The sequence below is a fragment of the Xanthobacter dioxanivorans genome (assembly GCF_016807805.1).
In the GTDB taxonomy this organism is placed as follows: domain Bacteria; phylum Pseudomonadota; class Alphaproteobacteria; order Rhizobiales; family Xanthobacteraceae; genus Xanthobacter; species Xanthobacter dioxanivorans.
Genome location: NZ_CP063362.1, coordinates 4,257,777 through 4,370,172, shown reverse-complemented (window position 1 = coordinate 4,370,172; position 112,396 = coordinate 4,257,777). Strand labels below are relative to the sequence as shown.

Sequence of the window (112,396 nt, the reverse complement as noted above, 5' to 3'; positions counted from 1 at the left end):
GCCGAGATAGGTGTCGCCGGGCTGGAGCACGGCGAAGAACACGCCCTGGTTCGCCTGGCTGCCGGAATTGGGCTGGACGTTGGCGAAGCCGCAGTTGAACAGCTTCTTGGCCCGCTCGATGGCGAGGTTTTCCGCCACGTCCACGAACTGGCAGCCGCCATAATAGCGCTTGCCGGGATAGCCCTCGGCATACTTGTTGGTCAGCACCGAACCCTGCGCCTCGAGCACCGCGCGCGAGACGATGTTCTCGGATGCGATCAGCTCGATCTCGTCGCGCTGGCGACCCAGCTCCGCTTTCACCGCGCCGGCGATCTCGGGATCGGTCTCGGCGAGCGTGGCAGTGAAGAAGCGGTTCATTTCCTCCGAAATGGAGGCGGGGTTCGCGTCCTGCGAGGCCATGGCAGGTCTCCGGTGATGTCGGGGCAACCGGTCAGGACGCGGGTTTTGGCGGCCTTCCGGAGCGGATCCTGCGCTTATCACAGGGCGAAGGTGAAGTCCAAAGGCGGTCGTGCCTCCGCTTGACGCCGCCGCCGCGGCGACCGCCCCATGCCCGCACGCGGGACCGGGTCCTTCCTCACGCCCGGCCGGCCGCCGATCCTGGGGAAAGAACGAGACCCGCATGCGGCGCGAACAGCGCAGCCCTGCGGCACGCGCATGCACGGCGGGCGTCGCACGCTTGCCGGCGCCTCGACCTACTGCGTGAACCGGATCGGCACGCTGAAGGTGAAGGCCTTGCCCTCCGGCGGCGCCGGGAACGGCGAGGCACGCCGTGCCATGGCCACCGCCTCGCGATCCACCACCTCGTCGCCCGACGCCCTGGAAAGCTGCACCGAGGCGACCGCCCCCGTGCCGGTGAGCGCGATGGTGATGCTTGGAACCCCCACATGTCCCGCCTGCGGCCGCTTGTAGCGGCTGAGATGGGAAAACGCCCGCGAGCGCCAGTCGGCCAGGGCCGCCGACCGGATCGCGGCGGAGCCCGGCGAGGGAGCGGCGGTCGTCTGCGCCGTCTCAGCTTCCGAGCGGGGGGCGGCGGCGGTAACGGGCGCCTCGCGCCGGCGCGTCGGCTTCGCCTCCTTCTTCGGGCGCTCCACCTTCGGCTTGGGGCGCTCCCTGGCCTCCTCCTTCTTCGGCTCGGCCTTGGGCAGCACCACCTCCGCCGGTGCCGGGGAGGGATCGACCTCGGGGATCTTCTCGACCACCTGCTCCACCACCGGCTCCGGCGGCGGCGCGGCCTCCTCGGGAATGTCCGGGGCGTCCGGCGTGGATTCGGGCGACTGCACCGCCGCCGGGCCGGGGACGGTCTCCGCCTCGGATGCGACGGAGACGGGGATGGGCGCGAGCTCGATCATCACCGCCGCCGTCGGCTCCGCCACGCCGGCCTCGACCTTGCGCCAGAACAGCGCCGCATAGACGACGATCGCATGCACCACGATGATGACGAGCACCGCCGCGCCAAGGCGCAGCACCGTGTCGCGCAGGTGGGTGCGGTCGAAGTCGTGCCAGTGGTGATGGTGGACCGCGCTCACCGGGGCGCCCCTGCCGCCGGCGCGGCCGCCGGGACGGAGGCCTCGCCCTCCAGCCCCACCAGCGCCACCTTCAGGTAGCCGGTGCCGCGCAGGAGATTCATCACCTCCATCACGTCACCATAGGGCACCGACTTGTCGGCCCGCACGAACACCCGCTGCTGGCGGTCGCCGCCGGTGACGCCGTCGAGCGCGGGCCCGAGGCCAGTGCGCGCCACCCCGTCGTCGCCGAGGGAGAGACTCAGGTCCTTCTTGACCGTCAGGAAGAGCGGCTTGTCCGGGCGCGGCTGCGGCTGGGCGTTGGAGGCCGGCAGGTCCACCTTGACGTCCACGGTGGCGAGCGGGGCGGCCACCATGAAGATGATGAGCAGGACCAGCATCACGTCGATGAACGGCGTGACGTTGATCTCGTGGTTTTCGGCGAGGTCGTCCCCGCCATGATCGAGCTTGGCGGCCACGCTCCCTACTCCGCCGCCGCCCGCAGGGTGTGCACCTCGTGGCCGGCCGCGGCGCGGTCGAGATCGCGCGACAGATGCCGCATGACCTCCGCCGAGGTGTCGGCGAGATTCGCCTTGTAGGCGGCGATGCCGCGCGCGAACAGGTTGTAGATCACCACGGCCGGGATGGCGGCCACGAGGCCGATGGCGGTGGCGAGCAGCGCCTCGGCGATGCCCGGCGCCACCACGGCGAGGTTGGTGGTGTGGGCCTTCGAGATGCCGATGAAGGCATTCATGATGCCCCATACCGTGCCGAACAGGCCGACGAAGGGCGCTGTGGCGCCGATGGTGGCCAGCACGCCGGTGCCGCCGCTCATCCGCCGGCCGGCCTTCGCCTCGATGCGGGACAGGGCGACCGCCACGCGTTCCTTGATTCCTTCCGCCGGAAGGCCGTCCGAGGCCCGCCATTCGGCGATGGCGGCGTGCAACGTCGCCGGCGCCGCGCCCTTCGCATCCGGCAGCGCCCCGGCGGCGGAGGCGAGCGTCGGCGCCGCGCGCAGCACCTTGAGCGTGCGGGACACCCGGGCGCGGGCGAGGAGCAGCTCAAGCGACTTGGCGAGCCACACCGTCCAGGTGATCAGCGAGGCGAAGGCGAGGCCCACCATCACCACCTTCACGACGATGTCGGCGGCCAGGAACATGCCCCAGGGGGACAGGTCGTGGGGCAGCAGGGCATTGGCCGGGGGGGCGGCCTCCGACGCAGCCGGCGCCGTGGCGGCGGGCAGGTCGGATGGCGCGGGCGGAGCTTCGGCGGATGGCGGCGCGGACGGCGCAACCGGGGACACCGAAGGCGCGGGGGTCACAATCGGGGCGGATGGCGCGGGCGGCGGTTCAGCGGGCTGCTGCGCGAAACCGGCGTCGATGCTGAGCAGGGCGAAGAGGCACAGCGCCGAGGCGCAGAACGAGAGCCGGAAGAAAGCACGCAGCTGCGTGCACGAAAATATGCGTGCGGACATAGCGCCTAACCAATCAAAATTCACAGGAATCGCGGGCGATCCCGCAGTGCGGGATTGGCTGGCCGGTCATTTATAACGCCATTTTCCGCAGGCGCGAACCCCCCTCATGCGCTCCGGCGTCCGAGCGGCGGCATGTCGCATGGGCGGCGGCTTCTCAATGCGCGCGCGGTGCACATAGGCTGTCGCTGGGGTAGGCCGTCTCGAGCCGCGGGCATGAGTCTGCGACGGGCGGACGGATATGGGCGGGCGGACGTGCGGCTTTTCGCAAACAGCGTGATGTCGGCGCGGGGACGGCTCGGCCGCTCCCCCGGCGCGGCGCGCCTGCTTGCCGCCTGGACCCTCTGCTATCTCATTCTTCTGCAATCGATCGTCGGCGCGCTCGCGGCCGGCGCGATGGCCTCTCCCGGCGGCGGCGGGAGCATCCTGTGCTCGGCCTCGGGTGCTTCTCCCGCCGATGGCGACACCCACGGCGCCGTCATGCGCGGGCTCCACTGCGTGCTGTGCCCCGCCGCCGGCAGCGTGCCGGTGCTGGCCGGCCCGCTGCGTCTTCCCCTTCCCGTCGCTCGCATTGAAAGCGCTTGCGCACCCGCACCGGCTGGCCTCGCTCCGGGTGCGGCGCCCATCTGCGAAAACGCCCGCTCCCGCGCGCCCCCGCCGGCCGCCTGAGGCCGGGCCCCGCCGCCCTTTCCGCTCCCGATCCTGCCCCCCCCCGACTTCGCCGGGCGCTTGACCGCGCCGGCGAACAGCGGAGTTGCCATGCCCACACCTCCCCGCGCGCCCTCGGCGGCGCGGCGCGGACGGCTGCTTGCCGCCACCGCGTGCCTTACCAGCCTCACCGCCCTTCCCGCCGTCGCGCAAAGCGTCACCACCCTGCCCGAAGTGGTGGTGGAGGGATCGCAGCAGAAGCCGCAGCCAGCCCCCCTCACCGTCGCCACCGAGGCCGAGGCCCGCGCCGCCATCGAGCGGACCCCGGGCGGCGCCGAGGTGGTGCCCGACACCGCCTGGCGCGACGGCGTGTCCCTGACCATCAAGGATATGCTGGACTACGTGCCGGGCGTGTTCGCCCAGACCAAATGGGGCGAGGACACCCGCCTCTCCATCCGCGGCTCCGGCCTGTCCCGCAATTTCCATCTGCGCGGCGTGCAGCTGTTCCAGGACGGCATCATTCCCCTGAACAGCGCGGACGGCGGCGGCGACTTCCAGGAGATCGATCCGACCGCGTTCAGATATGTCGAAGTGTTCAAGGGGGCCAACGGCTACCAGTTCGGGGCGAACGCACTGGGCGGCGCCATAAACTTCGTCACCCCCACCGGACGCGACGCGCAGGGCAGCGAAGTCCGCCTTGATGCCGGCAGCTTCGATTTCTTTCGCCTCCAGGCGAGCACCGGCGGGGCGCAGGGTCCGTTCGACGGCTTCTTCACCGCCTCGGCCCTGACCTCCGGCGGCTTCCGCGAGCATGCGGCCGGCGATTCGGTGCGGGCTTCCGGCAATGTGGGCTGGCGGCCGTCGGAGACATTCGAGACCCGCTTCTTCTTCAACGCAAACGACATCGAGCAGCAGATCCCCGGCGCCGTCTCCAAGGCCGCCGCCCTCACCGATCCGCAGGCGGCGAACCCCACCAACCTGAAGCTGGACTACCAGCGCAACATCCAGTCGGTCCGGATCGCCAACAAGACAACGTGGGTGATGAACGACAGCACCAGGGTCGAGTTCGGCGGATACCTCTCCGACAAGAGCCTCGACCACCCCATCTTCCAGGTGCTCGACAATGAATATATCGACTTCGGCGGCTTCGCCCGCCTCGTGGACGAGCGGGAGATCGCCGGCTTCGCCAACCGCCTCACCACCGGCATCAATCTCGCCATCGGCAGCATCGACGCCAAGCGCTACGTGAACGTCTATGGCAATCCCGGCGCCCTCACCTTCGCCGCCCAGGAAGACGCCACCACCACCACCTTCTACGCCGAGGACAATTTCTACCTCACCAGGACATTCGCCCTCGTCGGCGCGTTCCAGTACCTGACGGCGACGCGCGACCGCGATGGCATCTACAACGCGGTGACCGGTTCCAAGGACTATGACCTGTTCCTGCCCAAGGGTGGTTTCGTCTGGGACATCGGCCCCGGCGCGCAGGTGTTCGCCAACATCTCCAATTCCGGCGAGGTGCCGACCTTCTCCGAGCTCACCAATTTCGCCAGCCCCATCCTCAGCAACCTGAAAGCCCAGATCGCCACAACCTATGAAATCGGCAGCCGCGGCCGCGGCGAGGACTTCACCTGGGACGTCTCGCTCTATCGCTCCAACGTGCAGAACGAGCTGCAATGCGCCGCCACCAGCGTGCCCGGCATGTGCAATGTGGTGAACCTCGGCTACACGGTGCACCAGGGCGTGGAAGCCGGCTTCGGCGCGACGCTCCTCAAGGGCCTGTGGGACAAGGGGCCGAACCCGGACAAGGTGTGGCTCAATTTCGCCTACACCTATTCCGACTTCTTCTTCGACAACGACCCGGTGTGGGGCAACAACCAGCTGCCCGGCATTCCGCCCCACTATTTCCGTGCCGAACTGCTCTACAAGCACCCGAGCGGCTTCTATGCGGGGCCGAACGTGGAATGGGTGCCGACCCCCTATTTCGTGGACGATGCCAACACGCTGAACACGGCGGCCTACGCCTTGCTCAACTTTCGCATCGGCTACGACAATGGCGGCCCGCTTTCGGCCTATGTGGACGCCCGCAACCTGTTCAACACGGCCTATATCGCCACGGTGAGCGTGACCGGCACAGCAACGCAGACCTCGGCCCTGTTCGAGCCGGGCACCGGGCGGGCGATCTATGCGGGGATGCGATACACGTTCTGAGGTGAGGCTCCTGTTCCCCGGACAAGCGACACCGCAGGTGGAGCGCCGATCCGGGGAACAGGGGAAACGTCGGCGAAGCCGGCGATCACCGCCGCGTTCTTCGATAAAGTCGCCTTCGGCGCGTCCTTGCGCTGGGCCCCGGCTCTCCGTCCGCTGTTCGCTCCGGTCGACCGGGGCGCGAGAACGGCCGCTTCCGGCCGCCCTCCCCTCAAGCGGTCTTCTCGAACAATTCCCGCCCGATGAGCATGCGGCGGATCTCGCTGGTGCCGGCGCCGATCTCGTAGAGCTTGGCGTCGCGCAGCAGGCGGCCGGTGGGGTAGTCGTTGATGTAGCCGTTGCCGCCCAGGGTCTGGATCGCCTCCAGGGCCATCCATGTGGCCTTCTCCGCCGCGTAGAGGATGGCGCCGGCGGCGTCCTCGCGGGTGGTGGCGCCCCGGTCGCACGCCTTGGCCACGGCGTACACGTAGGCCTTGGTGGCGTTCATGGTCACGTACATGTCGGCGATCTTGCCCTGCATCAGCTGGAAGGTGCCGATGGGCTGGCCGAACTGCTTGCGCTCGTGGACATAGGGCAGGACGATATCCATGCACGCCTGCATGATGCCGGTGGGCCCGCCGGCGAGCACCGCGCGCTCGTAGTCGAGGCCGCTCATGAGCACGTTGACGCCCTTGCCCACGGTGCCGAGCACATTCTCCTCCGGAACCTCGCAATCCTCGAACACCAGCTCGCCGGTGTCGGAGCCGCGCATGCCCAGCTTGTCCAGCTTCTGGGCGGTGGAGAAGCCCTTGAAGCCCTTCTCGATGAGGAAGGCGGTCATGCCGCGCGGGCCGGCCGCCGGGTCGGTCTTGGCGTAGACCACCAGGGTCTCGGCGATGGGGCCGTTGGTGATCCACATCTTCGAGCCGTTGAGGATGTAGCGGTCACCCTTCTTCTCGGCGCGGGTGCGCATGGACACCACGTCCGACCCCGCCCCCGGCTCCGACATGGCGAGCGCGCCCACATGCTCGCCGGAGATGAGCTTGGGCAGGTACTTCGCCTTCTGCGCCGCAGTGCCGTTGCGGCTGATCTGGTTGACGCACAGGTTGGAGTGCGCGCCATAGGACAGGCCCACCGAGGCGGAGGCGCGGGAAATCTCCTCCATGGCGATGACGTGCTCCAGGTAGCCAAGGCCCGAGCCGCCGTATTCCTCATCCGCCGTCACGCCGAGCAGGCCGAGCGCCCCGAGCTTGGGCCACAGGTCGCGGGGAAACTGGTTGGTCTTGTCGATCTCGGCGGCGCGCGGGGCGATCTCGGCCTGGGAGAAGTCGCGCACGGTGTCGCGCAGCATGTCGGCGGTCTCGCCGAGGTCGAAATCGAAACCGGCGTGGCTGTTCGGCAGCATCTTTTTTCCCTCCCTCGCTCCCCGCATCTTGTCGGTCGCGGGCTTGGGACGCCAGCGGGAAGCGGCGCTAGAATAAAACGGTTGTCCGTTTATTCAATGGGGTCGTCGGGGTATTGAAGCGGCGCCTTAGGCGAACTCTTGGCGCTGGGTCCCGGCTCTCCTTCCACCCGCTTCGCTGCGTTGCATGCGTCCGGGACACGAAGCCGTTCCTGTGTCCCGGACGCATGCAACGCAGCGGAATGCGAGCCGGGACCCAGCGCAGGGACTGCGCCGCAGGCGGCAACATCCCCCTACCCCGCCCACACCGGCAGATCGCCGCGCGCCCAGCCTTCCTTCACCTCGGCCACGTAATCCCCATACCGCCCCGCGGCGATGGCCGCCCGCGCCCCGGCCATGAGCTGCTGGTAGTAGTGAACGTTCGCCCAGGTGAGCAGCATGGACCCCAGCATCTCCTCGCAGCGCACGAGGTGGTGGAGGTAGGCGCGGGAATAGTCGCGCAGGGCCGGGCAGTCGCTGGTCTCGTCCAGCGGGCGCGGGTCCTCGGCGTGGCGGGCGTTCTTGAGGTTGAGGCGGCCGAAGCGGGTGAAGGCCTGCGCGTGGCGCCCGGAGCGGGTGGGCATGACGCAGTCGAACATGTCGATGCCGCGCGCCACCGATTCCAGCAGGTCGTCGGGGGTGCCCACCCCCATGAGGTAGCGCGGCTTGCCGGCCGGCAGATGCGGCTCCACCGTCTCGATCATGGCCAGCATGACCTCCTGCGGCTCGCCCACCGCGAGGCCGCCGATGGAATAGCCGGGGAAATCCATGTCGGCGAGGGCGCGGGCCGATTCCACCCGCAGCGTCGGCACCGCCCCGCCCTGAACGATGCCGAACAGGGCCCGCCCCTTGGGCTGCGTCTCGAAGGCGCGCCTGGAGCGCTCCGCCCAGCGCAGGGAGAGCCGCATGGCCCGCTCGGCCTCCTCGTCGGCGCAGGGCAGGCGCACGCATTCGTCGAGCTGCATCTGGATGTCGGCGCCGAGCAGGCCCTGGATCTCCACCGAGCGCTCGGGGCTCATCTCGAAATAGGCGCCGTCCACGTGGGAGCGGAAGGTGACCCCCTGCTCGCTCATCTTGCGCAGGCCCGACAGGCTCATCACCTGGAAGCCGCCGGAATCGGTGAGGATCGGACCGTCCCAGCGCATGAAGGCGTGCAGGCCGCCGAGCCTCGCGATCCGCTCCGCGCCGGGGCGCAGCATGAGGTGGTAGGTGTTGGCGAGCACGATGTCGGCGCCCGCCGCCTTCACCTGGTCGAAATACAGCCCCTTCACGGTGGCCGCCGTGCCCACCGGCATGAAGGCCGGCGTGCGGACGGCGCCGCGCGGGGTCGACACCAGGCCGGTGCGGGCGGCGCCACAGGTGGCGGAAAGGGTGAAGCTGAAGCTGTCGGCGGAAAGAGGGCGCGTCATGCGCCGCCTTCTGGCAGAAGCAGGCACGCATCGCCATAGGAATAGAAGCGGTAGCCCGCCGCGATGGCGTGCGCATAGGCGCGCTTCTGCACTTCGTGGCCGACGAAGGCCGCCACCAGCATCACCAGCGTCGAGCGCGGCAGGTGGAAGTTGGTCATCATGGCGTCGACGGCGCGGAAACGGGTGCCGGGGGTGATGAAGATGGCCGTCTCGCCGAGGAACGGCCGGATCGTGCCGTCCTCCGCCGCCGCGCTTTCCAGCAGGCGCGTGGGGGTGGAACCCACCGTGACGATGCGCCCGCCCTTGGCCCGCGCGGCGTTCAGCGCCGCGGCGGTGGCGGCGGAAACCTCGCCCCATTCGGGATGCATGATGTGGCCGGAGGTGTCCTCCGCCTTCACCGGCAGGAAGGTGCCCGCCCCCACGTGCAGCGTCACGGTGTGGACCGAGACGCCGCGCGCTTCGATCGCCGCCATCAGCGACGGGGTGAAATGCAGGCTCGCCGTGGGCGCGGCCACCGAGCCGTCGACGCGGGCGAACAGGGCCTGGTAGTCGGTGCGGTCGCGGTCATCCTCCGCCCGGCGCGCCGCGATGTAGGGCGGGATGGGCATGTGCCCCACCTGCTGCAGCGCCTCGTCCAGGGCCGGGCCGGAAAAGGCGAAGGCGAAGTCCACCTCGGCCTCGCGCTTGGCCTCCACCCGGGCATCGAGGGTGCCGAGGAGGCAGGTTTCCCCCGCCCCGCCGAAGCGCACCACGTCGCCCACCCTGAGGCGCTTCGCCGGTTTGGCGAAGGCGGTCCAGCGCGCGGCGTCGAGCCGCTTCACCAGGTTCGCCTCGATGCGCACGGTGCTCGCGCCCGCGCGCGAGCGGGTGCCTTCGAGGGCGGCGGGGATGACGCGGGTGTCGTTCACCACCAGCGCGTCGCCGGGACGCAGGAAGGACGGCAGGTCGCCCACCCGCGCATCCTGCAGCTCGGGCGCGGCGCCCGGACGAATCACCAGGAGGCGCGCGGCCTCGCGCGGCTCGGCGGGGCGCAGGGCGATCCGCTCGGGCGGGAGCTCGAAATCGAAGGCGTCGACACGCATGGGAGGAGAAAGGACCGTTCAGAAGATGGCGATGGCGCCCTGATAGATGGCCCAGCTCATCAGCGCGGTGACGATCAGCCCCAGCACCGTCGCGCCGAAGCCTGCGAGGATCACCAGCCCGTCCCGCTCCACGAGGCCGAGGCCGAAGATGCACACGGCGAAGCCGGGCGGCAGGTTGCCGAGGAAGGGGATGGGCAGAAGCAGGATGAAGCCCAGCAGCACCACCGTCGCGCCCACCACGCGCCGGGCGGTGGGGCCGGCGAACTGCTCATAGCGGGGCTGGGAGATGTTCTCGAAGCGCTCGATCCACGGCCGCGACCTGGTGACGATCGCCTCCAGCATGGCACGCGAGAAGGTGCGGCGGGCGATGAAGTCCGGCAGCCACAATTCCTGCCGGCCCATGGTCATCTGCAGGCCGATGAGGCCGAGGATGATGCCGCAGATGACCGGGATGCCGGGCGGCATGGGAATGCAGTTCGGGATGCCGAAGATGAGGAAGAGAATGCCGAACGCGCGGTTCCGCAAGGCGTTCACAAGATCGCCTATGGCCACCTTGTCCTCCTCCTGGGCGGCGAGGACGGCGGCAAGCAGTTCGGACGTTCTGGGTGTTCGGTGATCCAAGGCGACCTCGTTGGGTGGTCGCATCACTCATAGCACCGGGAAAGCGGCAGTGTCAGGGCATGGTCCTTCCCCTCGGTCATGCCGCCGGCCGTGCGCCCCGGCCCCGCGCGGCGGCAACCGGCTGGGCCCGGCCGTCGCGGGACGCCCCTTCGGCGCGCAGGATGGAGGAGACGTCGAGCGCGCGCAGGGCCCCCGCCGGCGGCACGAGGCCCGCCGCCTGCAAGGCGAGGAAGCGTCCGCAGCACACCCGCAGGAAGGAGGTGAAATTGTCGATGTCGGCCGCCGCCTCGGTCAGCTCGTCGTGCAGCCGCGCCACCAGCCGGCCTACGGTGAGGCCGTCGCGCGCGGCGATCTGTTCCAGAACGGTCCAGAAGAAGGCCTCCAGCCGCACCGAGGTGGAGAAGCCGTTGAGGCGCAGGGCTCGCGTTTCCGCGGTCCACAGCGCCGGATCCGCCTCGACGAACAAACGGCACATGCGGCGACCCTCTATTCGCCCCGCTTTGCTCTCGCCGGGCGGACGGCGGCGGACGGGCATGCGCGCTGAACCCCCGCACAGCGCGCATGCCCTTGCCGCCCGATCTCCCAATAACGCAATTTAGCGATCAATGGGAGATGCGCGTGCCCAATAGGGCAAGGAACTGCGCGACAAAGGCCGGATGGGCCGGCCAGGCGGGCGCGCTCACGAGGTTGCCTTCGGTGACGGCGGCATCGACGGGAATGTCGGCATAGGTGCCGCCGGCCAGCTCCACCTCTGGCCGGCACGCCGGATAGGCCGAGCAGGTGCGCCCCTCGAGGACGCGGGCGGCGGCGAGGAGCTGGGCGCCGTGGCAGATGGCGGCCACCGGCTTGCCGGCGTCGAAGAAGTGGCGCACCGCGGCGATCACCGCCGGATCGAGCCGCAGGTATTCCGGCGCCCGCCCGCCCGGCACCAGCAGCGCGTCGTAGTCCGCGGGATCAACCGCCGCGAAGGTGGCATTGAGCGTGAAAAGGTGGCCCGGCTTCTCGGTATAGGTCTGGTGGCCCTCGAAATCGTGGATGGCGGTGGCGACCTTGTCGCCGGCCTTCTTGCCCGGACAGACCGAATCCACCGCGTGCCCCACCGCCAGCAGCGCCTGGAACGGCACCATGATCTCGTAGTCCTCGCCGAAATCCCCGACGATCATCAAAATGCGCTTGCCCGGCATCCGCATTCTCCCCGCTGGCCGCGGCCGCACCGGCCGCCGGCTTCGGAGGAAAGGCTAGGCGCAGGCGGCGACAGCCGGGTGTTATCCGGTTGCGACAGGCGTGCGTCGGGCCTTCGGGCGCGTCAGTTGAGCAGGAACATCCCGTCCACCGACCTCAGCTCCGCCGGCTTGATGAGGCCGCAATGGGCCACCCGCACCGAATGCAGCCGCCCCTCGATCTCCCGTTTCCAGAAGTCCAGGAACCGGTTGAGCTCGGGGAACTTCGGGCAGAGGTCGTATTCCTGCCAGAGATAGGTCTGAAGAAGGCTGGGATGGTCGGGCATGCGGTAGAGGATCTCGGCCGTGGCGAGGCCGTAGCCCTCCATCTGCAAGGCGAAGTCGCGCGACACCTGGGACGAGCGGGCCCCCAGGGACGATTGAGTCACCGGGGCCCCTTGGGATGAACGGGTTACCATGGGTCACACCTCCATATCCCCGAACCCGGAGGTCCCGCAGCCAGCCGCGGGATACGCCGGGACCAGACAATGCATTGTCGGCTCCAGAGTTTCGTCCCGCCAAGGCTAAAGTTTAGTTTCTTCTTGCAAAAACAAAGGGCTAGCAGCGCATAGCGGAGACTGCTGACAACCGGCCCCGCTCGGGCGCCGAGCCCTGTCCGGACCGCCTCGCACGCGACCCGCCTTTGATTTTCCTCGCGTTCCGGCGCTGCTAGCACTCCCGCACGGCGAGTGCTAAATTTTTCGTCCGGCCCCTTGCGGGACGAAAACAAGGCCCTTAGATCGCGTTCGGGCCGGGCGCAGGGGTGCCCGCGCCTTGAAAAGAAGCATCAAACCGGAGGTTTCCCGATGGGTTTCCGTCCTCTGCACGACCGCGTGGTTGTGAAGCGCATCGACGCCGAAGCGAAGTCCGCCGGCGGCATCATCATTCCCGATACGGCGAAGGAAAAGCCGCAGCAGGGCGAAGTGATCGCCGTGGGCTCCGGCGCCCGCAACGAGAAGGGCGAGATCGTCGCCCTCGACGTGAAGGCCGGTGACATCGTGCTGTTCGGCAAGTGGTCCGGCACCGAGGTCAAGATCGACGGCCAGGATCTGCTCATCATGAAGGAGAGCGACATCCTCGGCGTGCTCGACGCTCCTGCCGGCGCCAAGAAGGCCGCCTGAGCGCGCCTTCCCTCGCTTGAATTCCTGAACTCCATCGTCCCAATCTGAAGGAGCATGCCCCATGGCTGCCAAGGACGTAAAATTTTCCGTCGATGCGCGCGACAAGGTCCTGCGCGGCGTCGATATCCTCGCCAATGCCGTGAAGGTCACCCTCGGCCCCAAGGGCCGCAACGTGGTGATCGAGAAGAGCTTCGGCGCCCCCCGCATCACCAAGGACGGTGTGTCGGTGGCCAAGGAGATCGAGCTCGAGGACAAGTTCGAGAACCTCGGCGCCCAGCTGGTGCGTGAGGTCGCCTCCAAGACCAACGACCTTGCCGGCGACGGCACCACCACCGCCACCGTGCTGGCCCAGGCCATCGTCCGCGAGGGCGCCAAGGCGGTTGCCGCCGGCATGAACCCCATGGACCTCAAGCGCGGCATCGACCTCGCGGTGGATGCCATCGTCAAGGACCTGGCCGCCAACTCCAAGAAGGTGACCTCCAACGACGAGATCGCCCAGGTCGGCACCATCTCCGCCAACGGCGACGCCGAGGTCGGCAAGTTCCTCGCCGAGGCGATGAAGAAGGTCGGCAACGAGGGCGTCATCACCGTCGAGGAAGCCAAGTCCTTCGAGACCGAGCTCGACGTGGTGGAGGGCATGCAGTTCGATCGCGGCTACCTCTCGCCCTACTTCGTGACCAACGCCGAGAAGATGCGCGTTGAGTTCGAGGAGCCCTACATCCTCATCAACGAGAAGAAGCTGTCCGGCCTGCAGGAGCTCCTCCCCGTGCTCGAGGCGGTGGTGCAGTCGGCCCGTCCGCTGCTGATCATCGCCGAGGACGTGGAAGGCGAGGCCCTCGCCACCCTGGTGGTGAACAAGCTGCGCGGCGGCCTGAAGGTCGCGGCGGTGAAGGCCCCCGGCTTCGGCGACCGCCGCAAGGCCATGCTACAGGACATCGCGATCCTGACCGGCGGCACGGTGATCTCCGAGGAAGTCGGCATCAAGCTCGACAGCGTGAACCTCTCCATGCTCGGCCGCGCCAAGAAGGTGGTGATCGAGAAGGAGAACACCACCATCGTCGACGGCGCCGGCGAGAAGGCCGACATCGAGGCCCGCATCTCCCAGATCCGCGCCCAGATCGAGACCACCACCTCCGACTACGACCGTGAGAAGGCGCAGGAGCGCCTCGCCAAGCTCGCCGGCGGCGTCGCCGTGGTACGCGTGGGCGGCTCCACGGAAGTGGAAGTCAAGGAGAAGAAGGACCGCGTGGACGACGCCCTGCACGCCACCCGCGCCGCGGTGGAAGAAGGCATCGTGCCCGGCGGCGGCGTGGCCCTGCTGCGCTCCATCAAGGTGCTCGAAGGCCTCAAGGTCGACAACGCCGACCAGAAGACCGGCATCGAGATCGTCCGCCGCGCCATCCAGGCCCCGGCGCGCCAGATCGTCCAGAACGCGGGCGACGACGGCTCCGTGGTGGTGGGCAAGATCCTCGAGTCCTCCGACTACAGCTTCGGCTACAACGCCCAGACCGGCGAATACGTGGACATGGTGAAGTCGGGCATCATCGACCCCACCAAGGTCGTGCGCACCGCCCTCCAGGACGCCGCCTCCATCTCCGGCCTCCTGATCACCACCGAGGCGCTCATCGCCGAACTGCCGAAGAAGAACGCCCCCGCGGCCCCGGCCATGCCGGGCGGCGGCATGGACTTCTGATCCAGGCAGAGTGCCTGACGCCGCCCGGCGAGTCTTCTCGTGACGCAAACCGGCATGCCGGTTTGCTCGGGCGGCGGCATGGACTTCTGATCCAGGCAGAGTGCCTGACGCCGCCCGGCGAGTCTTCTCGTGACGCAAACCGGCATGCCGGTTTGCTCGGGCGGCGGCATGGACTTCTGATCCAGGCAGAGTGCCTGACGCCGCCCGGCGAGTCTTCTCGTGACGCAAACCGGCATGCCGGTTTGCTCGGGCGGCGGCATGGACTTCTGATCCAGGCAGAGTGCCTGACGCCGCCCGGCGAGTCTTCTCGTGACGCAAACCGGCATGCCGGTTTGCTCGGGCGGCGGCATGGAAAGAAATGGAGACGGCCGGGCAGCTTGCTCGGCCGTTTTCGTTTCGCAATCGGCATTAAACCGCGGTCATGCCCCGGCTCGTCCGGGGCGTCCACGGTTCCGCCGGCGCGGACAGGCCGGGGGATGACGGTTGCATGGGGCGACGGGCACCTCCCGTGCCGCACACGCGGCGCTCCTCCCCTCTCCCCTCGCGGGAGAGGGGACGGGGGTGAGGGGGCCGGTTTCTCCGTTTGCGCCCTGTTTCCCGGCGCCGTGCCACCCCTCACCCCAACCCTCTCCCACAAGGGGAGAGGGGGCATAGCCTGCGGCTGGAGGCGGCGGCGCATCCGATCCGAAAGCACCGCGGTCACGCCCCGGCCTGTCCGGGGCGTCCCCGTCGCCGTTCGTCCGGCTGAAGGTCAAACCAACCCGTCCCTGAGAATTGACGGGGCCGGTGGCGGCCACGCTTCGGCCGGGTTATGTTGACCCAGGGCCAGTTGATCGACGAAGCCCGGAGGATCGCGCGCACGGCCGAGACGTTTTTTCGCCATCGGCACCGGTGCGGCATCTGTCGAACATGAAAGGATCAGCCATGAAGACGACCATTGCTGCGGCAGCCCTTTTCCTGGCTCTCGCCCCCACCGCGGCATTCGCGCAGGGCGTGGTCAAGGGCGCCGAACAGGGCGCCAATGCGGGCGCGAACGTGGGTGACAAGGCGGCCGGCCCGGTGGGCGGCGTGGTTGGCGGCACGGTCGGCGGCGTCGGTGGCGGCGTGGCCGGTGGCGTGGCCGGCGGGGTCAAGGGCACCGGCACCGGTGCGCAGGAAGGCGCCCGCGCCGGCGAGAAGGCGGCGGGCCCGGTGGGCGCCGTGGTCGGCGGGACCGTGGGTGCCGTGGGCGGCGCCGTCGGCGGCGTGCTGGGCGTCAAGTAAGCCGGGCGGTCATCCCATGTCCCGGCCCGGCGCCAGCGCGTCGGGCCGGATGCGTTTCACAGTCCCTTCTTGACCGCCAGCGCGGCGAGCTTCTTCAGCACCACCAGCGTGCCCTTCAGCCGCGCTTCGGCGGTGGGCCAGTCGCGCAGGAACACCACCTTGAAGTCGGGGCGCACCTTGGCCAGGCTCCCCTCCTGCCCGATCAGCTTCACCAGGCCCGAGGGGTCGGCGAACTCGTTGTCGCGGAAGCCGAACACCACGCCCTTCGGCCCGGAATCCACCTTCTCCACATTGGCCTTGCGGGCCAGCGCCTTGATCTGGGTGAGCTGGAGCAGCTGGCCCACCTCCTCCGGCGTCGGGCCGAAGCGGTCCACCAGCTCCGCCCCGAAGGCGTCGATCTCCGCGTCGTCCTGAATGTCCGCGAGGCGCCGGTAGAGGGCGAGGCGCACGTGCAGGTCGGCCACGTAGTCCTCGGGGATCAGCACCGGCATGCCGATGGTGATATTGGGCGACCACTTGTCGTCCACATAGTCGGTGATGCCGGCCTTGAGGTGGGCGATCGCCTCCTGCAGCATCTCCTGGTACAGCTCGTAGCCCACTTCCTTGATATGGCCGGACTGCTCGTCGCCCAAAAGGTTGCCGGCGCCACGGATGTCGAGGTCGTGGCTCGCCAGCTGGAAGCCGGCGCCCAGCGTCTCCAGCGACTGCAACACCTTCAGCCGCCGTTCCGCCTGCGCGGTGATGGGCTTCGTCGCCGGCACGGTGAAGATGGCATAGGCCCGCGCCTTGGCCCGGCCGACGCGCCCGCGCAGCTGGTAGAGCTGGGCGAGGCCGAACATGTCGGCCCGGTGCACGATGAGGGTGTTGGCGTTGGGCACGTCGAGGCCGCTCTCCACGATGGTGGTGGAGAGCAGCACGTCGTACTGGCCGTCATAGAAGGCGGTCATGATGTCTTCGAGCGCCCCGGCCGCCAGCTGGCCGTGAGCCACCGCCACCTTCACCTCCGGAACCGAGGCGGCAAGGAACTCGCGCACCTCGGCTAGGTCCTCGATGCGCGGCACCACGTAGAAGCTCTGCCCGCCGCGATAGCGCTCGCGCAGCAGCGCCTCGCGCACGATCAATGCATCGAACGGCGTGATGAAGGTGCGCACCGCGAGCCGGTCCACCGGCGGGGTGGCGATGATGGAGAGCTCGCGCACCCCGGTCATGGCCAGTTGCAGGGTGCGCGGGATGGGCGTCGCGGTGAGGGTGAGCACATGCACCTCGGCCCGCAGCTGCTTCAGCCGCTCCTTGTGGGAGACGCCGAAATGCTGCTCCTCGTCCACGATGACGAGGCCGAGGTCCTTGAAGTGGATGGCCTTGCCCAGCAGTGCGTGGGTTCCCACCACGATGTCGACGGCGCCATCGGCAAGACCCTTCTTCACCGCGGCCAGGTCCTTGCCCGTCACCATCCGCGACGCCTGGGCGACGTTCACCGGCAGGCCGTGGAAGCGATCGGAGAAGGTCTTGAAATGCTGGCGGGCAAGCAGCGTGGTGGGCACCACCACCGCCACCTGCTTGCCGGAGAGCGCCACGGCGAAGGCGGCCCGCAGGGCGACTTCCGTCTTGCCGAAGCCCACGTCGCCGCAGATCAGCCGATCCATGGGGTGGCCGGAGGCGAGGTCGTCCAGCACCGAGTCGATGGCGGCTTCCTGGTCGTCCGTCTCCTCGTAGGGGAAGCGGGCGCGGAACTCGTCGTAGAGGCCCATGGCGGGCACCAGCTTCGGCGCCTCGCCGAGCTGGCGCTGGGCGGCGATCTTGATCAGCTCGGAGGCCATCTCGCGGATGCGCTTCTTCATCCGCGCCTTGCGCGCCTGCCAGGCCCCGCCGCCCAGCTTGTCGAGCTGGGCCTCGGTGTCCTCCGAGCCGTAGCGGCTCAGGAGCTCCAGGTTCTCCACCGGCAGGAACAGCTTGTCGCCGCCGGCATAATGGATCTCCAGGCAATCGTGGGGGGCGCCCATGGCCTCCACGGTCTTCAGGCCGACGAAGCGGCCGATGCCGTGGTCCACGTGCACCACGAGGTCGCCGGCGGTGAGCGCGGTCAATTCCGTGAGCACGTCCTGCGGCCGGCGCGCCTTGCGCTTGGGGCGCACCAGGCGGTCGCCGAGGATGTCCTGCTCGCCGATGACGGCGAAGTCCGGCGTCTCGAACCCCGCCTCCAGCCCGAACACGGCCAGCGCCGCCTGCGTCTTCGGCAAGGCGGAGAGGCTGTCGAAGCGGGAGATGGCGGCGGCGCCCTTCAGCCCGTGGTCGGCAAGCACCGTGCCGAGCCGCTCGCGCGAGCCCTCGGACCAGCCGGCGAGGATGACCTTCTTGGTCTTCTGCAGGTCCCGCACATGGGCGACGGCGGCGTCGAAGACGTTGCCCTCGGTCTCCGCCCGCTCGGCGGCAAACGAGCGGCCCTGCGTGCCGCCGAGGTCGATGGCGCGGCCGTCCGCATTCTCCGGCACGGCGAACGGGCTGAGGCGGGCAAGGCGCATCCGGGCGATGCGCTTGTTCCATTCGGGACCGGCCAGATACAGCTTGTCCGGCGGCAGCGGATTGTAGACCGGGCCGCCCCGCTGGTCCTGCGCCGACTTGCGCGCCTCGTAATAGTCGGCGATCTGGGCGATGCGCTCGCCGGCCGCCTCCTCCAGCAACGAATCAAGGAGCAGCGTGCCGCCCTCGATATAGTCGAACAGCGTGTCCATGCGCTCGTGGAAGAGCGGGAGCCAGTGCTCCATGCCGGCGTGGCGCCGGCCCTCGCTCACCGCCTCATAGAGGGTGTCGCCCTTCTGCGCGGCGCCGAAGGCGGCCACATAAGCCATGCGGAAGCGCCGCATGGTGTCGGTGGTCAGCTGGAACTCGGCCATTGGCACCAGCTCCAGGGACCGCACCTGCCCGGTGGTGCGCTGGGTCTCGGGATCGAAGGCACGGATGGTTTCCAGCGTCTCGCCGAAGAAATCGAGGCGGATGGGCGCATCGAGGCCGGGCGGGAAGAGGTCGATCAGGCCGCCGCGCACCGCGTATTCGCCGGTGTCGCGGACCGTGGGCGTGCGCAGGAAGCCGTTCTGCTCGGCCCATTCGACGATGCCGTCGAGGGCGATGGCGTTGCCCGGCGCGGCCACCAGCGACTGGGCCGCGACGAGCCCCTTGGCCGGCACGCGCTGCACCGTGGCGTTGACGGTGGTGAGCAGCACGCTCGCCGCCCCGCCCTTGACGCGCGCGAGCTTCGCCAGCGCCGCCATGCGCCGCGCCACGATGGCGGCGTTCGGCGAGGCGCGGTCGTAGGGCAGGCAGTCCCACGAGGGGAAGGAAATCACCTCCAGCTCCGGGGCGAAGAAGGCAAGGCCCCGCTCCACGGCCGCCATGCGCTGCCCGTCGCGGCACACCATCGTCAGGCTCGGCCAGGGTGCGTTTTTCTGCGCGGCGATGGAGCGGGCAAGGTCCGCCACCACCATGCCCTCCATGCCGTCAGCGACGCGGGAGAGGATGAGCGGTCGGCCTTCGGCCAGCGCATCGGCGAGGGGCTGGGGACGCTTCAAGGGGAAACTCCGGGACGGCGGTGTCGTGGGGCGCGGGCCCGGCTCAATCCGGCAGGCCGCGCCCGGAAAGGTGGAACGCCCGGATCTGGGCGAAGAGCGGCGTGTCGTATTCCGGCGGGATCGGCTCGGTGCCGCTGATCCACGAGAAGACCGTCTGGTCCTCGGGCTCGAGCAGTTCCTCGAAGGCGTCGAGGTCCGGGTCGGACAGGGTCTCGATCTCGGCATTGGCGAAATTGCCGAGGATGAGGTCCATCTCCCGCATGCCGCGGTGCCAGGCGCGGAACAGGATGCGGCGGCGCCGCTCGTCCAGCCCGTCGCTGGACCTGGTTAAGCCCGACATGATGCCTCCAAAGCACGGCGTCGGCCGGGCCAAAAAGCCCGTCCGTGGCCGGCATATAGGGGCATCGGGGCGGGTTTGGCCAGTGGGGCGCGCTGGCGCGGGCACGAGGCGGCCGTCCCTCGGCTTCGGCGCACGGGGTCCCGCGGGTCCCTTGCCCCGCGGGACCCTTGCCAAGGCCGGGCGCGGGTGCGACAGGCTGACGGCCCGCGGGCGGCAGGCACTGCCCCCTGCCCGCCCGAAGGCAGGGCCCCAGGCCCGGCCGCATCGTGCGCCGGGTCCCGTGCGGCCGGATGGTCAGGTGCCCATGAGTTCCATACTTGCCGGCCTTCTCTCCCTCACCGCGATCTGCGGCGGGGCGCTCATCGGCATCTGGCTCGCGCCGAAGCTGCCGGAACATCACCTCACGGGAGAGACGGGGACGGCGGTTTCCGTGTCCATGGCCGTGGTCGGCACGCTGGCGGCCCTGGTGCTCGGCCTCATGGTGAACAGCGCCAGCTCGTCGTTCAGCGCCCGCACGGCGGCCATCGAGACCCTGGCGACGGACATCATCAAGCTGAACCGGACGCTGCTCGCCTACGGCGCGGCGACCGTGGACGCCCGCGACCACCTGATGGCCTATGCCAAGCTGAAGGCGGCGGAGATCGACCAGCCGGCCACCGACGACGTGGGCGTCGACACCCTCCACCGGCTGGAGGCCCTCAACGAGGAGGTGCTGCGCCTCGCCCCGACCACGGACCGGGAACGCTACATCCAGAACCGCGCGCTCTCGCTCATGGAGAACATGGTCGATGCCCGCTGGACGCTGGTGGAGAAGACCAAGATGGTGATGCCGGCCCCGTTCTTCGTGATGCTGGTGGCCTGGCTCTCGCTGCTGTTCGCGAGCTTCGGGCTGTTCGCGCCGAAGAACGCGACGGTGATCGTGTTCCTGCTCCTCGGCGCCTCGGCCATCGCCGGATGCGTCTTCATCATCCTGGAGTTGGGCTCACCCTCGCAGGGGCTGATCCGTCCCTCCGCCGAGCCCGTCTACAGGGTGATCCGGGAACTGAATATCTCCATGACCGGTGCGCGGCCCGCCGCCTAGGGCCGGATCCGCCCTGCGTTCCCCGGCCCGACGTCGGGAGCCGGTCAGCCGGCGCCGCCGGCGGTCGCGCTGATGGCGGCGAGGGCTTCCTCGCGCGTCGCGACGATGGTGGTGAGCTCGCCGACGCCGGTCATGAGCAGCACCTTCTCCACCTGCGGGTCGGCGCCGAACAGGACGAGCCGGCCGCCGCGGCGGTACAGCCCCTTGGCGTTGACCAGGATCAGCCGGATGCCGATGGAGGCGAGGAAGGGCACGCCGGCCATGTCCACCAGGGCCGCCTGCGCGTGGCTCACCAATGCGCTGAAAGTGGTTTCGATCTCGGCGGCGCCGGCGATGTCGAGGCGGCCGTCCAGAGTGATGAGGATCTGACCGGGGCCGAGGGTCGCGGATTCGAGCTTCATGGCGATGGGTCTTTCCGGGAAAAGCGCGCGGGCCGACGCAATGCATCCCCGTGCGCCGACATGCGCCCGTCATCCCACCCCGGCTTTACAGTTTTGTGACAGCCGGCCTCCGGCCTCACGCGGCCGGCGCCAGCCGCGTGGCAAGTGCCGTACCGGCAGGCAATGCCGCCACCTCCTCCACGGCCAGGGTTCCGTCCACGATATGGTCGATGAGCATGCGGACGTAGCGGAACCGCTGCTCCCCGCGGTCCATGACCTGCGTCCAGAGCCGGTCGAACTGGTCGAGCAGGGGCACCAGCGGCGCCACCGGCAGGAGCTGGCCGGAATAGCGCGGATATTTGTTGGTCAGCTTCTTCCAGTCGTCCTTCAGGCCATCGCGCAGAACCGGATCATTGGTGAGGCGGGCGTCGCGGCCGCCCTTCTCGAAGGCGGCCTTGGCCTCCAGGAGGTCCTTGAGGCACGCCACTGAGCGCGCGCGCAGCACCGGCCGCAGCCGCTCGCGGAACAGCTTCTGCAGGCTCTCCACATAGCTCGCGTCGGCCAGCCCCACATCGTGCACCGCGACGGCGGGCGCCCCGGCGAACCGGGCGGCGACCGGAGCAAAGGCACCGTCCGGCCAGTCTTCACCCGGCCGGGAGGTGAGCAGAAGCACGAGGCCGTCAGGCACCTGCGCCGGATCCGGCAGCAGGTCCAGCAGGCAAGCCGCCCCGCCCTCCCCCGGCGCCGCGGCCACTTCGAGGCCGTCGATGCAGAGGAGAAGCCGCTTGCCGCCGCCGGCCCGGCCGAGGTCCGCGAGCCGCCCGAGCCAGGCGGCGAAATCCGCCCGGGCGCCAGCCGCGTCGCCGGAACGGATCTGCGGGGGCTGGGCGTCGCCGGCCGGGCCGAACTCCGCGTCGAAGGCGGATTTCAGGGCGGCCACCAGCTGAGGCGCGCCATCACCGGGCTCCAGCGCCACCGCGACGGCGTGCATCCCGCTGGAGATGGCGCTGTCGATGCTCTCCGGCCGGCCATCCTTTCCCGGGCGGCGGGCGACGATGCCGCGGATGAACTCGCTCTTGCCGGTGTCGGCCGGCATCCTGAGCCAGTAGATGCCCTTGTCATGGCTCACGAGAAAGGAGCGCAGCGGCGTGCGCAGATGCGACGGCGAGACGTAACCGGCGTCGCTGGCGAGCGTGGGAGCGAATGGGGCAGTCATGTGGGCGCCCTCCGGGCGGGTGATGGATCGCCGTCCCTCCCGCTTTTCCAGCCCGGCGGAGTTCGGCCAACGATCCAGGTGCAGGCCCACCTCAAGCACATTGCGTGCCCGCCGCCGGAAAATGCCCGCCCGCCCCCTCCGCTGGCGCCCGGCGGAGCCGGAGCGCAGGCGGAAAAGCCGTATCAGCGCTTGCGTTCCGCAGCGCTGAAATTGCTCGCATGCCCCTCCCGCGCCGCCTGGGCGCGCCAGACCTTCGCGGCCGCCTTCAGCTTTCCCTCCGGAGCGATGCGGGAAACCAGCTGCTCGAGGCGAAGGCTGCCGCAGGACGGGCAAGCCGGTGTCTCGGACACGCCGACCAGCATTTCCGAATCCTTGTCGCAATCGGGACAATGATAGTTGTAGAGCGGCACCGCCAAGCCTCCATTCACCCACGCCCCGCGCCCGCATCGCGTTGATCTGCAACGACATTCCAGAGCGGACACGGCGTCACCCGCCGCCCCGTCGTCGCTCGGGACGGCAGCCTTCACCCCGACGAAGCAGGAAGTGGGCCAGATGGGCGGCGGGGCGCTCAGCCCTCCTCCGCGTCCGCCTCGGCGCCCGTGGTCTCGACGCCCATCACCTGCTCCAGCACGCCGGCAGGATCGGCATCGGTCATCAGCGCGGTGCCGATCAGCAGCGCCTTGGCCCCCGCGGTGCCGAGCCGGGCGCGATCCTCCGCCGAGCCGAGCCCGCCGTCGGCCACCACGAAGGCCGCACCGGCGGGAATGAGGGGAAGCAGCTCCTCGCACGTCCCCGGCTTCAATTCGAAGGTATGGATGTTCCGGTTGGTGACGCAGAGAAAATCCGCGCCGGCGGCACGGGCGGCCTCGACCTCGGCGGGGGTATGCACCTCCACCAGCACGTCGAGGGCGATGGAGGCGGCCCGCTCCCGGAACTCGCCCAGCTGCGCCCCGAGCAGCCCCGCCGAGAGCACCACCGCGTCCGCCCCGGCGAGGCGCGCCTCCAGGATCTGGTAGACGTCGAAGATGATGTCGCGGGCGAGCAGGGGCAGGTCCACCACCCCGCGCACGGTGGCGAGGTCGGAATAGGAGCCGCGGAACACCTGCCGCTCCACCGCCACCGAGAGGCCGGCGGCGCCGACCGCCTCGAAATCCTCCGCCAGCGCCTTGTAGGGCACCATGGTGCGCAAGGCGGGATCGAACGGCGAACCGCCCTTCAGCTCGGCGATGATCGACGGGACGCCGGTGCGGTTGAACGCGGCGGCGAGGGCGCCCTGGAAGCCGCGGGTCATCGGCATCTCGCCGATCTTGCCCTGGATCTGGCCCAGCGAGCGGCGGGCCTTGGCCTTGTTGAGCTGGTCGAGTCGCTGGACGATGAACGGCTTCAGTCGGCTTCCTGCTGGCAATGGCATGAACAAACACCCGGTGTTGCAAAGGGGCGCGGAACCGCCCCGTCTGAAAAATGCGCGTCCAAGGGTTCCAGATTTCTGCGGCCTTGGCCACCGGCGCGCGCATCAATTCGCCGGTCCCCTCTTTTCTCGCCGCCCGCATGGGGTGATCATGGGCGCGTTTTCATGCCCCGATCTGATTTCTGCGAAGAGAGATTTTCACGAAGATGTTCACCCGCGTCTGCAAATCCGAAACCATTGCCGAGGGTGGCATGCGGCTCGTCATCGCCGACACCCACCTCATCGTCCTCGCCTGGCCCGACAATGGCGAAATCCGGGCGTTCCAGGGGGTGTGCCCCCATTCCGCCACGGCCCTCAACGAGGCGAGCTTCGACGGCACCGTGCTCACCTGCCCGCTCCATTTCTGGACCTGGGACCTCAATTCCGGCGCGCCCGTCGAGCCGCAGGAAAGCCCGCTCGCCGAGTATCCGGTGAAGATCGAGGACGGGGTCGTCTATATTGATACCGAAGGCGTCTCCCCGCTCTTCGTCGACCCCTGACCAGAGACGCCCACCCCATCCGCACGCCAGGCCGCGACGCGGCGAGCGCGCGCCCAGAAGCCGCGCGCCTGGATGTTTGAACGCCACAGGCGGGCGCTCCCGCGCCCCGGCCGGAGAGTCATGCCATGCCACAAGAGACCGCCGTGATCGTCGGGGCCGGAAAGGGCCTCAGCGCCGCCCTCGCCCGCCGTCTCGCCAAGGAGGGCTTCCGCATCGCCCTCGTGGCGCGGGACGTGGAGAAGCTCGCCCCCCTCGTCGCCGAGACCGGCGCCCGCGCCATCGCCGCCGACGCGCAGAACCCGCAGGCGGTGGAGGCGCTGTTCGCCGAGGTGGACAAGGCCTTCGGCCCGCCGGACCTGGTGGTGTTCAACGCCGCCATGCGTTATCGCGGCCCGATCGAGGTGCTGGACCCCAGCGACGTGATGGACGCCTATGCGGTGGGCGCCTTCGGCGGCTTCCTCACCGCCCAGGCGGCGGCCCGGCGCATGCTGGGGCGCGGCTCCGGCTCCATCTTCTTCACCGGGGCCACGGCGAGCGTGAAATCCATGCCCCATTCGGTGCCCTTCGCCATGGCGAAATTCGCGCTGCGAGCGCTGGCCCAGGGGCTTGCCCGCGAGCTCGGCCCGCGCGGCATCCACGTGGCGCATTTCATCATCGACGGCGGCATCGCCTCCTCGTGGGCGACACAGGGCGAGGCGGGGCCCGCCGACAAGTGGCTCGATCCCGCCGCCATCGCCGAATCCTACCTCGCCATCCACCGCCAGCACCGCTCCGCCTGGACCTCCGAGATGGAGCTGAGGCCCTGGGTGGAGACGTTCTGAGGGCCTGCGGCTGCGCCGCTCCGTTCAGGCGGGGATGGCCGCCGCCCGTCCATTGTGGCGCCCGAGGCGGCGTGCCATTCTCCCGGCTCGGTTCACGGGAGGACTCTCTTGTCGCATTCCGCCGTTACTGGACGCCAGATCAAGGCCGCGCGGGTTCTGCTCGGCTGGACGCGCGCCGACCTCGCCGACCGGGCGGGCGTGACCGCCGAGACCGTCAAGGTGGTGGAGAAGGACGAGGTGACCCTGGAAGCCCTCGCCTCCACCCGCTCGCGCCTCTGCCGCACGCTGGAAGCCGGGGGCGTGACCTTTCTCAACGGCGGCTCCACCGGGGTGCAGGTCCAGCCGAAGGACGAGGGCCTCAGGCCCGAGGACCTCAACGCTTCCAACGACGGCTGAGTCCCACCATGATCCTGCACAAGCTTGCCGCACGGCACTGGATTGTCGTCGCCATCATCCTGGTGGTGGCCGTTCTCGCCTATCTCGGCAGTTGGTCCTGAGCGCCGGCCGGCGCTGGCCGGCTCACTCCACCAGCAGCAGCGCGAACCCGTCATAGCCCTTGGCGCCCACCGTCTGCACGGCGGTGGCGACGAGGCGCGGGTCGGCGCCGGCAAGGTCCAGCATGCGCCGCACGCCGACGACGGCGGCATCGGCGCTCTGCGCGTCCATCACCCGGCCCTCGCGCACCACGTTGTCGCACACGATCACCGTGCCGGATCGCGAAAGCCGCAGCGCCCAGGTGAGATAGTCCGGATTGCTGGGCTTGTCGGCATCGATGAAGATGAAGTCGAACGGCCCTTCGGCCTCCAGCAGCGGCAGGGTGTCGATGGCGCGGCCGATGCGCAGGTCCACCTTCCCGCTGATCCCGGCCCGGGCGAAGTTGGCGCGCGCCACCTCGCCATGGTGTGCATCCGCCTCCAGGGTCACCACCTTTCCGTCCGCCGGCAAAGCGCGGGCGAGGAACACGGTGCTGTAGCCGCCGAGGGTGCCGATTTCCAGGATCCGGCGCGCGCCGACCATGCGGGCGAACAGGTGCAGCATCTGCCCCTGCGCCGCCGACACGCTGATGGCGGGCAGCCCGGCCTTCGCGCTCTCGGCCAGCACCGTCTCCAGCACGGGATCGGCGGGCAGCAGGCGCTCGACGAAATATTCGTCCATCGCGTTCCACAAGGTCGCGCTCGATACGTTCCCGCTCATTGGGTGTTCCCTCAGTCCTGGTCGCTCTCGCGCGCCGCGCGGATCGAGAGCACGGCATAGATGACCACCAGCGCCAGCTCCACCAGGGTGAACAGCATCAGACGCGTCATGCCCGCCGGCGCCCACGCGCCGAACGCCACCTGGGTGAGCGTCGCCAGAAGCCACAGCACCACCGCCCAGCCGGCCCGCAGCCACAGGCCGACGCCGGCGATGGGATCGATGATGGCGGCCCAGATCACCGCCGCCTGCGCCGCCATGGGCATGGCCTCGAAGCGGCTGTCCGGCCCGTCGCCGATGCCGAGGATGACCGCCCAGTGGATGATGCCCTCGATGAGCAGGAAGGCGGCGACGCCGCGCAGGAACAGGAACAGCCGCCGCCGCCAGGGCGTCATGTTCTCCCATTGGGCGCGGGCGCTGGCATCGATGGGATCGTAATGGCTCATGCGCCGGGTGCCAGAAGCTCAAGTTCGTCGGGGATGGGATCGAAATGGGCGGCGATCACGGCGGGGTCGACGTCCTCGATGCGGGAGGGCTGCCATTTGGGGGCATTGTCCCGGTCCACCAGCACCGCGCGCACACCTTCGTAGAAGTCGTGCCCCGCCGCAACGCGGTTGACCGCGCGATATTCGAGCTTGAGGCACTCGCTGAGGTCGAGGGCCGGGCCGCGCCGCATCTGCTCCATGGCGATGGCGAGGCTGGTGGGCGACTTGGTGCGGATCTCGGCCAGCATCGCCGCGGCGAACTCGGCGATGGGGCCGTCCACCGCGGCGGCCGCCGCGGCGAGGGTGAACAGGATGTCCGCGAGCTCGCTGCGGCCGAACGCATCGGCGATGAATTCGGCACGGTCGGCGAAGGCGCTGGGGCCAGGGTCGATGCGATGGTCGGAAATGATGCGCTCCACCTCGCCGCCGGCGCACAGGTCCTCTTCCAGGGCCGGAAAGGCGGCGGAGGGCACCACGTCCGTGGCGAGGCCGCAGGCATAGGCCTCGGCGGCGCGGATGCGGGTTCCGGTGAGGGCGAGCAGCACCCCGAACGCGCCCGGCAGGCGCGGCAGCACATGGGTACCGCCCACGTCCGGGAACAGGCCGATATTCACTTCCGGCATGGCGAACAGGTATTTGTCGCCGGCCACCCGGTGCGCCCCGTGGGCCGACAGGCCGAAGCCGCCGCCCATGCAGATGCCGTCGATGAGCGCCACGTAGGGCTTGGGAAAGGAGCCGATATAGTCGTTGAGGACATATTCCTCGCGGAAGAAGGCGAGCGCTTCCCCGACACGGCCGCTGCGGCCGAGCTCGCTGATGGAGCGCACGTCGCCGCCGGCGCAGAAGGCCTTCTCCCCCGCCGCCTTGATGATCACGCGGGTGACCGCCGGATCCTTCGCCCAGGACCTGAGGCGCGGCAGGATCTCGCGCACCATGGCCAGGTTGAGGGCGTTGAGCGCCTTCGGGCGGTTGAGGGTGATGACGCCGGCTTCGCCCTTTTCCTCCAGCAGGACCTCAGGTTCCGTGGACAATGCGTGCCTCCCTTCGCCGCGGCACCGCCGCTGAGCGGACGGGCCAAGGCAGGGTTAGACGTGCCCCGAGCCAGCGTCAACGCTGCCGCGCCCTCCTGTCTCTCGCGATCCGGGCACGCAGGGGCTATAAGGAACCCGCCGGCCGCCGCGCCCCGCCGCAGCTGGAGCCCGGACAGAAAAAAGAGCGACCCATGCCCGCCACGACGCCCCGCATCCGCCCCGTCTCCGACAGCGAACCCGCCCACGCCCGGGGCCTCGACCTCGTGCACCGGCCGCGGCGCAACCGGAAGACCGACTGGGCCCGACGCCTGGTGCGCGAGGCCACCCTCACCGTCGACGACCTGATCTGGCCGATCTTCGTGATGAACGGGCAGGCGACGCGCAGCCCCATTCCCTCCATGCCGGGCGTCGAGCGCTTCACCGTGGACGAGGCGGTGCGCGCGGCCGAGATGGCGGCGAAGCTGAAGATTCCCGCCCTCGCCATCTTCCCCTACGTGGACCCCGCCCGCCGCGATCCCACCGGCAGCGAGGCGCTGAACGACAACAACCTCGTCTGCCAGACCCTGCGCGCCATCAAGGCGGAGATCCCCGGGATCGGCCTCATCACCGACGTGGCCCTCGACCCGTTCACCAGCCACGGCCATGACGGGCTGCTGCAGGACGGCCGCATCCTCAACGACGAGACCGTGGACATCCTGGTCCGCCAGGCCCTGGTGCAGGCCGAGGCCGGCGCCGACGTGATCGCCCCTTCCGACATGATGGACGGCCGCGTCGGCGCCATCCGCGCCGGGCTCGACGCCGCCGGCTTCACCGACGTGCAGATCATGTCCTACGCGGCGAAGTACGCCTCCGCCTTCTACGGCCCGTTCCGCGACGCCATCGGCACCGCCAAGACCCTGTCCGGCGACAAGCGCACCTACCAGATGGACCCCGGCAACGGGCTGGAGGCCATCCGCGAGGCCGCCCTCGACGTGGAGGAGGGCGCCGACATGCTCATGGTCAAGCCGGGCCTGCCCTATCTCGACATCGTCTACCGGCTGAAGGAGGCGTTCGGCCTGCCCACCTTCGCCTATCAGGTGTCCGGCGAGTACGCGATGATCGAGGGGGCCATCCGCAACGGCTGGGTGGACGGCGACCGGATCGTCCCGGAGAGCCTGCTCGCCTTCAAGCGGGCGGGCGCCGACGGCATCCTCACCTATTTCGCCCCCCGCATCGCCCAGCGGCTCGCCGAGCAGGGCTGAGGCCGCACCAGGAACCCCACGCAATGACCCTCCCCGCCGCCGTCGAAGGCGACCTGCCCGTCACCCTGGCGGCGGTGGAGGCGGCGCGCGCCATCGTGTCCGCCGCCGTGCTGCGCACGCCCACCCTCGCCGCCCCGCGCCTGTCCGCCCTCACCGGCGCGAACGTCTACGTGAAGTACGAGAACCTCCAGGCCACCGCCTCCTTCAAGGAGCGCGGCGCCCTGGTGAAGCTCGCCCGCCTCACCCCGGACGAGGCCCGGCGCGGCGTCGTCGCCATGTCGGCGGGCAACCACGCCCAGGCGGTGGCCCACCACGGCACGCGGCTCGGCATCTCCACCGTCATCGTCATGCCGGAGACCACCCCCGAGGTGAAGGTGGCGGCCACGCGGGCCTTCGGCGCGCAGGTGGTGCTCTACGGCGAGACCGTCGCCGACGCCTTCGAGGAGGCCGAGCGCATCTCGCGCGCCCAGGGCCGCATCTTCGTGCACCCCTATGACGACGTGGACGTGATCGCCGGCCAGGGCTCGGTCGCCCTGGAGATGATCGAGGACGGCCCCGCCTTCGACGCCGTGCTGGTGCCCATCGGCGGCGGCGGGCTCATCTCCGGCATGGCGGTGGCCTTCGCCGGGCTGTCGCCGCAGACCGAGGTGGTGGGGGTGGAGACGCAGCTCTATCCCGCCATGTGGTCGGCCATGACCGGGCAGGCGCGCGCCTGCGGCGGGCCGACGCTGGCCGAGGGCATCGCCGTGCGCGACGTGGGCGTCATCACCTCGCAAATCGTGCGGCGGCTGGTGGCCAACGTGGTGCTGGTGGACGAGCCGGAGCTGGAGCGGGCGGTGAACGCCTTGCTCATGCACCAGAAGACCCTGGCGGAGGGCGCCGGCGCGGCGGGCCTTGCGGCCCTGCTCACCGAGCCCGAACGGTTTCGCGGCAAGACGGTGGGCCTCGTGGTCTCCGGGGGCAACATCGATCCGCGCATGCTGGCCGGCATCCTGCTGCGCGAGCTGGAGCGGGACGAGCGCATCGTCTCCTTCCGCCTCACCATCCTCGACCGGCCGGGCATGCTGGGACGCATCGCCACGCTGCTCGGCAAGCTCGGCGCCAACATCCTGGAGGTGCACCACCGCCGCACCTTCCTCGACGTGCCGGCCAAGGGCACGCGGCTCGACCTGACCGTGGAAACGCGCGACCATGCCCATGCGGAGATGATCCGCACGGCGCTGGAGGGCGAGGGCCTGCCGGTCCAGCGCCTCGGCGCCGGCGGCGCGGACTGGTGAGGCGCGGCGGCGCATCGGCTCTCCGGCGCACGCGCATCTTGAAGCCGCCGTCTTTCTCCACCACCTGAAGGTGTCGGAAGGAGCCTTGTCCATGAGCCACACCAGCGACACGCCCCGCGAGCCGCCCCGCATCGGCGTGTCCGACGCGCCGCGCCCCCACGCCTACGACCCGGTGACCCAGCCGGAATATTTCGAGGGCGTGCTTTCCCGCCGGCTGGTGGCCTTCTGCGTGGATGCGATGATGGTCATCGGCCCCATCGTCCTCCTCGCCGTGTTCATCTTCGTGTTCGGCCTCGTCACGCTGGGCCTCGGCTGGATGCTGTTCTGGCTGCTCAGCCCGGCGTTCGTGGTCTGGGCCGTCGCCTACAACGCCATCACCCTCGGCTCTCCCGCCTCGGCCACCCTCGGCATGCGACTCATGGAGCTGGAGATGCGCACCTGGTATGGCGCGCCCTGCTACTCGCTGCTCGGCGCGGTGCACGCGGTGGGCTTCTGGGTGTCCATCTCGGCCCTCACGCCGCTGGTGCTGCTGGTGCCCCTGTTCAACGACCGGCGCCGGCTGCTGCACGATTTCCTGCTCGGCACGGTGGTGGTGAACAACGATCAGCGGGCCGCCGCCCTGCGCCGCCGCGCCTGAATTTTCACATGCGTCCCACCTTCGCCTTTGACGAGCCCGCGACCTGCGGCGATGCTGTCCGTGTCTGAGGCCCGAGCGACGTGACCGAGCATCCGCGCGATACACCGCAATTCTATCTGACGGCCCCCTCCCCCTGCCCCTATCTGCCGGGGCGGGAGGAGCGGAAGGTGTTCACCCACCTCGTCGGCGACCGCGCGGCCGTGCTGAACGACGTGCTCACCCAGGGCGGCTTCCGGCGCAGCCAGTCCATCGCCTACCGGCCCGCCTGCGAAGGCTGCAAGGCCTGCGTCTCTGTGCGCATCTGCGTGGAGGATTTCAAGGAAAGCCGCGGCAACCGCCGTGTCTCGGCGGACAATGCCGACCTCATCGGCCTGCTGAAGCCGGCCACCCCCACCTCGGAGCAGTATTCCCTGTTCCGCTCCTATGTGAGCGCCCGCCACGGCAGCGGCGGCATGGCCGACATGAGCGTGCTCGACTACGCCATGATGGTGGAGGACACCCACGTCCACACCCGGCTGGTGGAATACCGCAAGCGCGGCCCGGACACCCGGATCATCCCCCGCGCCGCCGGCGACCTGATGGCGGTGGCCCTCACCGACGTCCTCTCGGACGGGCTGTCGATGGTCTATTCCTTCTACAATCCGGCGGCCACGGCGCGCTCGCTCGGCACCTTCCTCATCCTCGACCACGTGGCGCGGGCCCGCCAGATGGGGCTGCCCTACGTCTATCTGGGCTACTGGGTGCAGGGCTCGCGCAAGATGGACTACAAGCGGCGGTTCCTGCCGCAGGAGCGCCTGTCGCCCCAGGGCTGGGAGCGGGTGGACAAATAGCCCGGCCCGCGGGACAAGGCGGCGTCCGGATGGACCGCCTGTCGCGCGCCGGGGGCACCGCATGAGCTATGTGAGCAACGCGTTCAACATCTTCATCACGGTGTTCGCGGCCCTCTTTCCCATCGTCAATCCGCTCGGCGGCGCCCCGATCTTCCTCAATTTCGTGCGCAAATGCTCGCCCGACGTGCGCGAGCAGCTGGCGCGCAGCGTCGCCCTCTACGGCTTCCTGCTGCTGCTCGGGTCGCTGATCGTGGGGGCGCAGGTGCTGCTCTTTTTCGGCATCACCCTGCCGGTGCTGCGGGTGGCCGGCGGGGTGGTGGTGACCGCCGTGGGCTGGAACCTGCTGCACCGGGGCGACGAGCCGGCCAACCGCGCCGAAGGCGAGGAGCTCGACGACGTGCGCGCCCAGGGCGAGGCGTTCTATCCGCTCACCCTGCCGCTCACGGTGGGACCCGGCTCCATCGCCACCACCATCGCCCTCGCCGCCAGCCACAAGCCGACATGGCGGACCGACGCCATCATGTCGGCGGCGAGCCTCGCGGGTGCCGTCGCCGGCCTGCTCGCGGTGGCGCTCACCGTCTATTTCGCCTTCCGCAACGCCCCCGCCATCGAGCGGGTGCTCGGCAAGAACGGCACCAACGTGCTGGTGCGCCTGTTCGCCTTCATCCTGTTTGCCATCGGCGTCCAGATCATCTGGCTCGGCGTACGCGACCTCCTTGCCGAAGTGCCGCGCTGAAGTGCCCCCGGCCGGGGCCCGCGGGGGGAAACCCAGCCATACCTTTGCATGTATGCCGGCCCGGCGCGGGTCCTGATAGAACCGCTGCGGACCACCCTCGGGCCACAACAAGGAGCCTCCCATGTCGCAAGCCGCCAGTCCGGAAATCCGCCGCGTCGCCGTCATCGGCGCCGGCACCATCGGCGCGAGCTGGGCGGCCCTGTTCCTCTCCCGCGGCCTCGACGTGGTGGTGAGCGATCCCGCCCCGGGCGCGGCGGAGGCCACCCAGCGCCTCATCTCCGCCGCCTGGCCGATCCTCGCCGAGCTCGGCGTCGAAGGCGAGATCGACCCGACGCGCTGGCGCTTCGAGCCGGACCCGGTGGCAGCGGTGACGGGCGCCGACTTCGTGCAGGAAAACGCGCCGGAGCGCTACGAGATCAAGCAGAAGCTGTTTCCCGCCATGGATGCGGTGCTGCCACCCGAGGTGGTGATCGCCTCCTCGTCCTCGGGCCTGCTGGCGAGCCGGATCTCGGAAGGCTGCCGGCACCCCGAGCGCTGCATCATCGGCCATCCGTTCAACCCGCCCCACCTCATCCCCCTGGTGGAGGTGGTGGGCGGCGAGAAGGGAAGCCGCGCCGCCATCGACACCGCCATGGCCTTCTACCGGGCCATGGGCAAGCACCCCATCGAGATCCACAAGGAAGTGAAGGGCCACGTGGCCAACCGCCTCCAGGCGGCCCTGTGGCGCGAGGCCATCCACCTGGTGGCCGAGGGCGTGGTCTCGGTGGCGGACGTGGATGCGGCCGTCTCCGAGGGGCCGGGCCTGCGCTGGGCGCTGATGGGCTCGCACATGACCTTCCACCTCGGCGGCGGCGAGGGTGGGCTCGGCCATTTCCTGCATCACCTGCTGCCGGCCATCGAGACCTGGTGGGCCGACCTCGGCACGCCGGAGATGACCGAGGCGCTCCAGCGCGCCCTGGTGGACGGCGTGAAGGCGGAGGCCGCCGGCCGCTCCATCGCCGAGCTGGCGCAGCGGCGCGACACGCTGCTGACCCAGATCGTGGCCCTGAAGCACGCGGCGGATGTGGCGGCGGAAAAGCGCGAGCTCAGCGACCGCCTCGACGAGGCGCTGGAGGAGAGCTTCCCGGCCAGCGACCCGGTGGCGGTGAGCCGGGAGGCGTGACGATACCCGCCCGATGTCCGCCATCTCGCGCGGTGCGCGGGCGTTTCCGCCCGGAGGGGGAGACGGGGCGAAGGCAGTGGGGATGTTCAAGCCGCCATCGTGCCCCGGCGTGTCCGGGGCATCCACGCCTGCGATACGTCCGCCCCCTCCCGACCGGCGCTGACGCCCGGGGGCGTCTGCACCGGAACCCTGCCCTGCCGGCCGCACCGGTTTCGGGCCCGGGTGGATCCCCCGGACGAGCCGGGGGATGACGGTCGGGAAAAAGAGGACGGGCGCGAAAGCCGACCACGGGCACAGCAGCGGCAGCACCTGTCCACGCCGTGCCTCCTCACCCGATGGCGGGCGGGGCGTCGAGCCTCAGGCCAGCGCCTTGAGCGCGGCCTTGCCGGCGTAGCGGGCCGCCCCGCCCAGCTCCTGCTCGATGCGCAGCAGCTGGTTGTACTTGGAGGTGCGGTCGGAACGGGCGAGCGAGCCGGTCTTGATCTGCCCGCAATTGGTGGCCACCGCGAGGTCGGCGATGGTGGAATCCTCCGTCTCGCCCGAGCGGTGGGACATGACGGCGCGATAGCCCGCCTTGTGGGCCATTTCCACCGCGTCCAGCGTCTCGGTGAGGGAGCCGATCTGGTTCACCTTCACCAGGATGGCGTTGCCCACGCCCTCGCGGATGCCGCGGGAGAGGCGCTCCACATTGGTGACGAACAGGTCGTCGCCCACCAGCTGGCACTTGCCACCGATGGTGTCGGTGAGCAGCTTCCAGCCGACCCAGTCGTCCTCGGCCATGCCGTCCTCGATGGTGACGATGGGATAGCGGGCCACCAGCTCGGCCAGATACGCCACCTGCGACTCGATATCGCGCGAGGTGCCCTCGCCCTCATACTGATAGACGCCGTTCTTGAAGAACTCGGTCGAGGCGCAGTCGAGGCCGATGAACACGTCGTGGCCCGGCTTGAAGCCGGCCTTGTCGATGGCGCCCATGACGAAGTCCAGGGCCGCCTCGGCGGAGGCGAGGTTGGGGGCGAAACCGCCCTCGTCGCCCACATTGGTGTTGTGGCCGGCGCTCTTCAGCCCGCTCTTCAGGGTGTGGAAGATCTCCGCGCCCCAGCGCAGCCCTTCGGCGAAGGAGGAGGCGCCGGCGGGCAGGATCATGAATTCCTGGAAGTCGATGGGATTGTCCGCGTGGGCGCCGCCGTTGACGATGTTCATCATCGGCACCGGCAGCACGCGGGCATTGACGCCGCCCACATAGCGGTAGAGGGGCAGGCCCTTGGCCTGCGCCGCCGCCTTGGCGACCGCCAGCGACACGCCGAGGATGGCATTGGCGCCGAGGCGGGCCTTGTTCGGCGTGCCGTCGAGGGCGAGGAGGCTGGCGTCGATGTGCGCCTGCTCCTCGGCCTCGAAGCCGCCGATGGCCTCGAAGATCTCGCCGTTGACCGCGTCCACCGCCTTGGACACGCCCTTGCCCAGGTAGCGGCCCTTGTCGCCGTCGCGCAGCTCCACGGCCTCGTGGGCGCCCGTGGACGCGCCCGAAGGCACGGCGGCCCGGCCGAGGGAGCCGTCTTCCAGCACCACGTCCACCTCGACGGTGGGATTGCCGCGGCTGTCCAGGATCTCGCGTCCGATGATGTCCACGATGGCGGTCATGAAGGCTCCTTGCGTGCTTCGTCGCCCGTGGCGGGGGGCTGAGAAGGACACGCATTGCCCCTGCCCCGGCCCGCTCCCGGGAACCGGAAGGCGCTCGCCCCCCCGGCGCGCCGCTTCTAGCGCGATCCCAGCCCCATGCGAAGGCCCCTGTGCGCGCCGTTGCCGCAAAACGGCCGGACGGCGGTTGAACATTGCCCCCTCCGCCGCTATGCCCGCCGCTCCCGGCCCGAAGGATTGCGCATGACCGATCGCCCGCTCCAGCTCGGCGAAAAGACCGCCTGGCCCACGTCCCCCGAGGAGGCGGTGCTCGACCGGGTGCCCAACCCGCATCCGGACGCGGACTATGTGGCGCGCTTCACCTGCCCGGAATTCACCTCCCTGTGCCCGGTGACCGGCCAGCCGGACTTCGCCCATCTGGTGATCGACTACGTGCCGGATCGCTTCTTGGTGGAATCCAAGTCGCTGAAGCTGTATCTCGCCGGCTTCCGCAACCATGGCGCGTTCCACGAGGATTGCACCATCGCCATCGCCAAGCGCCTGGTATCGCTCCTGGAACCGCGCTTCCTGCGGATGGCCGGCTACTGGTACCCGCGCGGCGGCATCCCAATCGACGTGTTCTGGCAGACCGGCAGGCTGCCCGAGGGCACATGGCTGCCCGACACCGGGGTTGCGCCCTATCGCGGTCGCGGGTGAAGGTGGGACCATCGGCGCCAGGGGCGGCGCAAGGGCAAGCAAGCGAGGGCACGCTCATGGCGAAGCTCATTGTCACCAACGGCGATTCGGCGGTGGAACGGCTGCGCGCGGCCGGCATCTTCGGTCACCTCCTTCCCTGGCAGGACATGCTGCACGACGGGCCGGTGCCGCCCGGTACCATCCTTGAGGAGGTGTCGGACGTGCGCGCCGACTTCCTCTCGGACGCCCTCGGCCTGCCGTTCGACGAGGTGAGGGCGGATTTCGCCCACCGCGACGCGCAGATCGAGGTGCACTCCGCCTACGCGCAGGTGGAGCTGTGGTTCGAGCACGACCTTTACGACCAGCTCCAGCTGATCCAGCTGCTCGACTATTTCGCCCACGAGGAGGAGCGCATGGGCCTCTTCCTGGTGCAGGCCTCGCACTATCTGGGCGTCATGGCGCCCGACGAGATGCGTGCCCTGGAAGCCCACCGCGCGCCGGTCACCCATGTGCAGCTGGAAATCGCCCGCGAAGCGTGGGAGGCATTCACCGCGCCCACGCCTCGTCCGCTCGCCGACTTCCTCGCTCGCGCACACGAGATGCGTGGCCGCGGGCCCCTGCCCCACCTGCTGCCGGCCCTCGCCCGGCTCATCGCCGAGCTGCCGGCGCCCAGGAGCGGGCTGTCGCTCACCGAGGAACGCATCCTTCGGCGGCTCGCGGACGGGCCGGCCAAGGTGGCGCACGTCTATGCGGCGGTGCATTCCATGGACGAGGCGCAGTTCCTCGCCGACTTGCCGTTCTTCCTGCGGCTCGACGGGCTCGCCTTCGCCCACGAGCCGCTCATCGCCGGCCTGCCCTTCCGCTCCAGCGATGCGGGGTCCATGCGCTTTGCCCCCGGCGACGACAGCGCGGCGGCCGGCTCCTATCGGGCCTATGCCGCCGCCGAGATCAGGCTCACCCCCGCCGGCGCGGCGGCGCTCAAGGGCGGCTTCGACCATGCCAGCGCCAACGCGGTGGAGCGCAGCGTCGGCGGCACCCGCGTCTGCCCCGGCGCCATGTGGCGCTACGACCGGACCCGCCGCGCGCTGGTCGCCCCGAACTGACGCCGCCGGCCTCAGCCCGCACGCATGGCGGCGTCGGGGTCGAGGCGCGCGGCGTCCGCGGCCACGAGGTCCAGGTGGGCGGCGAACAACGCCACCACCTTCTGCCGCGACAGGCCGCGGGTGATGAAGACGAGGCGGGTGCGCCGGTCGGCGCCGCCTGCCGTCGCCGGCCAGGCGGAAAGCTCCTCCGGCGGGGCGGCGAGGTGCTGCACATGGTGCACCACCACCGGCCCGGCGCAGCCTTCCACGTTCACCAGCCCCTTGACCCGCAGCAGGTCCTCCCCGCGGGTAGCCGCCAGCGCATCCATGATCCGGGTGAACAGGGCCCAGTGGAACGGCGCGTCGAAGGTGAGGACGAACGACACATAGGGCGCGCCGGCCGGGAGCGCCGGCTGCGGCGTGCAGGCAAAGCCCGTGCGCTCATGCCCCGGCGCGCCGAAAAGGAAAGCGGGCGCCTCGCGCACGTCGGCCGCATCGGCGATCGCCGCCTGCGGATTGAGCGCGCCGACGAGGGCACGCGTCGCCGCCGCACTTGCGGGCGGGAGAAGGTCGGCCTTGGTGAGGACGATGCGGTCCGCCAGCGCCACCTGCTCGCTCCAGATGGGCGCATGGGCCTGGGTGCGGGACGCGAGGACGCTGTCGACGACGGTAACGAGGCCCTCCAGGGCATAGGCGCTGGTCACCGTGCGGTCGGTGGCGAAGTTCTGCAGCACCGGGGCCGGCTCGCTCACGCCGGAGGTCTCCACCACCACCCGGTCGAAAGGCGGCACCGCGCCGCGCTCGCGGTCGGCGTAGAGCGCCCGCAGCGCCCGGTTCAGGTCGCTGCGGGCGGCGCAGCAGATGCAGCCGTTGCCGATGAGGGTCACGTCCTGCGAGGCGGTGCGCAGCAGCACGTCGTCGATGCCGGTCTCGGCGAACTCGTTGACGATCACCGCCGTGCGCGCCGCCGCGGGATGGGCCAGCGCGGCGCGGATGAGGGTGGTCTTGCCGGCGCCGAGGAAGCCTGTGACCACCGTCACCGGAATGCGCCCCGCCCCCGGCCGGCCGAGCCGCCGGCCGAACGGGCCGCCGCCGAAGAGCGTGGCGGGTGCAAGCGGGCTCAGAAGTCCATCTCCAGCACGTAGAGGCCGCCCACGTGGCGGTCGACCGTGTAGACGATGCCGCGCTCGTCCACGAACACGTCATTGAGCTGGATCGCGCCGGTGGGCGCAAGGCGCGGCGCCGGCGGCACGAAGTGGCCGATCTCCGTGGGCTGGTAGGGGTTGGAGATGTCGTAGGCGCGCAGCCCGCCATTGAAGAAGGTGCCGATGATCACCTGGTCCGAGAACCAGGAGGTCGGCAGCGGCACGTTCTCGTGCAGGTTGTGGGCGCCGATGCGCCCGCCCCGGTGGGCGTAGACGTCCAGCGCCGGCGGCGGGCAGGTGGCGATGGGGATGGGGTTGGTCTCCTCCCGCACGTCGAGGATCCAGATGAGCTTGGGCCAGTCCTTGCCGTCGTCCACCACGGATTCATCGCTCACCACCATGAGCCCGCGGTCGAACAGCGGCAGCGCGGTGTGGGTGAAGCCCACGTAGGGGGGGAATTGTCCCACCGCGCCACCTGCTTGGGCGCCGACTTGTCGGAGATGTCGAGGATGATCATGCCGGCATCGAGATAGCCGAGATAGCAGCGGTCCGGCCGCTGCGGGTAGACGTTGGTGTTGTGGGCGCGGAAGCCGAAGTCGTTCTCCGGCTTGTGGCGCACCGGGGGCGGGGCGGCGTCGCCCTCCCGCGTGCCGGGCAGCCACCAGCGCCCTGCCTCCACCGGCTTCGACGGATTGCGCACGTCGATGATGCGATAGCACTGGTCGTCCAGCGGGTTGCGCGGGATGAAGTCGGGCGCGCCGGCGGCCATGTGGACGAACTCGCCGTCGCAGAACCACAGCTGGTGCACCCCGCGCGAGTGGGGGCCGGAGGCATCGAGGAAGGCGATGGAGCGCGGGTTCTCCGGCACTGACACGTCGAACAGCTCCAGCCCCGCCGGCTGCTGGCCGGCCTTCTGGGTCTGGTAGGCCACCGCCATGATGTCGCCGGTGACCTCCAGCGAGTTCGAGCGCATGTGCGACTGGGGCAGCTCGGTCTGCACCACGATCCGCGGGTTCCTGGGATCGGTCACGTCCATGCCGGTGAAGTTCTTCGGCGCGCTTTCGTGGGCGAGCCAGAGGATACGCCGGCCGTCCCTGGCGATCTGGATCGACATGCCCTCGCCGAGGCCGCCGAAGCCGCCGAGCTCATGCTGGGCGAGCAGGCGGAAATTGCGCGTGGAGCCCTGCTCGCCGGCGGGCGGTTGCTTGGTCATCAGCATGATGCGTCCTTAAGGTTCGGCGGCGGCGGGACGCGCGGAGCTCCGTCTGGCGAGCCGTCCGCGGGCCGCGTGATCCGTCCCTATTTTCTCTCAGGACTTCGATGTTCGATCAAGTGCATTCTGATCCAACAAATCGATCTATCGACGATTTTGCGATTTGTGTTCATAATGACCGGCATACGCAGCGCATTTGCGGCCAGCCGCACACTTGTTGGAATTTCAGATGCCGAATTCAAAGACCAAGCCCGCCTCGCGCGCCACTTCCGCCGCAGCCGGCGCTGCGAAGGCAGCCGCGCTGAAGCCCAACGCGGCCAAGGCCGGACGGGCCTCCGCCGCCCCGGTGCGGCGCCGCGCCACCCGAACCGGAGCGGGGGCGGACCCGCATGACGGCAAGCCCGCGGCGGTGGTGCTCGACATGGAGACCGCCGCCGGGGAGGGCGATCCCAAGACCCTGGGCGAGGGCATCTACGCCCGCCTGCGCTCGGACCTCATCGCCGGTCGCATCACGCCGGGCACCCGCCTGCCCTTCCGCCAGCTGAGCGCCCGCTACGAGGTGGGCATCGGCCCGCTGCGCGAGGCGCTGGTGCGCCTCGCCTCCGAGCGGCTGGTGGACTTCGAGGGCCAGCGCGGCTTCATGGCGGCGCCCCTGTCCCTCAAGGACCTCAACGATCTGTGCCAGCTGCGCATCCAGCTGAGCTGCCAGGCGCTGCGCGATTCCATCGCCCGCGGCGGCGAGGATTGGGAGGACGAGATCCTCGTCGCCCTGCACCGCCTCGTGCGCAGCCCCCTGCCCTCCTCCTCCGACGACAATGCGGCAATCGACGAATGGGAGCGGCGTCACGACCGCTTCCACACCAGCCTCATCGCCGCCTGCGAGTCCCGTTGGCTGCTGCATTTCTGCGCCACCCTGTCGGACCAGTGCCAGCGCTACCGCCGCTTCATCGTGCTCAGCATGGCCCAGTCCTATTCCCTGTTCGACGAGGTGCGCAGCCAGCACCAGGCCATGGCCGAGGCGGTGCTGGCGCGGCGGGCCGACGAGGCCGAGGTGCTGCTGATGGCGCACTATCGCGACAGCCTCGCGCGGGTGATGGAACAGATGGAGAGCTTCGTGCGCAGGAAGCGCGCCTGAAGCCGGAGCCGGCTGCGGCGCGGCCGCGCAAGGCCCATCGCGTGAGTGCGCCGAAATTTGGTTGACACCCGTTTGTTCGAACATCAGGATATTGATCGAACGCTCAATAAATGTTGCAGCATCGTTCCGCCGAACGGGCCTGATACCCCAAGGGGAGCCGGACAACGCCACCGGCGCCCTGGTCGCCGGACCGGCACAAGCTCACCACCGAACGACTGCCGCCTCGAGCGGCGGCGAAAATAAAACGAGATGGGAGGATGGAATGAACATGCATCGCAGGCGATGGATTCGCCGCGCACTCGCCGTCGCCGCCATGGTCTCGACAAGCTTCGCGCTGGGGGGCCTCGCCACCCCCGCGGCGGCCGATCCGATCAAGATCCGCATCGGCTGGTCGACCATGCCCGGGCACATGATCCCGGTGCTCTATTCGAACCCCAGCGTGCTCAAGCACTACGGCAAGAGCTATGTGGTGGAACCGATCCTGTTCCGCGGCTCGACCCCGCAGATCACCGCCATGGCGGCCGGCGAGATCGACATGGCGGCCTTCGCCGGCACCGCCCTCGCCTTCGCGGTGAACAATGCCGGGCTCGATGTGAAGGTGGTGGCCGACATCATCCAGGACGGGGTCGGCGACTACCATTCCGACACCTTCCTCGTGCGCGCCGACAGCGGCATCAACAAGCCGGAGGACCTGAAGGGCAAGCGCATCGGCACCAACGCCATCGGCTCCGCCTCCGACACCGGCATGCGCGTACTGCTGCTCAACAAGGGCCTCGTCGACAAGCGCGACTACACCTCCATCGAGGTGGCCTTCCCCAACATCCCGGCCATGATCGAGGAGGGCAAGATCGACATGGGCATGGTGGTGCAGCCCATGTCCGACAAGCTGGTGAAGTCGGGCAAGTTCAAGGTGCTCTACACCATCAAGGACTCCGTCGGCCCGTCCGAGCTCGTCTTCCTCACCGCCCGCAATGACTTCCTGCAAAAGAACAAGCAGGCGGTGATGGACTTCTTCGAGGACCACGTCCGCGCCATGCGCTGGTTCATGGATCCGAAAAACAAGACCGAGGCGAGCGCGCTGATCGGCAAGTTCATGAAGCAGCCGCCGGAAAACTTCGACTACATGTTCACCACGGCCGATTATTATCGCGACCCTTTCCTCATCCCCAACATCCCGAACCTGCAGAGCATGGTGGACGCGTCCGTGAAGGCCGGCGCCTTGCCCGCTCCCTTCCAGGTGGCGCCGAAGCACGTGGACCTGAGCTTCGTCGAGGAAGCCAAGCGCCGCATCCAGGCGAGCGAGGGCAAGACACAATGAGCGCCCAACGCCTCGACGCCCGAACGGGCACCGATCCGAACGCCGTGGGGATCGAGATCCGCGATGTCAGCCATCATTATGGCGGCCGCAACGGCCAGGGCGGCGTCACCGCCCTCGACCACATCACCCTCGACATCCGGCCGAACGAGTTCCACGCGTTGCTCGGCCCGTCCGGCTGCGGCAAGAGCACCCTGCTCTATCTCATCGGCGGCTTCATTCCGGTGCAGTCCGGGGTGATCGAGACCGCGCGCGGGCCGGTGACCGGCCCCAATCCCGAGCGCGGCATCGTGTTCCAGAACTTCGCCCTGTTTCCCTGGAAGACGGTGCTTCAGAACACCCTCTACGGCCTGGAGAAACTGGGGCTTCCGAAGAAGGAGCGCGAGGAGAAGGCGCGCCACTTCATCGATCTCGTCCACCTGTCCGGGTTCGAGAACGCCTTCCCCTCCCAGCTCTCCGGCGGCATGCAGCAGCGCGCCGCCATCGCCCGCACGCTGGCGGTGGACCCCGAGATCCTGCTCATGGACGAGCCGTTCGGGGCGCTGGACGCGCAGACGCGGCGCGTCATGCAGGAGGAGCTCCGCTCCATCTGGCAGCGCACCCGCAAGACCGTGGTGTTCGTCACCCACGACGTGCAGGAGGCCGTGTTCCTCGCCGACCGCATCTCCATCATGAGCGCACGGCCGGGCCGCATACAGCACGTCATCGACGTGGGCTTCAACCGCGAGCCCGGCGAGGACGTGGTGAAGAGGCCGGAATTCGTCGAGATGGGCGAGCACATCTGGGGCCTCGTGCGCGACCAGGCCATCGCCGCAACGCGGAGCGCCCACTGATGGGAAGCCTCGCCAACACCGCGGTGCGCTATGCCCCGCTCCTCATCGTGCTGGTGATGTGGGAGATCATCGCCACCGCCGGCCCCCTCTCCAACCAGCTGTTGCCGGACGTGATGTCGGTGCTGGCGGCGCTGTGGGACCTGATCCTCGACGGCGAGATCATCCGCCATGGCCTGCGCTCCCTCACCCGCGCCGCGGCGGGCTTCGGCCTGGCGGTGCTGGTGGGCTCGGCGGCGGGGCTGCTCATGGCCTCGTTCCGGCCGGTGCGCCTGCTGGTGAACCCGGTGGTGCAGATCTTCTACCCCATGCCCAAGTCGGCCCTGATCCCGGTGATGATGATCTGGTTCGGGCTCGGCGACATGTCGAAGATCGTGCTGATATTCATCGGCTGCCTGCTGCCGGTGATCGTGAGCTCGTACAACGGCGCGCGCGGGGTCAACCCGTTCTTCCTGTGGTCGGCACGCTCGCTCGGGGCATCGCCGGCGGCGACGCTGCTCCAGATCACCCTGCCGGCGGCCATGCCGGAGCTGCTCAGCGGCATCCGCACGGCCCTCGCCTTCGCCTTCATCCTGATGGTCTCGTCCGAATTCGTCATCGCCAAGGACGGGTTCGGCTACCTGATCAGCCAGCTCGGCGACGGCGGCGCCTACGCCTCCATGTTCGCCGTCATCCTCGTGGTGGCGGCCTTCGGTTTCACCGCGGACCGGCTCTACGGAAGCTTCGTGCGGTACCAGCTGCGCTGGAGGGAGCCATGAACCGATCGGCCACCCCCACCGTCTCAGCGACACCCATGGAGCGCCCCGGCTCCCGCCCCGCCACCGCGCCCGGCCCCGGCGCGCCGCTCCTGGGGGCGTGGCGCGGCATCGGGCGCCGGCTGACCGGCGACACGATGATCCAGTGCCTCGTGGTCCTGGTGCTGCTGGCGGCGTGGGAAACGGTGACGCGGCTCGGCCTCGTGCATCCGTTCCTGCTGCCGCGCCTGTCCTCGGTGCTGATGCGGATCGGCGCCAACGTCGCCGCCGGAACCGTCTTCGCCGACCTCGGCCTCACCCTCTACCGGGCGGCGACGGGCTTTGCCATCGCGCTGGTGGTGGCGATTCCGCTCGGCGTGCTGATGGCGCGCAACGCCGGCGTGCGCTGGTTCTTCGACCCGCTGATTTCGGTGGGCTTCCCCATGCCGAAGATCTCGTTCCTGCCGATCTTCATCCTGTGGTTCGGCATCTTCGACACGTCGAAGATCGTGATGATCGCCTTCTCCTGCTTCTTCCCGCTGGTCTCGGCGACCTATGCCGGCACCCTCGGGGTGGACAAGTGGGTGGTGTGGTCGGCGCGCTCGTTCGGCGCCACGCAGAACGAGGTGCTGCGGGAGGTGGTGCTGCCCATGGCGCTGCCCCAGATCCTCACCGGCGTGCAGATCGCGGTGCCGGTGGCGCTCATCACCACCGTGGTCACGGAAATGCTGATGGGCGGCCCCGGCATCGGCGGCAGCATGATGCAGGCGGGGCGCTTCGCCGACTCGGTGGGGGTGTTCGCCGGGATCGTGGAGATCGCCCTCCTTGGCGCGCTGGTGGTGCGCGCCGTCGAGCGCCTGCGGGCCTACCTCCTGGCCTGGCACCCGGAGACGCGGCGCTGAGCGAGACGCACGCCGCCGTCTGCCTTGCGGGGGTCTCATCCCAACAGCGAGACCCCCGCATTTTATCCCGCCGACGGTAGGGAAACTTCTCCCACCGGAACGAAAAACCCCCGCGCGGCACGTCAAGCCAGGCGGGGGTTTTTTCTTGCTCGGCAGCGAGCGAGGCCCGGCGCCCTATTCCGCCGTCCAGCCGCCGTCGACGACGAGCGAGGACCCGGTCATCAGCGCCGCCGCGTCCGAGGCGAGGAAGACCACCGCGCCCATCAGGTCCTCCACCTCGCCGATGCGACCGAGCTTGATCTTGGAGAGCACGCTTTCCCGGAAGGCCTGGTCGGCGAAGAACGGGCGGGTCATGGGCGTCTGGATGAAGGTGGGCGCCAGGGTGTTCACCCGCACCCGGTGCGGCGCCAGTTCGATGGCCATGGCCTTGGAGAAGCCCTCCATGGCCCATTTCGAGGCGCAATAGATGGAGCGGCGGGCGCCGCCCACATGCCCCATCTGCGACGAGACATGGATGATGGACCCGCCCTTCCCGGCCGCCACCATGCCGCGCGCCACCGCCTGGGCGACGAAATACGCCGCGCGCACGTTGATCGCCATGACCGCGTCGAAATCCTCGATGGTCACGTCGGTGAAGGCGCTCGGCCGGTTGGTGCCGGCGTTGTTCACCAGCACGTCGAACGGGCCGGCGGCGGCCAGCGTTTCCTGCATGCGCGGCAAATCGGTGACGTCGAGGGCGAGGGCCCGCGCCTTGCCTCCCTCGGCGCGGATGGCGGCGGCGGCGGCCTCCACCTCGTCGAGACTGCGGGCGGCCAGGGTCACATCAGCCCCGGCCTGGGCAAGGGCGGCGGCGGCGGCAAGGCCGATGCCGCGACCGGCACCGGTGACGAGAGCACGCTTGCCGGAAAGATCGAAGCTTGGCGTCTTCGGTAGGTCCATGGCGCCCTCCCAGAGCAACCGCGAAAAGGGGCGAACACAAAAAGGGACCCGCGCACGGGTCCCTTGCGAGGGCGGAGGCAGGCGAGCCGCCTATTCGGCCGCCGTGGCGTAGGGGATGTTGCGCCCGCCATAGCGGCGCACCCGCACGTTGGCCTGCTCCGCATGGCCGGCGAAGCCCTCCAGCATGCACAGCCGGGAGCAGTATTCCCCGATCATGGCCGAGGCCTCGTCGGTGAGGACCCGCTGGTAGGTACAGGTCTTCAGGAACTTGCCCACCCACAGCCCGCCGGTATAGCGCGCCGACTTGAGGGTCGGCAGCGTGTGGTTGGTGCCGATCACCTTGTCGCCGAACGCCACGTTGGTGCGCGGGCCGAGGAACAGGGCGCCGTAATTGGTCATGTTCGCCAGGAAATAGTCGGGGTCCCGGGTCATCACCTGCACGTGCTCGGAGGCGATGCGGTCGGCTTCCCGCACCATCTCCTCGTAGCTGTCGCAGACGATGACCTCGCCGTAGTCCTCCCACGCCTTTCGCGCCACCTCGGCGGTGGGCAGGATGGTGAGCAGGCGCTCCACCTCGGCCATGGTCTCGCGCGCCAGCTTCTCCGAGTTGGTGAGCAGGATGGCGGGCGAGTTCGGCCCGTGCTCGGCCTGGCCGAGGAGGTCGGTGGCGCACATCTCGGCATCCACGCTCTCGTCGGCGATCACCAGCGTCTCGGTGGGGCCGGCGAACAGGTCGATGCCCACGCGGCCGTAGAGCTGGCGCTTGGCCTCGGCCACGAAGGCGTTGCCCGGGCCCACCAGCATGTCCACCGGCTCCATGCTCTGCGTGCCCAGCGCCATTGCGCCCACCGCCTGGATGCCGCCGAGGCAGTAGATGGCATCCGCCCCCGCCAGGTGCTGGGCGGCGACGATGGCCGGCGCCGGCTCGCCGTGATAGGGCGGCGCGCAGGTGACGATGCGCTTCACCCCCGCCACCTTGGCGGTGATCACCGACATGTGGGCCGACGCCAGCAGCGGATACTTGCCGCCGGGCACGTAGCAGCCCACCGAGTTCACGGGGATGTTCTTGTGCCCGAGCACCACGCCGGGCAGCGTCTCCACCTCGATGTCCTTCAGCGCGTCCTTCTGGTGCCGGGCGAAGTTGCGCACCTGCTCCTGGGCGAAGCGGATGTCGTCGAGGTCGCGTCTCGTCAGCTTCGACAGGCAGGCCTCGATCTCCTGCTCGGAGAGCCGGTAGTCGTCGCGGTCCCAGCCGTCGAACTTCACCGACAACTCGCGCACGGCGGCATCGCCCCGTGCCTCGATGTCGGCGAGGATGCCTTCAACCGTGACACGGACCTTGTGAAGGTCCTCGGCGCGGGCGGCGGCGTCGCGGCTGGTCTTGAGAAAGCGTGCCATGGTCTGACGCCTCACTTCACCGCCTGGGGATTGATGGGGGAGCCGGCGCCGCCGGGCAGGTGCAGGGGCGGCGCGGTGAAGAAGAATTCGTACACCTTGTCGGCCGCGCAGTCCTCCGCGAGCTCCTTCAGGTAGAAGATCTCCCCCATGGAGATGCCGATGGCGGGGATGACCACCCAATGCCACGGCTGGTTGGCCTCATCGGTCTCGTTGGGCCGCACCTCGCAGCCCCAGGTGTCCGAGCAGATGGCGGCGATGTCCGTCTCGCGGATCCAGTAGCAGGTCTCGAAGGCGAAGCCCGGGGCGGCGCCGCCCGCATAGCCGCTCCAGTCCTTGTTCGCGAGGCAGCGCTCCTGGTGGCCGGTGCGCACGATGACGAAGTCGCCCTTGCGGATCTCCACGCCCTGCGCCTTGGCTGTGTCCTTGAGGTCGGCGATGGTGATGGCATAGCCGTCATCGAGAGAGGCGACACCCTTGAAGCGCGCCACGTCCAGCAGCACGCCCCGGCCGACCATCTTGTCGCGCACGTGCTCGATGCCGAGCTTTTTCGCGCCACGGGCGTCCACGAGGTTTGCGTCGTAGCCGTTGTACATCTTGTCGCCGAGGAAGATGTGGCACAGCGCGTCCCACTGGGTGGACGCCTGGCAGGGCATGTTGATGGCGTCGTCGGCGTAGCGCAGGTACGGATAGGGCGTGTCCTGGTTGCCGGCGACGGCATCGGTGCCCGTGGCGAGCATGGTGTGGATGGGGTTCCACCGGCCGCCGAACAGCCCCGACTGGATCGGCTCCTTCAGCGACAGGCCGAGCGAGAACACCTTGCCCTTGCGGATCAGCCGGCCGGCGGCGATCACGTCCTCGGGGGAGACGTTGTTGAGGGTGCCGATCTGGTCGTCCTTGCCCCACCGCCCCCAGTTGGAGAGCTTTTCCGCCGCTTCGAGAATGGCGGCACGGTTGACCTGCATGATTTCCTCCGGTCTCATTATCGATCGATAATTAGCAGAAACAGGCAGGGGCGCAACCCTCGCCGACCGGCTCGGACGGGGGCAAAAAGGGCCGGTTTCGCGGCCGGTCGCGGCGTTCCGCCAGCGCCACCCGCCGGGGCACGCGCGGGACGCTTTTTCGTGGAATGGCTGCGGCTTTCCGTCGAAAGGGTAAATCCGCTCTCGTCCGGTAAGATGGCGGCGATTCACCGCCTGGTGCGAAACGGGGGTCGATCGCTCCGGGCGGGCTGCGTTCCGGAGCCTGGTGGCAGAAGGTGATGCGACATGGAGCGGGCAGCGGGGCGGCGCAAGGCGAAGCCGGAGCAGCGGGGCCAGGAAGCGCGGGGCGAGCGCGACGCGCCGGCACCGAAGCGCCGCCTTTCGGCGGAGGACCGCCGGCAGGAGATCCTGACGAAATCCATCGAATACTTCTCCAAGGTGGGGTTCGGCGGCGGGACGCGTGACCTCGCCCGCCATCTCGGCACCACCCAGCCTTTGCTCTACCGCTACTTTCCCAACAAGGACGCGCTGATCCAGGAGATCTACAAGGTCGTCTTCCTCGACCAGTGGAAGCCGAGCTGGGACGCGCTGCTCACCGACCGCAGCCGGCCCCTGCGCGCGCGCCTGCAGGACTTCTACGAGGCCTATACCGACACCATCCTGACCCCATTGTGGATCCGGATCTATTTCTTCGCGGGCCTGAAGGGCGAACACATCAACGAGCGCTACATCACGCTGGTCGAGGAGCGACTGCTGTCGCGCATCATCCGCGAATTTCACGTGGAGCAGGGCCTGGAACCGCCGGAGACGATCGGCAACCGCGATCTGGAAATCGCCTGGAACCTGCAGAGCGGCATCTTCTATTACGGCGTGCGCAAGTACATCTATCACGCCCGCACGTTCCTGCCGAAGAACGAGATGATTTCCTGCGCGCTGGACCTGTTCTTTGGCGGCTATGCGGAGATCTTGGCCCAGCGGCGGTGCGAGGCCCGGGCCGTTGCCCCGCCGCCGGCGAAGCCGCGCACGCGCTCCCCGCGCAAGACGGGCCCCGCCTGAGCCCGCCTGCTCCCTCGACGAAGGCCGGCGCCGGAGGGGTCCGCACCGCGCCGGCGAGGCGGACCCGACCGCCGTTTATTCGCCGCGCGGCGCGCTCATCTCCTTGAGCACCGAATAGAGGCCCGCCGTGTCGTCGGCGTGCCGCCCGGCGCCAAGCGCTGCCACGTAGAAGGGAATGCTCGCCGCCAGGAGCGGCGTCGGCACCCGCATGTCGCGGGCGAAGTCGCTGATGAGGTCGAGATCCTTCATGTAGACCTCGAACTTCATGCCCGCCGGCTGGTAGCATTCCTCGAACATCATCGGCGCGCGCACCTCGAACATGCGGGAATTGCCGGCGCCGTCGCGGATGGCCTCAAACATCATCTTCAGGTCGAGGCCCGAGCGATGCGCCATGAGCACCGCCTCGGCGGTGGAGAGGTTGTGGATGGTCACGAGGAGGTTGGCGACGAACTTCAGCTTCGTGCCGGAGCCGAACGGCCCCACATAGCGCGTCGAGCGGGCGAAGCCGTCGAACATGGGACGCAGCCGCTCGACCACCGCCTCCTCGCCGGACGCGTAGAGCACGAGGTCGCGCACCGCCGCCTGCGCGCCGGTGCCGCTCACCGGGCAATCCAGCACCGGATTGCCCTTCGCCTCGAACAGGTCCCGGCAATAGTCCTTGGCATAGAGCGGGAAGGTGCTCATCTCCACCACCGGAACGCCGGGGCGGATGGTGTGCACCAGGCCCTCCGGCCCGCCGCATACGGCCTTCAGCGCGTCCACGGAGGCGAGGGCGATGAGGATCACGTCGGCCTGCGCCGCCACGTCCCCGGGCGAGGCGGCAACCGTGCCGCCCATCGCCGCCAGGGCCGCCTGCGCCGCCGGCGCCACGTCGAAGCCGACGACGTCGAAGCCGCCCTCCCGCAGGTTGCGCGCATAGGCGGAACCCATGATGCCGAGGCCGACGATGCCCACGCGCGGGCGCTCAGGTGTGCTCATGCTGTTTCCTCCGACCCGGCCGGGCCGGCCGAACCGCTTCGGGCCGGAACCGCCGGTGCATGTTGATGGCTTTTCAGGTCGCGGAACACGCCGTGGCCGTATCCCTCGAGCAGGGTCCGGCGAGCTTGGACCAGCCGCACCGGTCAATCGCTCCCCCCGCCTGAGGCGAGGGACCGTTCGGCGCCGGCCTGCAGGGCAAGGTCCGGCGGAACCTGCCGTCATTGGATAATTGACAAGCTGCTCAATAGCAAGGATTATCGACTGATAAACAACCCTTTCGATGCCTGGGGCCCCGCCCGCCCGGCAAGCGGGTCCGCGGAATTGGCCGACGCCCTTGTCCATCGTTTCACCGGCTTGCCGACGTTCCTTCTTTCCTCGCCGAGGCGGTTCGTCCACAAGGGCGCGGTCGAGCATGCAGGCGTGACAGCGCAGATCATCGGCGGAGGCAACGATATGGCGTGGCCCATCCCCGTTTATCCAGCGAGCTCTTGCCCGGCGCGTTCTTGCCTGGCGCGTTCTTGCCCCGGCGCATCGCCGCGCCGGTCCGGCGTTGGATTATCCTGCGGCTCCATGGAGGCGTCATGGCCAGTGAACTTGCGTTTCGGGTGAACGGGATCGAGCGGCGCGTCACCATCGACGACAGCGTTCCGCTGATCCACGTGCTGCGCAACGAATTCGACCTGAAGGCGACCCGCTTCGGCTGCGGCGAGGAGCAGTGCGGCGCATGCATGGTGCTCGTCGACGGCAAGCCGGCCTATTCCTGCACGCTGCCGGTGGGCGACGCGGCTGGCCGCAGCATCGAGACCGCGGAGGCCATCGCCGACGGCGCGCATCCGCTCCGCCAGGCGTTCCTCGACGAGCAGGCCGGCCAATGCGGCTATTGCCTGTCCGGCATCGTGTTGTCGGCAAAGGCGCTGCTCGACCACAACACGGCGCCCTCGCGCGCCGAGATCATCGCCGCGCTGGAGCCGCATCTGTGCCGCTGCGGCGCCCAGGGGCGCATGGTGCGGGCGGTGGAGCGCGCTGCCAGCCTCCTGCGGAACGAGGTGGCGGCATGATTCCCAACACGCTGCCCCAGAGCCTCGCCGACAATCCGCGTATCGACCAGTGGGTCGGCATCCTGCCCGGCGGCCAGGTGGCCCTGCGCACCGGAAAGGTGGAACTCGGACAGGGCCTGCTCACCGCCCTCGTCCAGATCGCCGCCGAGGAGCTGGACGTGGCCATCGCGCGCATCCTGCTCACGTCCGGCGACACCGTCGCGGCGCCGAACGAGGGCTATACGGCCGGCAGCCGCTCGGTGGAATTGTCCGGCGGCGCCATCCGCCTCGTCTGCGCCGAGGTGCGGGCGCTGATGCTGGAGGCGGCGGCCGCGCGGCTCGGCTGCCCGGTGCGCGCCTTGTCCGTCACAGACGGCACGATCCTGCGCGACGATGCGCCGACCGGCCTCGACTACTGGATGCTCGCCGGGTCGGTGGACCTCGCGCGACCGGCCAGCGGCACCGCGCCAGCCAAGCCCGCCGCCGCCTTGCGCATCGTCGGCACGGACGTGCCGCGCCGCGACCTGCCGGAGAAGCTCGGCGGCGCTCCCTTCATCCAGGACCTCGACTTTCCCGGCCTGCTGCACGCCCGCGTGCTGCACCGTCCGCGCGTGGGCGCCCGGCTTGCCGCCCTCGACGCGGCCGGCGCCCTCCGGGCTGGCGGCGACGCGGTCGCGCTGGTGCGGTCGGGCGACCTCGTCGCGGTGATCGGGGAGCGCGAATGGCAGGTGGCCGCCGCCTTCGAGCGCCTGCGCGAGCGGGCGCGCTGGGAGGGCGGCGTGACGCTGGACGCGGCGGATTCGGAGGCATCGAGCCTGCTTGCGCGGCCGCTTGCTCCGGTGCGGATCATCCGGCAAGGGGAGGCAGGCGGGGAGGCGGCGAGCCACCGGCTGGAGGCCACCTATTCCAAGCCCTATATCGCCCACGCCTCCATCGCTCCGTCCTGCGGCCTCGCCCGCTTCGAGCATGGCACGCTCACCGTCTGGACCCATTCGCAGGGCGTCTTTCTCCTGCGCGGCGCCATCGCCTGCGCCCTGAAGCTGGCGCCGGATTCCGTCCACGTCATTCACCACCAGGGGGCGGGCTGCTACGGCCACAACGGCGCCGACGACGCCGCCTTCGACGCCGCCTTCGCGGCGATGGCCCGGCCGGGGCAGACCGTGCGGGTGCTGTGGACCCGCGAGGACGAGCTGGGCGTCGCCCCCTTCGGCGCGGCGATGCTGGTGAAGGTGTCCACCGACCTCGACGCCCAGGGCCGCCCCCTCGCCTGGACGCAGGAGATCTGGAGCCCCACCCATGCCGCCCGGCCGGGCATCAACGGCGCGGTCAACCTGCTCGGCGCGCAGGCGCTGGAAGACCCGCCGCAGGACCCGCCGCCCGTCGACCTCAGCGAGGCGGCCGGCGGCGGCGCGACGCGCAACGGCTTCTCGCTCTACGATTTTCCGCAGACCATCGCGCACCATTTCGTCGCCGAAAACGCAGTGCGCACCTCGTCCATGCGCGGGCTCGGCGCGGTCACCAACGTCTTCGCCATCGAGTGCTTCATGGATGAGCTGGCGGAGGCGGCCGGCATGGACCCCGTCGCCTATCGGCTGTCGCTGATGAGCGACCCGCGGGCGCGCGCGGTCATCGCCGCGGCGGCGGACATGTCGGGCTGGGGGGCGGTGATGCCGGACGGCACCGCCCGCGGCTTCGCCTTCAGCCGCTACAAGAACTTCGCCGCCTACCTCGCCACCGTGGTGGAACTCAAGGTGGACGAGGAGGTCCGCGTCTCGCGCGTGTGGTGCGCCGTGGATGCCGGGCGCGTCATCAATCCCGACGGCGCGCGCAACCAGATCGAGGGCGGCGTCATCCAGGCCACCAGCTGGGCGCTGAAGGAGCAGGTGCGGTTCGCCGACGGCAGGGTCGCCTCGGACCAGTGGGAAACCTATCCCATCCTGCGCTTTTCCGAGGTTCCGGAGATCGAGACCCGCATCCTCGGCACGCCCGAGGACCCGCCCCTCGGCATCGGCGAGGTGTCCCAGGGGCCGGTGATCGCCGCCATCGGCAATGCGGTGGCCGGCGCCCTCGGCGTGCGGCTGCGGCATCTGCCGCTGACGCGCGCGCGCATCATGGCCGCTCTGCTGGAGGAATGACGCGGCCGGGGACGATCATCTGGTCGTCCCCTTCCCTGGTCGCCCCGGATCAGCGCGCACCCGGCGGGCGGGCCGAGGCGAAGGCGGGCAGCGCGAAGCAGCGTTCGGTCAGTGTCTTGAAGACGGGATAGGGCTCCAGATCCATGGCGAACAGCTGGGCGCTCATGGCGTGGCCGGCGATGCAGATGTCGGCGATGCCCGGCGCCGCGCCGAGGGCGAAGGGCGCGGGCGGGCGCCGGGACAAAAGGCGCTCGTAGGCGCCCATCCCCTCCCCCACCCAGTGCCGCACCCAGGCATTGACCGCCGCCTCGTCGGCACCGAAGGCGGCGGCGAGGTGGCTGCGCACACGCGGCACCATGAGCGGATGGGTATCGGCCACGGTGGCGAGCGCCAGCGCCCGGGCATAGGCCCGCTCGCGCGGAGCGGCCGGCAGGAGCGGCGGCCGCGGGCGGGTCTCCTCTAGATATTCGAGGATGGCGAGCGACTGGAGGAGGACGTGCCCGTCCTCCTCCACCAGCGAAGGCACCGAATGGGCCGGATTCACCTTGTCGTAGGCAGCGGTGAACTGGCTGCCGTGCAGGATGTCCACGCTCTCCTCCTCAAAGGCGAGCCCCTTCAGGTTCAGCGCCACGCGCAGGCGGAACGAGGCGATGGAGCGCCAGAAGCCGTACATGCGAAGCGTCATGGGCCTTGTCCTCCCAGCGTGCGGGGCAGCATTCTCACAGGCCCAGCAGCGCCTTGGCATTGCCGCCGCAGATGGCGGCCCTGGCGGCATCGTCGAAACCGGCGCCCATCACGTGGCCGACGGGATCGCTCTCCGCCATGTCGTAGGGATAGTCCGTGCCCATCAGCACATGGTCGGCGCCCACCAGCTTCACCAGCGCCTCCAGCTGGCCGGTGGAGAACACCACCGTGTCGAAATACATGCGCTTGAGATAGGTGGTGGGCGCCAGCAGCAGCTTGCCCCGCGCGTCGGAGCGGGCGCCCCACGCGTGGTCCATGCGCGCCGCATAGGCCGCCACGTAGCCGCCGCCGTGGACCGAAAGGATCTTCAGGTTCGGATGGCGTTCCATCACCCCGTCGAAGATGAGGTAGTGCAGGGCGATGGTGGTCTCCAGCGGATTGCCGATGACGTTGTTGAAGTAGAAGCGCTTCAGCCGCTCTGCCTGGGTGAAGCCGTTGGGGTGCAGCACCACCACCGCCCCGAGCGCCTCCGCCCTGGCCCAGAACGGCGCGAACGCGGGATCGGACAATTCCCGCCCGGCCACATTGGTGAGCACCTGCACGCCCTTGAAGCCGAGCTGCTTGACCATGTATTCCAGCTCGTCCGCCGCCGCCTCGCCGTCCTGCAGCGGCACGGTGCCGAATGCGCGGAAGCGGTCGGGGCGGCGCGCCACGTATTCCGCGAGCCCCTCATTGACCATGCGCGAGGCCTTGGCGGCGATGTCGACGGGGATGGTGTAGTAGCACTGCGGCGGCGGCGGCATCACCAGCTGCATGTCGATGCCGGCCTCGTCGAGGTCCTTGAGCCGGTCGTCGTAGCCGGTCATGCGCGAGGTCCGGTCGCGGTCCTGCTGCACGTTCAGGGCTTTGGTGTCCTCGGTGGCGAAATGCGCCAGCGGGATGGTGGAGAGGTCCACGTGCGGACCGGCAAGCTTCGCCGCCTCCGGCACCGCCACGTGGGAATGGATGTCGAAGGTCACGGTGGCCGGTCGGGCGATGCGCTCGCCTTCGACATGGACGCGCGCGGCGGTGGGTCCGAAACGGTTCCAGACAACATTCATCTTGCTTTGTCCTGCACTATGGCTCTCAGAACACGCCGAGATGCCGGGAGATGAGCTCTTGATCGGCGGCCGCCTGTGCGGCGGAACCGCAGAACGCCACGCGTCCGGTGTTGATGATCACCACCTCGTCCGCGAGGTTCAGGGTCATTTTGATGTTCTGCTCCACCAGGATGATGGACAGCCCCTCGCCCTTCAGCAGGGCGATGGTGCGCCCCACGTCGGCGACGATCTGCGGCGCGAGGCCCTCGGAAGGCTCGTCCATGAGCAGCACGCGCGGGTTGCTCATGAGGGCCCGGCCGATGGCCAGCATCTGCTGCTCGCCCCCCGAGAGCGATCCGGCGAACTGGCCCTGCCGCTCCTTCAGCCGGGGAAAGATCTCGAACACCCGCGCCAGCGACCACACCGGCGATCGCCCGCCATGGGACGGGAGCCGCTCGGCCACCTGGAGGTTTTCCTTCACGGTAAGGCTGCGGAAGATGCGCCGGCCCTGCGGCACGAGGCTGATGCCGCGCCGCGAAATGTTCTCCGGCGCCCAGCCGCTCACCCGCTCGCCGGCGAGCACCACCGTGCCGCGCTTGGGCGGCAGGAAGCCCACCACCGTGCTCATGCAGGTGCTCTTGCCCGCGCCGTTGCGCCCGAGCAGCCCGAGGAGCCGCCCCTCCCCCAGGGAAAAGCTCAGGCCGTGCAGCACATGGCTTTCGCCGTAATAGGCATCGATGTTGCTGAGCTCGAGGATCTCATTCGCCAAGATAGATCTCCCGCGTGCGCGGATCGGACACCACCTCGGACCTTGTCCCCTCGACGATCACCTGCCCGAAATGGAGCACGGTGATCTGCTCGGCGAAGGCAAGGGCGACGTCCATGTCGTGCTCGATCATGATGATGGTGACGTCGCGCGGAATGGCGGCGAACAGCTCGCTCACCCCGTTGCGCTCTTCCGGCGACAGGCCGGCGAGCGGCTCGTCCAGAAGCAGCACCTTCGGCTTCTGGGCCAGCGCCATGGCCAGCTCCAGCCGCCGGCGCTCGCCGTAGGACGTCTCCGCCACCCGCCGCCGGCCGGACGCGCCCAGCCCCACCTGCTGCAGCGAGTCCTGGGCGAGATCGAACAGGTCCGACCGGTTGGCGAGGATCCGCCACGGGTCCCAGCGCTCCAGCCTTAGCCCGAGGAGCGACAGCACCACGTTGTGCAGCAGCGTCTCCTGCGGAAACAGGGTCAGGATCTGGTAGGTCCGCGCCAGGCCGCGCGCCACCCGGTGGCGGGTCTTCAGCTTGGTGATGTCCTCACCGAACATGCGGATGCAGCCGGAATTGGGCTGCAGGTCGCCGGTGATCTGGTTGAACAGGGTGGTCTTGCCCGCCCCGTTGGGCCCGATGATGAGCCGCCGCTCGCCGGGGGCGATGCGCATGGACACGTCGCGGGTCACCACCAGGCCGCCGAAGCGCTTCGTCAGGCCACTGATTTCAAGGGCGGCGGCGTTCATGACGCATGCTCCGCGGAGGGGGTCTGGCCCTGGCCGGGCGTTCCGGCGGATTTTGCCGCGCGCGGCCTCAGCATCCGGCTCCAGAGCGCCTGGAAGCCCGGCACCAGCCCGTTCGGCATGAACACCACCGCCACGATGAAGATGAGGCCGAGGAGCGCGTTCCAGCGCTCCACGTAGGTGGAGGCCACGTTCTTGACCAGCGTCACCACCACCGCGCCCACCACCGGCCCCGCCAGCGTGGAGGCGCCGCCGAGGATGGACATCAGCAGCACCTCGGCCGACTGCTGGAGCGAGACCACGTAGGGGCTCACGAACTTCTGGAAATAGACGAACAGCAGCCCCGCCACCGCCGCCCAGAAGCCGGACATGATGAAGGCGACCCAGCGGATCATCCACACATTGTGGCCGAGCATCCGCATGCGCCGGGGCTGCTCCTTCGACCCCCGCAAGGCGGCGCCGAAGGGCGAATTCACCACCCGCCAGACAAAGTAGAGCGACACGGCGAAGATGATGAGCGAGAAGAAATAGAAGCCGCGCGCACCCTCGATGTTGAAGCCAAGGGGCTGCGGCCGCGCCGGAAAGCGCATGCCCGTCTCGCCCTGGGTCAGCCCGACCCACCGGTAGGCAACGCCCCACACGATCTGGCCAAGGGCCAGCGTGATCATGAGGAAGGACAGGCCGCTCGCCCTGAGCGCGAGAACGCCGAACACCGCCGCCGTCGCCGTGGCCAGCGCCAGCGCGCAGATGGCGGCGGAGAGCTGACCCATGCCCGCCACCGTGACGCACCAGGTCACCGCGTAGGCGGCGATGCCGAAATAGGCCGCGTGGCCCAGCGAGGTCATGCCGCCGAAGCCGACGATGAGGTTCAGGCTGACCGCGAACAGGGCATAGCAGATGATCTGGCTCGCAAGGTTGGTGAAGAAATCGTTCAGCACGAACGGCACCAGCGCCGCCGCGCCGAGGCCGAGCAGGAAGGCAAGACCGGTCCGGCTCATTGGCGTGCTCCCGCGAAAAGACCCTCGGGCATCAGCACGAGCGCCGCCACCATGGGGAGGAAGAGGATGACGTAGGCGAAATCCGGGAACAGCGCCGTGCCGAAATTGTAGATGAAGCCCACCACCAGACTGCCGACGAAGGCGCCCGGCAGGCTGCCGACGCCGCCGAGAATCACCACCACCAGCGCCAGCGGCAGCATGTCCGCATCGAGCCCCGGATAAGCCTGCATGATCGGCCCGCCGATGGTGCCGCCGAGGCCGGCGAGCGCGGCGCCCAGCATGAACACCAGCATGAACAGCAGCGAGACGCGGATGCCGACGCCGCGCGCCATCTCCATGTCGTCCACGCCGGCGCGGATCATGGCGCCGAGGCGGGTGCGCTCGAGCAGCAGATAGAGCAGCACCGCCGCCACGATGGCCACCACCAGCACCACCAGCCGGTAGGTGGGGAAGGCAAAGCCCATGAGCAGCAGCGGCGGCCGCAGCCAGGCCGGCGCCGGCACCGGGACTGGATCGCCGGTCCACACCACGAGGCAGACATCGGCGATGATGAACGAGACGCCCAGCGTCACCAGCACCTGGCCCTGGGTGTTGCCGGCGAGCCGCCGCAGCAGCAGGCGCTCCAGCAGCACGCCGAGCACGCCCACCGCCAGGCCGGCCAGAAGCGCCGCGGCCCAGAAGTTGATCCCGAAGCTCATGAAGCTGGCGCCGAAATAGGCCCCCAGCATGAAGAAGGCGCCGTGCGCGAGGTTTGGCATGCGCATCAGGCCGAAGATCAGCGAGAATCCGGCCGACAGCAGGAACAGCAGGCCGGCGAAGGCAATACTGTTGAGGGTTTGAATGAGCCAGAATTGCATCCGGTCTTCCTCTGGAGGCAAAGAATTCGTGACCGCCGCTATCCGCGATGCGGGCGCGGCGGGACGAGATGCGTCCCATGCCGCTGCGGCGCCCGGCGCAGCAGAGACGGGCGACACCGCGCGAAAGCCCTTCGCGGCCCCCGCACGGACCGCCGGACCCCGCATGTTGGCGGGGTCCGTTTCAGGGAATGAAGTCGCCAGCCGTCGACTTCAGGGGCGCGCCCGACCATGAGGGAGCGCCAGCGACGCAGGACCCTGCGAACGCCCCGCCACGGGGCCCCAGATCACGCCCCGATCAGCCTTCACCGAAAACTGATCGGGCCTCACTCTAGTTCTCCAGGTTCTTTGCGGCCGGAAAATCGCGAGAATAGACCGGACTCTTGATGAAAGCATCGGGGTCGTACGTCCAGAACTGGCCGATATTCTCGTAGGTCTTGATGACCTTGTTGACGAACCGCCCGTTCTCCTTCTCCACCCGGCGTACGTAGACATTGCCGACCACGTTGCCATTCTTGTCGAGGCTCACCGGCCCTCGGCAGGTGTCCTCCACCTTGATGGCGTGCAGGGAATCGCGCAGGGCCTCCTTGTCGCCGACGCGCGCGCCGAGCGCCTTCACGCTCGCTTCCAGCACGGCGGCGGCCGTGTAGGTGGCGGCGGCATAGAAGCCGGGGTCCACCTTATAGTCCCGCTGCATGGCGGCCACGAATTTCTTGTTCTGCGGATTGTCGATCGTCGCCGAATACCAGCAAACCGAAAGCAGACCGATCGCATCATCACCCATGCGGGGCAGCAGGGATTCGTCGAATGCGGTCATGCCGCCGAGCAGCGGTAGCTTGTCCTTCAGCCCGTATTCGTAGAACTGGCGGAAGAAGCGAAAGCCGTTGGACCCAGCAAAGCCGCAGAACAGGCCGTCGAGCTTGGGATTGAGCTGGGCGATGTAGGTGCCGTAGTCCGGCACGGCCAAAGGCGGCCACAGCTTCTGCACCACCTTGCCGCCTTCCTCCTCGAACACCCGCTGGAAGCCGGCATTCATCTCGTGGCCATAGGCGATGTCGTCGGCGATGGTGGCGGCGCGCTTGTACTTCAGGTCCCTGGCCGCGTAGTCGCCCATCACGTGCGCGCACTGCGACGAGGTGGAGGTGACGCGGATCACCCACGGATTGACGCGCCGCTGGGTGAGGTCGTCGGCCGCGGCGACGAAGACGGTGGGGATCTTGGTCTCGCGGATGGTGTCGTCGATGGCCAGCGCCTCCTGGGTGGAGAGCGGACCGATCATGCAGTCGATCTTGTTGAGCTCCACCAGCTCCTGGAGCTTGGTGCGGGCCACGGCCGGGGCGCCGCCGGTGTCCACCGTGAACAGCTCCACCGGCACGCCGGCGAGCATGTTATTGTGCTCCTTCAGGTAGAGGACCAGCCCCTGCTCCATCTGGATGCCGCCCGAGGCCAGCGGGCCGGTCTTCACGGTCATGAATCCGATCCGGAGGGGCTTTGATTGCGCGCGGACCGCCGGCGCTCCGAGCACGGCTGCGCCGACGCCCGCTCCCACCCCTTTGATGAGGGTTCTGCGATCGACCAACATGGTGTCTCCTTGTCGTTCCCTGGAACTGTGTTTTTCTTTTGTATGGAGCGATTTATTGATGCGATTTCGCCCGGATGCTCCTGCCGCGGCATTGTTACGGAATTTGTTCTGACGTTCAGCGTCAGCCGACGATGGGACGGGCCCCCAGCGCCCGCATGATCTGCGCGCGCGACTTGCCGACATGCCGGCGCACCACCCGCGCGGCTGCATTTCCGTTGCGCGCCTGCAGCGCCTCGATCACCTCGACATGGTCGTTCAACGGCTCGTCGAAACCACGATCGGCGATGGCCGACAAGCTTATGAGGACAAGCCGCGCGTAAAAATCCATGGCACGCATGGTTTCGTCGGCGATCCTCTGGTTTTGCGAAAGCACGGCCAGATGATGGTGAAACGCGTGATTGTAGTGCGCAAAGGCCTCTGCCGATGTCGTATCGACGACGCGAAACCGGTCGAGGCCCGCGAGGTCCGCGTCGCTCGCCACCCGCGCCACTTTCCTGACGCATGCCTCTTCGAGAATCTGACGAAGCTCCAGCAGGTCATTGGCGTCACGTACTGATATGGCACGGACCTTGTGGCCGCGTCGGGCCTCGATCTCGACCAAGCCCTCGTTCTCGAGCCGCTGCAGGGCATCCCGCACCGGCGACTTGCTCACCCCAAACCGTTGTGCGAGGTCGGCCTCACGGATCTCCGCCCCCGGCATGATGACACAACGCATGATGTCGTTGCGCACGGTTTCGTAGATCGTATGGCGTGCCAGCATCGTTATTTTTCTCTCTTCGTGAGATATCACAGGCGAGAAAAAGACAGGTGTCAAGGCACAATTGATCCCGCCTTGCCGAGTCATCCACGGCGCCGGGGACGCACCTCCCCGGGGTCCGCCCGCACCTTTGGTGACGGGCGGATTTCGCATTGAATTCAAATGGTTGCGTACCCCGGCCGGGCGCCTCCACCCACCGCCTGGCGGCCCCCCTCGGAGGGGACCGCCGCCGCCCTTACGGAATGATCGGCAGCAGCAGGTAGGAGTCCGTGTCGGGGGCGAAATGCAGCGTCGTCGTACCGCCGTAGATCTCCATCGGCCGGTCGATCGGATCGTCGTGGAGGAACGGCCCGCAGCCGGTCATCTCGTTCTTGAAGTTCGACAGTCGTCCGCCCGAGCCGCCGGGATATTCGTAGTCCTTGCCGCGCACGGTGAGGGCGATGCGGTAGCCCTTCGGCACGACGATGCAGGTGGGCCAGATCTCGATGTCCAGCTGCACCGGCTCCCCGGGCGTCAGCGGCTGGCGCTCGTCGTGGGTGTGATAGGGACGGTAGGGCTGGGACAAGGCAGGATCGAGCTTGCGGTGCGAGGCCCTCAGCCAGCCCTGCGCCACCGGCGTGTGCGGATCGATGGCACCCTGGAACACCACCTCCTTCAGGTCGGCGGAGAACACGCGGAACACCAGGAACAGGTCCGCATCGGTCGTCGAGGACGAGACGACGATCCTGGCAGCCATGGGTCCGGTGATCTCCGTCTCCTTTTCCATGGGCGGCGAGATGAAGGTCACGCCCTCCCCCATCGCGTCGAAGGATAGCTCGGTCACATTGGCCACGGGCTCGGGGGCGAGCCGGCCGGTGCGCGGATGAAGGTTGAGCCTGGTCCACTGGGTTCGGGCGAGCGGCCATTCATTCTCCGCCCGCGCGACGAAGCGCTCGCCGGGATGGCGCACCTGGAGGAGCACTCGCGGCTCGCGGTCCCAGCCATTGTCCTCGCCCTTGAGGAAGTGGTCGAAGAAGCGCAGCTGCAGCTTGCGGCCATAGTCCGTGTAGAAATGCGTCCAGTGCTCGATGCCGTGCACTTCCAGCCACTTGTCCCTGGAGGCGGCACGCACGAAGCCCTCGAAGTTGCCGCGCGGATGCAGCCCCTGCCCGCCCCAGTTTGCGGCGGAGAGGAACGGCACCTCGATGTCGTCCCATACCGGCGAGCGGTCCTTGTGGTAGTCGTCGTCGAGCGGGTGGCTGCGGATCTCGGCGCCGAACTCGCACCGGTTCGCCGCCAGGTCCTCCTCGCTCAGCAGGTCCGGGCCGCACACCAGCTGGCCGGTGGCCCGGCTGCGGCGTCCGCGCTCGCCGATGCCGTACTGCACCGTCTTCACCTGCATGTCGTACCAGTTGGCCCAGAAGGTGGAGAGGATGCCGCCGTGGTGCGTCATGTCGCGAAACCAGTCGGCGGATCCCTCCCAGATGCACATAGCCGCAAGATGCGGCGGCTTGTGCTTGGCCACGTGCCACTGGTTGCTGCCGAAATAGGAAATGCCGTTCAGCCCGACCTTGCCGCTGCTCCACTCCTGCACGCCCGCCCATTCGATGCAGTCGTAGAAATCCTTCTGCTCCCGCGGGCCGAAGGGGTCGACATAGCCGGGCGAGGTGCCGCAGCCGCGGCTGTCCACGCGCACGCAGGCATAACCTTCCGGAACCCATTTCTCCGGGTCCACCACCTCCCACGCCTGGAACAGGTTGCTGGAGGCCGCGGCCACATCCGGATGCTTCTGCGCCATCCGCTCCCAAGCGCTTGGATAACCGTCCTGGAAGGCGAGGCCCTTGGCGTAGGGACCGTAGGTCAACAAGACCGGGTAGCGCCCCTCCGCCTGCGGCAGGAACACATCGGCGCGCACCACGGCGCCGTCGTCCATGGGGATGGGGACATCCCAGAGAATGCGCATGCCGGAGCGGAATTCGACGTGGGACCGACGGTCCCGCGCGGCAGCGTCCCCGTCCTGGGGACGGGGTGCGATAAAGCCCATTGCGTGCCTCCCTCGGCGCTTGGTCGTGCCGGCGTTTTACTTGCCGGCTTTCTTATTTTGCTGCCTGCACAGCTTGCAGGATGCGACGATCATGTTATTGATCGTTCGATCATTAGCAAGAGCAAAAATGTGGGTCGTTTCACATCGGCCCACAGGGAGGCGTTCATGAAAATCGGGTTCGCAGGTCTGGGACGCATGGGCAGCGCCATGGCGCTGCGCCTCTTGGAGAAGGGTCATTCGGTCACCGTCTGGAACCGCTCGCCCGATAAGCTCGGGCCGCTCCAGCAGGCGGGCGCGGCCGTCGCGGCCTCCCCGGCGGAACTCGCGCGCGACGCCGAGGTGATCCTCACCTCCCTGCTCGACGGCGCCGCCTTGAAAGACGTCTATACCGGCCCGCAGGGCCTCATCTCCGCGCCCCTGCCGCACGCGCCGCTCTTCATCGAGATGAGCACCGTGCTGCCGGACGAGGCGATCGCCCTGGCGCAGCAGGTTCGCGCCGCCGGCGGCGCCTTCATCGAATGCCCCGTGGGCGGTACCACGGGCCCCGCCCGCACCGGCAATCTGCTCGGCCTGGCGGGCGGCGAGGAGGCCGATTTCGAGCGGGCGCGGCCCGTTCTCGCCGACCTGTGCCGGCGGGTGGAGCATGTGGGACCGGTGGGGGCCGGCGCCAGCATCAAGCTCGCCATCAACCTGCCGCTGCTCGTCTACTACCAGACCCTCGGCGAAGCCTATGCCCTGTGCCGCCACCTGGGTCTCGATCCGGCATGGACGGTGGACTTCTTCGCCGAGACATCTGGCGGAATGAACGTGCTGAAGGTGCGCCGCGACGTCATCGCCAAGGCGCTGGCGGGCGAGGATCCGGGGCCCGCGGGCTTCTCCGTGGATGGGATCCGCAAGGACCTGCGCACCATGATCGCCGCGGCGGAGGCCATCGGCACCGAGCTGCCGGTGGCGACCCGCACCCTCGCCATCTATGACGAGGCGAGCCGCAACGGCCTCGGCGACAGCGACGGCGCCACCCTCACCACCGCCTGGGCCTTCCGGCCCCGCACCTGAGAGCGATCCGCCTTCACCGTCCCGGATCGCCTTCGCGCTTCACTCAATCGCGACAGCGATCCGGGTCATTGGTTCCACGCGCATTCTTCACGCGAACGGGTATCCCCTTCGCTGGGAAGCGCTCCGTGAGATCAGGAAGCCGACCATGGGACTTTCGCTCAAGACAGCTGTCGCGATCATCGAGGCGGCGCTGGCCAGGGGCCACGAGCTGCGGCTGGCGCCGCTCACCGTCGCCGTACTCGACGCCGGCGGCCACCTCGTCGCTCTCCAGCGCGAGGACAATTCCGGCATCCTGCGGGTGGAGATCGCGTCGGGAAAGGCGTGGGGCGCCCTGGGCATGGGCATTGGCTCGCGCGAGCTCGGCGAGCGCGCGACGAAGGTGCCGCACTTCTTCAATGCCCTGGCGGCGGCGAGCCAGGGCCGCCTGGTGCCGGTGGCGGGCGGGGTGCTCGTCCGCGATGCGTCCGGCATCATCGGCGCGGTCGGTATTTCCGGCGACACGTCGGACAATGACGAGGCCTGCGCGCTGGCCGGCATCGCCGCCGCGGGCCTCGTTGGCCAGACCGGCGCCCGGCCGGCCGAGGCCTGAGGCGGCCGGCAATCCTTCCTTGCTCCCGCGGCGCGCGCCCACCATGCGCCGCAGTCGCCGGCGGGCCATACTGGCGCCCGCCGATTCTTCCGACCGGAGTTGCCCCGTGAACGAGACCAGCCCGCTGCGCATCTATGAACTGGCCGGCGCCGACCCGGACCTGCGCTTCAGCCCGCATTGCTGGAAGACGCGCATGGCCCTCGCCCACAAGGGCCTGGAAGCGGAAGGCGTGCCGTGGCGCTTCACCGACAAGGACGTGATCGCCTTCACCGGCCAGGGGCTGGTTCCGGTGCTCATCGACGGCTCGGAATGCCTCCACGATTCCTGGCGCATCGCCCTGTTCCTGGAGGAGCGCTATCCGCAGCGCCCCTCCTTGTTCGGCGGCGCGGCGGGGCTTGCCCTCACCCGCTTCTGCAACGCCTTCGCCGATGCGACGCTGGTGGGGCCCATCGCGCGGATCATCGTGCTCGACATCTTCGACCGCCTCCACGAGAAGGATCGCGATTACTTCCGCGCCTCGCGGGAAAAGCGCTTCGGCATGCCGCTTGAGGAGGTCGCGGTCGATCCCGAGCAGAAGATCGCGGCGTTCCGGGCGCTCCTCGCCCCGCTGCGCCTCACGCTGCAGCAGCAGCCGTTCCTCGCGGGCGATGCGCCGGCCTATGCGGACTATTGCGTCTTCGGCATGTTCATGTGGGCGCGCTGCGTCAGCCCGAAGGAACTGCTGGCCTCGGACGATCCGGTGTTCGCCTGGCGCGATCGCCTGCTCGACGCGTTCGGCGGCTTCGCGCGCAACGCGCCGTCCGCCTGAGGGCCGCCGGCCCCCGCGCTTAGCCTGCCGCGGGGCGGGCCGCCGCATCCTCTACGGCGAAGCGCATCGCCCATCGCCCGTTGACCTGCTCCGCCTCCACCCGCAGGTGCTCCAGGAAGGCCTGCCCCGCCCGCGAGATCACGTTGCGCGACGGCTCGATCACCACGAGGTCCAGCGGCTGCACCGGATCGACGATGGGCTGCACGCTGAAGGCGGCGGGCACCTCGGCATCGTCCAGCATCAAAGCGGGCAGGACGGTGCACCAGTCGGAGCCGCGCACAAAGTCCAGGGTGCCCATCATAGAATCCATTTCGAGCATGCGCTCGATCGCCACGCCGTTGGAGGCGACATAGGTCTCGATGAGCCGCCGCCGCGTATTGGCGATGCCCGGGAGTACCAGTTTCAGCGGCCCGAGGGCGCCCATCCGCACCGGCCTGAGGTGCCGGTCCGGTGCGAAGCGGCTCACCAGTGTCTCGTGCGTGGTGAGGAAGGGCCAGCTCTTCAGCCCGGGCCGGCCGGGGATGGAGGGGACGATGGCGAAGTCCAGCTCGCCGCTGAGCACGCTCTGGGTGAGGGTGGGGCTGAACGCCTCCACCAGCCGCACCGACACGTTCGGGAAGGCCTCGATGAAGCGGCGCATGGCGGGAGCGAGGATGATCCGCGTCATGGTCGGCATGAGGCCGACGGAAACGTCGCCGGACCCGCCCTTGCCGAACTGGCTCATGCACTGGCTCGTGGCCGCATGCAGGCGCAGCATCTCCACGCAGCGGCTGTAATAGGCGTCGCCCGCCGGCGTCGGGGTCACGCGCCCCTTGTCGCGGGAGAACAGGCGCGCGCCGAACCGCTCCTCCAGCTTGCGCACATGCTGGGAGACGCCCGACTGGGTGCCGTGCTCGCGCATCGCCGCCGCGGTGAAGGAGCGCTCCTCATAGGCCGCGACGAACAGGCGGATGTCTCTCAAGGTCTCGGACAACGCTGCTCCTTGCTGCTAAGCCGCGCCCGCCGGCGGCTTATCCCGGCACCTGCGCCGGCTGGCCCGTGGCCGCCGAGGCGAACACCGCTTCCAGCGCCGCCACCGTCTCGATCATCTGTCCCGTCGCGATCGGATAGGGCGCCCCGCCCGCCGCCGCAATGGCGAAGGCCTCCACGTTCGCCCGCACCGCCACGGCCGGAGGGTATTCGATCTGCTCCCGCAGCCGGCCGCGCCGCACGTAGGTGGCGGTCCAGCCCTCCGATTGCTCCGGATGCGCCTTGTCGCGCACCTCCGCCCAGCCCTCGCTGCCATAGACGGCGATCCGCCCGTCGAAGGGCGTCGCCAGGATGGCGGACAGCAACGCGGTGGCGCCGCTCGCAAAGCGGATGCTCATGGCCAGCGTGTCGCCGTTTTCGAAGGTGGTGGCAAGGGTACCGAGATTGGCCAGCACCCGCTCCGCCGGCCCGAGGATGGCGGTGGCGAGATCGATGAGGTGGACGCCGGTGGCGGTGGCCGGTCCCGCCGGGTTGCCGCGGCTGGTGCGCCAGTTGCCCGGCGGCAAAGCGAGGAACTTGTCCTGGCTGAAATTGCCTTCCATCTGCAAGACGGTTCCCAGGTCCCCGCGCGCGATCCGGGCGGCCAGTTCCACCACCGGCGGCTCGAAACGGCGCTCGTGGCCCACCCCCAGCACCCGCCCGTGGGCGGCGCAGGCGGCCACCGCCCGCTCCGCGTCGGCCCGCGTCAGGCACAGCGGCTTCTCGCAGAACACATGCTTGCCGGCGGCCGCTGCGGCGATGATCTGGTGCGCATGGAAATCCTGCGGCGTGCACAGGATGACCCCACCCAGGGCCGGGGTGGCGAGCAGCGACTGGAAGGTCGGGACGAAAGGCACGCCATGACGCGCGGCAACCGCCGCTTTCCCCGGATCCAAATCTGTGGCCGCGACGATGCGCACGTGCGGGCTGTCGGCCAGCGCCGCCAGCATCATGCCGCCCCACCAGCCAAGTCCCGCCAGTCCCACCTCGAGCATGCCTTGGCTCCCGTCCGCCCGTTGTCCGCGCACGGCACCGGCGCACGGCGATGCAGTGCGTCCCGATGCGCCTTGTTTCGTGGAGGCGCCTATTCCGCTGCGCGCGCGGCGCCGGCCCGGGCAATGCGCGGCACCACCTCCTCCGCGATCAGGACCATGGAGCGACGGGCGAGATCCCGGTCCACCCAGTCCTTGCCGGCATAAAGCAGCGTGCCGAACGGCCCGGTGACCTCCTGGAAGGCGAGGAGATCCTCGGCCACCTTGTCCGGCGTGCCCCAGATGACCAGATCATCGAGCACACGGTCGAGGGTCACGTCGTCATCGGACATGGCCGGGTCGGACTTGAACAGCTCGACCCGCTTGTTCGCCTTCATCTTGGTGAGCAGCTGGCTGTAATAGAAGCGGTACGGGCTCTGCGGGCCGAGGGCATAGGCGCGGGCGGTGGCCAGATCGTCGGCGACGAACACGCTCTTGGCCACGCGCCAGTCGGCGGGATCGGCGGCACGGCCGGCGCGGGCGCAGCCTTCCACATATTTCGGCCAGTGGGTCGCCACCCATTTCGGCAGCAGGAAGTTGGCCGAGATGGGCAGCCAGCCCCGCGCCGCCGCCTCGATCACGCCCTTGGAATAGGGCGCGACCACCGTCACCACGATGGGCGGGTGCGGCTGCTGCAGCGGGCGGGGCATGATGCCCTGGCCGATCTGCGGCATCTGCGTGCGCTCGGTGGTGATGGTCCAGTAGCGGCCCTTGATGTCGTAGGGAACCTCGCCCGCCCAGATGGCGAGCACGGCGTTGATGCCTTCCACGAACATGGCGTTGCGGTCGGCATCGAGATTGCCGAACACCTCCGCGTCGGAGAGCAGGCCGCCGGGACTGATGCCGAAGTTGAAGCGGCCGTCCAGCATATGGTCGAGCATGGCGATCTGCCCCGCCACCGCCGCGGGGTGGCTGTTGGGCATGTTGATGGTGCCGGTGCCGAGGCGGATATTCTTCGTGTGCGAGGCGATCCAGGCCATGAACATGGCGCAGGAGGTGATGTTCTCGGCCTGGTCGGTGGCGTGCTCGCCGCAATAGCCCTCGGTGAAGCCCAGCTCGTCCGCCAGCACGAACGCTTCGCGATCCTCCTTGAGGGACTGGCGCCAGTCCTTGTCGAGGGGATGGATCGGCATGGTGAAGAACCCGAGCTTCATTCCTCGCTCCCGCGTGTCTGAAGGAAGAGTACCGGCGGGCGACCTCATGAAAAATGATTGTTTCTGATGTTCGGCATTATCCTGGCTAATGGCCTTGGACTGTCATGACGGGCGGGGAAAGTGGGCACCCCGGGGCAGATGACGGCTCCTGACCGCCCTTAGCCGGAGGCGACGTCCCCGGCCGGGACGGGGGTCTCGGCGAGGAAGGACTCCACCTGCGCGTTGAACGCACCGGGGTTCTCCATCGGGACGATGTGGGCCGCCTCGATGACGGCGAAACGGGCGCCCGGCGTGAGCGCCGCCATGGACTGGATCTCCGCCGGCGGCGCGCCGCCGTCCTCCCGCCCGGCGATGAACAGGGCCGGCGCCCGGATGGCGCCGAGATGGCGCTTGTAGTCGAGGCCCCTGAGGGCGTCGGCGCAGGCGATGTAGCCGTCCATGTCGCAGCCGAGGATCATCTCCTTCGCCTCCCGCACCACCTCCGGATGCGCAGCGTGGAACGCCGGCGTGAACCAGCGGGCGAGGGTGAAGTCCGCCACCCCCGACATGCCGCCCGCCGCCCGCACCGCCGCGCAGCGCACGTCCCAGTTCTCGAGGAAGGCCGGATTGGTATCCGTGCGCGCGGCGATGCTGATCAGCCGGGCCACCCGCTCGGGAGCGCGGATGGCGAGGCCGATGGCGGTCATGCCGCCGAGGGACAGGCCGATGAGGTCGGCGCGACCGATGCCGAAATGGTCCATGAGCCCGACCATGTCGTCGACGAACGTGTCCATGCTGTAGGGCCCGGCGGGGGCCGAGCTTGCGCCATGGGCGCGGGTGTCGTAGCGCAGCACCCGGTGCGTGCGGGTCAGGAGCGGCATCTGGAAGCGCCAGCTTTCCAGCGTGCAGGCCAGCGAATTGGACAGCACCATCCATGGCTTGTCCGCATCGCCATCGATGCGGACGGCCAGGTGCGCGCCGTTGACCGACACCATCTTCACGTCGCCCATGTGGTTCCCTCGCTGAAAGTGGCGGACCGTGCCGGCCCTCGCTGCCGGGCGGACCGGTCGCCTCACGCCGCCGCGGACGTCGCCTCCAGCACGTCCGCCGGCAGGGGCAGCGGGGCGTTGGCGCTGTCGAGGAATTCGACGGTGGTGAAGACAATCGTCTCCGGACCGGTGTTCTCCAGATCGTGGATCATGAACGCGCCGGCATCGAAGGTCATGTGCCGGGTCTCGCCGGGCGTGTAGGTCACGTCCACCGTGCGGCCATCGCTGTAGTGGGAGCGCGCGGCGCCGCCGGTGGTGCAGGTCCAGAAATAGTCGAGGACGTGGGTGTGGAAGGCGATCCGCTCGCCCGGCGCCAGGGTGATCATCCACACCCGCACGCGGTCGGTCTGCGAGACCAGGCGGCTGCCCACGCGCCCGTCGCCGCTCCGCGCGACGAGCTCCGCCTGCAGCGCCGCCGGCCAGGCGGCCGGTGCGGCCGGCCAATTGGTGATGATGTGCTTGCCCATCTGACGGCTCCTCCTCACGTTCGCGGGCTCGTTCCGCTAGAGCATTGATTCAACGCATCTTTATGCGCCCCGACGTCCGCCTTGCTCGAAAATGCGCTAGGCGGCGATGCCGGTGGCGACGGCGGTCTCGGCCATGATCGCCGAAGGCTGCCGATGATACTCGGCGTGGGCGCGCTCTTCCTGGGTGAGCTCGCGCGGCTCGATGTAGAGGCCGAGCTGCTGCGCGCGGCGCACCACGGCGGCGCCGAATGCCACCCGTTCCGCCTCGAACTCGGCCAGGGCGGCATCCATGTCGGATCCGTGGCGCCCAAGGGCCTCCACCAGCATCTCGGCGTCGCCGGCGGCCTTGGTGACGCCCATGCCCACATGGGGCCGCGCCACGAAGGCGGCGTCGCCGAGGATCACCGTGCGCCGCCCCAGCACCATGTGCGGCGAGGCCAGATCCTGGATCACCTGGATGAAGGGCTGGGGCGTGCGCTCCACCACCTCGGCGAACTGGGGCGCCAGCGTCGCCGCCGCATCCGCCCGCATCCGCGCCACCACCTCGGGCCGGATCCTGTCCGGCGGGATGGAGAGGCTGTGCTGCACGCCGTCGCGATCGGTCAGCAGGTCCTGAAGCACCCCGGCGGCGGCCGCCGGCCGGTACCAGACGAAGTTGAAGCGGCGCCGGCCGCGCTCCATGACCTCGCCGAGGCCCGCCACCGGATAGCCCAGCATCTGCTCCCCCGGCGGCAGGGAGAACGGGAAATGATCGCACAGGTCCGCGCGGGTCTTGTCGGAGAGCGCCGCTTCATCGACGAGGCCGCGCCAGGCGATGTAGCCCACGTAGGAGGGCGTCACCTGCGGCGCGAACTGGGCGCGCACGGTGGAGAAGATGCCGTCCGCCCCCACCAGGAGGTCGCCCTCCTCCACGCTGCCGTCGGCGAAATGGGCGGCGACCCGCTCGCCGCGCTCCTCGACGCGCACGAGGGCCCGGCCGTGGTGGAAATGGGTGTCCGGCAGCGCCCGGCGCAGCAGGCCGTGCAGGTGTCCCCACGAGGTGACGATCTGCTCCAGCGGCATCTCGGCGACAAGCTCGCCGCCGCGGGAGAAGACGCGGCGGCCATGGACCGGAACTCCGACCCGGGCGGCGGCGCTGTCGACCCCGCATTTCTGCATGATCTCGAGCAATTCCTGGTGGGTAACGATGCCCGCACCGCGGCCCGCGAGTTCCGAGCCGATCCGCTCGAAGATCTCCGCCTGCCACCCGGCCTTGCGCAGCAGCAGCGCCGCGAAGAGGCCGGCCATGGAGCCGCCGATGACAAGCGCCCGCTTCTGTCCCGCCCCAGGATTTTTCGCCATGCGACCCTCCCTTGCGCCGCACGCGCCTCGTCCCTGTACGTGGCTCGCCGGCGTCGTCTTATTGATCATTCGATAAATTATGACCCACCTCGCCGACCGCGTCAATGCATGCCGCGACCGCCGACGGCCTGCGCCGGCGGTCGGGGGAAGGCGACGGCCAGAAAAAAGAGAGCGCGCGCCGGCCGGAAGGAAGGAACCGGCGGCCGCGTGCTCTCAAGGGACGATCCGCCCGAAGCTCCGCCATGGCATGGCGCAGCCGGGCGGGCCGGGGCTCAGATGGCGGTTGCTCCCCCGTCTACCCTAAGGCTCGTGCCGCTGACGAGGCGGGCCGACGGGGAAGCGAGGTAGAGCACAGCTCCTGCCACGTCCTCGGGCTGGAGCACCTCCTTCAGGGGAATGGAGGCCATGGCCGCCTCGCGATAGGCGGGGTCCTCGAAGAAGGGCGCCGTCATCGGCGTCTCCACCACGGTCGGCGCCACCGCGTTGACGCGGATCTTGTGCGGGGCGAGGTCGATGGCCATGGACTTGGTCATGCCTTCCACCGCGTGCTTGGTCATGGAATAGACCGTGCGCCGCGGCCCGCCCACGTGACCGACCTGGGAGGAGATGTTGACGATGGAGCCCCCTCCTCCCTGCGCCACCATCACCGCCGCCGCCGCCTGCGCCACCTTGAAGGCGGCGCGGATGTTGAGGGCGATGAGCATGTCGAGGGTCTCGTCGTCCACGTCGAGCACATGCTGAAGCTTGTTGGTGCCGGCATTGTTCACCAGCACGTCGAGCCGCTTCAGGCCGCGGATGCGCGCGGGGAGGCCATCCCCCCGCACGTCCTCGATCCACGCCTCGATGCGGCCCGGCGCCTCATGCGCGAGGCTTTCGAGGTCGCCGGCGGTGCGCGCTACCGCGATCACATGGGCGCCTGCCCCGGCAAGGGCGAGGGCGCAGGCGCGCCCGATGCCCTTGCCGGCGCCGGTGACGAGGGCGGTCTGCCCCGCCAGCACGCCCTCGCTCACTTGATCGCCTGCGGATTGATGGGCGAGCCGGTGCCGCCGGTGATCACCAGGGGCGGGGCCACGAACATGAACTCGTAGACGCCGTCGGCGGCGCAGTCCTCGGCCAGCTCCTTCAGGTAGAAGATCTCGCCCATGGTCAGGCCCATGGCGGGAATGACGACCCAGTGCCACGGCTGGTTGGCCTCGGTGGTCTCGTTCGGCCGAACCTCCACGCCCCAGGTGTCGGAGCAGATGGCGGCGATCTGCTTCTCCTGGCTCCAGTAGCAGTTCTCGAACTTCACGCCCGGCGCATCGCCGCCGGCATAGCCGCCCCAGTCGCCGGACTTCAGCCGCTGCTCCATCTGGCCGGTGCGGATGATGACGAAGTCGCCCTTGCGGATTTCCACGCCCTCAGCCTTCGCCACCGCGTCCAGCTCGTCATTGGAGATGCCGTAGCCGTCCTCCAGGTAATCGACCTTCTTGAAGCGGGCCACGTCCAGCAGCACCCCGCGGCCGATCATGCGGTTGCGGGTGTGCTCGATGCCGTTCTTGTGCACGCCGGCGCTGTCCACCAGCTTCGCGTCGAAGCCGTTGTACATCTTGTCTTCGTAGAAGACGTGGCCGAGCGAGTCCCAGTGGGTGGCCGCCTGCACCGGCATGTTGAGGGCGTCGTCGGCATAGCGAATGTTCGGGATCTCATCGAACACGCCCGCGATGGAGTCCGTGCCAGTGGCAAGCATGGTGTGGATCGGGTTCCACCGGCCGCCGAACAGACCGTTCTGCGGGCCGCGGCGATCGAGGGGAATGCCCAGGGCGAAGGCCTTGCCCTTCTTCACCAGGCTGGCCGCTTCCACCACATTCTCGGGGGTGACGTGGTTGAGGGTACCGATCTCGTCTTCCTTGCCCCAGCGTCCCCAGTTGGAGAGCGTCTTGCTGGCTTCCAGGATGGCGGCTTTTCCGACTTTGATGTCCATGACTTGGTCCTTGGGGTTGATCCTCGGGGTTGTCCCCTTGAGGGTGGTGAAAGGCAGGGCCTCAGGCGCCGCCGAGATAGAGCTGGCGGACGATGTCGCTGTCGCGCAGGGCCTGCGGGTCGTCCGCGGTGAGCTCGATGCGCCCGTGGACGAGCACGTAGCCGCGATCGGCGATGCGGATCGCCTGCGGGAAGTTCTGCTCCGCCATCAGCACGGTCAGGCCGAGGCGCTGCTTGAGGTCGGCGATGGTGTCGATGGTCCGCGCCACGAGGATGGGCGCGAGGCCCACCGATGGCTCGTCCACCAGCAGGATCTTCGGCAGCGTCATCAGCGCCCGGGCGATGGCGAGCATCTGCTGCTCGCCGCCGCTCATGGAGCCGGCGAGCTGGGTGCGCCGCTCCCTCAGGCGGGGGAAGGCCTCGTAGCAGAAGGCGAGGCTCTCCTCTCGGCGCGGCCGCGCGGCGGCGCGGAACGCCCCGAGCAGCAGGTTCTCCTCCACGGTGAGCTTGGGGAACAGCCGCCGGCCTTCCGGCACGATGGCGATGCCGAGGTTGATGATGTCCTGGGTGGAGCGGCCGGCGAGGTTGTGCTCAACCCCGTCGATGGTGGCGCTGACCCGGCCCGCCGTGGGCTGGACCTGGCCGGTGATGCACTTGATGAGCGTGCTCTTGCCGTTGCCGTTGGTGCCGAGGAGCGCCACCGTCTCGCCGGAGGCCACGTGCATGTCGATGTCGGTGAGGACGCGCACCGCGCCATAGCCGGCGCTGAGGCGTTCGATGCTGATGCTATTGGCCAAGGTATGCCCTTTCCACCTCGTCCTGGCGCATCACCTCGCCGGGTAGGCCATCGGCGATCTTGCGCCCGGCCACCAGCACGATGATCCGCTGCGAGAACCGCATCACCGCGCGCATGATGTGCTCGATGAGGATGATGGCGATGCCCTGCGCGTTGAGCCGCTCCAGCAGGTCGACGATCTCGTCCACCTCGCTGTCGGATAGCCCCGCCATGGCCTCGTCGGCGATGAGCAGGCGCGGATTGGCGGCCAGCGCCCGGCCGAGTTCCAGCTTGCGCAGCTCGACCTGGCTCAGGTCCTTCGGGCTCCCGTAGGCCTTGGCGCCGAGGCCGATGCTTTCGAGGATCTCCAGGGCCCGCTGCGCCTTGCCGCCGGGCGGCGGCTCGGCCAGCGCGAAGTTGAGCGGAACCTCGATGTTCTCGATCACCGAGAGACGGCGGAACGGGCGCGGGATCTGGAAGCTGCGCACCAGCCCCGCCCGCGCCCGCTGCCAGGGCGGCATGCCGGTGACGAGCCGCCCCTCGAAACGGACGCTGCCCGCCTCCGGGGTCAGCGCACCGCTCAGGCAGTTCACGAACGTGCTCTTGCCGGAGCCATTGGGACCGATGAGCGCGACGCGCTCGCCCGGCGCCATGGCGAAGTCCACCCCATCGAGGGCGACAAAGCCGCCGAACCGCTTGGTGACACCCTTCGCCTCCAGGATCGGCGGGTCGCCGGACTGGGCGCGGCCGGAGGCGACATGACGCTGCATGATCATTTCCGCCCTCCCCGCATGCCGCGCACCAGGCCGACCACACCGGTCGGCGCCGCGGTGACGAACACCACCAGCAGGATGCCGACGATGAGCAGGTTCGCCGCCGACGAGATGGTGACGGTGAGCACCTGCTGGGTGGTGCCCAGCAGCACCGTGCCCACCACCGGCCCCCACCAGGTGGCCGTCCCGCCGATCAGCGGCATGGCGATGGCGTTCACCGCGATGGCGAGGCTGAAGGCGGAGGCCGGCTCCACATAGGTGATGAAGTAGGGGAACGGGGCGCCCGCCATGCCCATCAGCGCACCGCACAGGGTGGTGGCGATGAGCTTGAGCCGGAGCCCCGGCACGCCGCTGGCCTCGGCGGCGAGCTCGTCGTCGCGGATGGCGGCGAGGCCCATGCCGATCCAGGACCGCTCCACCGCGATGGCGATGAGCACGGACGCGGTGGCAAGCACCGTCATCAGCACCAGCAGGTACTGCACATAGGTGGTGAACGGCGCGATCGGGTCCGGCCGCAGGATATAGGTGCCGCGCGCGCCGCCCACGAAGCTCCAGTTGATGATGAGCGTCTGGAGCACCACGGCCATCGCCAGCGTGGCGATGGAGAAGAACACCCCGCGCAGCCGCAGCGTGAGATAGCCGGTGCCGAGGCCGAGCAGCCCCGCCACCACGCCCGCGGCGAGGATGGAGAGCGGCAGAGGAACGTCGGCGAGCTTCTGCAGCGCGATCGTGGTGTAGCAGCCCACGGCGAAGAACGCCGCGGTGCCGAAGTTCACGTAGCCGGCATAGCCGCCGAGGATGTTCCAGCCGGTGGCGACGACGAGATACTGCAGGATCACGTAGGCGAGCAGCAGATAGTATTCGCCGGCGCCGCCGCCGACGAACAGTTCGAGGGCGACGAGCGCCACGCCCACGAGGAGCACGGGCAGGCTGAAGGCGCGCGGGGTCCGCCGGGCGGAGGGGGTGGAGAAGTGGGAGGCGACGGTCATCGGCCGAGGATCCCCGCGGGACGGAAGGCGAGAGTGGCGAGCAGCAGCCCGAAGGCGACCGCCGGCGACCAGGAGGGCCCGAAGAAGGTGGAGGTCATTGTCTCGGCGATGCCGAGGATCATGGCGGCGATGAGCGTGCCCGGAAGGCTCGTCATGCCGCCGAGGACGCAGATGGCGAAGGCTCGGCCGATGAACTCGCGGCCGATGGACGGCTCCACCGACTGGATCACGATGAGCAGCACGCCGGCGATGATGGCCGAGCCGACCGCGATGCCGAAGGCGATTTCCTTGACGCGGATCGGATCGGCGCCGACGAAGCGCACCGCCTCCAGGTCCTGCGCGACGGCGAGGATCGCGCGCCCGGTGAAGGTCCGGGACATGTAAAGCTGGATGGCCACCAGCATGGCGACGCCGGCGACACAGGGGGCGGCGAGGCGGAGCGGGATCTGCACCACGCCGATCTCGTAGGTCCTGGCGAGATAGGGCAGGTCAATCAGGCGGTAGTCCACGCCGAAGACGAGCACGAGGCTGATCTCGACGATGAACATGATGCCGAAGAAGAATGCGAGCCCTTGCAGGGAATCGTCGCCGCGCCTTTCAAAGAAATAGTAATAGGCTCGGTAGAAAACGCGCCCGAACAGGAAGCCCGCCACAGCGAAGACACCCGCCGACAGGAAGGGATCGATTCCGAGCCCGTTGATGCTGAGATAGGCGAGGAACGACCCCAGCACGATGAAGGCCGGGTGGGCGATGTTCACGATGTCGAGCATGCCGAAGGCGATGGTCACTCCGATCGCCACGGCGGCATAGAAGCCGCCGAGCATGATCCCGGAGGCTACCGCGTTCAGCAGCAGGTCCCAGCTGAAATCCATGTCCTTCTCCAGTCCATCTCCTCTTGCGGAGGGTGGATGGCAGGCGTCGTGTGGCCGGTGGCACGGCGGCGGGGCGCGGCCGTGATGCGATCTTCCGGCGCCGCGTGCGGCCGCCGTCCCGGGCGGGCTCACGCCCGCCCGGCCGGTTCCGGGGCGACGGCCGCGACGATCCCGGGGAACGGGACCCGCCGCCGGCTCGGGCCGCCCCTACTTGGAAGCAGCGCTGAAGGGATACTTGAAGGTTCCGGACTTGAACTTGGGCGGATAAACGATCACCTGCCGGCCGGCTTCCATGAACTGGGCGACGTCGTTGCCCGCGATGCCCTGGAACTGGACGAGGAGGATGCGCGGCTCGGCCCACTCGCCCCGCTCCTGGAAGCGGATCTCGCCGGCGATGGTCTGGAACGTGGTGTCGTGGATGTACTTGGCGAGCTTGGCGTCGTCGAGCGACTTGGTCGCCTCCACCGCCTGGCCGAGGATCTGCAGTTCCGCATAGGCCAACGGCGCAATATAGAAGCCGAGGGGGTCCACGCCCTGCTTCGCCGCTTCCTGCCGGTAGCGTGTGAGGAAGTCCTCCACGCCCTGGAACTTCATGGTCGGCTCGGGGGCGTAGAGGTCGTAGGCGACCACGCCGTTCAGCATGGGGCCGAGCTGGGTTTTCAGCGCCGCCGACTGCAGGCCGATCATGCCACCGCCGAACATCTTCGCGTCGAGCCCCACCTCGCGCACCGCCCGCACCATGCCGGCGGAATCCGGCGGGTAGGAGGCGACGAAGACCAGGTCCGGATTGGTGGACTTGATCGCGCGCACCACCGAGGCGAACTCGATGGTGTTCGGCGGGTAGGTGCGGTCGTAGACGACCTTGAGGCCGAGCGCCTTCACATTCTCCCGCGCGCCGTCGAGGGCGATCGAGGGAAATTCGGCGTCGCCGCCCACCAGCGCGATGGTGGTGGGCTTGGGATCCATCGACATGGCGACGTTGAGGAAGCCCTTCGAGAACTCGGTGCGCGCCACCGGCCCGTTCGGCTGCATCTGGAAATAGCGGTCGTAGTTGAACTTGTCGTTCGCTGCGAGGCCGAACAAGGTCATGAAGACCTTCTTCTTCTGCATCACGGTGGGCATGGCGGCCACGATCTGGCTCGAGGCGTAGCCGGAGACCACGAGATCGACCTTGTCCACGTCGATGAGCTTGGCATAGATGCCCGGCACCGTCGCGGGATTGCTCTGGTCGTCGTAGAAGACGAGCTCCACCTTGCGGCCGAGCAGGCCGCCCTTGGCGTTCACGTCGGCGGCCCAGAGCTGCATGGCGAGCAGCGCCGACTTGCCGAAGGCGGCAAGGCCGCCTGACAAGGCGATGCCCATGCCGATGCGGATCGGCGGGCCGGCGGTCTGGGCGATGGCCGGCAGGCTGGCGACGGCGAGGCCCGCGGCGAGCCCCGCCACGGCGGTGCGGCGTGAAATTCCGTGCTGTGAATCCATGGCGTCCTCCTTGAAGGCGGCCTTTTCCGGCCGCTCTACGGGTTTTGTTTCCTCCGAGAGCGCCGGATCCCCTCAGGTTGAAGCAACCCTTCGGGTAAATCCATCTCTCAGTATTTGTAATTGGTTCACGACCTGTCATCCGGCCGCGTAGAGGTATATTATAACCGTCATTTTTCTTTGACCACCAGGCAGTTTGGCGCCGGCCTGGTGGCTTTATTCATTCCCTCATGCGCGTCGGCGCGCGCACGCTCAGATATTGGTCTTGTCGGCGCCCTTGAGATCGAGGATCTCCCGCGCCTCGTCCGGCGTCGCGATGTCGAGGCCCAGGCCCTCGATGATCTTGCGCGCCAGCTTCACCTGGTCGGCGTTGGAGGTGGCCAGCTTGCCCGGCCCGGCCCACAGGGAATCCTCCAGCCCCACCCGGATGTTGCCGCCCATGGACGCGGCCATGGCGGCGATCGGCAGCTGGTTCCGCCCCGCCCCCAGCACCGACCACCGATACTGGTCGCCGAACAGCCGGTCGCAGGTCCGCTTCATGTGCATCACGTCTTCCGGATGCGGCCCGATGCCCCCCAGGAGCCCGAACACCGACTGCACGAACAACGGCGCCTTCACCAGCCCCCGATCGAGGAAGTGGGCGAGGTTGTAGAGGTGGCCAATGTCGTAGCACTCGAACTCGAACCGCGTGCCGTTGTCGTAGCAGGTGTTCAGGATGTACTCGATATCCTTGAACGTATTGCGGAACACCAGGTCGCGCGTGTTCTCCAGGTGCGTGCGCTCCCAGTCGAACTTGAACTCCTTGTACTTGTCGAGCAGGTGGTACAGCCCGAAATTCATCGAGCCCATGTTGAGCGAGGCCACTTCCGGCTTGAAGGTGGCCGCCGGCAGAACCCGCTCCTCCACCTTCATGTACGGGCTGCCGCCCGAGGTGATGTTGATCACCGCGTTGGTCGCCTGCTTGATCCGCGGCAGGAACGGCGCGAACGCCTCCGGACGCTGGTCCGGCTGGCCGGTCTCCGGGTTGCGCGCATGCAGGTGCAGGATCGCCGCACCCGCCTCCGCCGCCGCCAGCGCGTCGGTGACGATCTCGTCCGGCGTGATCGGCAGATAAGGCGACATGGTGGGCGTGTGGATGGCACCCGTCACGGCGCAGGTGATGATCACTTTCTTGGATCTTGCCAACGTTCTCTCCCTCGACTGGCGGCTCATCGCGCCACCTTATTGACTAAAGACTCATTACATATTGAGCCGATTGTCAATAGGCTCCCGAAGAGCTACAGGAATTGGCAACAGGACCTGGCTTGGAGCATGTGCCGGCCAGCTTGGAGCGAGAGGGCGGGCCACCGAGGGGATCGCCCTCCAGCCGATCGGAGCGCAGGGTGAAAAAGCCGCTTGTCATCAAGGAGAAGCCCGAGCCGCGGCGCAGCTCCACCGCGACCCGTACGGTCGGCGCCAAGCGCCCCGCCGCGCGCACGCGGCTCGATCCCGCGGTGCGGGAGCGCATGATCCTCGACGCGGCGGTGGAGTTCTTCGCCGAGCACGGCTTCGAGGCGCAGACCAAGGACCTCGCCGAGCGTATCGGCGTCTCGCAGGGCCTCATCTTCCGCTATTTCGGCACCAAGCAGAATCTTGTGGAGCGGGTGTACCAGAACGTGTTCCTGCAACGCTGGTCACCGCAGTGGGAACAGGATCTCAAGGACCGCGCCGTCCCCTTCCCCGAACGCCTCGAGCGCTTCTACCTCGCTTATTTCGACGCCGTGGACGAGTATCACTGGATCCGCGTGTCGCTCTATGCGAGCCTCGCCGGCCACGACATCACCAATCGCTACGTGCAGAGCCACGTCAACCGGCTGCTGGAAATCATCCTGCGCGAGCTGCGCGACTATCGCGGACTGGTGGTGGAAGGCGCCATCGAGCCCCTCGAATACGAGCTCGCATGGCACCTCCACTCGACCTTTATCTATTACTTGATCCGCAAATACATCCACCGACTTCCGGCCATGGAGGACAAGTCGGTCATGGTGGCGCGGATCATCCGCTCCTTCCTGCACGAATTCGAAACGGCCCCGGTGAAGGCGCTGAAGCCGGCCCGGCCGCGCGCGCGCAAGGCGCCCCCCGAGCCCTGAGCGGACGATCTCCCGGGAGCGCTCAGGCCGCATCCGCCGGCGGCCGGCCGCTCTTGAAGGCGGCGAAGGCGAGCACCGTGAGCGGCGTCGCCAGCACGATGCCCATGACGCCGAAGAAATTGCCGAACGCGACCACCGCGAACAAGGTGACCGCCGGCGGCAGGGAAACCATGCGCTGCTGGAGCAGGGGGGTGATGATGTTGCTCTCCGTCTGCTGCACGATGACGAAGACCAGCAGCGTCCACAGGCCGGTATCCACCCCCAGCGTCAGGGCGATGAGCACCGCCGGCGCCGCCGAGACCACCGGCCCTACCATGGGCACGAACTCCGCCAGCCCCGCGAACAGGGCCAGCGCCAGCGACGAGGGCACGCCGACGATGCTGAGGCCGGCGAACGTCAACAGGCCCACCACCACCATGGCGATGAGCTGGGCCTTCAGGAAGTGCCTGAGATCGAGGGAAATGGCATCGAGCTTGTGCTCGACCGCCGGCCGCTCGTCCTTCGACCAGCAGGACAGGAACATGCGCCGGTAGAGATCCGGCGAGGCGGCGAAATAGATGCCGCCCACCACCACCAGGAACACGCCCAGCAGCACCTGGAATACGTTGGTGGTCACCCCCTGCACCGCGGAGATCAGCGTATCGCTGCTCGGCGCCGCCGCCTCCGCCCGCTTGATCAGGTCGCTGCCGAGGCCTTCCAGATGGAAGCGCTGCTCGAAGGCGGCCCAGGCGGCCGGCAGCTCGTTCAACAGCTCGGTGACCTGCGTCTGGATGGTGGAGCCGAACAGGTAGAGCGCCAGCCCGGTGCCGCCGAACGCGAGCAACGCCACCGGAAACACGGCGTAGCGCTCGGGACAGCGGGTCAGCCGCGCGAACGGCTCGGCCAACGCATGCAGGGCCAGCGACAGCAGGATCGCGGCGAACACCTGCAGAATGACGTCGATGATCTTGAAGGAGAAATAGGCCAGGGCGAGCACAACGCAAGCCACGGCGACGCGCCGTGCCACCAGCCAGTCGGAAGCCATGATCCCCCTCGCGCTCCTGTCGCCGCCCGCGGGCAGTATAGGGCCCGGGTCGCCGCCCGCCACCGGAGTGTTTGACGCCCGCCTCAGAACGGGCGGAAGACAGCCGAGACGAAATCGAGGGTCCGGCAGGCGGCCTTGTCGTGGGGATCCTCGATCAGGCGCGTCATGGCATCCAGCGTCCGCGCCGCGAGGAAGCCCCGCCAGGAGGTGCTCTTCGGCGGCGCCAGCGCGTGGTGACGCAGCGTCGGCTTCAGCGTGCCGTCGATCTCCGCGACGCCTTCGGCGGAGAGCGTGGGCCAGGGCGCGCCGAGCTGGGCCTCGGCGCGGGCCATGGTGCCCTTCCAGTCGGCCATCAGCTCGTCGAAGGCGATGACCGTGCGGGGCTGGCCGCGGGTCGCCCGCTCGGCGTCGAGGGTGTAGCGCAGCCAGATGCCGAGGCCCTTGGCGGCTGAGAAGCCATCGCGCTTGGTGACCGAGGCCGCCACTTCCACCGGGTTGCGCAGCGCCAGCACCGGTGAGATGCGGTAGCCGGCCTCTTCCAGCACCGGCCGGTAGATGCCCATCAGGCGCGAGATGCGCGGGTCCTTGAGGACGATGGCGGGCGCGCCGCCATATTCCTCGGCGATGGCGCGGCGCACCTCGCCGGTCAAGCCGCGCCGTTGCGCCACGTCCACCAGGTCGGCGGCCATGGCCTTGCGCGACGACCACTTGTGGCCGCAGGCCTTCAGGATGCGCTCGTCGAGGTCCATGAAGACCTCCGATTCCCAGAATCCGGCCTCGTTGGCCTCGGTGGCGGCCATCAGCGTCTTGGGCGCGGAGAAGCCCATGAGGTTGATGATGCGGGTCAGGGCCGATGTCCCGCTGCGATGCATGCCGAGCACCAGGACGGCGCGCTTGTCGAGTGTCACACGTGCTTCCTCGAATGGCGTGACGCGGCCGGGCCGGCCGCCCTCCAGCCCATCCCGTCGGAGATCCGGCGAGAGCGGCCGAGGGTCGCTCTCATTTCGCCTGATGCCATAAACTTACTGTCACGCGGCTTCAACCGCCACGACGCCGGGAATCGCCTTGATGGCACCGGCGATCTGCGGCGAAACGGGGTATTTGCCGGGCAGGCTCACCTCCACCTCGGCCTTGGCGTCCTCCATCAGCAGGATGAGGCTCACGTCGCCGGAGCCCGCCTCCCCCGCCTTGCCGTCGCTGAGGCGGCGGGCGATGCCCTCGATGGGCTCGGGCGAGCGCAGGAAGATGCGCAGCCCCTTCTGGTGGCGGGCGGTGACCGGGTCCAGCCGTTCGCACGAATTGATGCGCACGCGCACATCCTCGCCGTTCAGCTCGGCGGCGACCATCATGAGCAGCGGCGTGCCGGGCTCCAGCAGATCGCGAAAGTGCGCGAGGCCTTCGGAGAAGATCACCGCCTCATAGTGGCCGGAGGGGTCGGAAAGGCCGACGATGCCCATGCGCGTGCCGGACTTGGTGCGCCGCTCCTGCTTCGAGACCACCGTCGCCGCGAGGCGCCCCGCCGCCGCGCCGGAGCGCACGGCCCGGGCGAAATCGGAGAAGGCCTGCACCCGCATCTTCTTCAGCGCATCCGCATAATCGTCCAGCGGATGGCCGGTGAGGAAAAAGCCGATGGTGTCGTATTCTCGCTGCAAGCGCTCGGAGGGCAGCCAGGGCGCCACGTCCGGAATGGGCAGGGCGGCGGCGGAGGGACCCGAGCCGAACATGTCGTTCTGGCCGGATTGGGCATTGGCCTCCACGCGCTGCGCCTCGGCCACGATGGAATCGATGGCGGCGAACGCGCGGGCGCGATTCTTCTCCAGGACGTCGAAGCAGCCGGCGGCCATCAGGCTCTCCAGCGTGCGCTTGTTGACGAGCTTGACCGGCAGGCGGCAGGCGAAATCGGAAAAGTCGCGGAACGCCCGCTCCCCACGCGCCGCCACCAGGGCCTCCACCGCCGCGCCGCCCACGCCCTTGATGGCGGCCATGGCGTAGATGATCTTGCCGTCCTTCACCGCGAACTCGCGGGCGGACAGGTTGATGTTGGGCGGCACCACCTCGATGCCCAGCCGCTGCGCCTCCTGCCGGAATTCCGCGAGCTTGTCCGTGTTGCCCATGTCGAGGGTCATGGAAGCAGCGAGGAACTCGGTGGGATAATTCGCCTTCAGCCACGCCGTCTGGTAGGCGACGAGGGCATAGGCGGCGGCGTGGGACTTGTTGAAGCCGTAGTCGGCGAACTTGGCCAGCAGGTCGAAGATGGTGTCGGCCTGCGCCTTCTCGATGCCCCGCCCGGCGGCGCCGGAGACGAAGCGCTCGCGCTGCTTCTCCATCTCGGCGCGGATCTTCTTGCCCATGGCGCGGCGCAGAAGGTCGGCTTCGCCCAGCGAGTAGCCCGCCATAGCCTGGGCGATCTGCATCACCTGTTCTTGGTAGATGATGACGCCGAACGTCTCCTTCAGGTACGGCTCCAGCATGGGATGGAGATAGTCGGGCTGGGCGCGGCCGTGCTTGCAGTCGCAATAGACCGGGATGTTGGCCATGGGGCCGGGCCGGTAGAGGGCGACGAGGGCGATGAGGTCCTCGACCCGGTCGGCCTTCATGTCCACAAGGGCGCGGCGCATGCCCGCGCTTTCCACCTGGAACACGCCCACCGTCTCGCCCTTGCCCAGCATGGCGTAGGTCTTGGGGTCGTCGAGGGGGATCTTGGAGATATCGAGCTCGATGCCGCGCTGGTGGACCAGCTTCACCGCCTTGTCGATGGTGGTCAGCGTCTTCAGGCCGAGGAAGTCGAACTTCACCAGCCCCGCCTGCTCCACCCACTTCATGTTGTACTGGGTGACCGGCATGTCGGACTTGGGATCGCGATAGAGCGGCACCAGCTCGTGGAGCTGGCGGTCGCCGATCACGATGCCCGCCGCATGGGTGGAAGCGTGGCGGTTGAGGCCCTCGAGGCGCACGGCGATGTCGAAGGCGCGCTTGACCACCTCCTCCTGGTCGCGGGTCGCCTGGAGGCGCGGCTCATCCTCGATGGCCTGCTTGAGGGTGACGGGATTGGCCGGGTTCTGCGGCACCAGCTTGCAGAGCTTGTCCACCTGCCCGTAGGGCATTTCCAGCACGCGTCCCACGTCGCGCAGCACGCCGCGCGCCTGGAGCGTGCCGAAGGTGATGATCTGCGCCACCTGCGCCCGGCCGTAGCGCTCCTGTACGTAATGGATCACCTCGTCGCGGCGCTCCTGGCAGAAGTCCACGTCGAAGTCGGGCATGGACACGCGGTCCGGATTCAGGAAGCGCTCGAACAGCAGGCCGAAGCGCAGCGGGTCAAGGTCGGTGATCTGCAGCGAATAGGCGACCAGCGAGCCGGCGCCGGAGCCGCGCCCCGGCCCCACCGGAATGTCATGGGCCTTGGCCCACTTGATGAAGTCCGACACGATGAGGAAGTAGCCGGGGAACTTCATCTTGGTGATCACGGAGAGCTCGTAGGCGAGCCGCTCCTCGTAGACCTTGACGTCGAGGCCCGGCGCGGGCCCGTGCTTGGCGAGGCGCTGGGCGAGACCCTCCCGCGCCTGCCGCTCCAGCTCCGCCGCCTCCTCCGCCAGGGGGTCCCCATGGCCGCCGCCGGAGGTGAAGCGCGGCAGGATGGGCTTTACCGTCCGCACCCGATAGGCGCAGCGCCGGGCGATCTCCACCGTGTTGGCCGTGGCCTCGGGCAGGTCGGCGAACAGCTCCAGCATCTCCTTGCGGGTCTTGAAGCGGTGCTCGGCCGTCAGCCGCCGCCGGTCACCCTCGGCCACGAGGCGGCCTTCGGCGATGCACAGGAGGGCGTCGTGGGCCTCATAGTCGGTCTGGCTGGCGAAGAAGGGCTCGTTGGCGGCCACCAGCGGGACGCCCTTCGCATAGGCGAGTTCGAGCAGGCCGGCTTCCGCGAGGCGCTCGGCGTCGGTCTCATGGCGCTGGACCTCCACGTAGAGCCGGTCGCGGAAGAGCGAGGCGAGCAGGTCGAGCCGCTCCGCCGCCAGCTCCGGGTGGCCGCTGACGAGGGCCTTGTCGAGGGGGCCGGCGGGGCCGCCGGTCAGGGCGATGAGGCCGTCGCTCGCCTCGGCGAGCCAGTCGACAAGGATGCGCGGCTCGTCCTCGCTGGCGGTCTCCAGGAAAGCGCGGGACACCAGCTTCATCAGGTTGCGCCAGCCCGGCTCCGACTGGGCCAGCAGAACGATGCGCGGCCGCTTCGGCCGGATCGCCCCGCGCGGCCCGGGCGGGTCCGGCAGATCGAGCGCGAGGGAGACGCCGGCGATGGGCTGGATGCCCGAGCCCGACATCTTCTCGGAGAATTCCAGGGCGCCGAAGAGGTTGCCGGTGTCGGTCAGGGCGATGGCCGGCTGCGCGTCCGCCTTCACCAGGTCGGCCAGCTTGCCGATGGAAAGCGCCCCCTCCAGCAGCGAGTAGGAGGAATGGACGTGCAGGTGGATGAAGCCGGGATCGGACATGGGGTCTCGGTGTGGGGCGAGTCGGGCGCCCCGCAGGATAGCGCGATTTCCGCGCAGGCGGTCCGCCACCGTGGAGAGGGCGCCGGCCACCCCCGCTATCTACAGGCGTCGGCGCCTCTTTGGAATTTGGCCGGAAGCCTTTCCGCCCGTCATGGCCGGGATCGTCCCCGGCGCCTTTCTGACGCCCTCACCCATTGCCACCGGCGCGAAAATCTCCGACACCGCCCCCACGGGAAAGGCAGGCCGGGCATGTTCAGGTCCTTCATCGGCAGCTGGCAGTTCTGGGCGCTCGGGTCGGCGGCCTTTGCCGCGCTGACCGCCATCTTCGCCAAGGTGGGGGTCGCGGGCGTCCATTCGGATCTGGCGACCTTCCTGCGGACCCTCGTCATCCTCGCCCTCGTCGCCACCATGGTGTGGATCGGCGGCACCTGGCAGCCACCGGCGAAGATTCCTGGCCGGACCTGGCTGTTCCTGGTGCTGTCCGGCCTCGCCACCGGAGCCTCCTGGCTGTGCTACTTCCGCGCCCTGAAGGCAGGCGACGCCGCCCGCGTGGCGCCGGTGGACAAGCTCAGCGTGGTGCTGGTGGCGATTTTCGGCGTCGTCTTCCTGGGCGAGCGCCTGTCGGCGGCGGCGGCGCTCGGCGTTGCCCTCATCGCGGCCGGGGCGGTGCTGGTGGCGGTGGGCTGATCCACATCAGGCGCCGAGCCTATCGTACAGCTCGGCATAGACCGCGCGCAGCGCCTCCGGCAGGTCGTCGGCCACGAGGCCGGGCCCGGCGCTGCGCGCCGCCTGCCCGTGCAACCACACCGCCGCGCAGGCGGCGTCGAAGGTGGGCATGCCCTGCGCCAGCAGGCCGGTGGCGATCCCCGCCAGCACGTCGCCGGCACCGGCGGTGGCGAGCCAGGCCGGCGCATTCTCGGCGATGGCGGCCCGTCCGTCTGGGGCGGCCACCACCGTGTCCGGCCCCTTGAGCACCACCACCGCGCCGAGCCGGACGGCGGCCGCGCGCGTGCGCGCGAGCTTGGACGGAGCTTCCAGCACCTGCGGATCGCCACGGAACATGCGGGCGAACTCGCCCTCATGGGGCGTGACGATCAAACCGTCGGTGCGCGCGGCGATGGCGGCGAGCGCCCAGGGCACGCCGGCATAGCTGGTGAGGGCGTCGGCATCGAGCACCAGCCGGCGGCCGGGGCGGCGATCTCGATCTTCTCCCGCGTCGCCGCGCCGGAGCCGAGGCCGGGGCCGAGCACCACCGTGCCGAGCCTGCGATCGGACAGAAGGCCGGCCAGGGCTGGCGCATCCTCGACGGGGCGCGGCATCAGCGCCGCATAGGAGGCGGCATGCAGCGCCAGCGCATCGGGCGGGCAGGCGACCGTGACCAGCCCCGCCCCGGCGCGCAGCGCCCCGCGGGCGGCGAGCCGGGCGGCGCCGCAGGTCCACGGGCCGCCGCTCACCACCACCGCATGGCCACGGTCATATTTGTGGCCCATGGCCGCCGGCAGCGGAAAGGCATCCCGCCACAGATCCGGCATGTTCACGAAGGTCGCCGGGCGGATGACCGCCAGAGCCTCGTCGGGAATGCCGATATCGGCGACCCGCACCCGGCCGCACAGGCTGCGCCCGGGTTCCAGCAGGTGGCCGGGCTTGCGGCGGAAGAAGGTGACCGTCTCCTTCGCCGGCGCCGCGGCTCCCCGCACCTTGCCCGTCGCCCCGTCGAGCCCCGACGGGAGGTCCACCGCGACAACCGGCCGCCCCGAGGTCGCCATGCGCTGCACCAGCGCCTTCGCCGCGCCGTCGAGATCGCGCGTCAGGCCGGCGCCGTAGAGGGCATCCACAATGACGCCCGCATCGGTGAGGTCGAGGACCGCCGGCTCCTCCACCGGGCCGCGCCAGCGCTCCGCGGCGCGCCGGGCATCGCCGGCGAGCTGCGCCACCGTGCCCAGCAGCGCCACGCGCACCCTGAAGCCGCGCTGGGTCAGCACGCGCGCCGCGACGAAGCCGTCGCCGCCATTGTTCCCCGGCCCGCAGAGCACCACCACGCGCGTGGAGAGTGGAAAGCGCGCCACCGCATCGGCGACGGCGGTACCGGCGCGCTCCATCAGCGTAAAGGATGGAATGCCCATCTCGACGGCGTAGCGGTCGGCCCGGGCCATTTCCTGTGGATCGAGAAGTGCGTGCACGAACAGACCCCCTGCCCCCAATATGTTCAGTTGATGCCCACAAAGTGCACGTCGCCCCGTGCGCACTCGCCTAAAATATTGTCACTCAGCCTATTTCATAATCATAAGCAGCGCTGCTCCTCGGCGGCGCCCGGCATGGGCACATGGGCCGGTTCATGGCACATATCCTGCTTTAATGGTGCCGGCTTGACCATGCGGCGGTGGCCCGGCCCGGGAGATGGAGCGGATGAAGAAGATCGAGGCAATCATTAAGCCCTTCAAGCTCGACGAGGTGAAGGAAGCCCTCCAGGACGTGGGTCTGCAAGGCATTACCGTCACCGAGGCGAAGGGCTTCGGCCGGCAGAAGGGCCATACCGAGCTCTACCGCGGCGCGGAATATGTGGTGGACTTCCTGCCCAAGGTGAAGATTGAGGTGGTCCTCTCCGACGATATGGTAGACAGGGCCGTCGAAGCCATTCGCCGGGCCGCCCAGACCGGGCGTATCGGCGACGGAAAGATCTTCGTATCCTCAATCGAGGAGGCGATCCGCATCCGCACCGGCGAATCCGGCCTCGACGCGATCTGACGCGTCCAATAAAAACCTGCAGGCCAGCAGAAAGGTACAACCCATGACAATCAAGACGGCCAAGGACGTCCTCGACACCATCAAGGCCGAGGACGTGAAGTACGTCGATCTGCGCTTCACCGATCCGCGCGGCAAGTGGCAGCATGTTACCTTTGACATCAGCATGGTCGATGACGAGTTCCTGACCGAGGGGACCGCCTTCGACGGGTCGTCCATCGCCGGCTGGAAGGCGATCAACGAGTCCGACATGCTGCTGATGCCGGATCCGGCGACGACCTGCATCGATCCCTTCTTCTCCGAGACCACCCTCTCGATCGTCTGCGACGTGCTGGAGCCGACCACCGGCCAGCCCTACGGCCGCGACCCGCGCTCCATCGCGAAGAAGGCCGAGGCCTACGCCAAGTCCACCGGCATCGGCGACGCCGTGTATTTCGGTCCCGAGGCCGAGTTCTTCATCTTCGACGACGTCCGCTTCAAGGCGGACCCGTACAACACCGGCTTCAAGCTCGACTCCATCGAGCTGCCGACCAATGGCGACACCGAGTATGAGGGCGGCAACCTCGGCCACCGGGTGAAGACCAAGGGCGGCTACTTCCCCGTGCCCCCCATCGACTCGGCGCAGGACATGCGCTCGGAGATGCTCGCCGCCATGGCGAAGATGGGCGCCAAGGTCGAGAAGCACCACCACGAGGTGGCTTCCGCCCAGCACGAGCTCGGCCTCAAGTTCGGCCCGCTGGTGACCATGGCCGACCACCTTCAGGTCTACAAGTACTGCATCCACCAGGTGGCCAACATCTACGGCAAGACGGCGACCTTCATGCCGAAGCCGGTGTTCGGCGACAACGGCTCGGGCATGCATGTCCACCAGTCCATCTGGAAGGAAGGCAAGCCCCTGTTCGCCGGTGACAAGTATGCGGACCTCAGCGAATACTGCCTGTGGTACATCGGCGGCATCATCAAGCATGCCAAGTCGCTGAACGCCTTCACCAACCCGCTGACCAACTCCTACAAGCGCCTGGTCCCGGGCTATGAGGCCCCGGTGTTGCTCGCCTATTCGGCGCGCAACCGCTCGGCCTCCTGCCGCATTCCGTACACCAACAATCCGAAGGCCAAGCGCGTCGAGGTCCGCTTCCCCGATCCGGGCGCGAACCCCTACCTCGCCTTCGCGGCCCTGTTCATGGCCGGCATGGACGGCATCCTGAACCGGATCGACCCCGGCTCCGCCATGGACAAGGACCTGTACGACCTGCCGCCGGCCGAGCTGAAGCAGATCCCCACCGTGTGCGGCTCGCTGCGCGAGGCCCTCGCCTCCCTCGAGGCGGACCACGACTACCTGCTCAAGGGCGACGTGTTCCAGAAGGACTTCATCGAGTCCTACATCGAGCTGAAGATGACCGAGGTGATGCGCTTCGAGATGACGCCGCACCCGGTCGAATTCGAGATGTACTATTCGGTCTGATCGACCGCCGGGTCCGGCGTCTGCGCCGGACCTTGCCTTTTCGGGACCATCCCGTCTTCGTGAACTTCTCCAGCTGGGGCGCCCTCACCGGTGCCCCTTCTTTTTGCCCGGGTGCCCGCCCTCAATGGCCGAGCATGAGGCTGCCGGCGATCAGGATCGCCTCGCCCGCCACCACCCCGGCGAAGATGGAGCGCCGCACCAGCATGAACGCCGCGACCCCGCCGACCACGGCGCCGATCCGCAAGGCGAGGGGCATGTCGGCGAGCACACCGGTGGGCGCGAACAGGAGCCGAGCCACCACGGCCGCGAGCAAGGCGGTGGCCACCGCCTTCACCCAGTGGAGGAGCGCGCTGCCCTCCTCCACCCGCCGCCCGGCCAGGATGGCGAGGGAGCGCCAGATCTCGGTGGGCAGGAAGCCGACGAGGATCACCACCAGCAGGGCCGAGCCTTCGGTCCAGCCGCCGCTCATCGCCGCCGCTCCCAAAGCCGGCCCAGCCCATAGGCGAGCGTGCCCCCGCCGATGCCGGCGATCAGCAGGTCGAGGCCCCCCTCGAAGTGGAGGGTCAGCGGCATGATCAGGAGGCCGGCGGCGAGGGCGAGCCAGTCGGTGGGCGTCGCCGCATTGCGCACCATCAGCACCGTAAAGGACAGGGGCGTGAGCAGCAGCAGCCCGGCGGCCAGCGGCACCGGCACCTCGGAGGCCACATGGTAGCCGGTGAGCGTGCCGAGGAGACTGATACCGATCAGCGCATTCCCCAGCCCCAGCACGAAGGGAACGCGCGCCTCGCCCGGCAGGCGGGGCAGCAGGCGAAGACCTTCGAGCCAGACCGTCATGGCGACATAATGGGCACAGATCAGCTCGGCCGGCAGGCTGCGGCGGGTGCCGCGCATATGGGGCGCGATGGACACCACCATGGGCAGGAGGCGCATGGAGGACAGCGCCACGGCGAGCGCGAGGGCCGGCAGCGCCGTGCCGGACACCAGGCCGCCGATCAGGATGAGCTGCGCCGGCAGGGCCCATATGAGAAAGGTGGAGGCGAGCCCGGCGAACAGCGGAAAGCCGACGCTCTGCAGCACCGCGCCGAAGCCGAGATAGCTGGCGAACAGAACCAGGGCCGGCACGGAGAGCGCGTGCCCGGCGCCGCGCAGGAACCAGGCGGCCGGCGCGTGGTGCTCCCGGTGCGGAGAGGAGTGAGCTGGGCTGGACACACGGCACTCGTGGCTGGGGAGGGGCTGTGGCGAGCGGTCGCAGACGGCGATCCGTCCCTGCCATAGCACCAAGCCGCCCGGCCACGGAACCGCGCTCAGCGCAGAGGTCGGCAAAAGGGCATGCGCGGCCCCACGCGTGACGCCCACGGCGGCAATGGAAGATCCGCGCCCGCCCGATTGCCCCCCCGATTGCCCCCGTCGTCCCGGAACGCCATCTTGGGCCCAGCGTCTCGAATCGGTCGCCTGCCGTGCTCATCGTTGAAATCCCGTACCGCGACCCGTTCGCCGCCTTCCACGCCTTCGCCGGTGCGCCCCATTGCGCCTTCCTCGACAGCGCCGCCCCGGGCGACCCGCGGGCGCGCTGGTCCTACATCGCGGCCGACCCGTTCCAGGTGATCGCCTCGGATGCGGCCGGCGTCACGGTGGACGGCGCGCGGGTCGCGGGAACGCCGTTCGACGTCCTCGCCCAGGTGCTCGCCGCCTGCCCGCTCGCGCCGGTGCCCTCCCCGGTGCCGTTCCGCACCGGGGCCGTCGGCTTCCTCGGCTACGAGCTCGGCCGGCACCTGGAGCGGTTGCCCCCGCCCCGCCCGGCGTCACCGGCCCTGCCGGAGATGGTGCTCGGCCTCTATGACACGATCCTGGCCTTCGACCGGCAGGCCCAGCGCGCCTATCTCCTCTCCAGCGGCCTGCCGAAGACGGGCAGCGCCGGGGAGGCCCGCGCCCGGCGGCGAGCGGACGAGATGATCGAGCGCCTCGCCGGCGCGCCGGCCGCGGCACCGCCCGCCGACTTCACCCGGCGCGGCCACTTCAAGCCCGATCAGCCGCGCGCAAAGGTGGAGGCCTCCATCGCCCGGGTGATCGAGTACATCCACGCCGGCGACATCTTCCAGGCCAACCTCACCCAGCAGATGCGGGCACCGGTGCCGGACGGCCTGCCGGACCTCGCCCTTTACGCCCGCCTGCGCGCGCTGAGCCCGTCGCCCTTCGCCGCCTTCCTGCGCTGCGGGGCCGACATGAGCGTGCTCAGCGCCTCGCCCGAGCGCTTCCTCTCGCTCGCGCCCGACGGCCGGGTGGAGACGCGGCCCATCAAGGGCACCCGCCCGCGCGGGGCGGACCCGGCCGAGGATGCGGCCCTGGCGGCGGAGCTTCTGGCCTCGCCGAAGGACCGGGCCGAGAACCTGATGATCGTGGACCTGCTGCGCAACGACCTCTCCCGCGTATCGCAGGTGGGCAGCGTGAAGGTGCCGGTGCTGTGCGGCCTGGAGACCTTCGCCAGCGTTCATCACCTCGTCTCGGTGGTGGAGAGCCGGCTGAAGGCCGGTCTCGGCCCGGTGGACCTGCTGAAGGCCTGCTTTCCCGGCGGCTCCATCACCGGCGCGCCGAAGATCCGCGCCATGGAGATCATCCACGAGCTGGAACCCACGCCGCGCGGGGTCTATTGCGGCTCGGTGGCCTGGATCGGCTTTGACGGCGCCATGGATTCCTCCATCGTCATCCGCACCATCACCCGCAAGGGCGATACCCTGCTCGCCCAGGCGGGGGGCGGCATCGTCGCGGATTCCGATCCCGCCGCCGAATATGAGGAGAGCCTCGTGAAGCTCTCGCCCTTGCTGCGCGCGCTGTCCGGGGACATGCGATGAAACTCTGGCTCTCCGGCGCGCTGGTGGAGGAGGCGCAGGCGTGCGTCTCGCCCCTCGACCGCGGCTTCACCCTGGGCGACGGCCTGTTCGAGACCCTGCGGGTGAAGGCCGGCGCGATCCTGCGACGCGAGGCACATCTCGCGCGCCTCGCCGCCGGCGCGCGGGTGCTGGGCCTTGCCCTGCCCGCCGCCGGCCTCGGCGCGGCTCTCTCGGCCACGGCGGAGGCGAACGCCCTCTCCGATGGCGTGCTGCGCCTCACCATTACGCGCGGCATGGGCCCACGCGGGGTGCTGCCCCCGGCGGCTCCGGTGCCCACCGTCGTCATCACCGCCGCTCCCCTGCCGCCGCCTTCGCCACCGGCGCGCCTCGTGATCGCCGAGGGCACGCGGCGCAACGAGCGCTCGCCCCTGTCGCGGGTCAAATCCCTGAACTATCTCGACAACATCCTCGCCCGGCAGGAGGCCGCCGGGTGGGGCGCCGACGACGCGGTTCTCCTCAACACGCGGGACCGGGTGGCCGAGACCTCCATCGCCAACCTGTTCGCGGTGCTCGGCGGGGAGCTGGTGACGCCGCCCTTGTCGGAAGGCGTGCTGCCGGGGGTGATGCGGGCCGCAGTGCTGGCCGAGGGCGCCATCGAGCGGCCGATCACCCTCGCGGAGCTGGTGACGGCGAGCGAGATCTTCCTCACCTCTGCCCTCGGCATCCGCTCCGTCCGGGCGCTGAAGGGCCGGGATCTTCCGGGCTTTGGGGTGGCGGAGCGCCTGCGCGGGCGCATCGTCGGCGCGTGATGGCGTCCCTGCCCGCCTTCGCCACCCAACGCCTGCGGCTGCGCCCCTGGCGTTCCTCCGACCGTGACTGGCTGTGGCGCATGCAGTCCAACCCCGCCACCATGGAATTCCTCATGCCAGTGCCCGACCGCGCCGCGAGCGACGCGGTGGCGGACCGGGCAGAGGCGCATTTCACCCGGAACGGCTTCGGGCTGTGGGTCGTGGAGGTGCCGGGCGTCACCGACTTCGCCGGCTATGCCGGGCTGGTTCACGTGCCTTATGAGGAGCACTTCACGCCGGCCGTGGAGATCGGCTGGCGCTTCGACCCCGCCTTCTGGGGCCATGGCTATGCCACCGAGGCGGCGCGCGCCTGCCTTGGCTACGGCTTCGGGCCGCTGGGGCTGGAGGAAATCGTCGCCATCACCGTCCCCGCCAACCGCCGCTCGCGGGCGGTGATGGAGCGGCTCGGCATGACGCAGGTGGACGGTGGCGATTTCGACCTGCCCTCCATCCCCGAGGGCCACCCCCTGCGCCGGCAGGTGCTCTACCGGCTGCGGGGCGGGCAGGGATGAGCGTGGACGAGCCCGAGCCGGGGACGGACCGCCGATGACGATACGCTCGCGGCACGCACCGTGAGGTTCACGGCACGCTGACGGTTCGACCGCGGGGCGTCATCCCGCCTTCGCTCGGCCCGGCGCGCGCCTGTTGAAAATGCGCCGGAGCCGGTCGACGACTGAAGCGACCTTGCCCGCGCTCCCTCGGGTGCAAACGAAAAGAGGCGGCCGAAGCCGCCTCTTGCCCGATTGTGGACGGCGAAGGTGTCAGGCCTTCACCAGTGGCAGCTTCGGCACCGGGCTGCCGGAGCGGCCCGAGCCACCCGGCTTGGGGCCGCCCTTCGGCGACGGCCGGCCCGGCTTGGCGGACTTCGCCTTGCTGGCCGGCTTGCGCCGCTTGGCCGGAGCCGCGACGATCTTGTCCGGCTTGGGGGTGACGGGGCCTTCGGGGAACTCGAAGCCGAGCTTCGACTCCTTGCCTTCGCCCTCCACCACCACGCGGACATGCCCGCCGTTCTTGAGCGCGCCGAACAGCACCAGGTCGGCGAGCGGGGTCTTGATGAACTCCTGGATCACGCGGGCCATGGGCCGCGCGCCCATCTGCTCGTCGTAGCCGCGATCCACCAGCCAGGTGCCCGCCTCGTCGGAGAGCTCGATGGTGACATTGCGATCCGCCAGCTGGGCTTCCAGCTGGAGCACGAACTTCTCCACCACCTGGGTGATGATGTCCGTGCTGAGGTGGCCGAACGCGATCACCGCGTCGAGCCGGTTGCGGAACTCCGGCGCGAAGGTGCGGTTGATGGCCTCCGAATCGTCGCCCTCGCGCTTGCTGCGGGTGAAGCCGTAGGCCGGCTTCGACAGGTCCGCCGCGCCTGCGTTCGTGGTCATGATGAGAATCACGTTGCGGAAGTCGATCTGCTTGCCGTTGTGGTCGGTCAGCTTCCCGTGGTCCATCACCTGCAGCAGGATGTTGAAGAGGTCCGGATGGGCCTTCTCGATCTCGTCCAGCAGCAGCACGCAATGCGGGTTCTGGTCGACGCCGTCGGTGAGCAGGCCGCCCTGGTCGAAGCCCACATAGCCGGGAGGCGCGCCGATCAGGCGGCTCACGGTGTGGCGCTCCATGTACTCCGACATGTCGAAGCGCAGGAGCTGCACGCCGAGAACGGAGGCCAGCTGCTTGGCCACCTCGGTCTTGCCGACGCCGGTGGGGCCGGAGAACAGGTAGCTGCCGATGGGCTTCTCCGGCTCCCTGAGGCCCGCGCGGGCGAGCTTGATGGAGGCGGCGAGCGCATCGATGGCCTTGTCCTGCCCGTAGACCACGCGCTTGAGGGTGGTCTGCAGGTTGCCGAGGACCTCTGCATCGTCCTTGGAGACGGTCTTGGGCGGGATCCGCGCCATGGTGGCGATGGTCGCCTCGATCTCCTTCAGGCCGATGGTCTTCTTGCGCTTGGCCTCCGGCAGCAGCATCTGCGCCGCGCCGGACTCGTCGATCACGTCGATCGCCTTGTCCGGCAGCTTGCGGTCATGGATGTAGCGGGCCGAGAGCTCCACCGCGGCCTTGATGGCCTCGTTGGTGTAGCGCAGCTTGTGGTAGTCCTCGAAGCAGGGCTTCAGGCCCTTCAGGATCTCGATGGCATCGGCCACGGAGGGCTCGGCCACGTCGATCTTCTGGAAGCGGCGGACCAGCGCCCGGTCCTTCTCGAAATACTGACGGTATTCCTTGTAGGTGGTGGAGCCCATGCACCGCAGGGAGCCGGAGGCGAGCGCCGGCTTCAGCAGGTTGGACGCGTCCATGGCCCCGCCCGAGGTTGCACCCGCGCCGATGACGGTGTGGATCTCGTCGATGAACATGATCGCGTTCGGATAGGCCTCGATCTCCTTCACCACCTGCTTGAGGCGCTCCTCGAAATCACCGCGATAGCGCGTGCCGGCGAGCAGCGCGCCCATGTCGAGGGAGAAGACGGTGGCGGTGGCGAGCACCTCCGGTACGTCGCCGTCATTGATCCGCTTGGCGAGGCCCTCGGCGATGGCGGTCTTGCCCACGCCGGGGTCGCCCACGAACAGCGGGTTGTTCTTCTGCCGGCGGCAGAGCACCTGGATGGTGCGCTCGATCTCCTTGTCGCGGCCGATGAGGGGATCGATCTTGCCCTCGTGCGCCTTCTTGTTGAGGTTCACGCAATAGGCATCGAGGGCATCGGCCTTCTTCTTGGTGTCGTCGCCGGCCTTGGTTTCCGTCTCCTCGTCGGCGCCGCGCACGGGGCGGCTCTCCGACATGCCGGAGCGCTTGGCGATGCCGTGGGAGATGTAGTTGACCGCATCGTACCGCGTCATGTCCTGCTCCTGCAGGAAATAGGCGGCGTGGCTCTCGCGCTCGGCGAAGATGGCGACCAGCACGTTGGCCCCGGTCACCTCCTCGCGGCCGGACGACTGCACATGGATCACCGCGCGCTGGATGACGCGCTGGAAACCCGCGGTGGGCTTGGAATCGTCGGAGCCGGACTGGACGAGATTCTCCAGTTCCGTGTCCACGTATTCGATGAGATTGCGACGAAGCTTCTCCATGTCCACGTTGCAGGCCCGCATCACGGCCGCAGCGTCCTGGTCATCGACCAGGGAGAGAAGCAGATGCTCGAGGGTCGCGTATTCGTGGTGGCGTTCGTTGGCGAGGGCCAGAGCGCGATGGAGCGACTGTTCGAGGCTGCGAGAGAATGTAGGCATCGACACCTCTTTCGCGCATCGCTCCCGGCCTGGATGACCCCCGCGGCTTTAAGGAGCGTGTGCACCATTCACACAAACTTCGTACCGGATGCCGCAGTGCGCAAGTCCCTCATTTGCCGGAAACGCCTCCCCGCCCCTTCCCGCTGCCCCTTGCCGCCTTGCTGCTACGCCGCGCCCAGCCTCGGCTTGCACCGGGTTCAGGCACGCTTCGAGCCGACTACTTTTTTTCCATCACGCACTGGAGGGGGTGCTGATGCTTGCGGGCGAAGTCCATCACCTGGGTCACCTTGGTCTCCGCGACCTCGTAGGTGAAGACGCCGCACTCGCCGACGCCATGATGGTGCACATGGAGCATGATGCGGTTGGCCTCCTCGCGGTTCTTGTTGAAGAACCGCTCCAGCACATGCACCACGAATTCCATGGGCGTGTAGTCGTCGTTCAGCAGCAGCACGCGATAAAGGCTCGGCCGCTTGGTCTGCGGCTTGGTGCGGGTGATGACGGCGGTGCCGGGGCCGTCGCCGCGCCTTGGCTTGTCCGGCCCGGCCATCTTGGCGGGGCGCATCGACTGGCGCGAAGAAATCAAAAGGGAAGTATGCATGATGTCCGTCGCGCGCTGTCCCGCGCCTCCAGCTGACGCTTGGAGCGAGGCGCAGGTCCAATGGGCTGGAATATAGGAAACGTGACGCTTTTGCGCCAGTGCCGGCCGGCGCGAAAGCCGCTCCGCATGGGCGCGTCCATTCCCCGCGCATCCATCCGGCCCGCGCCGAAGACGCGCCCTCGCGCGGCGTCGCCATGGCAGGCAAGCTTCAGGGTGCGGTCGGGACGATGCTCGTCGGCACGGATGCGGAGCCTGCAAAAAAGCGGAGCTCGAAAAAATAAAGGGCCCGAATGGATCGGACCCTGGATCGCCGGCGCTGCGTAACGCGAGACTGCGCCTTCTGCGAATGTGACCGGTCGGGGGAGACGCTACGAAAGACAGCCCCGACCGTTCCGGGTCACTGAGTGACCTTGAAAGGCGTCTCGAAGGGCTTGTACGCGCCGAAGCTGCTCTCGAAGGGCTTGTAAGCCTCTTTCGCCAGCTCGGTGTAGAGTTCGCCGATCTTGGTGGCCTGGGCCACGGCGCCCTCATAAGCCGACTTCAGATAGGTCTGCTGGATCTCGATGGCCTGCTCGAGGGTCTTGGCGCCGAGCAGCTTCTCGAGGGCAGCGGTGCCCTGCTCGAAGGAGGTCTTGGTGTAATCCGCGATCTCAACCGCGATCGCCTGGGCGCTCTTGGAGAGCGTGCCGAAGCTCTTCACAGCGGCTTCGATGTTGTCCTTGCTGAGCTTCTGCAGCTCTTCCGGGCTCTGAACCATGGGTGTCCCCTTTGCTTGCCGGCCTGACGCTCCGGCCTCGCGTCGAGCGGATTATCGCTCCGCTCAGTTGTGGATATTATGCACTGCACCATAGAAGTCAAGCGATTTTGTGCACCGCACAATATGGCAGTGACGCCCGGTTTACGCCTTGGTAACTCCGCGTTTCTACGGTCAGAGCCTGGTCGCTTCCTCAAGCTCTCGGTGCGACGCAAAAGCCTCGGTCAAGGCTCGTCGACCAAACGGGCGCGGGAAATGGTTCGAATTCTGCGACCGACGATACGGGGCACACGTAGATGCGTACATCGTCCGCCGGCCTTCCTTTCGCTGCGAAAGCCCTTGCTTTCGCGGTGCTCGCGGCCTTTTCCCTGACCGCGACCCTGGCCGAAGCGAAGCCGCGCAAGAAGACCTACGTGGAGCGCTCCCGGGACCGCTCGAAGGCGAAGCCCACGTCGAGCGCATCCGCGGCCGCCCGCGAGGACGCCGGCCGCTGGCATTACGGTTCTTCCGCCATCATCGTGGACGCGAATACCGGCAAGGTGCTCTACGAGGACAATGCGGACGCCTTGCGACATCCTGCCTCAGTCACCAAGATCATGACCCTCTATCTGCTGTTCGAGCAGTTGGAGGCCGGCGCTCTCAAGCTCGACAGCCCCCTCGACGTCTCGGCCAAGGCGGCCTCGCAGCAGCCATCCAAGCTCGGCGTGCGGCCGGGGTCCACCATCGAGGTGGAGGACGCCATCAAGGCGCTGGTCACCCGCTCGGCCAATGACGTGGCGGTGGTCATCGCGGAGAATCTCGGCGGTTCGGAATCCGACTTCGCCGACATGATGACGCGCAAGGCCCGCGCCCTCGGCATGAGCCGCACCGTGTTCCGCAACGCCTCCGGCCTGCCGAACCCGAACCAGGTGACCACGGCGCGCGACCTCTCCATTCTCGGCCGCGCCATCCAGGACCGTTTCCCCAAGCAATACAAGTACTTCTCGACCCGCACCTTTTATTACCGCGGTCAGGCCATTGGCAATCACAACCGCCTGCTCGGGCGGATCGAGGGCGTGGACGGCATCAAGACCGGCTACACCCAGGCCTCCGGCTTCAACCTCGTCACCTCGGTCAAGCGCGACGGCCGCTTCCTTGTGGGCGTGGTGCTGGGCGGGTCCAGCGCCGGCTCGCGTGACGCACGCATGACCAGCCTGATCAGCCAGAACCTGTCCGTCGCCTATGCCGGCATGCGCACCGCGCCGAGAGTCACCGAGGTGGCGGAGGCCGCGATCCCGGTGAGCACCGCCTCCATCTTCCCGGCGCCGAAGCCGGTGGCCGTCGCCCGCACCGAGGAGATGCCACACGCCGTGGCGCCCCTGCCCAAGCCGCAGGTGGCGGAGCTCGCCCCGGAGCCGGTGACCACTGCTTCGCTCGGCGGCGCCGGCGGCAAGGTGCAGCCCGGCTCGTCGGAGCCGATCCGCCCGGTCACGGTGAAGACCGTCTCCATCTCCCGCACGACCGCCTCCGCCTCCGCCGCGGCGGCTCCTGCTCCTGCCCCTGCCCCCACGCCCGCGCCGGCCGTCGCCATGGCCCCCGCGAACCCCGGAACGCCGAAGGGCGTGCTCGGCTATCTCGGCCCGTCGGGTGCCGCGCTCTCGCCCGCCGCCGCCGCCGCGCAGGCGGCCGCCGAGGGTCGCTCCCGCAACACCCATCCGAAGACCGCGGATGCGGCACCGGCCGTCGCGCCCGCGTCCAAGGACCAGACCCGCTATGCCCCGCCGGCGCCGCGCGCCGCGCCCGATGCCTCCGAACAGGCGCTGCGCGCCGCGCGCATCGCCGCCATGGAGCCGGACGACCCCTACGCCCGGACCCTGCGCGCCGCACAGTCGACGTCCGGAAGCTCGGCGGCGGCAAAGCCCGTGCGCACCGCCTCCCTCGCCCCGATGGCGGTGTCGTCGGCCCCGGCCGCCCCGGCTCCGGCACGGACCGCCGCGGTCACGCATTCCGGTTGGCAGATCCAGATCGGCGCCTTCGGCGGCGAGCGCGAGGCTCGGGCCAAGCTGGATGCCGCCAAGGCCCGGGCCAAGTCCATCCTCGGCGGCGCCGACGGCTTCACGGAGAAGGTGGCGAAGTCCGGCTCCGACCTCTACCGCGCCCGCTTCGCCGGCCTCAGCGAGAAGTCGGCCCGCGAGGCCTGCCGTTTACTCAAGCGTAACGACTTCGACTGCATGACTATTAGGAATTGAAGTCGCGCGCGAGAATCAGGCATGTTTGCTCAAGATCACGTCCTTGGCTCGATTGATCTTCGCCGCCAGATAGCTGGATCCGCCATGATCGGGGTGGAACTTCTTCATCAGGTCCCGGTGAGTCGCGCGGACGCTGGCAGCGTCCGCTCCCGGCTGAAGGCCAAGGACCTGATAGGCTTCCTCTTCGGTCATCGTGCCGCTGTCCGCGGCCGCGCGGCCCATGTTCCCGCCACCCGCGTCGCCCTGCGCGTGTTCACGCCAGGCGGGCGCCCGGCGGTCGAGATAAGCTTCGAGTAAAGCAAGGGACTGCGCGTCGCACATGGCGCGCAGGGCGAGCAGCTCCGGCACATCCACCGTATCCAGCCCGCGTCCCGCATAAGGCCCGGCCACGATCTGGCCACTCATCGCCCCCGTGGCATGATCGAGCTGCATTTCCAGGACCGCCGTGCGCACCCGCGACGTGCGGCCGGCCCGCCGCTTGCGGAACAGGCTTCCGAGAAGGCCCCCCACCCCGTTCGGGTCGAGCCGGCCGAGCAGGGCGATGCCCACCACCGCGAGTGGCACGGCCGCGGTGAAGCGGCCCATGGCCAGCGCGCCCACCGCACCCAGCATGGCGGCATAGGCCAGCGAGCGCATGAGGATGGCGGCGAGCACCTTGGGATCGCTCTTGGTCCATACCTTCAGGCCGTAGAGGCCGATGGCCAGCAACAACGCCCCGGCGATCAGGCTGATCACGCAAAACTCCTTCTCATGCCATCGGCGCCGGTCTTCGACCGGCGCCGGGTGGATTTTGCTCCGGCGCCGCGCGGCTCAGGCAGGACCCAATGAGCCGAGCTTATCGGCCCTTGAGATCGGGCGGGCAACGGCAGGCACCGATCCGCGCCCGGCTCAGCGGCCGGCGCCACCGGTGCCCAATGCCGCAAGCAGATGCCGCGCGCCCGCATCATTGCGCGCGGACAGGGCGGGACGCCCGCCCGCCGCATAAGCGGCGACGGCGGCGAGCAGCTGGCGCAGCTCCGCCGCCGCCCGGGCGTCGAAGTGGCAATAGGCGCCGCCGGTGACCGCCGCAAGCCGGCGGAACACCTCCTCGACACGGGTGTCATCGCCTTCCTGGAACATGAACAGGCGCACGCCGCGCAGGGCCAGCTGGCCGGCCGCGGCATCGAGCGTGGCCACGTCCTCCTCCAGCGCGTCGCCGACGAACACCGCCGCCTTGAGGCCCGAACGCTCCGCCTCCCGCGCCAGATGGCCGAGCACCCGGTGGATCTGGGTGAGGCCGGGCAGGCAGGAGATGCGGCGCATCAGGCCGCCGAGGGTCGCAGCGTCGCGCACGAAGGGCGAGGCCCGGCATTCGCTGCCGCCGCGATAATAGACGATCTGCATGTCCAGCCCGCCATGGGCGGATGCGGCCGCGAACATGTCCGCCTGGATGTCGCAGGCGAGCGTCCAGGTGGGCTGCCGCGACCCGGTGGCATCCAGCGCGAAGGCGAGGCGCCCGCGCCCGTCGGCCGGTCGCGCCGGCGGCATGGCACGGGCGGCGGCGAGGAAGCGCTCCACCTCGTCGGCGCGCGACACCTGCGCGCCCTGATCCTGCTTCAGCGGCACGCCTGTGCCGGATGTCCCGTCCCGCTTGCCCATCTCGACCTCTTTTTCCACACATAGGCCGACGCCGACGCGGAACCAAGGGGCGGCCGACGGCGGGGCCTTGCGATGCGGCGCGCGCGAAGACGGTTGATGACGACGGGACGACGCCCTATCTCCTCTCCGCGGCGGCACCGAGCGCGGGCCGCCACGGCGAGGGCTGGGACGATGGCGACGTTGCCGAAGGTGGTGGGCCGCATCCGTGATCTGCGGGCGGCGGTGGGCGGCTTCAAGGCGGAGGGGGCGCAGGTCGCGCTCGTTCCCACCATGGGGGCCCTTCATGCCGGGCATGTGGCGCTGGCGGAGAAGGCGCGGGAGATCGCCCAGCGCACGGTGGTCTCCATCTTCGTCAATCCCACCCAGTTCGCGCCGCACGAGGATTTCTCACGCTATCCCCGCACGCTGGAGGAAGACCTGTTCAAGCTCGCAGATGTGGGCGTGGATCTGGTCTACGCCCCGACGGCCACCGAGATGTATCCCGCAGGCTTCGCCGCGCGCATCGAGGTGGGTGGCCCCTCGGCGGGGCTCGAAAGCGATTTCCGGCCGCATTTCTTCGGCGGGGTCGCCACCGTGGTGGGCAAGCTCTTCATCCAGTGCGCCCCGCACTTCGCGGTGTTCGGCGAGAAGGACTACCAGCAGCTCAAGGTGGTGACCCGCCTGTCGCGCGATCTCGACCTCGGGGTGGAGGTGGTCGGCCTGCCCACCATCCGCGAGGAGGACGGGCTGGCCCTGTCGTCGCGCAACGCCTATCTCGACGAGGAGCAGCGCCGGATCGCGCCGGTCATCTACACCGCCCTCGCCCGCGCCGCCGACGCGATCCGTTCCGGCGCACCGGCCGATGCGGCGGTGGCCACGGCGCGCGGAATGATCGAGGCGCTCGGCCTGAAGGTGGACTATGTGGCCGCCCGCAACGCCGACACGCTGGCACCCCTGAAGGATCGCGGCGAGCCCGTCCGCCTGCTCGCCGCCGCCTGGCTCGGCGACACCCGTCTCATCGACAACATTCCCGTGTGAGCCTGCGGCGCGGCGGCGCGCCCTCGCTCAGACCGCGCCCACATAGCTCGCCGCAAATCCGACGATGACGAGCAGAACACCCACGGCGAGGATGACCAGCACGCGGCCGGAGGTGACGCCCTGGCGCGCCTTGGAGGATGCCGTTACCGGCGCACCCTGGCTGGTCCGGCCGTCGGGACTGCGGAACTCGCGCTCCTGGCGCGCCTCGTTGGGATCCTGCATGGCGATCTCCTTATCCGGTGGGCTTGCGCTGACCGATAGGAACGCCGCTGACGACGGATGGGTTTCCTCCACCCTTTCGGCGCCGCCCCCCACGGCCCCCTCCGATCCGGCCGGAGGGTGAGAGGTGACGCCGAAGCGATACCAGGCCGATGCCGTGGCAGGCCGAGCCGCCAGTCCCGGCCGGGGCCTCAGTGCAGGATCTGGCTGAGGAACAGCCGGGTGCGCTCGTGCTGCGGGTTGGAGAAGAAGGCGTTGGGCTCGTTCATCTCGATGATCTGGCCCGCATCCATGAAGATCACCCGGTTCGCCACCTGCCGGGCGAAGCCCATCTCGTGGGTCACACACAGCATGGTCATGCCGTCCTGGGCGAGGCTCACCATGGTGTCGAGCACCTCCTTCACCATTTCCGGATCCAGCGCCGAGGTGGGTTCGTCGAACAGCATGATGCGCGGGCGCATGCACAGCGCCCGCGCGATGGCCACGCGCTGCTGCTGACCGCCGGAGAGCTGGCCGGGATATTTGGCGGCCTGGTGCGGGATCTTCACCTTCTCCAGGAAGTGCATCGCCAGGTCCTCGGCCTCCTTCTTCGGCATCTTGCGCACCCACATGGGGGCGAGCGTGCAGTTCTCGAGGATGGTGAGGTGCGGGAACAGGTTGAAGTGCTGGAAGCACATGCCCACCTCGCGGCGGACCTCGTCGATGCGCTTCAGGTCGTCGGTGAGCTCGATGCCGTCGACGATGATGCGGCCCTTCTGGTGCTCCTCCAGCCGGTTGATGCAGCGGATGAGGGTGGACTTGCCCGAGCCCGAAGGCCCGCAGATGACCACGCGCTCGCCACGCCCCACCGTGAGGTGGACGTCGCGCAGCACGTGGAAGTCGCCGTACCACTTGTTCACGCCGATCATCTCGACGGCGACCTTGGGGGCGTCGGCTTCCACCTCGGCAATAACGGGATCAGTACTCACGTCGCGCCCCTTCCTGGAGCCCGATCCGGTCCCATGGCCGCCATGGGACGGGAAAAACGGGCGCCGCCTTTGAGTTTCAGAGACGGATTTGCCGGTGAGGTTGGCCAACCCCGCCGGATCCGGCGAAAACGCGTCAGAGCCGGATCCGATCGGTGAATCCGCCTCTTTCAAAAAACGAGAGGGCAATTCACCGGCCCGAGGGAAACAGAACCCGTTTCCCTCGGGCCGGATCGCGCTCTAGTGCCGCTGTGCCCGGTCGAGGCGCTTCTCCAACGCCATGGAATAGCGGGACATGCCGAAGCAGAAGACGAAATAGACGATGCCGGCGAAGCCGAAGCCGGTGAACAGGGTGGTTGGCGAGGCCCAGTTGGGATCGGTGAAGGCCGCGCGCATGGCGCCGAGAAGGTCGAAGATCGACACGATCAGCACCAGTGTCGTGTCCTTGAACAGGCCGATGAAGTTGTTGACGATGCCGGGGATCACCAGCTTCAGCGCCTGCGGCAGCACCACCAGCCGCATCATGAGGGAGGGCCGAAGGCCCACCGCCATGGCGCCCTCGTACTGGCCCTTCGGGATGGCCTGGAGGCCGCCGCGCACCACCTCCGCCATGTAGGCCGAGGCGAACAGGGCGACGCCCACCAACGCCCGCAGCAGCCCGTCGATGGTGAAGCGGCCGGGCAGGAACAAGGGCAGCATGTAGGTGGCGAAGAACAGCACGGTGATGAGCGGCACGCCGCGCCAGAACTCGATGAAGATGATCGAGGCGGCCTTCACCAGCGGCAGGCTGGAGCGCCGCCCGAGCGCCAGCAGGATGCCGAAGGGCAGCGATACGGTGATGCCGGTGACCGCGATCACCAGGGTGACGAGCAGCCCGCCCCACAGGCGGGTTTCCACCTGCGGCAGGCCGAGGGGCACGTCCACCACGAACAGCACCACGGCGAGCACGGCGAAGACCGTGAGCGTTGTCTTCGCCGCCGAGCGCGCGCCTTCCGCCCCGGAGAGGAAGCGGGAGATGCCATAGGCGATGGCGGTGACAAGCACGGTGGAGGCGACGAAGTCGAGCCAGAATGCGATGCTCAGGCCGCTCTTGGCGGCGGGCGCCGGAAACAGGGCGCCGAAACCGAGATTGCCGAGCAGGAAGCGCTGGAGATCGAGGTCGCCGCCGGTGAGCAGCACGAACGCCGCCACCGGAAACACGCCGAAGAAGGCGATGGCGTTGAGCCGCTTGTAGGGCAGCTTCTGGATCAGCAGCGGCAGCAGCAGGAGGGCGCCGAGCCAGTAGACCACGTTCACCCGCCAGCGCTCCGCGGCGGGATAGAAGCCGTAGATGAGCTGGTCCAGCTTGGCCCAGACGAAGGGCCAGCAGGCCCCCACCGGCCGGCCGAGCTTTTCGGCGAGGCAGGCGTCGCGGCTGGTGCCGGTCCACACCGCGTCCACGATGAAGAACTTTATCAGCGGCGGCACGGTCGCATAGACGAGCCAGATGCCGAAGAGGGTGAGCAGCACCTGCGGCACCGAGCCGACCAGGTGCGCGCGCACCCATCGCACCGGCCCGCGGGTGGAGACGGGGGCCGGCTCCGGCTCCCGCAGGCTGGCGGAGACAAAGGGCTTCACGGGCGCCGAGCGGCCGGGGGGAAGCGAAGCGGTCGTATCCGTCATCTCACCGCTCCACCAGCGCGACGCGCTTGTTATACCAGCCCATGATGGTCGAGGTGACGATCGAGATGGTGAGATAGACCGCCATGGTGACCGCGATGATCTCGATGGCCTGTCCGGTCTGGTTCAGCGTCGAGCCGGCGAACACCGCGAACAGGTCCGGATAGCCCACCGCGACCCCGAGCGAGGAGTTCTTGGTCAGGTTCAGATATTGGCTGGTGAGCGGCGGCACGATCACCCGCATGGCCTGCGGAATGACGACGAGGCGCAGCGTCGGGCCGGTGCGAAGGCCGAGGGAATGGGCCGCCTCGGTCTGTCCCTTGGACACCGCCATGATGCCGGAGCGCACGATCTCGGCGATGAAGCCACCGGTATAGATGGAGAGCGCCAGCAGCAGCGACACGAATTCGGGGATGACGCGCAGCCCGCCCACGAAGTTGAAGCCGCGCAGCTCCGGCTTCTCGACGGTCACCGGAAAGCCGGCGGCGGCCGAGGCGGCGAGCGGCAGCAGGATGACCAGCGCCAGGCCGGTCCAGAACACCGGGAAGGGTTTTCCCGTCGCCTCGCGCCGCTTCTTGGCCCACAGGCCGATGGCGATGCTCGCCACCACCGCCACGATCAGGGCGTAGAGGATCGCCATCGACCCGTCCTCGAAGATGGGCCGGGGGACGACGAGGCCGCGATTGTTCACGAACACCGAGGGGGCCGCCAGGCTCGCGGCGAAGGCGGAGAGCGGACCGCCGAGAAAGCCGAGCCCGATGCCGGACAGGCCCGAGCCGATGGCGCCGAGCACGGGCTGGATGCCGAAGCCCCAGCTCTGCCGCGGCCCCGGCAGGGTCGACAGCACCGCCAGGTACCAGAACAGGATCTGGAACAAAGGCGGCAGGTTGCGGGTGATCTCCACGTAGGCGGAGGCCAGCGCCTTGATCACCACGTTCTTGGAAAGGCGCGCCACCCCCATGAGGAAGCCGATGATGGTGGCCAGCACGATGCCGAGGAAGGCCACCAGCAGTGTGTTGAGCAGGCCCACCATGAAGGCGCGGCCATAGCTCATGTTCTCATTGTAGGGAATCAGCGTCTGGCTGATGGCGAAGCCGGCGCGGTTGTCGAGGAAGCCGAAGCCGGAGGCGATGCCGAGCCGGGTGAGGTTGGACTGGGCATTGGCGTAGAAGGCCCAGGCCAGCCAGATGAGGATGAGCGCCAGAACGATCTGGATCACCGAGGAACGCAGCTTGGGATCCGTCCACGACCACCTCCGGCTGGGGGCCGGCGGTGGTCCGGAAAGGCGAGCATCCGACATGGTACCCCCGAAGCAAGGAAGGGGAGCCTTTGGCCCCTGTTTTTGTCGGGACGGGCGCCGGTCGGCGTCCGTCCCTCGCATGCGATAAGGAAATCAGGTGCTCACGATGCGCGCGTCGCGCCCTCAGCGGACCGGGGGGGCGTACTGGATGCCGCCCTTGGTCCACAGGTTGTTCAGCCCGCGCTCGATGGCGAGCGGCGTGGCCGGGCCGACATTGCGGTCATAGATCTCGCCGTAATTGCCGGTGGCCTTGACGATGCGCACCACCCAGTCGGGGGTGAGGCCGATGCCCTCGCCATACTTGCCGTCGGTGCCGAGCAGGCGCTTGATGTCGGGGTTCTGGGAGTTGACCTGCTCGTCGACGTTCTTCTGCGTGATGCCGAGCTCCTCGGCGTTCAGCAGGGCGAAATAGGTCCACTTCACGAGATCGAACCACTGGTCGTCGCCGTGGCGCACCAGCGGGCCGAGGGGCTCCTTGGAGATGGTCTCCGGCAACAGCACGTGGTCCGCCGGATTGGTGAGCTTGAGGCGCACCGACGCGAGCTGCGAGCGGTCGGAGGTGAACACGTCGCAGCGGCCGGATTCGTAGGCCTTGACCGTCTCGTCGATGGTCGCGAACGCGATCACTTCGCGGTATTTCATGTTGTTGGCGCGGAAATAGTCGCCGACATTCAGCTCGTTGGAGGTGCCCTGCTGCACGCAGATGGACGCCTCCTGCAGCTCCTTGGCCGACTTCAGGCCCACGGTCTTGCGGATCAGGAAGCCCTGGCCGTCATAATACATGACGCCGGCGAAGTTGAAGCCGAGGGTGGTGTCGCGGGACATGGTCCAGGTGGTGTTGCGCGACAGCACGTCGATGGCGCCGGAAGTGAGCGCCGTGAAGCGGTCCTTGGCCGAGAGGGGCGTGAACTTCACTTTCGTGGGATCGTTGAAGATCGCTGCCGCGATGGCGCGGCAGAAGTCCACGTCGAGGCCGCTCCATTCGTTCTTGTCGTTCGGATTGGAGAATCCGGGGAGCCCCTGGGTCACGCCACAAGTCAGAGCGCCTCTCGCCTTCACGTCGTCGAGGGTCGCTGCATTGACGGCGCCAGCCAGCGACAGGAGCCCTGCTGCTGCGAAGAGGATGCGTTTCACGGAAGGTTCCTTCTTTGGGATGACGCCCCTGCGGACCGGCCCCGCGCCGATCGCGCTGCTGTGCAGCATGTCACGGCTCGACGGGAGGGTCCAAGACGTCTATCCCGCCCATCTCAAACCCTCGGCGCGGAGCGGTCAATAGTACCGGACGGCCGCGCGATACCATTGGGACAGGAGACTGCGATGGCTGGCGGTTCCGAAACGAAGGCTGGGGCGAACGCGGAGCTTCAGACTGCGACTAAAGTCGTACATGCCGGCCGCGACCCGCAGCGCTTCGACGGGTTCGTGAATACCCCGGTGGTGCGCGGCTCCACGGTGCTTTCCGCGACATATGACGACCTCGTCCACCATCGCGGCCGCTACAGCTACGGGCGGCGCGGCAATCCCACCACCGAAAGCTTCGAGGCGGCGCTGAAGGCCCTCGAGGGCGGCGACGGCGTCGCCCTCACCCCTTCGGGGCTGTCCGCCGTTTCCCTCTCCCTGCTGTCTGTGCTCGACGCCGGCGACCACCTGCTCATGGTGGACACGGCCTACCGCCCCACCCGCACCTTCTGCGACCAGGTGCTGAAGCGGCTCGGCATCGAGACCAGCTATTACGATCCCCTCGCCGGCGCCGACATCGAGGCGTTCATCCGCGGCAACACCCGCGCCATCTTCCTCGAATCGCCCGGCTCGCAGAGCTTCGAGATGCAGGATGTGCCGGCCATCGCCGCGGTGGCGCGGGCGCGCGGCATCACCACCCTCATCGACAACACCTGGGCGACGCCGCTCTACTTCAAGCCGCATGCGGCGGGCGTGGACATCTCCATCCAGGCCGGCACGAAATATATCGGCGGCCACGCGGATCTGAACCTCGGCACCATCTCGGCGGTCGGGGCGGCCTGGAAGAAGGTGAGCGCCACCCATGGCACCATGGGCATCACCATCAGCCCGGACGATGCCGCCCTTGGGGCGCGCGGCCTGCGCACGCTGGCGGTGCGGCTCGATCGGCACTGGCGCTCGGGCCTCGAAGTGGCCGAATGGCTGGCCGCCCGGCCCGAGGTCTCCCGCGTGCTGCACCCGGCGCTCCCCACCGATCCGGGCCATGCCATCTGGAAGCGCGACTTCGCCGGCGCGACCGGGCTGTTCAGCTTCATCCTGAAGGATGTGCCGGACCGCGCCGTGGCCGCCTTCTTCGATGCCCTCACCCTGTTCGGCATGGGCTATTCGTGGGGCGGCTACGAGAGCCTCGCCATTCCCTTCAACTGCGCCGACTACCGCACCGCGACGCCGTGGGACGTGGAAGGCCCGGCCGTGCGCCTGCACATCGGCCTCGAAGACGTCGCCGACCTCAAGGCAGACCTCGACCAGGCCTTCGCCAGGATGCACGCGGCGCAGTGAGGGGGGCGCCCCCTCCCCGCAGGCCGTTCCCTCAGGTCACGGCACGGTTCGCCCGGCGCTCGCGCAGGGCGAACTGCAGGTTGCGGATGTAGATGAAGGTGGACAGCGCCTGGCCGGCGATGAAGACCGGGTCGCGCCGATAGAGCGCGTAGATCAGCAGCAACGTGCCGCCGCCCAGGGAGAAGGTCCAGAAGGCGAACGGAATCACCGAGCGCTGCGCCTTCTCGCTGGCGATCCACTGCACCACGAAGCGCATGGTGAACATGATCTGGGCCACGAAGCCCAGAACCACCCACCAATCGAGCTGCGCCACGAACACGTCGTGCAGGTAGTCGCCGACCTGATGTACAAGCTCGACCAGCATCTCAATTCCGCTCCACCACGTTCGGCACCCGCCGCCGCCGGATCAGCCACCACACGCCGAACAGATCGGCGATGCCGACCCACAGCCGGTTCCAGAAGCCGTATTTGGAGACACCGTGCCAGCGCTCCCGGTCCACCACCTGCACGGTGCGGATCTCGTAGCCCTCGCGCTTCACCAGCGCCGACATGAAGCGGTGCAGACCATCGAACATGGGCAGGCGCAAGTGCACCTCGCGTCGCACCACCTTGAGGCCGCAGCCGGTATCCCTGGTGCCGTCATTGAGCAGGCCGCCGCGGACGCGGTTGGCGAGGCGCGACTGGAAGCGCTTGAAGCGCGTGTCCTTGCGGCCCTGCCGCTCGCCCTGGACGAGGCCGACGACCGGACCGCCCGCATCCATCACCCGGATCATCTCGGGCAGGTAGGCGGGGTTGTTCTGGCCGTCGCCATCGAGCAGCAGCAGCAGGTCGCCCCGCGCCGCGCGCGCGCCGGTGTCGACGCCGGCGGACTTCCCGCAGGACTTTTCGTGCACCAGGATGCGCAGATAGGGCCGCGTGCGGCCTGCCTCGCGCAGGTTGGCGAGGGTGGCGTCGGTGGAGCCGTCGTCCACGAAGATGAGCTCGAACGGCTCGAACGCGAGCGCCGCGTCGAGCTCGGCGATGAGCGGGATGACGTTCTCCGCCTCGTCTTTCACGGCAATCACCACCGACAGCCGGGGGGCTGCGGTCGCGTGGACTTCGGAAATGGTCAAGGTCTCGCCTCTTCAACAGGGACGGCGGGGCGGGTTGCGGCGTTTGCTGCGCCGTTGGGCACGAGGCAGCCGAGCCTGCGGGCGGAAGGCCCGGCCATGGGCGCAACACGACCCTCGGGGTCGACGGTGAACACCACGCGGCGCGCGGCGAACGCCTTCACCACCAGCAGCGCGCACGCACTGCCGATGGCCGCACCGGCGATCACGTCGCTCGGATAATGGGAGCCGAGCACGATGCGCGTCGCCACCACCGGCACGGCCAGCGCCAGGAGCACCCCGCGCGCCCGGGGAAACAGCGCCGCGAACGCGACGGCGGCGGCCAGCGCGGTGGTGGAATGGCCCGACGGGAAGGAGGCGAAGCTCGACTTCCACACCAGCCAGTCGAAGGTGAGCTGGGGATTGGGTCCCGGCAAGTGGAATGCCGCGTGCGGCCGCGCGCGGCCGAGCAGGTGCTTCACCACCGCCACCGCGAGGCCCACGGGGGCGATGGCGAGAAACAGGAAGCCGAGGCGCGCCAGCACGCTCGCGGCCACGCGCCGGCCCATGGCGTCGAGGCCGGGCATGAGCGCCAGCACATAGACGATGGCGATGCCCAGCGGCCATAGCACGGTGCCGCTGAAGCCGAGGTCGGTGAGGCGCTCCGACAGGATCACCAGCCAGACCGGCAGCTTCGGTCGCAGGCCCGTCACCAGCGGATCGAGCAGAATCATGGAGGCGGCCACCAGCCCCGCCACCAGCGCCACGAGCGCCAGCCCTTCCATGGAGCCGGAGAGGCCGATGCGGGGCGCGGGCGCACGCCGGGGCCGCCGCCACAGATAGGCCAGCGCCTGCCACAGGCCGGGGAGAATACCGGCGAAAGCCGTGCCGATCTTCCGCCAGTCGTCCCGGGGCGGCGTCTCCCCCCGGGGTCTCATGCCCTGGTGACGCGGTCCCTCCCCGGTGCCCGCGTCCCCGGTCGCCGGCGCGCTCACTGGGCCGCCTCGTCGGAGCGGAACACGGTGATCGCCACCGGCCGCCCGCCGTTATAGGCGAAGCCCGAAATGGTGGCGACGGCGTGGTACTTCAGCTCCAGGGTCGCCGCGTGCTTCTCGAACGACGGGGTGAAGCGGTCGTCGATGAAGGCGAGCGCGCAGCCCCCCTTCTTCAGCAGCGCCGCCGCCTCGTTGGGCAGGCCGTAATTGATCTTGGTACCCACCAGGAAGACGAGGCTCGGCTCCTGGTAGGGGAAGGAGGCGACGTTCTCCGCCGGGCAGCCCTGCTCCCGCACCACGGCGGCGAGGCGCTCGGAGATCCACAGGGCGCGCATCTGCGGCAGCATGGCCTGGTAGACCGCCACGTACAGCACCAGCGCACCACACACCGCCGTGAGGAACGCGCCCTCCGCGCCGCCCTTGGGGAAGGCGAGCGCGGCCATCCACAGCAGCACGATGGCGAGGAGCAGCAGCGGCCAGGCGGCGAGGCCGAAGCCGCTGCCCAGCCAGAAGAAGCCGAAGCCGAGCCCCAGCGACACGATGATGGCGAACACCGGCCAGAATCGGGCCAGCGCCGCCAGCCGGCTGCCCGGCCTGGCCAGGGCGCCCCGCTCCAGGGCCATGACGGCGAGGATGGCGAGTGCCGGATAGAGCGGCAGCACGTAGTGGGGCAGCTTGGTGGCGGCGACCTCGAAGGCGATCCAGCTCGGTACCACCCAGCACAGGAGGAAGCGCACCTTCTCGTCGCGCCGTGCGCGCCAGGCGAAGGGCACGGCCATGGCGACCAGCACGACGGCCGGCCAGAACGTGCCCCAGGCGGCGAGGAAATAGGTGCCGGGCGGGCCCCAGTGCCCCTCCTGCCCTTCCGTCACCTTGCCCAGCATGTCGACGCCCACCGCGTGCTGGTAGAAGGCGCCGCCGGTGACGTAATAGATCGCCACGAACCACGGCAGCACCAGAAGCAGGCACCACGCCAGCCCGGCCAAAGGCTTGAGCGGCTTCAGGAACGCCCCCGAGCGCTCGACGATGGCCAGCGCCGCCACGGTGAGGCCCACGAACAGCGGCGCCATGGGCCCCTTGACCAGGATGCCGGCGGCGAGCG

108 protein-coding genes and 1 pseudogene (2 of these 109 only partly in view) are annotated in these 112,396 nt (G+C 68.9%); 38 read left to right on the top strand and 71 right to left on the bottom strand.

Annotated features, from left to right (window positions below; all coding sequences use genetic code 11):
- The 4 genes from glyA to exbB all read right to left on the bottom strand — a co-directional run.
- A protein-coding gene (glyA, locus tag EZH22_RS20365) for a serine hydroxymethyltransferase (protein WP_269902887.1) crosses the window boundary here: on the bottom strand, positions 1-399 show its start. 915 nt of this gene lie to the left of the window's left edge; 399 of the gene's 1,314 nt are visible here — the first part of the coding sequence; it begins with the start codon at positions 397-399; its stop codon lies off the left edge, out of view.
- Positions 400-692: 293 nt separating this feature from the next.
- A complete protein-coding gene (locus EZH22_RS20360) occupies positions 693-1,526 on the bottom strand; it encodes an energy transducer TonB family protein (RefSeq protein ID WP_203192280.1) in 834 nt (277 codons plus the stop codon).
- Positions 1,523-1,981 carry a TonB system transport protein ExbD gene (gene exbD / locus EZH22_RS20355; RefSeq protein ID WP_203192279.1) on the bottom strand — a complete coding sequence of 153 codons (459 nt, stop codon included), beginning with the start codon at positions 1,979-1,981 and terminating at the stop codon, positions 1,523-1,525. Before exbD ends, EZH22_RS20360 begins: the two co-directional genes overlap by 4 nt.
- Positions 1,982-1,986: 5 nt before the next feature.
- Positions 1,987-2,976 carry a tonB-system energizer ExbB gene (gene exbB / locus EZH22_RS20350; RefSeq protein ID WP_203192278.1) on the bottom strand — a complete coding sequence of 330 codons (990 nt, stop codon included), beginning with the start codon at positions 2,974-2,976 and terminating at the stop codon, positions 1,987-1,989.
- 252 nt (positions 2,977-3,228) lie between these two features.
- On the opposite strand from exbB, the gene EZH22_RS20345 reads away from it, so the two are divergent.
- Together EZH22_RS20345 and EZH22_RS20340 are read left to right on the top strand one after the other, a co-directional pair.
- A complete protein-coding gene (locus tag EZH22_RS20345; RefSeq protein WP_203192277.1) occupies positions 3,229-3,642 on the top strand; it encodes a DUF2946 family protein in 414 nt (137 codons plus the stop codon).
- Between the two features lie 90 nt (positions 3,643-3,732).
- Complete coding sequence (locus tag EZH22_RS20340; protein WP_203192276.1) at positions 3,733-5,832, top strand: TonB-dependent receptor family protein; 2,100 nt, start codon at positions 3,733-3,735, stop codon at positions 5,830-5,832.
- A 208-nt stretch (positions 5,833-6,040) separates the two neighbouring features.
- Here the strand turns inward: EZH22_RS20340 and EZH22_RS20335 are convergent, their stop codons facing one another.
- The 7 genes from EZH22_RS20335 to EZH22_RS20305 form a co-directional block, all read right to left on the bottom strand.
- Positions 6,041-7,213, bottom strand: a complete 1,173-nt coding sequence (locus EZH22_RS20335) for an isovaleryl-CoA dehydrogenase (protein ID WP_203192275.1) — start codon at positions 7,211-7,213, stop codon at positions 6,041-6,043.
- A 290-nt stretch (positions 7,214-7,503) separates the two neighbouring features.
- Positions 7,504-8,658 carry a tRNA guanosine(34) transglycosylase Tgt gene (gene tgt, locus EZH22_RS20330; RefSeq protein ID WP_203192274.1) on the bottom strand — a complete coding sequence of 385 codons (1,155 nt, stop codon included), beginning with the start codon at positions 8,656-8,658 and terminating at the stop codon, positions 7,504-7,506.
- Positions 8,655-9,740: a tRNA preQ1(34) S-adenosylmethionine ribosyltransferase-isomerase QueA gene (queA, locus tag EZH22_RS20325; RefSeq protein ID WP_203192273.1), complete on the bottom strand. Its 1,086-nt coding sequence runs from the start codon at positions 9,738-9,740 to the stop codon at positions 8,655-8,657. Before queA ends, tgt begins: the two co-directional genes overlap by 4 nt.
- Before the next feature lie 18 nt (positions 9,741-9,758).
- Entirely contained in the window at positions 9,759-10,361 is a 603-nt protein-coding gene (locus EZH22_RS20320; protein WP_203192272.1) for an exopolysaccharide biosynthesis protein, read from the bottom strand.
- A 76-nt stretch (positions 10,362-10,437) separates the two neighbouring features.
- Positions 10,438-10,836, bottom strand: coding sequence for a ribbon-helix-helix domain-containing protein (locus EZH22_RS20315; protein ID WP_203192271.1), 399 nt, complete (start codon positions 10,834-10,836; stop codon positions 10,438-10,440).
- Between the two features lie 127 nt (positions 10,837-10,963).
- A complete protein-coding gene (locus EZH22_RS20310; protein WP_203192270.1) occupies positions 10,964-11,545 on the bottom strand; it encodes a DJ-1/PfpI family protein in 582 nt (193 codons plus the stop codon).
- A 122-nt stretch (positions 11,546-11,667) separates the two neighbouring features.
- A complete protein-coding gene (locus EZH22_RS20305; protein ID WP_203196656.1) occupies positions 11,668-11,910 on the bottom strand; it encodes an usg protein in 243 nt (80 codons plus the stop codon).
- A gap of 477 nt (positions 11,911-12,387) precedes the next feature.
- Between EZH22_RS20305 and groES the strand changes: the two genes are divergently transcribed.
- The 3 genes from groES to EZH22_RS20290 all read left to right on the top strand — a co-directional run bounded on the left by groES (position 12,388) and on the right by EZH22_RS20290 (position 15,658).
- A complete protein-coding gene (groES, locus tag EZH22_RS20300) occupies positions 12,388-12,702 on the top strand; it encodes a co-chaperone GroES (RefSeq protein WP_203192269.1) in 315 nt (104 codons plus the stop codon).
- Between the two features lie 61 nt (positions 12,703-12,763).
- Entirely contained in the window at positions 12,764-14,395 is a 1,632-nt protein-coding gene (groL, locus tag EZH22_RS20295) for a chaperonin GroEL (RefSeq protein WP_203192268.1), read from the top strand.
- A 924-nt stretch (positions 14,396-15,319) separates the two neighbouring features.
- On the top strand, positions 15,320-15,658 hold the full coding sequence (locus tag EZH22_RS20290; RefSeq protein ID WP_203196837.1) for a hypothetical protein: 339 nt from the start codon (positions 15,320-15,322) through the stop codon (positions 15,656-15,658).
- 56 nt (positions 15,659-15,714) lie between these two features.
- Here EZH22_RS20290 and mfd read toward each other — a convergent pair whose 3' ends face one another.
- Complete coding sequence (mfd, locus tag EZH22_RS20285) at positions 15,715-19,221, bottom strand: transcription-repair coupling factor (protein WP_203192267.1); 3,507 nt, start codon at positions 19,219-19,221, stop codon at positions 15,715-15,717.
- 43 nt (positions 19,222-19,264) lie between these two features.
- A complete protein-coding gene (locus EZH22_RS20280; RefSeq protein ID WP_203192266.1) occupies positions 19,265-19,561 on the bottom strand; it encodes an FAD assembly factor SdhE in 297 nt (98 codons plus the stop codon).
- Between the two features lie 304 nt (positions 19,562-19,865).
- Here EZH22_RS20280 and EZH22_RS20275 point away from each other — a divergent pair, with 304 nt between their 5' ends.
- Positions 19,866-20,642, top strand: coding sequence for a bestrophin-like domain (locus tag EZH22_RS20275; protein WP_203192265.1), 777 nt, complete (start codon positions 19,866-19,868; stop codon positions 20,640-20,642).
- 44 nt (positions 20,643-20,686) lie between these two features.
- Here the strand turns inward: EZH22_RS20275 and EZH22_RS20270 are convergent, their stop codons facing one another.
- The 4 genes from EZH22_RS20270 to EZH22_RS20255 form a co-directional block, all read right to left on the bottom strand.
- Positions 20,687-21,043, bottom strand: a complete 357-nt coding sequence (locus EZH22_RS20270; protein WP_203192264.1) for an STAS domain-containing protein — start codon at positions 21,041-21,043, stop codon at positions 20,687-20,689.
- A 115-nt stretch (positions 21,044-21,158) separates the two neighbouring features.
- Entirely contained in the window at positions 21,159-22,238 is a 1,080-nt protein-coding gene (locus EZH22_RS20265) for a hypothetical protein (RefSeq protein ID WP_203192263.1), read from the bottom strand.
- A 182-nt stretch (positions 22,239-22,420) separates the two neighbouring features.
- Positions 22,421-22,648 (bottom strand): FmdB family zinc ribbon protein, encoded by a 228-nt coding sequence (locus tag EZH22_RS20260; RefSeq protein WP_203196655.1) that lies wholly within the window; start codon positions 22,646-22,648, stop codon positions 22,421-22,423.
- Positions 22,649-22,806: 158 nt separating this feature from the next.
- Positions 22,807-23,649, bottom strand: a complete 843-nt coding sequence (locus tag EZH22_RS20255; RefSeq protein WP_203192262.1) for an indole-3-glycerol phosphate synthase TrpC — start codon at positions 23,647-23,649, stop codon at positions 22,807-22,809.
- Positions 23,650-23,852: 203 nt separating this feature from the next.
- Between EZH22_RS20255 and EZH22_RS20250 the strand changes: the two genes are divergently transcribed.
- From EZH22_RS20250 to EZH22_RS20240, 3 genes are all read left to right on the top strand, one after another.
- Positions 23,853-24,185: a Rieske 2Fe-2S domain-containing protein gene (locus tag EZH22_RS20250; RefSeq protein WP_203192261.1), complete on the top strand. Its 333-nt coding sequence runs from the start codon at positions 23,853-23,855 to the stop codon at positions 24,183-24,185.
- 125 nt (positions 24,186-24,310) lie between these two features.
- Complete coding sequence (locus EZH22_RS20245) at positions 24,311-25,006, top strand: SDR family NAD(P)-dependent oxidoreductase (protein WP_203192260.1); 696 nt, start codon at positions 24,311-24,313, stop codon at positions 25,004-25,006.
- Positions 25,007-25,114: 108 nt separating this feature from the next.
- Positions 25,115-25,402: a helix-turn-helix domain-containing protein gene (locus EZH22_RS20240; protein WP_203192259.1), complete on the top strand. Its 288-nt coding sequence runs from the start codon at positions 25,115-25,117 to the stop codon at positions 25,400-25,402.
- A gap of 123 nt (positions 25,403-25,525) precedes the next feature.
- Here the strand turns inward: EZH22_RS20240 and EZH22_RS20235 are convergent, their stop codons facing one another.
- The 3 genes from EZH22_RS20235 to EZH22_RS20225 are packed head-to-tail and all read right to left on the bottom strand — an operon-like array spanning position 25,526 to position 27,713.
- Positions 25,526-26,200: an O-methyltransferase gene (locus EZH22_RS20235; RefSeq protein WP_203192258.1), complete on the bottom strand. Its 675-nt coding sequence runs from the start codon at positions 26,198-26,200 to the stop codon at positions 25,526-25,528.
- An 11-nt stretch (positions 26,201-26,211) separates the two neighbouring features.
- Positions 26,212-26,643, bottom strand: a complete 432-nt coding sequence (locus tag EZH22_RS20230) for a DUF6163 family protein (protein ID WP_203192257.1) — start codon at positions 26,641-26,643, stop codon at positions 26,212-26,214.
- A complete protein-coding gene (locus EZH22_RS20225; RefSeq protein ID WP_203192256.1) occupies positions 26,640-27,713 on the bottom strand; it encodes an enoyl-CoA hydratase/isomerase family protein in 1,074 nt (357 codons plus the stop codon). Before EZH22_RS20225 ends, EZH22_RS20230 begins: the two co-directional genes overlap by 4 nt.
- A 191-nt stretch (positions 27,714-27,904) precedes the next feature.
- Here EZH22_RS20225 and hemB point away from each other — a divergent pair, with 191 nt between their 5' ends.
- From hemB to EZH22_RS20195, 6 genes are all read left to right on the top strand, one after another.
- On the top strand, positions 27,905-28,954 hold the full coding sequence (gene hemB, locus EZH22_RS20220) for a porphobilinogen synthase (protein ID WP_203192255.1): 1,050 nt from the start codon (positions 27,905-27,907) through the stop codon (positions 28,952-28,954).
- 23 nt (positions 28,955-28,977) lie between these two features.
- On the top strand, positions 28,978-30,231 hold the full coding sequence (locus EZH22_RS20215; RefSeq protein ID WP_203192254.1) for a threonine ammonia-lyase: 1,254 nt from the start codon (positions 28,978-28,980) through the stop codon (positions 30,229-30,231).
- 91 nt (positions 30,232-30,322) lie between these two features.
- The gene (locus EZH22_RS20210; RefSeq protein ID WP_203192253.1) at positions 30,323-30,868 is read left to right on the top strand and encodes an RDD family protein; all 546 of its coding nucleotides are present in this window, start codon (positions 30,323-30,325) and stop codon (positions 30,866-30,868) included.
- Positions 30,869-30,948: 80 nt separating this feature from the next.
- On the top strand, positions 30,949-31,698 hold the full coding sequence (locus tag EZH22_RS20205; protein ID WP_203192252.1) for an arginyltransferase: 750 nt from the start codon (positions 30,949-30,951) through the stop codon (positions 31,696-31,698).
- Between the two features lie 61 nt (positions 31,699-31,759).
- The gene (locus tag EZH22_RS20200; RefSeq protein ID WP_203192251.1) at positions 31,760-32,434 is read left to right on the top strand and encodes a MarC family protein; all 675 of its coding nucleotides are present in this window, start codon (positions 31,760-31,762) and stop codon (positions 32,432-32,434) included.
- Positions 32,435-32,555: 121 nt separating this feature from the next.
- Positions 32,556-33,596 (top strand): 3-hydroxyacyl-CoA dehydrogenase NAD-binding domain-containing protein, encoded by a 1,041-nt coding sequence (locus EZH22_RS20195; RefSeq protein WP_203192250.1) that lies wholly within the window; start codon positions 32,556-32,558, stop codon positions 33,594-33,596.
- Positions 33,597-33,953: 357 nt separating this feature from the next.
- On the opposite strand, the gene eno is transcribed toward EZH22_RS20195, so the two are convergent.
- Complete coding sequence (gene eno / locus EZH22_RS20190) at positions 33,954-35,237, bottom strand: phosphopyruvate hydratase (protein ID WP_203192249.1); 1,284 nt, start codon at positions 35,235-35,237, stop codon at positions 33,954-33,956.
- Between the two features lie 240 nt (positions 35,238-35,477).
- Here eno and queF point away from each other — a divergent pair, with 240 nt between their 5' ends.
- Both queF and EZH22_RS20180 read left to right on the top strand, forming a co-directional pair.
- The gene (queF, locus tag EZH22_RS20185) at positions 35,478-35,930 is read left to right on the top strand and encodes a preQ(1) synthase (protein ID WP_203192248.1); all 453 of its coding nucleotides are present in this window, start codon (positions 35,478-35,480) and stop codon (positions 35,928-35,930) included.
- A gap of 56 nt (positions 35,931-35,986) precedes the next feature.
- On the top strand, positions 35,987-37,012 hold the full coding sequence (locus EZH22_RS20180) for a hypothetical protein (RefSeq protein WP_203192247.1): 1,026 nt from the start codon (positions 35,987-35,989) through the stop codon (positions 37,010-37,012).
- A gap of 11 nt (positions 37,013-37,023) precedes the next feature.
- Here the strand turns inward: EZH22_RS20180 and EZH22_RS20175 are convergent, their stop codons facing one another.
- The 3 genes from EZH22_RS20175 to EZH22_RS31930 form a co-directional block, all read right to left on the bottom strand.
- Positions 37,024-38,031 carry a CobW family GTP-binding protein gene (locus EZH22_RS20175; RefSeq protein ID WP_203192246.1) on the bottom strand — a complete coding sequence of 336 codons (1,008 nt, stop codon included), beginning with the start codon at positions 38,029-38,031 and terminating at the stop codon, positions 37,024-37,026.
- Positions 38,032-38,111: 80 nt separating this feature from the next.
- Positions 38,112-38,603 (bottom strand): LVIVD repeat-containing protein, encoded by a 492-nt coding sequence (locus EZH22_RS31935; RefSeq protein ID WP_231711070.1) that lies wholly within the window; start codon positions 38,601-38,603, stop codon positions 38,112-38,114.
- On the bottom strand, positions 38,528-39,349 hold the full coding sequence (locus tag EZH22_RS31930) for an LVIVD repeat-containing protein (RefSeq protein ID WP_231711069.1): 822 nt from the start codon (positions 39,347-39,349) through the stop codon (positions 38,528-38,530). The genes EZH22_RS31935 and EZH22_RS31930 overlap by 76 nt, the downstream gene beginning before the upstream one ends.
- 229 nt (positions 39,350-39,578) lie before the next feature.
- On the opposite strand from EZH22_RS31930, the gene EZH22_RS20165 reads away from it, so the two are divergent.
- The 5 genes from EZH22_RS20165 (at position 39,579) to EZH22_RS20145 (ending at position 44,265) form a co-directional block, all read left to right on the top strand.
- Positions 39,579-40,484 (top strand): GntR family transcriptional regulator, encoded by a 906-nt coding sequence (locus EZH22_RS20165; protein WP_203192245.1) that lies wholly within the window; start codon positions 39,579-39,581, stop codon positions 40,482-40,484.
- Between the two features lie 262 nt (positions 40,485-40,746).
- Complete coding sequence (locus EZH22_RS20160) at positions 40,747-41,802, top strand: ABC transporter substrate-binding protein (protein WP_203192244.1); 1,056 nt, start codon at positions 40,747-40,749, stop codon at positions 41,800-41,802.
- On the top strand, positions 41,799-42,632 hold the full coding sequence (locus EZH22_RS20155; RefSeq protein WP_203192243.1) for an ABC transporter ATP-binding protein: 834 nt from the start codon (positions 41,799-41,801) through the stop codon (positions 42,630-42,632). Before EZH22_RS20160 ends, EZH22_RS20155 begins: the two co-directional genes overlap by 4 nt.
- A complete protein-coding gene (locus EZH22_RS20150; protein WP_203192242.1) occupies positions 42,632-43,387 on the top strand; it encodes an ABC transporter permease in 756 nt (251 codons plus the stop codon). The genes EZH22_RS20155 and EZH22_RS20150 overlap by 1 nt, the downstream gene beginning before the upstream one ends.
- Positions 43,384-44,265: an ABC transporter permease gene (locus EZH22_RS20145; protein ID WP_203192241.1), complete on the top strand. Its 882-nt coding sequence runs from the start codon at positions 43,384-43,386 to the stop codon at positions 44,263-44,265. Before EZH22_RS20150 ends, EZH22_RS20145 begins: the two co-directional genes overlap by 4 nt.
- 174 nt (positions 44,266-44,439) lie before the next feature.
- Here the strand turns inward: EZH22_RS20145 and EZH22_RS20140 are convergent, their stop codons facing one another.
- The 3 genes from EZH22_RS20140 to EZH22_RS20130 all read right to left on the bottom strand — a co-directional run bounded on the left by EZH22_RS20140 (position 44,440) and on the right by EZH22_RS20130 (position 47,564).
- Complete coding sequence (locus EZH22_RS20140) at positions 44,440-45,204, bottom strand: SDR family NAD(P)-dependent oxidoreductase (protein WP_203192240.1); 765 nt, start codon at positions 45,202-45,204, stop codon at positions 44,440-44,442.
- A 90-nt stretch (positions 45,205-45,294) separates the two neighbouring features.
- The gene (hisD, locus tag EZH22_RS20135) at positions 45,295-46,602 is read right to left on the bottom strand and encodes a histidinol dehydrogenase (protein ID WP_203192239.1); all 1,308 of its coding nucleotides are present in this window, start codon (positions 46,600-46,602) and stop codon (positions 45,295-45,297) included.
- Positions 46,603-46,613: 11 nt separating this feature from the next.
- Positions 46,614-47,564, bottom strand: a complete 951-nt coding sequence (locus EZH22_RS20130) for a cyclase family protein (RefSeq protein ID WP_203192238.1) — start codon at positions 47,562-47,564, stop codon at positions 46,614-46,616.
- A 303-nt stretch (positions 47,565-47,867) separates the two neighbouring features.
- Here EZH22_RS20130 and EZH22_RS20125 point away from each other — a divergent pair, with 303 nt between their 5' ends.
- The gene (locus EZH22_RS20125) at positions 47,868-48,638 is read left to right on the top strand and encodes a TetR/AcrR family transcriptional regulator (RefSeq protein ID WP_203192237.1); all 771 of its coding nucleotides are present in this window, start codon (positions 47,868-47,870) and stop codon (positions 48,636-48,638) included.
- 75 nt (positions 48,639-48,713) lie between these two features.
- On the opposite strand, the gene EZH22_RS20120 is transcribed toward EZH22_RS20125, so the two are convergent.
- On the bottom strand, positions 48,714-49,616 hold the full coding sequence (locus EZH22_RS20120) for an NAD(P)-dependent oxidoreductase (protein WP_203192236.1): 903 nt from the start codon (positions 49,614-49,616) through the stop codon (positions 48,714-48,716).
- A gap of 581 nt (positions 49,617-50,197) precedes the next feature.
- Here EZH22_RS20120 and EZH22_RS20115 point away from each other — a divergent pair.
- Complete coding sequence (locus EZH22_RS20115; RefSeq protein ID WP_203192235.1) at positions 50,198-50,674, top strand: (2Fe-2S)-binding protein; 477 nt, start codon at positions 50,198-50,200, stop codon at positions 50,672-50,674.
- On the top strand, positions 50,671-52,788 hold the full coding sequence (locus EZH22_RS20110; RefSeq protein WP_203192234.1) for a xanthine dehydrogenase family protein molybdopterin-binding subunit: 2,118 nt from the start codon (positions 50,671-50,673) through the stop codon (positions 52,786-52,788). Before EZH22_RS20115 ends, EZH22_RS20110 begins: the two co-directional genes overlap by 4 nt.
- Before the next feature lie 49 nt (positions 52,789-52,837).
- Here the strand turns inward: EZH22_RS20110 and maiA are convergent, their stop codons facing one another.
- The 9 genes from maiA to EZH22_RS20065 all read right to left on the bottom strand — a co-directional run bounded on the left by maiA (position 52,838) and on the right by EZH22_RS20065 (position 62,264).
- On the bottom strand, positions 52,838-53,473 hold the full coding sequence (gene maiA, locus EZH22_RS20105) for a maleylacetoacetate isomerase (RefSeq protein WP_203192233.1): 636 nt from the start codon (positions 53,471-53,473) through the stop codon (positions 52,838-52,840).
- A 34-nt stretch (positions 53,474-53,507) separates the two neighbouring features.
- Entirely contained in the window at positions 53,508-54,572 is a 1,065-nt protein-coding gene (locus EZH22_RS20100) for an amidohydrolase family protein (protein ID WP_203192232.1), read from the bottom strand.
- A gap of 25 nt (positions 54,573-54,597) precedes the next feature.
- Positions 54,598-55,320 (bottom strand): ABC transporter ATP-binding protein, encoded by a 723-nt coding sequence (locus EZH22_RS20095; RefSeq protein WP_231711068.1) that lies wholly within the window; start codon positions 55,318-55,320, stop codon positions 54,598-54,600.
- Positions 55,310-56,053, bottom strand: a complete 744-nt coding sequence (locus EZH22_RS20090; RefSeq protein WP_203192231.1) for an ABC transporter ATP-binding protein — start codon at positions 56,051-56,053, stop codon at positions 55,310-55,312. Before EZH22_RS20090 ends, EZH22_RS20095 begins: the two co-directional genes overlap by 11 nt.
- Positions 56,050-57,048 carry a branched-chain amino acid ABC transporter permease gene (locus tag EZH22_RS20085; protein ID WP_203192230.1) on the bottom strand — a complete coding sequence of 333 codons (999 nt, stop codon included), beginning with the start codon at positions 57,046-57,048 and terminating at the stop codon, positions 56,050-56,052. Before EZH22_RS20085 ends, EZH22_RS20090 begins: the two co-directional genes overlap by 4 nt.
- Entirely contained in the window at positions 57,045-57,905 is an 861-nt protein-coding gene (locus EZH22_RS20080) for a branched-chain amino acid ABC transporter permease (RefSeq protein WP_203192229.1), read from the bottom strand. The genes EZH22_RS20085 and EZH22_RS20080 overlap by 4 nt, the downstream gene beginning before the upstream one ends.
- 328 nt (positions 57,906-58,233) lie before the next feature.
- Complete coding sequence (locus EZH22_RS20075; protein WP_231711067.1) at positions 58,234-59,373, bottom strand: ABC transporter substrate-binding protein; 1,140 nt, start codon at positions 59,371-59,373, stop codon at positions 58,234-58,236.
- Positions 59,374-59,605: 232 nt separating this feature from the next.
- Positions 59,606-60,244, bottom strand: a complete 639-nt coding sequence (locus tag EZH22_RS20070) for a GntR family transcriptional regulator (RefSeq protein ID WP_203192227.1) — start codon at positions 60,242-60,244, stop codon at positions 59,606-59,608.
- 232 nt (positions 60,245-60,476) lie between these two features.
- Positions 60,477-62,264, bottom strand: coding sequence for a CocE/NonD family hydrolase (locus tag EZH22_RS20065; RefSeq protein WP_203192226.1), 1,788 nt, complete (start codon positions 62,262-62,264; stop codon positions 60,477-60,479).
- A 165-nt stretch (positions 62,265-62,429) separates the two neighbouring features.
- Here EZH22_RS20065 and EZH22_RS20060 point away from each other — a divergent pair, with 165 nt between their 5' ends.
- The 3 genes from EZH22_RS20060 to EZH22_RS20050 all read left to right on the top strand — a co-directional run bounded on the left by EZH22_RS20060 (position 62,430) and on the right by EZH22_RS20050 (position 64,717).
- On the top strand, positions 62,430-63,320 hold the full coding sequence (locus EZH22_RS20060; RefSeq protein WP_203192225.1) for an NAD(P)-dependent oxidoreductase: 891 nt from the start codon (positions 62,430-62,432) through the stop codon (positions 63,318-63,320).
- A 145-nt stretch (positions 63,321-63,465) separates the two neighbouring features.
- The gene (locus EZH22_RS20055; RefSeq protein ID WP_203192224.1) at positions 63,466-63,909 is read left to right on the top strand and encodes a GlcG/HbpS family heme-binding protein; all 444 of its coding nucleotides are present in this window, start codon (positions 63,466-63,468) and stop codon (positions 63,907-63,909) included.
- Positions 63,910-64,015: 106 nt separating this feature from the next.
- Positions 64,016-64,717, top strand: coding sequence for a glutathione S-transferase family protein (locus EZH22_RS20050; RefSeq protein WP_231711066.1), 702 nt, complete (start codon positions 64,016-64,018; stop codon positions 64,715-64,717).
- A 19-nt stretch (positions 64,718-64,736) separates the two neighbouring features.
- Here EZH22_RS20050 and EZH22_RS20045 read toward each other — a convergent pair whose 3' ends face one another.
- The 14 genes from EZH22_RS20045 to EZH22_RS19980 all read right to left on the bottom strand — a co-directional run bounded on the left by EZH22_RS20045 (position 64,737) and on the right by EZH22_RS19980 (position 78,715).
- On the bottom strand, positions 64,737-65,690 hold the full coding sequence (locus EZH22_RS20045) for a LysR family transcriptional regulator (RefSeq protein ID WP_203192222.1): 954 nt from the start codon (positions 65,688-65,690) through the stop codon (positions 64,737-64,739).
- Positions 65,691-65,727: 37 nt separating this feature from the next.
- Positions 65,728-66,720, bottom strand: coding sequence for a Gfo/Idh/MocA family protein (locus EZH22_RS20040; RefSeq protein WP_203192221.1), 993 nt, complete (start codon positions 66,718-66,720; stop codon positions 65,728-65,730).
- 89 nt (positions 66,721-66,809) lie between these two features.
- Positions 66,810-67,910, bottom strand: coding sequence for an LLM class flavin-dependent oxidoreductase (locus tag EZH22_RS20035; RefSeq protein WP_203192220.1), 1,101 nt, complete (start codon positions 67,908-67,910; stop codon positions 66,810-66,812).
- 158 nt (positions 67,911-68,068) lie between these two features.
- Positions 68,069-68,899, bottom strand: coding sequence for an alpha/beta fold hydrolase (locus EZH22_RS20030; RefSeq protein WP_203192219.1), 831 nt, complete (start codon positions 68,897-68,899; stop codon positions 68,069-68,071).
- A gap of 62 nt (positions 68,900-68,961) precedes the next feature.
- Positions 68,962-69,405 (bottom strand): cupin domain-containing protein, encoded by a 444-nt coding sequence (locus EZH22_RS20025; RefSeq protein ID WP_203192218.1) that lies wholly within the window; start codon positions 69,403-69,405, stop codon positions 68,962-68,964.
- Between the two features lie 96 nt (positions 69,406-69,501).
- On the bottom strand, positions 69,502-70,746 hold the full coding sequence (locus tag EZH22_RS20020) for an FAD binding domain-containing protein (RefSeq protein WP_203192217.1): 1,245 nt from the start codon (positions 70,744-70,746) through the stop codon (positions 69,502-69,504).
- 272 nt (positions 70,747-71,018) lie between these two features.
- The gene (locus tag EZH22_RS20015) at positions 71,019-71,756 is read right to left on the bottom strand and encodes an SDR family NAD(P)-dependent oxidoreductase (RefSeq protein WP_203192216.1); all 738 of its coding nucleotides are present in this window, start codon (positions 71,754-71,756) and stop codon (positions 71,019-71,021) included.
- Positions 71,753-72,709: a cyclase family protein gene (locus EZH22_RS20010; protein ID WP_231711065.1), complete on the bottom strand. Its 957-nt coding sequence runs from the start codon at positions 72,707-72,709 to the stop codon at positions 71,753-71,755. Before EZH22_RS20010 ends, EZH22_RS20015 begins: the two co-directional genes overlap by 4 nt.
- Positions 72,710-72,770: 61 nt before the next feature.
- Positions 72,771-73,505 (bottom strand): ABC transporter ATP-binding protein, encoded by a 735-nt coding sequence (locus tag EZH22_RS20005; RefSeq protein ID WP_231711064.1) that lies wholly within the window; start codon positions 73,503-73,505, stop codon positions 72,771-72,773.
- Complete coding sequence (locus tag EZH22_RS20000) at positions 73,495-74,259, bottom strand: ABC transporter ATP-binding protein (RefSeq protein WP_231711063.1); 765 nt, start codon at positions 74,257-74,259, stop codon at positions 73,495-73,497. Before EZH22_RS20000 ends, EZH22_RS20005 begins: the two co-directional genes overlap by 11 nt.
- Positions 74,256-75,245 (bottom strand): branched-chain amino acid ABC transporter permease, encoded by a 990-nt coding sequence (locus EZH22_RS19995; protein WP_203192215.1) that lies wholly within the window; start codon positions 75,243-75,245, stop codon positions 74,256-74,258. Before EZH22_RS19995 ends, EZH22_RS20000 begins: the two co-directional genes overlap by 4 nt.
- Positions 75,242-76,117 carry a branched-chain amino acid ABC transporter permease gene (locus EZH22_RS19990; RefSeq protein WP_203192214.1) on the bottom strand — a complete coding sequence of 292 codons (876 nt, stop codon included), beginning with the start codon at positions 76,115-76,117 and terminating at the stop codon, positions 75,242-75,244. The genes EZH22_RS19995 and EZH22_RS19990 overlap by 4 nt, the downstream gene beginning before the upstream one ends.
- A 207-nt stretch (positions 76,118-76,324) precedes the next feature.
- Positions 76,325-77,596, bottom strand: a complete 1,272-nt coding sequence (locus EZH22_RS19985) for an amino acid ABC transporter substrate-binding protein (protein ID WP_203192213.1) — start codon at positions 77,594-77,596, stop codon at positions 76,325-76,327.
- Between the two features lie 249 nt (positions 77,597-77,845).
- Positions 77,846-78,715, bottom strand: a complete 870-nt coding sequence (locus tag EZH22_RS19980) for a BKACE family enzyme (protein ID WP_408647741.1) — start codon at positions 78,713-78,715, stop codon at positions 77,846-77,848.
- Positions 78,716-78,975: 260 nt separating this feature from the next.
- Here EZH22_RS19980 and EZH22_RS19975 point away from each other — a divergent pair, with 260 nt between their 5' ends.
- The gene (locus tag EZH22_RS19975) at positions 78,976-79,722 is read left to right on the top strand and encodes a TetR/AcrR family transcriptional regulator (protein WP_203192211.1); all 747 of its coding nucleotides are present in this window, start codon (positions 78,976-78,978) and stop codon (positions 79,720-79,722) included.
- 22 nt (positions 79,723-79,744) lie between these two features.
- Here EZH22_RS19975 and EZH22_RS19970 read toward each other — a convergent pair whose 3' ends face one another.
- The 3 genes from EZH22_RS19970 to dnaE all read right to left on the bottom strand — a co-directional run bounded on the left by EZH22_RS19970 (position 79,745) and on the right by dnaE (position 85,227).
- On the bottom strand, positions 79,745-80,746 hold the full coding sequence (locus EZH22_RS19970) for an AI-2E family transporter (protein ID WP_203192210.1): 1,002 nt from the start codon (positions 80,744-80,746) through the stop codon (positions 79,745-79,747).
- Between the two features lie 83 nt (positions 80,747-80,829).
- On the bottom strand, positions 80,830-81,654 hold the full coding sequence (locus EZH22_RS19965) for a sulfotransferase family protein (RefSeq protein ID WP_203192209.1): 825 nt from the start codon (positions 81,652-81,654) through the stop codon (positions 80,830-80,832).
- Positions 81,655-81,774: 120 nt separating this feature from the next.
- Positions 81,775-85,227, bottom strand: a complete 3,453-nt coding sequence (gene dnaE / locus EZH22_RS19960; RefSeq protein WP_203192208.1) for a DNA polymerase III subunit alpha — start codon at positions 85,225-85,227, stop codon at positions 81,775-81,777.
- Between the two features lie 249 nt (positions 85,228-85,476).
- On the opposite strand from dnaE, the gene EZH22_RS19955 reads away from it, so the two are divergent.
- Positions 85,477-85,914: an EamA family transporter gene (locus EZH22_RS19955; RefSeq protein ID WP_203192207.1), complete on the top strand. Its 438-nt coding sequence runs from the start codon at positions 85,477-85,479 to the stop codon at positions 85,912-85,914.
- A 6-nt stretch (positions 85,915-85,920) separates the two neighbouring features.
- Here EZH22_RS19955 and EZH22_RS19950 read toward each other — a convergent pair.
- Positions 85,921-87,380: pseudogene (locus EZH22_RS19950) on the bottom strand (NAD(P)H-hydrate dehydratase).
- Between the two features lie 253 nt (positions 87,381-87,633).
- Between EZH22_RS19950 and EZH22_RS19945 the strand changes: the two are divergent.
- Positions 87,634-87,972: a P-II family nitrogen regulator gene (locus tag EZH22_RS19945; RefSeq protein ID WP_203192206.1), complete on the top strand. Its 339-nt coding sequence runs from the start codon at positions 87,634-87,636 to the stop codon at positions 87,970-87,972.
- Positions 87,973-88,021: 49 nt separating this feature from the next.
- Entirely contained in the window at positions 88,022-89,431 is a 1,410-nt protein-coding gene (gene glnA / locus EZH22_RS19940) for a type I glutamate--ammonia ligase (RefSeq protein ID WP_203196649.1), read from the top strand.
- A 121-nt stretch (positions 89,432-89,552) separates the two neighbouring features.
- Here the strand turns inward: glnA and EZH22_RS19935 are convergent, their stop codons facing one another.
- Both EZH22_RS19935 and EZH22_RS19930 read right to left on the bottom strand, forming a co-directional pair.
- Complete coding sequence (locus EZH22_RS19935) at positions 89,553-89,900, bottom strand: AzlD domain-containing protein (RefSeq protein ID WP_203192205.1); 348 nt, start codon at positions 89,898-89,900, stop codon at positions 89,553-89,555.
- Positions 89,897-90,640, bottom strand: a complete 744-nt coding sequence (locus EZH22_RS19930) for an AzlC family ABC transporter permease (RefSeq protein WP_231711061.1) — start codon at positions 90,638-90,640, stop codon at positions 89,897-89,899. Before EZH22_RS19930 ends, EZH22_RS19935 begins: the two co-directional genes overlap by 4 nt.
- 248 nt (positions 90,641-90,888) lie before the next feature.
- Between EZH22_RS19930 and pabB the strand changes: the two genes are divergently transcribed.
- Genes pabB through EZH22_RS19915 form a run of 3 tightly spaced genes read left to right on the top strand, consistent with a single transcriptional unit; the run spans position 90,889 to position 93,619 of the window.
- A complete protein-coding gene (gene pabB / locus EZH22_RS19925; RefSeq protein WP_203192204.1) occupies positions 90,889-92,280 on the top strand; it encodes an aminodeoxychorismate synthase component I in 1,392 nt (463 codons plus the stop codon).
- Positions 92,277-93,068 (top strand): aminotransferase class IV, encoded by a 792-nt coding sequence (locus tag EZH22_RS19920; RefSeq protein WP_203192203.1) that lies wholly within the window; start codon positions 92,277-92,279, stop codon positions 93,066-93,068. Before pabB ends, EZH22_RS19920 begins: the two co-directional genes overlap by 4 nt.
- The gene (locus EZH22_RS19915) at positions 93,068-93,619 is read left to right on the top strand and encodes a GNAT family N-acetyltransferase (RefSeq protein WP_203192202.1); all 552 of its coding nucleotides are present in this window, start codon (positions 93,068-93,070) and stop codon (positions 93,617-93,619) included. Before EZH22_RS19920 ends, EZH22_RS19915 begins: the two co-directional genes overlap by 1 nt.
- Before the next feature lie 249 nt (positions 93,620-93,868).
- On the opposite strand, the gene clpA is transcribed toward EZH22_RS19915, so the two are convergent.
- The 3 genes from clpA to EZH22_RS19900 all read right to left on the bottom strand — a co-directional run bounded on the left by clpA (position 93,869) and on the right by EZH22_RS19900 (position 97,674).
- The gene (gene clpA, locus EZH22_RS19910) at positions 93,869-96,319 is read right to left on the bottom strand and encodes an ATP-dependent Clp protease ATP-binding subunit ClpA (RefSeq protein WP_203192201.1); all 2,451 of its coding nucleotides are present in this window, start codon (positions 96,317-96,319) and stop codon (positions 93,869-93,871) included.
- A gap of 217 nt (positions 96,320-96,536) precedes the next feature.
- Entirely contained in the window at positions 96,537-96,881 is a 345-nt protein-coding gene (clpS, locus tag EZH22_RS19905) for an ATP-dependent Clp protease adapter ClpS (RefSeq protein ID WP_203196647.1), read from the bottom strand.
- 433 nt (positions 96,882-97,314) lie between these two features.
- A complete protein-coding gene (locus EZH22_RS19900; RefSeq protein WP_203192200.1) occupies positions 97,315-97,674 on the bottom strand; it encodes a phasin family protein in 360 nt (119 codons plus the stop codon).
- A gap of 293 nt (positions 97,675-97,967) precedes the next feature.
- Here EZH22_RS19900 and EZH22_RS19895 point away from each other — a divergent pair, with 293 nt between their 5' ends.
- Positions 97,968-99,899 carry a D-alanyl-D-alanine carboxypeptidase family protein gene (locus tag EZH22_RS19895; protein WP_203192199.1) on the top strand — a complete coding sequence of 644 codons (1,932 nt, stop codon included), beginning with the start codon at positions 97,968-97,970 and terminating at the stop codon, positions 99,897-99,899.
- A 15-nt stretch (positions 99,900-99,914) separates the two neighbouring features.
- On the opposite strand, the gene EZH22_RS19890 is transcribed toward EZH22_RS19895, so the two are convergent.
- The gene (locus EZH22_RS19890) at positions 99,915-100,631 is read right to left on the bottom strand and encodes a J domain-containing protein (RefSeq protein ID WP_203196646.1); all 717 of its coding nucleotides are present in this window, start codon (positions 100,629-100,631) and stop codon (positions 99,915-99,917) included.
- A gap of 156 nt (positions 100,632-100,787) precedes the next feature.
- Complete coding sequence (locus tag EZH22_RS19885) at positions 100,788-101,537, bottom strand: vWA domain-containing protein (protein ID WP_203192198.1); 750 nt, start codon at positions 101,535-101,537, stop codon at positions 100,788-100,790.
- A gap of 171 nt (positions 101,538-101,708) precedes the next feature.
- Here EZH22_RS19885 and panC point away from each other — a divergent pair, with 171 nt between their 5' ends.
- Positions 101,709-102,554: a pantoate--beta-alanine ligase gene (gene panC / locus EZH22_RS19880; RefSeq protein ID WP_203192197.1), complete on the top strand. Its 846-nt coding sequence runs from the start codon at positions 101,709-101,711 to the stop codon at positions 102,552-102,554.
- Positions 102,555-102,581: 27 nt separating this feature from the next.
- Here panC and EZH22_RS19875 read toward each other — a convergent pair whose 3' ends face one another.
- From EZH22_RS19875 to EZH22_RS19855, 5 genes are all read right to left on the bottom strand, one after another.
- On the bottom strand, positions 102,582-102,776 hold the full coding sequence (locus tag EZH22_RS19875; protein ID WP_203192196.1) for a hypothetical protein: 195 nt from the start codon (positions 102,774-102,776) through the stop codon (positions 102,582-102,584).
- A 188-nt stretch (positions 102,777-102,964) separates the two neighbouring features.
- Positions 102,965-103,681 (bottom strand): amino acid ABC transporter ATP-binding protein, encoded by a 717-nt coding sequence (locus EZH22_RS19870; RefSeq protein WP_203196645.1) that lies wholly within the window; start codon positions 103,679-103,681, stop codon positions 102,965-102,967.
- Positions 103,682-103,978: 297 nt separating this feature from the next.
- A complete protein-coding gene (locus EZH22_RS19865; RefSeq protein WP_203192195.1) occupies positions 103,979-105,400 on the bottom strand; it encodes an amino acid ABC transporter permease in 1,422 nt (473 codons plus the stop codon).
- Between the two features lies 1 nt (position 105,401).
- Positions 105,402-106,697: an amino acid ABC transporter permease gene (locus EZH22_RS19860; protein ID WP_203192194.1), complete on the bottom strand. Its 1,296-nt coding sequence runs from the start codon at positions 106,695-106,697 to the stop codon at positions 105,402-105,404.
- A gap of 123 nt (positions 106,698-106,820) precedes the next feature.
- Positions 106,821-107,831 carry an amino acid ABC transporter substrate-binding protein gene (locus tag EZH22_RS19855; protein ID WP_231711060.1) on the bottom strand — a complete coding sequence of 337 codons (1,011 nt, stop codon included), beginning with the start codon at positions 107,829-107,831 and terminating at the stop codon, positions 106,821-106,823.
- A gap of 183 nt (positions 107,832-108,014) precedes the next feature.
- Here EZH22_RS19855 and metC point away from each other — a divergent pair, with 183 nt between their 5' ends.
- The gene (metC, locus tag EZH22_RS19850; protein ID WP_203192192.1) at positions 108,015-109,211 is read left to right on the top strand and encodes a cystathionine beta-lyase; all 1,197 of its coding nucleotides are present in this window, start codon (positions 108,015-108,017) and stop codon (positions 109,209-109,211) included.
- A 31-nt stretch (positions 109,212-109,242) separates the two neighbouring features.
- Here metC and EZH22_RS19845 read toward each other — a convergent pair whose 3' ends face one another.
- The 4 genes in view from EZH22_RS19845 to EZH22_RS19830 are tightly spaced (at most 53 nt apart) and all read right to left on the bottom strand, a layout consistent with a single transcriptional unit that may run on beyond the window.
- The gene (locus EZH22_RS19845) at positions 109,243-109,572 is read right to left on the bottom strand and encodes a lipid-A-disaccharide synthase N-terminal domain-containing protein (protein ID WP_203196644.1); all 330 of its coding nucleotides are present in this window, start codon (positions 109,570-109,572) and stop codon (positions 109,243-109,245) included.
- Positions 109,573-109,576: 4 nt separating this feature from the next.
- Positions 109,577-110,323, bottom strand: coding sequence for a glycosyltransferase (locus EZH22_RS19840; protein ID WP_231711059.1), 747 nt, complete (start codon positions 110,321-110,323; stop codon positions 109,577-109,579).
- On the bottom strand, positions 110,320-111,237 hold the full coding sequence (locus EZH22_RS19835; protein WP_203192191.1) for a phosphatase PAP2 family protein: 918 nt from the start codon (positions 111,235-111,237) through the stop codon (positions 110,320-110,322). The genes EZH22_RS19840 and EZH22_RS19835 overlap by 4 nt, the downstream gene beginning before the upstream one ends.
- Before the next feature lie 53 nt (positions 111,238-111,290).
- Positions 111,291-112,396: the 3' portion of an ArnT family glycosyltransferase gene (locus EZH22_RS19830; protein ID WP_203192190.1), read on the bottom strand. Its footprint extends 628 nt past the window's final position; the window shows 1,106 of its 1,734 coding nt (coding positions 629-1,734); the start codon falls outside the window, past its right edge; its stop codon occupies positions 111,291-111,293.

Excerpts from the sequence above, each read along its gene's own strand:
- exbB (WP_203192278.1), bottom strand. The coding sequence starts at position 2,976 with ATGTCCGCACGCATATTTTCGTGCACGCAGCTGCGTGCTTTCTTCCGG.
- EZH22_RS20340 (WP_203192276.1), top strand. The coding sequence starts at position 3,733 with ATGCCCACACCTCCCCGCGCGCCCTCGGCGGCGCGGCGCGGACGGCTG.
- EZH22_RS20335 (WP_203192275.1), bottom strand. The coding sequence starts at position 7,213 with ATGCTGCCGAACAGCCACGCCGGTTTCGATTTCGACCTCGGCGAGACC.
- tgt (WP_203192274.1), bottom strand. The coding sequence starts at position 8,658 with ATGACGCGCCCTCTTTCCGCCGACAGCTTCAGCTTCACCCTTTCCGCC.
- queA (WP_203192273.1), bottom strand. The coding sequence starts at position 9,740 with ATGCGTGTCGACGCCTTCGATTTCGAGCTCCCGCCCGAGCGGATCGCC.
- EZH22_RS20315 (WP_203192271.1), bottom strand. The coding sequence starts at position 10,836 with ATGTGCCGTTTGTTCGTCGAGGCGGATCCGGCGCTGTGGACCGCGGAA.
- EZH22_RS20310 (WP_203192270.1), bottom strand. The coding sequence starts at position 11,545 with ATGCCGGGCAAGCGCATTTTGATGATCGTCGGGGATTTCGGCGAGGAC.
- EZH22_RS20305 (WP_203196656.1), bottom strand. The coding sequence starts at position 11,910 with ATGGAGGGCTACGGCCTCGCCACGGCCGAGATCCTCTACCGCATGCCC.
- groES (WP_203192269.1), top strand. The coding sequence starts at position 12,388 with ATGGGTTTCCGTCCTCTGCACGACCGCGTGGTTGTGAAGCGCATCGAC.
- groL (WP_203192268.1), top strand. The coding sequence starts at position 12,764 with ATGGCTGCCAAGGACGTAAAATTTTCCGTCGATGCGCGCGACAAGGTC.
- EZH22_RS20290 (WP_203196837.1), top strand. The coding sequence starts at position 15,320 with ATGAAGACGACCATTGCTGCGGCAGCCCTTTTCCTGGCTCTCGCCCCC.
- EZH22_RS20280 (WP_203192266.1), bottom strand. The coding sequence starts at position 19,561 with ATGTCGGGCTTAACCAGGTCCAGCGACGGGCTGGACGAGCGGCGCCGC.
- EZH22_RS20275 (WP_203192265.1), top strand. The coding sequence starts at position 19,866 with ATGAGTTCCATACTTGCCGGCCTTCTCTCCCTCACCGCGATCTGCGGC.
- EZH22_RS20270 (WP_203192264.1), bottom strand. The coding sequence starts at position 21,043 with ATGAAGCTCGAATCCGCGACCCTCGGCCCCGGTCAGATCCTCATCACT.
- EZH22_RS20265 (WP_203192263.1), bottom strand. The coding sequence starts at position 22,238 with ATGACTGCCCCATTCGCTCCCACGCTCGCCAGCGACGCCGGTTACGTC.
- EZH22_RS20255 (WP_203192262.1), bottom strand. The coding sequence starts at position 23,649 with ATGCCATTGCCAGCAGGAAGCCGACTGAAGCCGTTCATCGTCCAGCGA.
- EZH22_RS20250 (WP_203192261.1), top strand. The coding sequence starts at position 23,853 with ATGTTCACCCGCGTCTGCAAATCCGAAACCATTGCCGAGGGTGGCATG.
- EZH22_RS20245 (WP_203192260.1), top strand. The coding sequence starts at position 24,311 with ATGCCACAAGAGACCGCCGTGATCGTCGGGGCCGGAAAGGGCCTCAGC.
- EZH22_RS20235 (WP_203192258.1), bottom strand. The coding sequence starts at position 26,200 with ATGAGCGGGAACGTATCGAGCGCGACCTTGTGGAACGCGATGGACGAA.
- EZH22_RS20230 (WP_203192257.1), bottom strand. The coding sequence starts at position 26,643 with ATGAGCCATTACGATCCCATCGATGCCAGCGCCCGCGCCCAATGGGAG.
- hemB (WP_203192255.1), top strand. The coding sequence starts at position 27,905 with ATGCCCGCCACGACGCCCCGCATCCGCCCCGTCTCCGACAGCGAACCC.
- EZH22_RS20215 (WP_203192254.1), top strand. The coding sequence starts at position 28,978 with ATGACCCTCCCCGCCGCCGTCGAAGGCGACCTGCCCGTCACCCTGGCG.
- EZH22_RS20210 (WP_203192253.1), top strand. The coding sequence starts at position 30,323 with ATGAGCCACACCAGCGACACGCCCCGCGAGCCGCCCCGCATCGGCGTG.
- EZH22_RS20200 (WP_203192251.1), top strand. The coding sequence starts at position 31,760 with ATGAGCTATGTGAGCAACGCGTTCAACATCTTCATCACGGTGTTCGCG.
- EZH22_RS20195 (WP_203192250.1), top strand. The coding sequence starts at position 32,556 with ATGTCGCAAGCCGCCAGTCCGGAAATCCGCCGCGTCGCCGTCATCGGC.
- eno (WP_203192249.1), bottom strand. The coding sequence starts at position 35,237 with ATGACCGCCATCGTGGACATCATCGGACGCGAGATCCTGGACAGCCGC.
- queF (WP_203192248.1), top strand. The coding sequence starts at position 35,478 with ATGACCGATCGCCCGCTCCAGCTCGGCGAAAAGACCGCCTGGCCCACG.
- EZH22_RS20180 (WP_203192247.1), top strand. The coding sequence starts at position 35,987 with ATGGCGAAGCTCATTGTCACCAACGGCGATTCGGCGGTGGAACGGCTG.
- EZH22_RS31930 (WP_231711069.1), bottom strand. The coding sequence starts at position 39,349 with ATGACCAAGCAACCGCCCGCCGGCGAGCAGGGCTCCACGCGCAATTTC.
- EZH22_RS20165 (WP_203192245.1), top strand. The coding sequence starts at position 39,579 with ATGCCGAATTCAAAGACCAAGCCCGCCTCGCGCGCCACTTCCGCCGCA.
- EZH22_RS20160 (WP_203192244.1), top strand. The coding sequence starts at position 40,747 with ATGAACATGCATCGCAGGCGATGGATTCGCCGCGCACTCGCCGTCGCC.
- EZH22_RS20155 (WP_203192243.1), top strand. The coding sequence starts at position 41,799 with ATGAGCGCCCAACGCCTCGACGCCCGAACGGGCACCGATCCGAACGCC.
- EZH22_RS20150 (WP_203192242.1), top strand. The coding sequence starts at position 42,632 with ATGGGAAGCCTCGCCAACACCGCGGTGCGCTATGCCCCGCTCCTCATC.
- EZH22_RS20145 (WP_203192241.1), top strand. The coding sequence starts at position 43,384 with ATGAACCGATCGGCCACCCCCACCGTCTCAGCGACACCCATGGAGCGC.
- EZH22_RS20140 (WP_203192240.1), bottom strand. The coding sequence starts at position 45,204 with ATGGACCTACCGAAGACGCCAAGCTTCGATCTTTCCGGCAAGCGTGCT.
- hisD (WP_203192239.1), bottom strand. The coding sequence starts at position 46,602 with ATGGCACGCTTTCTCAAGACCAGCCGCGACGCCGCCGCCCGCGCCGAG.
- EZH22_RS20130 (WP_203192238.1), bottom strand. The coding sequence starts at position 47,564 with ATGCAGGTCAACCGTGCCGCCATTCTCGAAGCGGCGGAAAAGCTCTCC.
- EZH22_RS20125 (WP_203192237.1), top strand. The coding sequence starts at position 47,868 with ATGGAGCGGGCAGCGGGGCGGCGCAAGGCGAAGCCGGAGCAGCGGGGC.
- EZH22_RS20120 (WP_203192236.1), bottom strand. The coding sequence starts at position 49,616 with ATGAGCACACCTGAGCGCCCGCGCGTGGGCATCGTCGGCCTCGGCATC.
- EZH22_RS20115 (WP_203192235.1), top strand. The coding sequence starts at position 50,198 with ATGGCCAGTGAACTTGCGTTTCGGGTGAACGGGATCGAGCGGCGCGTC.
- EZH22_RS20110 (WP_203192234.1), top strand. The coding sequence starts at position 50,671 with ATGATTCCCAACACGCTGCCCCAGAGCCTCGCCGACAATCCGCGTATC.
- maiA (WP_203192233.1), bottom strand. The coding sequence starts at position 53,473 with ATGACGCTTCGCATGTACGGCTTCTGGCGCTCCATCGCCTCGTTCCGC.
- EZH22_RS20100 (WP_203192232.1), bottom strand. The coding sequence starts at position 54,572 with ATGAATGTTGTCTGGAACCGTTTCGGACCCACCGCCGCGCGCGTCCAT.
- EZH22_RS20090 (WP_203192231.1), bottom strand. The coding sequence starts at position 56,053 with ATGAACGCCGCCGCCCTTGAAATCAGTGGCCTGACGAAGCGCTTCGGC.
- EZH22_RS20085 (WP_203192230.1), bottom strand. The coding sequence starts at position 57,048 with ATGAGCCGGACCGGTCTTGCCTTCCTGCTCGGCCTCGGCGCGGCGGCG.
- EZH22_RS20080 (WP_203192229.1), bottom strand. The coding sequence starts at position 57,905 with ATGCAATTCTGGCTCATTCAAACCCTCAACAGTATTGCCTTCGCCGGC.
- EZH22_RS20075 (WP_231711067.1), bottom strand. The coding sequence starts at position 59,373 with ATGACCGTGAAGACCGGCCCGCTGGCCTCGGGCGGCATCCAGATGGAG.
- EZH22_RS20070 (WP_203192227.1), bottom strand. The coding sequence starts at position 60,244 with ATGCTGGCACGCCATACGATCTACGAAACCGTGCGCAACGACATCATG.
- EZH22_RS20065 (WP_203192226.1), bottom strand. The coding sequence starts at position 62,264 with ATGGGCTTTATCGCACCCCGTCCCCAGGACGGGGACGCTGCCGCGCGG.
- EZH22_RS20060 (WP_203192225.1), top strand. The coding sequence starts at position 62,430 with ATGAAAATCGGGTTCGCAGGTCTGGGACGCATGGGCAGCGCCATGGCG.
- EZH22_RS20055 (WP_203192224.1), top strand. The coding sequence starts at position 63,466 with ATGGGACTTTCGCTCAAGACAGCTGTCGCGATCATCGAGGCGGCGCTG.
- EZH22_RS20040 (WP_203192221.1), bottom strand. The coding sequence starts at position 66,720 with ATGCTCGAGGTGGGACTGGCGGGACTTGGCTGGTGGGGCGGCATGATG.
- EZH22_RS20035 (WP_203192220.1), bottom strand. The coding sequence starts at position 67,910 with ATGAAGCTCGGGTTCTTCACCATGCCGATCCATCCCCTCGACAAGGAC.
- EZH22_RS20030 (WP_203192219.1), bottom strand. The coding sequence starts at position 68,899 with ATGGGCGACGTGAAGATGGTGTCGGTCAACGGCGCGCACCTGGCCGTC.
- EZH22_RS20025 (WP_203192218.1), bottom strand. The coding sequence starts at position 69,405 with ATGGGCAAGCACATCATCACCAATTGGCCGGCCGCACCGGCCGCCTGG.
- EZH22_RS20020 (WP_203192217.1), bottom strand. The coding sequence starts at position 70,746 with ATGGCGAAAAATCCTGGGGCGGGACAGAAGCGGGCGCTTGTCATCGGC.
- EZH22_RS20010 (WP_231711065.1), bottom strand. The coding sequence starts at position 72,709 with ATGGACATCAAAGTCGGAAAAGCCGCCATCCTGGAAGCCAGCAAGACG.
- EZH22_RS20000 (WP_231711063.1), bottom strand. The coding sequence starts at position 74,259 with ATGATCATGCAGCGTCATGTCGCCTCCGGCCGCGCCCAGTCCGGCGAC.
- EZH22_RS19995 (WP_203192215.1), bottom strand. The coding sequence starts at position 75,245 with ATGACCGTCGCCTCCCACTTCTCCACCCCCTCCGCCCGGCGGACCCCG.
- EZH22_RS19990 (WP_203192214.1), bottom strand. The coding sequence starts at position 76,117 with ATGGATTTCAGCTGGGACCTGCTGCTGAACGCGGTAGCCTCCGGGATC.
- EZH22_RS19985 (WP_203192213.1), bottom strand. The coding sequence starts at position 77,596 with ATGGATTCACAGCACGGAATTTCACGCCGCACCGCCGTGGCGGGGCTC.
- EZH22_RS19980 (WP_408647741.1), bottom strand. The coding sequence starts at position 78,715 with ATGTCGCCTTATCTGCCGATCACGCCGGACGAGATCGTCACCGACGCG.
- EZH22_RS19970 (WP_203192210.1), bottom strand. The coding sequence starts at position 80,746 with ATGGCTTCCGACTGGCTGGTGGCACGGCGCGTCGCCGTGGCTTGCGTT.
- dnaE (WP_203192208.1), bottom strand. The coding sequence starts at position 85,227 with ATGTCCGATCCCGGCTTCATCCACCTGCACGTCCATTCCTCCTACTCG.
- EZH22_RS19955 (WP_203192207.1), top strand. The coding sequence starts at position 85,477 with ATGTTCAGGTCCTTCATCGGCAGCTGGCAGTTCTGGGCGCTCGGGTCG.
- EZH22_RS19945 (WP_203192206.1), top strand. The coding sequence starts at position 87,634 with ATGAAGAAGATCGAGGCAATCATTAAGCCCTTCAAGCTCGACGAGGTG.
- EZH22_RS19935 (WP_203192205.1), bottom strand. The coding sequence starts at position 89,900 with ATGAGCGGCGGCTGGACCGAAGGCTCGGCCCTGCTGGTGGTGATCCTC.
- EZH22_RS19920 (WP_203192203.1), top strand. The coding sequence starts at position 92,277 with ATGAAACTCTGGCTCTCCGGCGCGCTGGTGGAGGAGGCGCAGGCGTGC.
- EZH22_RS19915 (WP_203192202.1), top strand. The coding sequence starts at position 93,068 with ATGGCGTCCCTGCCCGCCTTCGCCACCCAACGCCTGCGGCTGCGCCCC.
- clpA (WP_203192201.1), bottom strand. The coding sequence starts at position 96,319 with ATGCCTACATTCTCTCGCAGCCTCGAACAGTCGCTCCATCGCGCTCTG.
- clpS (WP_203196647.1), bottom strand. The coding sequence starts at position 96,881 with ATGCGCCCCGCCAAGATGGCCGGGCCGGACAAGCCAAGGCGCGGCGAC.
- EZH22_RS19900 (WP_203192200.1), bottom strand. The coding sequence starts at position 97,674 with ATGGTTCAGAGCCCGGAAGAGCTGCAGAAGCTCAGCAAGGACAACATC.
- EZH22_RS19895 (WP_203192199.1), top strand. The coding sequence starts at position 97,968 with ATGCGTACATCGTCCGCCGGCCTTCCTTTCGCTGCGAAAGCCCTTGCT.
- EZH22_RS19885 (WP_203192198.1), bottom strand. The coding sequence starts at position 101,537 with ATGGGCAAGCGGGACGGGACATCCGGCACAGGCGTGCCGCTGAAGCAG.
- panC (WP_203192197.1), top strand. The coding sequence starts at position 101,709 with ATGGCGACGTTGCCGAAGGTGGTGGGCCGCATCCGTGATCTGCGGGCG.
- EZH22_RS19875 (WP_203192196.1), bottom strand. The coding sequence starts at position 102,776 with ATGCAGGATCCCAACGAGGCGCGCCAGGAGCGCGAGTTCCGCAGTCCC.
- EZH22_RS19870 (WP_203196645.1), bottom strand. The coding sequence starts at position 103,681 with ATGATCGGCGTGAACAAGTGGTACGGCGACTTCCACGTGCTGCGCGAC.
- EZH22_RS19865 (WP_203192195.1), bottom strand. The coding sequence starts at position 105,400 with ATGACGGATACGACCGCTTCGCTTCCCCCCGGCCGCTCGGCGCCCGTG.
- EZH22_RS19860 (WP_203192194.1), bottom strand. The coding sequence starts at position 106,697 with ATGTCGGATGCTCGCCTTTCCGGACCACCGCCGGCCCCCAGCCGGAGG.
- metC (WP_203192192.1), top strand. The coding sequence starts at position 108,015 with ATGGCTGGCGGTTCCGAAACGAAGGCTGGGGCGAACGCGGAGCTTCAG.
- EZH22_RS19835 (WP_203192191.1), bottom strand. The coding sequence starts at position 111,237 with ATGAGACCCCGGGGGGAGACGCCGCCCCGGGACGACTGGCGGAAGATC.